General features: G+C 62.1%; 84 protein-coding genes and 2 tRNA genes. 33 read left to right on the plus strand and 53 right to left on the minus strand.

Annotation, left to right across the window (positions count from 1 at the left end; all coding sequences use genetic code 11):
- Positions 1-471 (minus strand): DUF5060 domain-containing protein (locus tag GX444_12470; protein NLH49396.1); only part of this gene is annotated, 471 nt, incomplete at its 3' end.
- 152 nt (positions 472-623) lie between these two features.
- Here GX444_12470 and GX444_12475 point away from each other — a divergent pair.
- A complete protein-coding gene (locus GX444_12475) occupies positions 624-1,367 on the plus strand; it encodes a ubiquinone/menaquinone biosynthesis methyltransferase (GenBank protein NLH49397.1) in 744 nt (247 codons plus the stop codon).
- Here the strand turns inward: GX444_12475 and GX444_12480 are convergent.
- Genes GX444_12480 through GX444_12500 form a run of 5 tightly spaced genes read right to left on the minus strand, consistent with a single transcriptional unit; the run spans position 1,325 to position 8,923 of the window.
- Positions 1,325-2,893 carry a hypothetical protein gene (locus GX444_12480; protein ID NLH49398.1) on the minus strand — a complete coding sequence of 523 codons (1,569 nt, stop codon included), beginning with the start codon at positions 2,891-2,893 and terminating at the stop codon, positions 1,325-1,327. The genes GX444_12475 and GX444_12480 overlap by 43 nt on opposite strands.
- 5 nt (positions 2,894-2,898) lie before the next feature.
- Complete coding sequence (locus GX444_12485; GenBank protein NLH49399.1) at positions 2,899-5,316, minus strand: DNA translocase FtsK; 2,418 nt, start codon at positions 5,314-5,316, stop codon at positions 2,899-2,901.
- An 8-nt stretch (positions 5,317-5,324) separates the two neighbouring features.
- Positions 5,325-7,046, minus strand: coding sequence for a ribonuclease J (locus tag GX444_12490; protein ID NLH49400.1), 1,722 nt, complete (start codon positions 7,044-7,046; stop codon positions 5,325-5,327).
- Positions 7,030-7,749 (minus strand): 1-acyl-sn-glycerol-3-phosphate acyltransferase, encoded by a 720-nt coding sequence (locus GX444_12495; protein NLH49401.1) that lies wholly within the window; start codon positions 7,747-7,749, stop codon positions 7,030-7,032. Before GX444_12495 ends, GX444_12490 begins: the two co-directional genes overlap by 17 nt.
- Positions 7,750-7,798: 49 nt before the next feature.
- Positions 7,799-8,923, minus strand: coding sequence for a hypothetical protein (locus tag GX444_12500; GenBank protein NLH49402.1), 1,125 nt, complete (start codon positions 8,921-8,923; stop codon positions 7,799-7,801).
- 202 nt (positions 8,924-9,125) lie between these two features.
- Here GX444_12500 and GX444_12505 point away from each other — a divergent pair, with 202 nt between their 5' ends.
- Genes GX444_12505 through GX444_12525 form a run of 5 tightly spaced genes read left to right on the plus strand, consistent with a single transcriptional unit; the run spans position 9,126 to position 16,824 of the window.
- Positions 9,126-10,097 carry a sigma-54-dependent Fis family transcriptional regulator gene (locus tag GX444_12505; protein ID NLH49403.1) on the plus strand — a complete coding sequence of 324 codons (972 nt, stop codon included), beginning with the start codon at positions 9,126-9,128 and terminating at the stop codon, positions 10,095-10,097.
- Between the two features lie 6 nt (positions 10,098-10,103).
- Positions 10,104-13,376, plus strand: a complete 3,273-nt coding sequence (locus GX444_12510; protein ID NLH49404.1) for a glycosyltransferase — start codon at positions 10,104-10,106, stop codon at positions 13,374-13,376.
- Positions 13,373-14,524, plus strand: coding sequence for a glycosyltransferase (locus GX444_12515; GenBank protein NLH49405.1), 1,152 nt, complete (start codon positions 13,373-13,375; stop codon positions 14,522-14,524). Before GX444_12510 ends, GX444_12515 begins: the two co-directional genes overlap by 4 nt.
- Positions 14,525-15,646, plus strand: a complete 1,122-nt coding sequence (locus GX444_12520) for a glycosyltransferase (GenBank protein NLH49406.1) — start codon at positions 14,525-14,527, stop codon at positions 15,644-15,646.
- Entirely contained in the window at positions 15,643-16,824 is a 1,182-nt protein-coding gene (locus GX444_12525) for a glycosyltransferase (GenBank protein NLH49407.1), read from the plus strand. Before GX444_12520 ends, GX444_12525 begins: the two co-directional genes overlap by 4 nt.
- Before the next feature lie 9 nt (positions 16,825-16,833).
- Here GX444_12525 and GX444_12530 read toward each other — a convergent pair whose 3' ends face one another.
- From GX444_12530 to GX444_12585, 12 genes are all read right to left on the minus strand, one after another.
- Complete coding sequence (locus GX444_12530) at positions 16,834-17,358, minus strand: hypothetical protein (protein NLH49408.1); 525 nt, start codon at positions 17,356-17,358, stop codon at positions 16,834-16,836.
- A gap of 28 nt (positions 17,359-17,386) precedes the next feature.
- Positions 17,387-19,678: a hypothetical protein gene (locus GX444_12535; GenBank protein NLH49409.1), complete on the minus strand. Its 2,292-nt coding sequence runs from the start codon at positions 19,676-19,678 to the stop codon at positions 17,387-17,389.
- A gap of 34 nt (positions 19,679-19,712) precedes the next feature.
- On the minus strand, positions 19,713-21,353 hold the full coding sequence (locus GX444_12540) for a hypothetical protein (GenBank protein ID NLH49410.1): 1,641 nt from the start codon (positions 21,351-21,353) through the stop codon (positions 19,713-19,715).
- Positions 21,354-21,358: 5 nt separating this feature from the next.
- Positions 21,359-24,211: an excinuclease ABC subunit UvrA gene (uvrA, locus tag GX444_12545; GenBank protein ID NLH49411.1), complete on the minus strand. Its 2,853-nt coding sequence runs from the start codon at positions 24,209-24,211 to the stop codon at positions 21,359-21,361.
- Complete coding sequence (gene pdxA, locus GX444_12550; protein NLH49412.1) at positions 24,208-25,215, minus strand: 4-hydroxythreonine-4-phosphate dehydrogenase PdxA; 1,008 nt, start codon at positions 25,213-25,215, stop codon at positions 24,208-24,210. The genes uvrA and pdxA overlap by 4 nt, the downstream gene beginning before the upstream one ends.
- 142 nt (positions 25,216-25,357) lie before the next feature.
- Positions 25,358-26,275, minus strand: coding sequence for an OmpA family protein (locus GX444_12555; GenBank protein NLH49413.1), 918 nt, complete (start codon positions 26,273-26,275; stop codon positions 25,358-25,360).
- A 31-nt stretch (positions 26,276-26,306) separates the two neighbouring features.
- Positions 26,307-27,143: a flagellar motor stator protein MotA gene (gene motA / locus GX444_12560; GenBank protein ID NLH49414.1), complete on the minus strand. Its 837-nt coding sequence runs from the start codon at positions 27,141-27,143 to the stop codon at positions 26,307-26,309.
- A gap of 160 nt (positions 27,144-27,303) precedes the next feature.
- Positions 27,304-28,989 (minus strand): hypothetical protein, encoded by a 1,686-nt coding sequence (locus GX444_12565; protein ID NLH49415.1) that lies wholly within the window; start codon positions 28,987-28,989, stop codon positions 27,304-27,306.
- 117 nt (positions 28,990-29,106) lie between these two features.
- Positions 29,107-29,712, minus strand: a complete 606-nt coding sequence (locus GX444_12570) for a hypothetical protein (GenBank protein ID NLH49416.1) — start codon at positions 29,710-29,712, stop codon at positions 29,107-29,109.
- A gap of 55 nt (positions 29,713-29,767) precedes the next feature.
- Positions 29,768-31,513: an amidohydrolase family protein gene (locus GX444_12575; GenBank protein ID NLH49417.1), complete on the minus strand. Its 1,746-nt coding sequence runs from the start codon at positions 31,511-31,513 to the stop codon at positions 29,768-29,770.
- 16 nt (positions 31,514-31,529) lie between these two features.
- Positions 31,530-31,946, minus strand: a complete 417-nt coding sequence (locus GX444_12580) for a winged helix-turn-helix transcriptional regulator (GenBank protein ID NLH49418.1) — start codon at positions 31,944-31,946, stop codon at positions 31,530-31,532.
- Between the two features lie 67 nt (positions 31,947-32,013).
- A complete protein-coding gene (locus GX444_12585; GenBank protein ID NLH49419.1) occupies positions 32,014-33,336 on the minus strand; it encodes a hypothetical protein in 1,323 nt (440 codons plus the stop codon).
- Between the two features lie 176 nt (positions 33,337-33,512).
- Here GX444_12585 and GX444_12590 point away from each other — a divergent pair, with 176 nt between their 5' ends.
- The 4 genes from GX444_12590 to GX444_12605 all read left to right on the plus strand — a co-directional run bounded on the left by GX444_12590 (position 33,513) and on the right by GX444_12605 (position 39,952).
- Positions 33,513-35,681 (plus strand): hypothetical protein, encoded by a 2,169-nt coding sequence (locus tag GX444_12590; GenBank protein NLH49420.1) that lies wholly within the window; start codon positions 33,513-33,515, stop codon positions 35,679-35,681.
- A gap of 97 nt (positions 35,682-35,778) precedes the next feature.
- On the plus strand, positions 35,779-37,185 hold the full coding sequence (locus GX444_12595) for an MBOAT family protein (GenBank protein ID NLH49421.1): 1,407 nt from the start codon (positions 35,779-35,781) through the stop codon (positions 37,183-37,185).
- 15 nt (positions 37,186-37,200) lie between these two features.
- Entirely contained in the window at positions 37,201-38,379 is a 1,179-nt protein-coding gene (locus GX444_12600) for a hypothetical protein (protein ID NLH49422.1), read from the plus strand.
- Positions 38,380-38,464: 85 nt separating this feature from the next.
- Positions 38,465-39,952: an AAA family ATPase gene (locus GX444_12605; protein ID NLH49423.1), complete on the plus strand. Its 1,488-nt coding sequence runs from the start codon at positions 38,465-38,467 to the stop codon at positions 39,950-39,952.
- On the opposite strand, the gene GX444_12610 is transcribed toward GX444_12605, so the two are convergent.
- Positions 39,949-40,896, minus strand: a complete 948-nt coding sequence (locus GX444_12610) for a flippase-like domain-containing protein (GenBank protein ID NLH49424.1) — start codon at positions 40,894-40,896, stop codon at positions 39,949-39,951. The two genes, GX444_12605 and GX444_12610, sit on opposite strands and share 4 nt — an antisense overlap.
- 84 nt (positions 40,897-40,980) lie before the next feature.
- On the opposite strand from GX444_12610, the gene GX444_12615 reads away from it, so the two are divergent.
- The 4 genes from GX444_12615 to GX444_12630 all read left to right on the plus strand — a co-directional run bounded on the left by GX444_12615 (position 40,981) and on the right by GX444_12630 (position 45,363).
- The gene (locus tag GX444_12615) at positions 40,981-42,510 is read left to right on the plus strand and encodes a hypothetical protein (protein ID NLH49425.1); all 1,530 of its coding nucleotides are present in this window, start codon (positions 40,981-40,983) and stop codon (positions 42,508-42,510) included.
- A 69-nt stretch (positions 42,511-42,579) separates the two neighbouring features.
- Complete coding sequence (locus GX444_12620; protein ID NLH49426.1) at positions 42,580-43,605, plus strand: chemotaxis protein CheB; 1,026 nt, start codon at positions 42,580-42,582, stop codon at positions 43,603-43,605.
- A gap of 97 nt (positions 43,606-43,702) precedes the next feature.
- On the plus strand, positions 43,703-44,905 hold the full coding sequence (locus GX444_12625; protein NLH49427.1) for a hypothetical protein: 1,203 nt from the start codon (positions 43,703-43,705) through the stop codon (positions 44,903-44,905).
- Positions 44,905-45,363: a DUF1285 domain-containing protein gene (locus GX444_12630; protein ID NLH49428.1), complete on the plus strand. Its 459-nt coding sequence runs from the start codon at positions 44,905-44,907 to the stop codon at positions 45,361-45,363. Before GX444_12625 ends, GX444_12630 begins: the two co-directional genes overlap by 1 nt.
- Positions 45,364-45,396: 33 nt before the next feature.
- On the opposite strand, the gene GX444_12635 is transcribed toward GX444_12630, so the two are convergent.
- The 15 genes from GX444_12635 to GX444_12705 form a co-directional block, all read right to left on the minus strand.
- On the minus strand, positions 45,397-46,593 hold the full coding sequence (locus tag GX444_12635; GenBank protein ID NLH49429.1) for a DUF2804 domain-containing protein: 1,197 nt from the start codon (positions 46,591-46,593) through the stop codon (positions 45,397-45,399).
- 71 nt (positions 46,594-46,664) lie between these two features.
- A complete protein-coding gene (gene lptG / locus GX444_12640) occupies positions 46,665-47,744 on the minus strand; it encodes an LPS export ABC transporter permease LptG (protein ID NLH49430.1) in 1,080 nt (359 codons plus the stop codon).
- On the minus strand, positions 47,741-48,952 hold the full coding sequence (lptF, locus tag GX444_12645; protein NLH49431.1) for an LPS export ABC transporter permease LptF: 1,212 nt from the start codon (positions 48,950-48,952) through the stop codon (positions 47,741-47,743). The genes lptG and lptF overlap by 4 nt, the downstream gene beginning before the upstream one ends.
- Positions 48,953-49,013: 61 nt before the next feature.
- Positions 49,014-50,411, minus strand: coding sequence for a replicative DNA helicase (gene dnaB, locus GX444_12650; GenBank protein NLH49432.1), 1,398 nt, complete (start codon positions 50,409-50,411; stop codon positions 49,014-49,016).
- A 29-nt stretch (positions 50,412-50,440) separates the two neighbouring features.
- Positions 50,441-50,905, minus strand: coding sequence for a 50S ribosomal protein L9 (locus GX444_12655; GenBank protein ID NLH49433.1), 465 nt, complete (start codon positions 50,903-50,905; stop codon positions 50,441-50,443).
- A gap of 19 nt (positions 50,906-50,924) precedes the next feature.
- Complete coding sequence (locus GX444_12660) at positions 50,925-51,920, minus strand: DUF2232 domain-containing protein (GenBank protein ID NLH49434.1); 996 nt, start codon at positions 51,918-51,920, stop codon at positions 50,925-50,927.
- Positions 51,921-51,939: 19 nt separating this feature from the next.
- Positions 51,940-52,179 carry a 30S ribosomal protein S18 gene (locus GX444_12665; GenBank protein NLH49435.1) on the minus strand — a complete coding sequence of 80 codons (240 nt, stop codon included), beginning with the start codon at positions 52,177-52,179 and terminating at the stop codon, positions 51,940-51,942.
- 44 nt (positions 52,180-52,223) lie between these two features.
- On the minus strand, positions 52,224-52,637 hold the full coding sequence (gene ssb / locus GX444_12670) for a single-stranded DNA-binding protein (protein ID NLH49436.1): 414 nt from the start codon (positions 52,635-52,637) through the stop codon (positions 52,224-52,226).
- 48 nt (positions 52,638-52,685) lie between these two features.
- Positions 52,686-53,195 carry a 30S ribosomal protein S6 gene (gene rpsF, locus GX444_12675; GenBank protein ID NLH49437.1) on the minus strand — a complete coding sequence of 170 codons (510 nt, stop codon included), beginning with the start codon at positions 53,193-53,195 and terminating at the stop codon, positions 52,686-52,688.
- Between the two features lie 245 nt (positions 53,196-53,440).
- Positions 53,441-54,010: an aminoacyl-tRNA hydrolase gene (locus tag GX444_12680; protein NLH49438.1), complete on the minus strand. Its 570-nt coding sequence runs from the start codon at positions 54,008-54,010 to the stop codon at positions 53,441-53,443.
- Positions 54,010-54,699 (minus strand): 50S ribosomal protein L25, encoded by a 690-nt coding sequence (locus GX444_12685; protein ID NLH49439.1) that lies wholly within the window; start codon positions 54,697-54,699, stop codon positions 54,010-54,012. Before GX444_12685 ends, GX444_12680 begins: the two co-directional genes overlap by 1 nt.
- Before the next feature lie 241 nt (positions 54,700-54,940).
- Positions 54,941-55,972: a ribose-phosphate pyrophosphokinase gene (locus GX444_12690; protein NLH49440.1), complete on the minus strand. Its 1,032-nt coding sequence runs from the start codon at positions 55,970-55,972 to the stop codon at positions 54,941-54,943.
- 118 nt (positions 55,973-56,090) lie between these two features.
- Positions 56,091-56,162, minus strand: a tRNA-Gln gene (locus tag GX444_12695).
- Between the two features lie 93 nt (positions 56,163-56,255).
- Positions 56,256-56,543 carry a septation regulator SpoVG gene (gene spoVG / locus GX444_12700; protein ID NLH49441.1) on the minus strand — a complete coding sequence of 96 codons (288 nt, stop codon included), beginning with the start codon at positions 56,541-56,543 and terminating at the stop codon, positions 56,256-56,258.
- 22 nt (positions 56,544-56,565) lie between these two features.
- The gene (locus tag GX444_12705) at positions 56,566-57,399 is read right to left on the minus strand and encodes a 4-(cytidine 5'-diphospho)-2-C-methyl-D-erythritol kinase (protein ID NLH49442.1); all 834 of its coding nucleotides are present in this window, start codon (positions 57,397-57,399) and stop codon (positions 56,566-56,568) included.
- A 569-nt stretch (positions 57,400-57,968) separates the two neighbouring features.
- Between GX444_12705 and GX444_12710 the strand changes: the two genes are divergently transcribed.
- The gene (locus GX444_12710) at positions 57,969-59,300 is read left to right on the plus strand and encodes a response regulator (GenBank protein NLH49443.1); all 1,332 of its coding nucleotides are present in this window, start codon (positions 57,969-57,971) and stop codon (positions 59,298-59,300) included.
- A 138-nt stretch (positions 59,301-59,438) separates the two neighbouring features.
- Here GX444_12710 and GX444_12715 read toward each other — a convergent pair whose 3' ends face one another.
- The 4 genes from GX444_12715 to GX444_12730 all read right to left on the minus strand — a co-directional run bounded on the left by GX444_12715 (position 59,439) and on the right by GX444_12730 (position 63,691).
- Positions 59,439-59,936, minus strand: coding sequence for a hypothetical protein (locus GX444_12715; GenBank protein NLH49444.1), 498 nt, complete (start codon positions 59,934-59,936; stop codon positions 59,439-59,441).
- A gap of 195 nt (positions 59,937-60,131) precedes the next feature.
- Positions 60,132-61,091 (minus strand): carbohydrate kinase family protein, encoded by a 960-nt coding sequence (locus tag GX444_12720; GenBank protein NLH49445.1) that lies wholly within the window; start codon positions 61,089-61,091, stop codon positions 60,132-60,134.
- Entirely contained in the window at positions 61,088-62,443 is a 1,356-nt protein-coding gene (locus tag GX444_12725; GenBank protein NLH49446.1) for a hypothetical protein, read from the minus strand. Before GX444_12725 ends, GX444_12720 begins: the two co-directional genes overlap by 4 nt.
- Before the next feature lie 84 nt (positions 62,444-62,527).
- Positions 62,528-63,691, minus strand: a complete 1,164-nt coding sequence (locus GX444_12730; protein ID NLH49447.1) for a SpoIIE family protein phosphatase — start codon at positions 63,689-63,691, stop codon at positions 62,528-62,530.
- Positions 63,692-63,923: 232 nt separating this feature from the next.
- Between GX444_12730 and GX444_12735 the strand changes: the two genes are divergently transcribed.
- The 5 genes from GX444_12735 (at position 63,924) to GX444_12755 (ending at position 72,968) form a co-directional block, all read left to right on the plus strand.
- Positions 63,924-63,996: transfer RNA gene (locus tag GX444_12735), tRNA-Gly, on the plus strand.
- Between the two features lie 71 nt (positions 63,997-64,067).
- Positions 64,068-64,262 carry a DNA gyrase inhibitor YacG gene (locus tag GX444_12740; GenBank protein ID NLH49448.1) on the plus strand — a complete coding sequence of 65 codons (195 nt, stop codon included), beginning with the start codon at positions 64,068-64,070 and terminating at the stop codon, positions 64,260-64,262.
- A 5-nt stretch (positions 64,263-64,267) separates the two neighbouring features.
- Positions 64,268-68,773 carry a hypothetical protein gene (locus tag GX444_12745; GenBank protein NLH49449.1) on the plus strand — a complete coding sequence of 1,502 codons (4,506 nt, stop codon included), beginning with the start codon at positions 64,268-64,270 and terminating at the stop codon, positions 68,771-68,773.
- 9 nt (positions 68,774-68,782) lie between these two features.
- Positions 68,783-71,716, plus strand: a complete 2,934-nt coding sequence (gene bamA / locus GX444_12750; protein ID NLH49450.1) for an outer membrane protein assembly factor BamA — start codon at positions 68,783-68,785, stop codon at positions 71,714-71,716.
- A 160-nt stretch (positions 71,717-71,876) separates the two neighbouring features.
- Positions 71,877-72,968: a hypothetical protein gene (locus tag GX444_12755; protein ID NLH49451.1), complete on the plus strand. Its 1,092-nt coding sequence runs from the start codon at positions 71,877-71,879 to the stop codon at positions 72,966-72,968.
- 58 nt (positions 72,969-73,026) lie between these two features.
- On the opposite strand, the gene GX444_12760 is transcribed toward GX444_12755, so the two are convergent.
- From GX444_12760 to GX444_12770, 3 genes are all read right to left on the minus strand, one after another.
- Positions 73,027-73,815 (minus strand): NYN domain-containing protein, encoded by a 789-nt coding sequence (locus GX444_12760; GenBank protein ID NLH49452.1) that lies wholly within the window; start codon positions 73,813-73,815, stop codon positions 73,027-73,029.
- 143 nt (positions 73,816-73,958) lie between these two features.
- Positions 73,959-74,327: a type II toxin-antitoxin system HicA family toxin gene (locus GX444_12765; GenBank protein NLH49453.1), complete on the minus strand. Its 369-nt coding sequence runs from the start codon at positions 74,325-74,327 to the stop codon at positions 73,959-73,961.
- A complete protein-coding gene (locus tag GX444_12770) occupies positions 74,324-74,716 on the minus strand; it encodes a type II toxin-antitoxin system HicB family antitoxin (GenBank protein NLH49454.1) in 393 nt (130 codons plus the stop codon). The genes GX444_12765 and GX444_12770 overlap by 4 nt, the downstream gene beginning before the upstream one ends.
- Positions 74,717-74,955: 239 nt before the next feature.
- On the opposite strand from GX444_12770, the gene GX444_12775 reads away from it, so the two are divergent.
- Positions 74,956-76,905, plus strand: coding sequence for a polysaccharide biosynthesis protein (locus GX444_12775; GenBank protein NLH49455.1), 1,950 nt, complete (start codon positions 74,956-74,958; stop codon positions 76,903-76,905).
- Positions 76,906-76,937: 32 nt separating this feature from the next.
- Positions 76,938-77,885, plus strand: a complete 948-nt coding sequence (locus GX444_12780; GenBank protein ID NLH49456.1) for a hypothetical protein — start codon at positions 76,938-76,940, stop codon at positions 77,883-77,885.
- 297 nt (positions 77,886-78,182) lie between these two features.
- On the opposite strand, the gene GX444_12785 is transcribed toward GX444_12780, so the two are convergent.
- Positions 78,183-78,980 (minus strand): hypothetical protein, encoded by a 798-nt coding sequence (locus GX444_12785; protein ID NLH49457.1) that lies wholly within the window; start codon positions 78,978-78,980, stop codon positions 78,183-78,185.
- Positions 78,981-79,158: 178 nt separating this feature from the next.
- Positions 79,159-80,130 (minus strand): class II fructose-1,6-bisphosphate aldolase, encoded by a 972-nt coding sequence (locus GX444_12790; protein ID NLH49458.1) that lies wholly within the window; start codon positions 80,128-80,130, stop codon positions 79,159-79,161.
- Between the two features lie 146 nt (positions 80,131-80,276).
- Here GX444_12790 and GX444_12795 point away from each other — a divergent pair, with 146 nt between their 5' ends.
- The 5 genes from GX444_12795 (at position 80,277) to GX444_12815 (ending at position 87,359) form a co-directional block, all read left to right on the plus strand.
- Positions 80,277-81,032: a glycosyltransferase gene (locus tag GX444_12795; GenBank protein ID NLH49459.1), complete on the plus strand. Its 756-nt coding sequence runs from the start codon at positions 80,277-80,279 to the stop codon at positions 81,030-81,032.
- A gap of 13 nt (positions 81,033-81,045) precedes the next feature.
- The gene (locus GX444_12800) at positions 81,046-83,037 is read left to right on the plus strand and encodes an FAD-dependent oxidoreductase (protein ID NLH49460.1); all 1,992 of its coding nucleotides are present in this window, start codon (positions 81,046-81,048) and stop codon (positions 83,035-83,037) included.
- Positions 83,038-83,154: 117 nt separating this feature from the next.
- Positions 83,155-84,726, plus strand: coding sequence for a hypothetical protein (locus GX444_12805; GenBank protein ID NLH49461.1), 1,572 nt, complete (start codon positions 83,155-83,157; stop codon positions 84,724-84,726).
- A 193-nt stretch (positions 84,727-84,919) separates the two neighbouring features.
- On the plus strand, positions 84,920-86,845 hold the full coding sequence (locus GX444_12810) for a beta-lactamase family protein (GenBank protein ID NLH49462.1): 1,926 nt from the start codon (positions 84,920-84,922) through the stop codon (positions 86,843-86,845).
- A 31-nt stretch (positions 86,846-86,876) separates the two neighbouring features.
- Positions 86,877-87,359: an SRPBCC domain-containing protein gene (locus GX444_12815; protein ID NLH49463.1), complete on the plus strand. Its 483-nt coding sequence runs from the start codon at positions 86,877-86,879 to the stop codon at positions 87,357-87,359.
- Positions 87,360-87,387: 28 nt separating this feature from the next.
- On the opposite strand, the gene GX444_12820 is transcribed toward GX444_12815, so the two are convergent.
- From GX444_12820 to speB, 6 genes are all read right to left on the minus strand, one after another.
- A complete protein-coding gene (locus GX444_12820) occupies positions 87,388-88,200 on the minus strand; it encodes a formylglycine-generating enzyme family protein (protein ID NLH49464.1) in 813 nt (270 codons plus the stop codon).
- A 431-nt stretch (positions 88,201-88,631) separates the two neighbouring features.
- The gene (locus GX444_12825) at positions 88,632-90,089 is read right to left on the minus strand and encodes a formylglycine-generating enzyme family protein (GenBank protein ID NLH49465.1); all 1,458 of its coding nucleotides are present in this window, start codon (positions 90,087-90,089) and stop codon (positions 88,632-88,634) included.
- Positions 90,090-90,238: 149 nt separating this feature from the next.
- A complete protein-coding gene (locus GX444_12830) occupies positions 90,239-91,255 on the minus strand; it encodes a formylglycine-generating enzyme family protein (protein ID NLH49466.1) in 1,017 nt (338 codons plus the stop codon).
- 160 nt (positions 91,256-91,415) lie between these two features.
- Positions 91,416-92,183 carry a 3-oxoacid CoA-transferase gene (locus tag GX444_12835; protein ID NLH49467.1) on the minus strand — a complete coding sequence of 256 codons (768 nt, stop codon included), beginning with the start codon at positions 92,181-92,183 and terminating at the stop codon, positions 91,416-91,418.
- Between the two features lie 14 nt (positions 92,184-92,197).
- The gene (locus tag GX444_12840) at positions 92,198-93,175 is read right to left on the minus strand and encodes a CoA transferase subunit A (GenBank protein ID NLH49468.1); all 978 of its coding nucleotides are present in this window, start codon (positions 93,173-93,175) and stop codon (positions 92,198-92,200) included.
- A gap of 58 nt (positions 93,176-93,233) precedes the next feature.
- On the minus strand, positions 93,234-94,115 hold the full coding sequence (gene speB, locus GX444_12845) for an agmatinase (GenBank protein ID NLH49469.1): 882 nt from the start codon (positions 94,113-94,115) through the stop codon (positions 93,234-93,236).
- A gap of 269 nt (positions 94,116-94,384) precedes the next feature.
- On the opposite strand from speB, the gene GX444_12850 reads away from it, so the two are divergent.
- Positions 94,385-96,658 (plus strand): hypothetical protein, encoded by a 2,274-nt coding sequence (locus tag GX444_12850; protein NLH49470.1) that lies wholly within the window; start codon positions 94,385-94,387, stop codon positions 96,656-96,658.
- A gap of 123 nt (positions 96,659-96,781) precedes the next feature.
- On the opposite strand, the gene GX444_12855 is transcribed toward GX444_12850, so the two are convergent.
- The 3 genes from GX444_12855 to nikR all read right to left on the minus strand — a co-directional run bounded on the left by GX444_12855 (position 96,782) and on the right by nikR (position 99,838).
- Positions 96,782-97,096, minus strand: coding sequence for a zinc ribbon domain-containing protein (locus GX444_12855; protein ID NLH49471.1), 315 nt, complete (start codon positions 97,094-97,096; stop codon positions 96,782-96,784).
- A gap of 27 nt (positions 97,097-97,123) precedes the next feature.
- Entirely contained in the window at positions 97,124-99,295 is a 2,172-nt protein-coding gene (locus GX444_12860) for a hypothetical protein (protein NLH49472.1), read from the minus strand.
- Between the two features lie 105 nt (positions 99,296-99,400).
- Positions 99,401-99,838 (minus strand): nickel-responsive transcriptional regulator NikR, encoded by a 438-nt coding sequence (gene nikR / locus GX444_12865; protein ID NLH49473.1) that lies wholly within the window; start codon positions 99,836-99,838, stop codon positions 99,401-99,403.
- Positions 99,839-100,201: 363 nt separating this feature from the next.
- On the opposite strand from nikR, the gene GX444_12870 reads away from it, so the two are divergent.
- Complete coding sequence (locus GX444_12870) at positions 100,202-101,161, plus strand: RNA polymerase factor sigma-32 (protein NLH49474.1); 960 nt, start codon at positions 100,202-100,204, stop codon at positions 101,159-101,161.
- Positions 101,162-101,224: 63 nt separating this feature from the next.
- On the opposite strand, the gene GX444_12875 is transcribed toward GX444_12870, so the two are convergent.
- Positions 101,225-103,909: a hypothetical protein gene (locus GX444_12875; protein NLH49475.1), complete on the minus strand. Its 2,685-nt coding sequence runs from the start codon at positions 103,907-103,909 to the stop codon at positions 101,225-101,227.
- A gap of 117 nt (positions 103,910-104,026) precedes the next feature.
- On the opposite strand from GX444_12875, the gene GX444_12880 reads away from it, so the two are divergent.
- The 4 genes from GX444_12880 to GX444_12895 all read left to right on the plus strand — a co-directional run.
- Positions 104,027-104,572 (plus strand): DUF5610 domain-containing protein, encoded by a 546-nt coding sequence (locus GX444_12880; GenBank protein ID NLH49476.1) that lies wholly within the window; start codon positions 104,027-104,029, stop codon positions 104,570-104,572.
- A 250-nt stretch (positions 104,573-104,822) separates the two neighbouring features.
- Positions 104,823-105,992 carry a thioredoxin domain-containing protein gene (locus GX444_12885; protein NLH49477.1) on the plus strand — a complete coding sequence of 390 codons (1,170 nt, stop codon included), beginning with the start codon at positions 104,823-104,825 and terminating at the stop codon, positions 105,990-105,992.
- Between the two features lie 535 nt (positions 105,993-106,527).
- Positions 106,528-106,704, plus strand: a complete 177-nt coding sequence (locus GX444_12890) for a hypothetical protein (GenBank protein ID NLH49478.1) — start codon at positions 106,528-106,530, stop codon at positions 106,702-106,704.
- A partial coding sequence (locus GX444_12895; protein ID NLH49479.1) for a hypothetical protein occupies positions 106,701-107,074 on the plus strand: 374 nt, incomplete at its 3' end. The genes GX444_12890 and GX444_12895, both read left to right, overlap by 4 nt.

The following is a 107,074-nucleotide window of genomic DNA, read 5'->3' on the forward strand; positions in this document are numbered from 1 at the left end:
CGGATTGGTTTCGCTGACGCGCACGAAGCCGTCGCTGACGGCGGCGGACGCGGTGAAGGAAAACGGCTCGCTTTCGACGGATTCGTCGCCGGTTGCCGCGACCAGGTGCGCCGTGTATTCGCCTTCGGCCGACGGCGCGTAGCGCACGCGCCAGCGGCCCGCGCCGTCGGGGGTGAAGACTTCCAGATCGCCGACCAGCGAGCGCGTGTACGGTTCGTACCAGAAGGCGTCGGCCTGGACGGTTTCGCCGCCGGGGGTGGTGATGACCGCCCGGACGGCGATCTGCGCCGGGTCGTACGGATTGTCGTAGGCCGTGTCGAATTCCGCGTCGATCTCGGCCGGTTCGTACACCGGCGTCGCCGCGGCCGGCGGCGTCACGGAAACGAACGAAAAGGCCCAACCGGTCGCGGCCGTGAGGCCGATGCCGAGCAACGTCAGGAGCGCGGCCTGGAGGATCCGAGTTCGCTGCATCTTCGGGCTCGTTTGAAAAGTGGTTCGCTGCACCCGCGGGTATGATAAATCAGGAGGCGGCGCGGGGTCCAGCGACGCGACGGCCTGGGCCGGCGCCCGGTGGCATCTTCGTTTCGATTGTGTATGCTGAACCGATTTTCGACGAGGACGGGATGGCGAGCGATTACAACAAAGCCCTGAAGGAACCGCAACAAGTCAAAGCGCTGTTCGACGACCTGGCGCCGCGCTACGAATTCACCGACCACGTTTTCTCGCTCGGCCTGGACGCCTGGTGGCGCCGCCGCACCGCGAAAGCCCTGGCGCCGCAGGCGGCCGGCCCGCTGTTCGACGGCGCGACGGGCAGCGGCCAGTTGGCGCTTTCGTTGGCGAAGCGGTACCGCGAGCGGCGGGTGGTCGGGCTCGACTTTTCGTCCGGCATGCTGGCCCAGGCGCAACGCCGGATCGCCGCGGCTGGGGCCGGCGGACGGATCGGCCTGATCGAGGGCGATCTGACCGGCTTGCCGTTGGCCGGCGGCGTTTTCGGCGCCGCCACCGTGGCCTTCGGGGTGCGCAACGTCGCCGATCGCCGGGCCTGCCTCGCCGAGTTTTTCCGCGTGCTCCAGCCCGGCGGCCGCTTGCTCGTGCTGGAATTCGACCTGCCGACGCTTCCGGTGATCGGATTGTTGTATCGCTGGTATTTCGGACACGTCATGCCCTGGATCGCCAGACGGCTGCGCTCGTTCGAGGCCTATCGATATTTGTTCCAGTCGGTGCGGGCGTTTCCGCCGCCGGAGACGTTTTGCCGCATGCTGGAAAGCGCCGGCTTCGTCCGCGTGCATTCCCGCGCCATGACGCTGGGAACGGTACGGCTCTATCAGGGCGAGAAACCCGCCGCGCCGTCCGGCCAGGCTTCCTGACCCTCCGGCCCGACGCGAAACAGGACAAAGAGCGGCTTTCGATCGGTGTCGGCGATGACGCTCACCGTCGCGTAGCGCCAGCCCAATTCCGCGATCCGTTCCGCGACGTGTCGCCGTGGCCAGGAAAAGATTTCCCGCGGCGGCGCATGCGCGATGAACAACGCGCGGTCGCTTTGCAACAGCGCGTCCAGACTTTGCCGCGCCGCCGGATCGAGTTGCGGGCCGTTGAGGCGCCAGAACAACTCCTCGGGCGTCCGCTGACCGGACAAGGCCGCCAGCGGGCGCGTCATTCCCCAATCGAGCAGCACCGGGCGATCGCCGGGGCGGCCGGCCGCGCGGGCCAGATCGGCGAGGCGCGGCGACCAGAGGCCGGCGCCGCCCTTCCGGCGCAGCTTGTCCGATGTTTGCCAGGACGCGATGAGGCCGGTGATCAGCAGCGGAACTATCACCATTAGCGCGGCCGCTTTCGCGGCGCGGCGATCGGCAAAGGCGGTATCCAGAAAGAAAAAAACCAACCCCGCGATCGCCAGGTGAAACGCAGGCGCGAGCGTGAAGAAATGCGCACTGTCCAGGTCGTAGGGCAGGGCCAGCAGCGCGGCGCTTTGCAGCAGCACGGTCGCCGTCAGGAAAGGCAGCTCGACCGTCGACGGACGCGCCCGATCGCGGCGGTAGAGCGCCGGCAGGGAAATCACGCCGCCGAGAAAAACGACCGGCAGCAAGGTGGTCTTGGTGACGATGAACACCGCGCCCAACATTTGGTGAACCGGATAGGCGCCGCAGGTCGTTTCGTACAGCGCGCCGATTTTTTCCGCGAAGCCGACCCACGACCAGCCAAGAAACGGCGCGGCATAGGCGCGAACATCCGCCGGGTGTCCCAGCCAGTACATCCAGGCCGGGGCCGACCCGACGAGAAAAGCCGGCGCCGCCATCGCCCAGGCTCGTTTCCCGCCGGCCCGCTCGGCGGACGGAGGGAAAATCGCGCCGGCTGCCAGCGCCGCGCCGAGGAAAATCGAAAAGTCGAATTTCGTCCACACACCGAGTCCGGCGATCAGGCCCGTCCAGGCAGCCGTCGAGGAGCGGCCGGTTTGCCGGTAGGACAGCAACGCCAATAGGAAAAGGATCCGCAGCACGAACGGCAGAGCCGACGGGCCGTAATCCTCGCGGAAGTGATGCATCATCGCCGGGTCCAGAGCAAGCAGCCAGATCGCCAGCAGCGCGGTGCGGCGGCCGAAAAACCGCCGGGCGGTAACGTAGGTCAGCAGCAAGCCGACGATGCCCAGCACCAGCATGGGCGCGCGGATCCGCGTCGGAGTCGTCGGAAAATCGCCGAGCAGCGGGACGTAGAGCAGGCTCTTCAATCCGCCGAGGTACGGCGTCAGCATCCAGGCGGTTCGCCCTTCAAGGAGCGGCGCGAGGAAGAAACATTCGTCCTCGTTCAGGCCGGGCCGGTCCAAACCCGGCAAGCCGACGGCGAGAAACCAGACCAGAGCGAGGAGCACGAGCAGGGGGGCGACGGCGCGCGCCATGGCCGTCAGTCGTCGTAGTTCGTTTCGGGCAGGTAGATCTCGCGCGGACGGCTGGTGCCGTCGCTGGTGGAAATCATGCCTTCCCGTTCCATCCGTTCGATGATCCGGGCGGACCGGTTGTAGCCGATTTTCAACCGCCGCTGGATGTAACTGACCGAGGCCTTGCGTTCGCGGGCGACGATGTCGACGGCCTTGTCGAACAGGCCTTCGTCGACGTCGCCGTCGTCGTCGTCGAGGTTCACCTCGTCGAGGCTGGCGTTGTTCAGGTCGGTGCCGGTCGCGGTGCGGATTTCGGCGTATTGCGGCCGCGGATTTTTTTCCTTCAGGTGGTGCACGATGCCTTGCACCTCCTCGTCGGAAACGAAGGCCGCGTGGAAACGCGAGATCTTGGCGGCGCCGGGCGGCAGGAAGAGCGCGTCGCCCATGCCCAGCAGGTTGTTCGCGCCGGTTTCGTCCAAAATGGTGCGGCTGTCGACGCGGGTCCGCACCTGGAACGAAATGCGGCTGGGGAAGTTGGCCTTGATGACGCCGGTGATGACGTCGACGCTCGGCCGCTGCGTGGCGATGATCAGGTGGATGCCGGCGGCGCGCGCCATCTGCGCCAGGCGGGCGATGAATTCCTCGACCTCCTTGGCGGCGATCATCATCAGGTCGGCCAGTTCGTCCAGGATGATGACGATGTACGGCAGCTTTTCGGGGATCGGTTCGGCTTCCTCGCCCGTCAGCTTGCCCTTGCGCGGCGTCTTGGCGATGGCCTTCTCGATTTTCGCGTTGTAGCTGTCGATGTTGCGGACGCGCTGCTCGGCCATCTTGCGGTAGCGATCCTCCATCTCGGCCACGGCCCAGCGCAGCAGCAGCGCGGCTTTTTTCGGTTCGGTGATGACCGGGTGCAGCATGTGCGGCGTGTCGGTGTACATGCTCAGTTCGAGCTGTTTGGGGTCGACCATCAGCAGCCGCACCTGATCCGGCGTGGTCTTGAAAATGAGCGACATGATCACGCCGTTGAGAAACACGCTCTTGCCGCTGCCGGTCGTGCCGGCGACCAGCAGGTGCGGCATCCGCGCCAGATCCTGCACCATCGGCCGGCCGGTGCTGTCCTTGCCGAAGGCGATGGTCAGCGGGGACTTGGCCTCGTTGAATTCCTTGCTTTCCAGAATTTCGCGCAGGTAGACGATCTCGCGGCGCAGGCTCGGCACCTCGATGCCCACGGCGCCCTTGCCGGGAATCGGCGCGATGATGCGGATTTTTTCGGCCTGCAGCGCCATCGCCAGGTCGTCCTCCAGGTTGGCGATGCGCGAAATCTTGATGCCCGCCGAGGGCTCATACTCGAACATCGTGATGACCGGGCCGGGATAGATCTCGACGACCTTGCCGGTGATGCCGAAGGTTTCCAGCTTGCTTTCCAGCGCCACGCTCTGCGCCAGCAGCGCCTCGCGGTCGAGGTCCTTGTCGCCCTTTGACGCCCGCTGGAAAAGGTCGAGCGGCGGCCGCGAGTAGGCGTCGCTCAACCCGGAGAACGAAATCTGGCGTGCCGTTTCCGTTTCGGCCTTCTGGTGAATCGTGATGACGTCGGCGTCTTTGGCCTTGCGGGGCGGCGGCGGCGGGGGTGGCGGCGCCGGTTCGAATTCGTCGACCGCGAACGGTTCGGGCGTGGGTTCGGGAACCTGGTCGAGCCGGGTGGTGCGAACCGGCGCGTCGGCCTTGCGGTGTTTCTTCGCTTCCTTGGCCAGTGGCTCGGCGGTTTCAGGGATGCCGTGGCGGATGATCGGGGCGGGTCGCTCGGGACCGGCGCCGGTTTCGACCGCCCGTTGATCGCGGCGCTGGCGGCGGCGGCGCGCCTCGCGGCGGATCGTCCAGCGCGAACGGAGGGTGTCGACGAGGCCGGCCAGATAGGCCCGGAAGCCGCGCAGCATTTTGATAAACGAGAAATCAACGCTGAGAATCAGCGCGACGATCGCCAGACCGCCGACCAGCAGCAGGCCGCCGACCCGGCCGAGGAAATCGGTCAGCAAATCCGCCAGGGCCTTGCCGGCGATGCCGCCGCCTTCCTGGCCGAGGAACATCGCCAGAATGCAGGCGACGACGATCATCAGGATCAGGTAGCCGAAAATCTGCCCCAGGGCGGGTTTGAACAGGCGCCGCCGGTACAGCAGCAAGCCGATGAAGACCAGCATCAGCGGCACCATCACGCTGGCGATGCCGCCGATTTGCAGCAGCAGGTCGGAGGTGTGGGCGCCGAACCGGCCGATCATGTTTTGCGGATAGGTGTCGGGAATGGCGACGGTGTTGTAGGACGGATCGCTGACATAGTGCGAGAGCAGCGCGAGGCCGAGCATGGCCGCGAGAATGATCACCAGGACGCCGGCGATCTCCATGCCTTTGCCCGGTTGACGGTTTTCCTCGCCGACGGTTTTTTTCGCCAAGGTCCGGCTCAGACCTCCATGATTACGGGAATGACGATCGGGCGCCGGCCGATGCGTTTGGCGAACAGGCGGCGCACCGCGCGGGCGATTTCCTGCTTGGCGTCTTCCTCGCTGAAGGCGTTGTCGGTCCGCAGGGTCTGCATCGTTTCCAACACCAGGTTTTTCGCCTCGTCGATCAGTTCGGCGTATTCCGGCTCGTAGACGACGCCTTTGCTCTTGAAGTGCGGCCCGGAGACGATCATGCCGTCACGATGGGCCAGCGCGCAAGTGATGGTGCCGTCCTCCGACAGCAGCCGGCGGTCGGTCAGGACGATGTTGCCCACGTCGCCGATGCCGTGGCCGTCGACGTAGACGCGGCCCGACGGCACGCGGTCGCCGGCGCGCAGAGCGCCATCGACGGCGATGATCGAATCGCCGCTTTCCAGCACGTGGATGTTTTTCGAGGCCACGCCCATTTTTTTCGCCAGCTTGGCGTGTTGCACGAGTTGCCGGTACTCGCCGTGAATCGGGATGAAATGCTTGGGCTTGCACAGCCGCAGCAGAACCTTGAGTTCCTCCTGGTAGGCGTGGCCGCTGGTGTGGATCTTGCTGATGGTCTCATAGACGACGTCGGCGCCTTTGCGGTACAGTTCATTGATGATGTTGGTGACGGCGCGCTCGTTGCCGGGGATGATCTTCGAGGACAGGATCACCGTGTCGCCCGCTTCGATTTCGATGTGCTTGTGGTTGTTTTCGGCGATGCGGGTGAGCACGCTCATCGGCTCGCCCTGGCTGCCGGTGCACAGGATGACGATGCGGCTGGGGTCCAGCTTCTCCAGGTCGTTGAGGTCGCCGAGCAGGTCGTCGTCGATTTTCAGCACGCCGAGCTGCCGGCCGATCCGGATGCTTTCCACCACGCTCCGGCCGTTGAGCACGATCTTGCGGCTGAACCGGGAGGAAATGTCGAAGATTTGCTGGATGCGCTGCAGGTTGCTGGCAAAGAGCGTGACGATGATCCGGCCCGGGCAGTCGTGGAAGATGTTTTCCAGTTCCAGGGCGATGTCGCGTTCGCTGATCGTGTAGCCCTCGCGCTCGACGTTGGTCGAATCCGACAGCATGCACAGCACGCCCTGATCGCCGAATTGCGCGAAGCGGTTCATGTCGGTCATTTCGCCGTCGAAGGGCGTGAAATCCAGCTTGAAGTCGCCGGAGTGGATGATCAGCCCTTGCGGCGTCCGGATCGCCAGCGCGAAGCCGCCGTGGATCGAGTGGCTGACCTGGATGAACTCGACGGTGAACGGCCCGTAATCGCGTTTATCCCCGGCCGCGACCGTTTCCATCCGCACGTCGGCAAAGCCGTTGCCGTTGCCGTTGGCATGGCCGTTGCCGCCGCCGTTGCCGTTGCCGGAGACGCGGCTGTGCGCCAACTCGTATTCCAGAAAAGCCAGCGTGATCTTCGAGCCGACGACCACCGGTTTGTGGTGGCGCAGCAAATACGGCACGGCGCCGATATGGTCCTCGTGCGCGTGCGTCAGCAGCAGCGCGACGATGTCGTTGGAACGGCCCGCCAGGTACGTAAAGTCGGGGATCACGATGTCGACGCCCAGCATGAAATCCTCGGGGAACATCAGGCCGCAATCGATCAGCAGGATTTTCCCCTCGCATTCCAGGGCCAACATGTTCAAACCGATCTCACCCAGTCCTCCCAGCGGGATGATTTTCACGGCTTGATGTTCATTCATGGCTGTCATTTTCAATTAGCTCCCTCACCGCTTCTTGGGTCTGCCGCAATAATGTATCGCGATCATCGTAGGTCAGCCGTTCGGTGATAATCGGCCGACCGATGCGAATGGTGATGGTACCCGGGCGCGGAAAAAAATCGCCGATGCCGTGCAAGGCCGCCGAGCCGACGATGCCCACCGGCACGACGGGGATGTGGTGTTGGGTCGCCAGCACGAAAGCGCCCTTTTTCCATTCGCCCAGGCGTCCGTCGGCGGCGCGCCGGCCGCCGGGGAAAATGCAGATGTTCTTGCCTTGGCGAAATTTTTCGGCCATCAACTCCAGGCGACCTCGCTGCGCGTTTTTCTTCCGGCGGTCGATGTACACGTGATCCAGGGTGTAAAAGGCGATCCCGAAAACCGGCACCCAGACCAAGGTTTTCTTCGCCAGAAAACGCAACTGAACCGGAAAGTCGTTATAGAGCGCCAGGACATCCAGGTAGCTCACGTGATTGGAAACGAAAAGATAAGGACCGCCATTCCGGATATTTTCCTCGCCGTAAACGTGAATTTTGATTCCCAGAATCCGCTTCCAGGCCCCAGTCCAGATTCTTCCGATGCGATTGACCTTGGCGCGAGCCGGGTCAAACGGCGCTATCAGCAGCACCACAAAGTACAAAATGTGCGCCAAAACAAAGGCAACCAATACGGCTGCCGCAAAACGCAATACTCGCATCGGGCCTCCGCCCCAATCCAATAAGTTTAACCGCAATCAAGGAAAATAATCAATTGGCCTTTGCCGTCTCTCGGCGGGAAAATTGCAATTGGTCGCTGTTATTGAGAATGAGTTTGGTTAATTCCTCCGCCGCCAGTGAATGCCCATTCCCATTGAAATGCACCGGGTCGACGAACAATTTCTTCCCTTCGCGCTCGGCCGCCAAAAACGCGGGTAACAGATCAAGGAACAACAAATTTTTCTTTTGGCAGAAGTCCGCCGTCAAGTCGCGGAACGAGTCGTACAGCCGTTCCGAAGGCATGATTTCCCGCGACGGGTCTTTTTCTTGATCCAGCCTGGCATCCAGGATGATTTGCGTCAGGTGATAGACCAACAGCAATTTGACGCCGGCTTCCCTGGCGTCGCGCGCGATGTTTTCGAGATCTTCCCTGAAACCGTCCCGGCACCAGGCCGCTTCCACGCTGAAATCGCCCAACCGCGTCCGGGTCGTTTGGATTTGCGACGCGATCATCGCCCGTTCGCTGCCTTTTATTTCACGTCTCAGCAGGCGATAGAGCTTGAGATCGCGCAGGCCGCTTTGCAGTCGAACCAGCAGATTATCCCGCCCTTCGTCGTGCTTTTTTTCCAGTTGGCGAAGGATTTCGATGTTGGGATCGCTGTTGAACAACACATAAAGAATCACCAAATCCGGCCGGTAGTTGCGTAATTTCCGCTCGAAAAGCAGGCGGTGCGAATAAATTGTCGTGCCGGGAATGCCGGCATTGAGCACCTCGACCGGCTGCGACGAAGCCGCGCGTAATTTCGTCTCCAAAAGGCGCGGGAACGTTTGCGGCTCGGGAACCAGCACACCGAAAGCGGTGGAATCGCCCACCGAGATGATCCGATACGCCCCCGCCGGTTTGCGGTCGGCGAATTCGGGTCCGCGAAAGCCGGCGTGGTTGGTCGGATCGTCCGGTAGGTCGTGGTTGCCGAACGGTACGCGAACCCCCGGCAGGAGTTCGTAGGCCGCTTCGAAAATGTCGGTATAATACCGTTCGGCGGGCGCTTTGGCCAAACCGGTCAGCCGTAAGGCCATTTCGGCGAGGATGACGAAGCAGAAAAACGCGGCCAGCGAGAAAAGGACTTTATGTCGACAGGAGATCCGGACTCGGTTTTTTCCAGATGCTGAATTCATTCTCGCCATCCGCTCCGCCGACTCCGGTCTTTTGCTGTTCGATCCGCAAAATACACTAGCGTAAACTACGCGGCTAAAAAAGCTGCTTGTTTGTATTGATTCTGTATCGATCCCCGGCTTTTTTCTTGACACTACGTGCCGAAAGTTCATAAGTATGCAGAGGGTCAGTCGGTAAAAATGTAAACTTTTCCTGGGGGCACGAATGACCTCCGCCGGCGATGTGTCGGAAATCATCGGCCGTAGCAAACCGATGCAGGATATCCTGCGGTTGGTCGAGCGCGTGGCGCCCTTCAAATCCACGGTATTGATCGGCGGCGAAAGCGGCACCGGCAAGGAAATCATCGCCCGGGCGATTCACGACAAGAGTCCGCGCCGAAGCGAACCTTTCGTCGCGGTGAACTGCGGCGCCATTCCCGAGAACCTGATCGAGGCCGAGCTTTTCGGTCACGTCAAAGGCGCCTACACCGGGGCGGTCGCCACCCGCGAGGGTTTTTTTGAAAAAGCGCAGAAGGGCACGCTGTTTCTCGACGAAATCGGCGACCTGCCGTTGTCGCTGCAGGTGAAAATCCTGCGCGCCCTGCAGGAAGAGGAGATCGTGCGCGTCGGCGACCGGCGGCCGATCAAGCTCGACATCCGGTTCATCGCGGCGACCAACCGCAACCTGGACCAGGACGTCCACGAGGGCCGGTTCCGGGCCGACCTGTTTTACCGGCTGAACGTGGTGAGTATTCAGGTGCCGCCGTTGCGCGAACGGCTCGATGATCTGCCGCTGTTCGTGCACCACTTCGTGCAGTCGATCTGCCGGCGCCTGGGCAAGCGCCTCGAGGGCGTCAGCCGCGAAGCGATCGGCATGATGCGCAACTACGAATGGCCCGGCAACATCCGCGAACTGGAAAACGTGCTCGAACAGACCATTTTGATGATGGATGACGACCAGCTCCTTGAACCGCGGCATCTGCCGTTGTTCATGGAGCGCCGCGGGGCCGAACGCCGCCGCCGCATGTGGGAAGAGGCGCTGGATCGCAAGTTGTCGCTCGACGAATACGCCCGCGAATTCGTCGTCCGTTTTCAGGAACAGCACACGGAAAAGGAATTGGCGAACTTTCTCGGCATTACCCCCAAAACGCTGTGGGAAAAGCGAAAAAAATGGGGCCTGCCGCGGACGCGCCACTAAACAACGATGAAACAGCAACGCGCCGTCGTCGTCACCTGCGCCGCCCAGAACGCGGCCCTCGCCGCCATTCGCAGCCTGCACGACGCGGGTTGGCGGGTGATCGCAGTCGATCACAACCCGCGGGCGAAGGGGTTCGTCAGCCGGGGATGCGACGAGCGCTGGTTGTCGCCGGTTTCGCCGGCCAGCAAACCGGCCGCCTATGCCGCCTGGTTGCTGGAGCAGTTGCGCGCCAAACCCGCCGAAGTGCTGGTGCCGGTCACCGACGCGGCGATTTTCGCCCTGTTGCCGCGTCGGGATGAATTGGAAGCCCTGACGGCCGTGCCGTGGCCGAGCACCGCGGCGCTGGAGGAAGCGGCCGATAAGAACCGCACCTTCGCCCTGGCGGCGGAACTGGGGCTGGCGATACCGCCGCAGGTCGTCTGGCGACGCGAGGAACCGTTGCCGCCGGCGATGACGTATCCGACGGTGATCAAGCCCCTGCGCAGCATGATCGACGGCGGCAAGATCGCGGTCGCCTATGCCGCCGACGAGGCGGAACTGCGCGCGCGCACGGCCGATTGGCCCGCCGCGGCGTTTCCGGTGCTGTTGCAGGAACGCGTGGTGGGCGCGGGCGAGGGCTATTTCGGCGTCTGGCGGCACGGCGAACCGGTGGTCGAGTGCGCCCATCGCCGGCGGCGCGAAATGCCGCCGTCGGGCGGCGTCAGCACGCTGCGCGAGGCGATCCCCCTCACCGACGATCTGCGCGAACCCGCCCGCCGGTTGCTCGCGCATTGGCGCTGGCACGGCCCGGCGATGGTCGAATTCAAGCGCGGCCATGACGGCCGCCCCTACCTGATGGAAGTCAACGGCCGGCTCTGGGGCAGCCTGCAACTGGCGGTGGACGCGGGCATCGACATCCCGCTGGCCAGCGTGTTGGTGGCGGTCGGCGAATCGGTGCCGCCGATGACCTATCATCCCGGCGTGCGTACGCGCTGGGAATTGGGCGACCTCGACGCGCTGATCACTCGGCTGTTCAAACGCGACCGCGACCTGAAACTGCCGCCGAACGCGCTGTCGCGCGGGCGCTGGATTTGGGATTTCGTCGCCGACTTTTTTCGGGCCGGCGTGCGAACGGAACTGTGGCGGCGCAACGACACCCATCCGTTCTGGCGCGACCTGCGCAACTGGATGGTCAACAAGCGCTGGATGGTCGCCAAACGGGTGAAAACGCCCGCCGCCACACGGGCGGTGTCGCACCTTCATTCGACGATCAGCTACGACGGCGAGATGTCGGTCGCCGCGATCGCGACCTTGCTGCACCTGCGCGGCGTCCACGTCGGTTTGATCGCCGAGCACGTCAACAACCTGACCCAGGCCGACGTCGACCGGCTGGCCGCCGAATGCCGGCGGTACAGCGAGGCCGACCTCTTGCTCGTGCCCGGCCTGGAATTCGCGACGGCCGAGGGCTGCCACGTGCTCGGCCTGGGTTGCGCGAAGCTGATTGAGGAAACCGACCCGGCCCGGCTGACCGCAGCGATTCGCGCCGCCGGCGGGCTGGCGGTGCTGGCGCATCCGCATTCGGAATGCCTGACCGCCGATTCGCCTCTGGTGCGCTCGCTGGACGGCGTGGAAATCTGGAACACGATGCACGACGGCGCTTACGTGCCCAATCCGCAAAGCGTCGACCGCTGGCTGGAACTCGGGCGCCGCGGGATCGACCTGGCGCCGCTGCACGGCAACGATTTTCATTGCCGCGATCATTTCAAACGCCCGCGGCTGGAATTTCCGGACCTGAAGGAACGGCCGCTCGATTGGCCGACGGTGCGCGAGGCGATTCGCGCCCGCCGTTACCGGCTGTCCAACGACTGGCTGCAAGTGCCGGCCGACCGGCGGCTGGCCTGGTGGAATCCGCTTTTCCACTTGCTCAAGGCGGCGCAGCGGACGGTTTCGAAACTGAAGCAGCGCTTGACCGCGGGCCGGGTGACGCCGTGCTGGGAATACCTCGGGTGTGAAGCGGACGCCTGCTGCGTGGCGCGCGAACAAGGATCGTCGGGCCTGCAGTGCTGGCGGATCGTCGGCACGTTCGCCGGCCAGGACCGCCGCGGGCCCTGCTGCCGCCACCTCCCCGATTGCCGCGAGTGCGAGTATTACCGGTTCCGCAACGCGCCCGGCGACGCCGGTCGGCCGCGCCGGATTCTGCATCTGATCGAGACGGTCAATCCGGGCGGCGCCGAGTTGATGATGCTCAACCTGATCGGCGCGCTGGACCGGCGGCGGTACACCAGCCACGTCGTGCTGATCAAGCACGGATGGTTGGAAACGCGGTTGCGCGAAATGGGAGTGCCGGTCACGGTGCTGCCGCTGCAACGGAAGCTGGATTGGCGATTCGCCCGGGCGGTGGCGCGCCTGGCCCGCCGCCGGCATTTCGATCTGCTGCACAGCCACGAATTCACCATGAACGGCTATGCCTTTTTCGCCGGCCGGCTGGCGCGCAAGGCGACGGTCGCCACGGTGCACGGCAATCTGGAGTACCTCGCCCAGAAGCGCCGCCGGCAATGGTTCTATTGGTGGATCGCCGGCCGCTCCGGCCCGATGGTGACGGTCAGCGAGGAACTCAAGCGGCGGTTGTCGGCGGACTTCAAGCTGTCGGCCGAGCGGTTGACGGTGATTCACAACGGCGTGGCGCTTCCCGCCGCGGAGCCCGACGCGGCCCGGCGGCGCGAGCTGCGCGGCGAACTGGGCCTGCCCGCGGACGCGACGCTCCTGGGGGTGATCGGGCGGTTGCATCCGGTCAAAGGGCAGGACGTCCTGCTGGCCGCGCTGCCGGAACTGCGCGCCCGTTTTCCGCGCGTCCACCTGGGCATTGTCGGGCAGGGCCTGCAACAGCCGTTTCTGGCCGAACGGGTTCGCGAACTGGGCCTGACCGACGCCGTGACCTTCGCCGGTTACCGCGAAAATATCCGCGAATACCTCGGCGCTTTCGATTTGATCGTCGTGCCCAGCCGGTACGAGGGCTTGTCGCTGTTGCTGATCGAAGCGATGGCGGCCGGGCGGCCGATCGTGGCGACGCGGGTCGGCGGCAATCCCGAAGCGATCGCCGACGGTGTTTCCGGGCTGCTGGTGCCGCCGGACGATCCTGCCGCGCTGGCGGCGGCCGCCGGGCGGATTCTCGGCGATCCGGAACTGGCCGCGGGTCTGGGCCGCGCCGCCCGGGCCCGGGCGGAAGAGAGTTTCAGCATCGCCGCCATGCTGGCGGCTTACGACGAATTGTATCGACGCAAAATGGAGCAGCGTTCATGATCTGGCCCTGGCTGGCGATGTGGCTCATCGGGCTGGCGGCGTTCGCCTTCCCGTACGCGATTTATCCGTGGTTGCTCGGCCGGCGCGGTGCCCGTTACGCGGTCGGGCAGACCGTCACCCCGGAAAAGTGGCCCGCCGTTTCGGTGATTCTGGCCGCCTTCAACGCCGAGGACCGAATCGAGGCGAAAATCGCTGAACTGCTGAAACTGGAATACCCCGGCCAAGTGGAAATCGTCGTGGTGGACGACGGCAGCACCGACCGCACGGCGATCCGCGCCAAGGCGGCCGGAGCGCACCAGGTGCTGCGGCTGCCGGAACGCAGCGGCAAGAGCGAGGCGCAGAACGCCGGCGTCCAGAGCGCGCGGGGCGAGGTGCTGGTGTTCACCGATGTTTCGGTGGTCGTCCGCGAAAACGCGTTGCGGCAATTGATTCCGGCGCTGCTGGTCGAAGGCGTGGGCTGCGTGACGGGCGTGGACGTGTCGGTGGCGGGCGCGGCGGGCGATCCGGCGCAGGAGGCCGGATTTTATACCCGGTTCGAGATCGCGCTCCGACGCCGGGAGGCCGAGGCGGGGACGCTGTTCGGGGTCAACGGCTGTCTGTTCGCGATCCGCAAAGCGCATCGGGCCCCCGTGCCGCGTGACTGCGTCGACGACCTGTACGTGCCCCTGGCCGTGCAGGACCGCGGCCTGCGCGTCGCGCTGCAACCCAAGGCCGAGGCCGTGGTCTTTCGCCCGCAAAGCCTGGCCGAGGAATACCGGCGCAAGGTGCGGACCTTCACCGGCGGTCTGTTCACCCTGCGGCGCGCGATGGACGATCTGCCGCGGGCCTACCGCCGTTTGCGTTGGCGGCTGATCGGCCACAAATGGCTGCGCTGGCTGGGGCCGTTCTTTCTGCTCCTGGCCTTCTACGGCAGCATCGGGCTGGTCCGGCGTTCGGCGCTGGGCTGGCCGATCGTCATTCTCGAGGCGCTGTGGCTGGCGCTCGCGCTGCTGGGCACGATCCGGACCGGCGCGGGGCGGCCGACCTCGCGGGTGGTGCGATTGGCGGCCTTCATCCTGTGGGTCCAGGCGGCGCTGCTTCATGCCTGGTGGCGGTTGGCGACCGATCGCCCCTTCGTCGTTTGGCGGCCGACGCGGCGAGGTCTGTGAATGATCCGCTTGCTGCTCATCGCCGAAGGCGCCCGCTTCGCCGGCATCGAAGGCCATCTGGTGACCCTGCTGCGCGCGCTGCCCGCCGACGAGGTCGCGCCGCAATTGGCGGTATTCAATCGCGGCCCCCTGGCCGAACGCGTCGCGGCGCTCGGCGTGCCGGTGCATTTCATCGAACGCCAGACCAAGTATGATCCCGGCGCGATCCGCCGCGTGGCGCGACTGGTCGCGGAGACCGGCACCGGGATCGTCCATACGCACGGCTACCTGGCCAACGTGATCGCCGCCCGGGCGCTGGCCGACGGCCGCGTGCCGCTGGTCACGACGGTGCACGGCGCGCCCGAACCGTTCGGCGGCTGGGCCGGTTTGAAGATGAAAATCAACCTGGCGCTCGATCGCCGGGCGATGAAACGGGTTTGCCGGCGGGTCATCGTGGTGGCGACCCATCTGGCGGAGGCGTTGGCGCAACAGGGCGTGCCGGCCGAAAAGATCAAGGTCATTTACAACGGGTTGCCGCCGTGGAGCGCCGAATCCGCGCAACGTTACCAAAGCCGCGGCCGGTTGGACCTGGCGCCCGACGCCCTGGCTGTCGCGTTCGTCGGCCGGCTCGAGCCGGTGAAGGATCCGCTGGCGTTCGTCGAATTCGCCCACCTGGTGCACGATTACCATCCGAACACCACGTTTTTAGTCGCGGGCCACGGGCCGCTGCAGGAAGCCATGTGCCGGCGGGTCCAGGAACTCGGTTTGTTGCCGCACGTGCGGTTCCTCGGTTTCGTGGACGACATGGATTCGCTGCTGGCGGCCGCCGACCTACTGGTGCTGACCAGCCGTCACGAGGGCATTCCGTTCGCGGCGCTGGAAGCCATGCGAGCGGGGGTGCCGGTCGTCGCGCCGGCCGTGGGCGGTTTGCCGGAACTGCTGGGCGGTTTGGACGGTTTGCTGTCGCCGGCGCACGATGTACGGCAACTGGCGGCGCTGGCCGTTCGCCTGCTCGGCGACCGGCCGCGCTTGGCCCAGGCCGGCGCGGAAGTCACGGCTCGTTTCGACGAGCGGTTCACGGCCGCCGGAATGGTGGAAAAACTGCTCGGCGTTTACCGGGAAATCCTCGCGGAGGTCGCGTGATTCTCTGGCATGTTGGGTTGACGTTGTTTTCGCTGCTGCTGTTGCTGGCGGCCATCCGCTACGCGTTTTTCGCGATCTTGTCGCGCGTGCAGCCGCCGCCCGTCTTACCGCCGCGGGCTGCCGCGACCCGCTTCTGCGTGCTCGTCCCGGCGCACAACGAAGGCGCGAACGTCCGGGCCACCGTCGAGGCGGCGCGCCGCTTCACCTATCCGGCCGACCGGTTTCGCGTCGTCGTGCTGGTGGACAACTGCGACGACGACACCGCCGCCCAGGCGCGGGACGCGGGCGCCGAGACGATCGAGCGGCGGCAGCCGGAAGCGCCGGGCAAGGGGCAGGCGGTCGCGTGGGCGATCGCCAACCATCTGCGGCCAGACGAGGCGCTGGTCATCTGCGACGCCGACAGCCGGCCCGCTCCCGATTACCTGGATTGGATGAACCGGGCGCTGGCCTCCGGTTACGGGGCGGCGCAGGGTTTCAACGGCTCGGCCAACCCCGAGGAAAGCGGGCTGGCCGCGCTGGCCGCGGTGACCAGCGGCATGAAAAACGCCTTCCATTACACCGGCAAGACGGCCGCCGGACTGCCCGCGCCGTTAATGAACGGCCTGACCCTCGCCGCCGCGACGTGGCATGCCCATCCGTGGCGGGCGTTTTCGATCGTCGAGGATTTCGAAACCTACCTGAATCTGGTCGCCGCGGGAGTGCCGATCCGCTTCGTGCCCGAGGCGAAAATCCTCAGCCCCCGGGCGAGCGGTTTCCGGGCGGCTTCCTCGCAGAAGCAACGCTGGAGCGGCGGCCAAAGCAAACTGGCGCGCGAAGTCGCCTGGCCGCTGGCCCGGCGGGGGCTGCGCGAGTGGTCGTGGGCCAAGCTGAGCGCCGCGCTCGACTTGCTGGCGCCGGGCTACGCGCCGACCACGGCCTGGCTGCTAATCACGGCGATCGTCGGCCGATGGTCGTTCGGGCCCACGGCTCATCCGGCCGTCGGTCTGGCGCTGGCGGGATTGCTGTTGATGGGCGGGCAGTTCGTCGCCGGCCTGGCGCGCCTGCGCTGGACGCCGCGCCTGGCGCTGGCGGTCCTGCTGGCGCCGGTGTATCTGGTTTGGAAAATGGCGCTTTCGCTGCGGGCGTTCCGGCGCGCGCCCGACCGCTGGCAGCGGTCCGCGCGGCCCGGGGACGAATAGCGAGGCGGTTCAGGCGCGGCCGGCCAGAAAGCGTTCCAACCCCCGATTGCCTTCCACCAGGTTTTTCTGCACCGACGAAACCACGAATTTTTCGATGGTCGGCACGAACTGTTTCGCCAGGATAGTCGGGATGCCGGTCAGCTTTTTCGGGTCGATGACGATCCGGCCGTTGATCGTCATCCGGGTGTTCGCCCCGTCGGTGGCGAAGCGGTTCAGTCCGCTGACGGAAACCGCCTCGGTGAACACCGGCACGGTGATCCGCCATTCGACCGTGTGGGCGCCGGCGTCCCAGGTGGCGACGTCCTTCCAGCGGCGGCCGTTGAGCGGCACGAGCTTTTCGAGCGGGCCGGGCAGCTTGGCCTTGGCTTCCCACTGCGCGACCTGATGGACGATCGGGCCTTTTTCGTCGCGCGATTCCAGCGTGATGCGTTCGATGTTCGAGTAGAACGCGGCCAGTTCGGGCAGGTTGTCGCGCATCGCGGCGTAAACCTTCTCCAGCGGGTAGCGGATCGTATCGGTTACGGTGAATTCCATCGTCGCCTCCGTGTCCCGGCGCCGGGAGCTATTGAATGAATTGGTGGTAACGGGCCATCCAGTAAGGCAATAGCCAGTAGGTTCCCGCTTCCTCGCTCATGCCGAAGCCGCCGTCGTCCAGGACGAACGGATCGCGATGCCATTCCATGATCACGCGCTCGTCCGGCGGCAGCGGCGGCAGCGTGGTGGCGGAGATTTTCTTGCCGTATTGGTTGGGGAAGGGGTCGATCGTCACATCGGCGCGCTGGCTGTTTTGCATCAGCCAATCCAGCAGATCCAGCGGGATGTTGCGCAGGGAATCGACCGCCGACGGCAGGCCGAAATCCGTCTTCGCCGCGGTCAGGGCGCCGAAGATCGTGTTGAACAGGCTGTTGTTTTCGATCCGGGTGTATTCCCAGGCGCGTTCGAGGCTGCGAACGTATTTCGCCAGCCGGGCTTCGTCCGTTTCGTATTGCAGCAGCGGGTAATAAGAGAGATAGAGCAGCTCGAACGTTCCGTGGTTGGTGACCATCGGGAAGTAGACGGCGGCCTCGACCGCCAGGTCGTCGAGCGAATGGTCGCGAATCAGGCTTTCGTAGGCCCGCTGGAAGCGCGCTTCGCCGGTGATGTGAATCGCCGTCTGCAGGTACGACAGGATTTCCAGGCTGTTGGGCAGGATCGGCCCGGCGTACTGGAACGCCGCGACCGGATTGTATTGGATCAGCTTGTACCATTCCCACAGGAAGGTGGGGTTCCAGATGCCCCAGGTCGTCGATTGCCCGTCCCAATCGATCAGAAAGTAGTTGTTGTCGACGATGTATCCCATCAGGTTGGAAACGAGTTCGCGCACCTGGGCGCGGTGCGTTTCGTCGGCGGCGAGGTCGTAATAGACGGCATAGGCGAAGAAGTGGCCGGTGATTTCGTCTGAGCCGGTGTCGCTCTTCCAGTCGTAACCCAACTCGGGGTTGGCCTGCCATTGGCAGAAGGGCGTGCAAGCGGGATCGTTGCTTTGGGAATACAGCGGCGCGACCGAACGCGCCACCAGGCCGGGAATGCCCGTCACTTCCTGAAGCAGAGCCAGCGCCGCGAAGTGGCGATCGGCCAGTTCCTTGATTTGCGGATCGCCGGTCACCGCGTATTGGAAACTGAGCGCGGCCACGTACAGGCCGGTCGAGAGGCCGTCGTTGTCCGATTCCTTGGTGCGGTAAGTGCTCAGGTCGCCCGGCAGATCGAGGTCGCAGGCCGACACCAACCCGTCGCGGTCGTGCCGCTTTTCGTTGATTTCCTGATACCGCGCGGCCTTGTCGGCCAGGGTGTAGGAAGCGAACGTCAGGTGCGAAACGCCGTTGCCCGTCGCCAGCCAAACGCCGGCGCCGCCGTCGAACACCAGATCGTTGACGTAGTCGTTCGGCAGCCAGCGCCGCCCGGCGTAATAGTTCCAGACGACCCCGTCGGTCCGCACGGCGCCCCACGAGGTGCCGATCCACAAGCCCGCCGCCGGGCCCGTCTCGGCATAGGTCAGCCGATTGACGGTGAGCATCGGCAGCCCCTGGCGGCCGGTGTAGCCGGTCAGGAAACCGTCGGGATCCATGACGTTCAGGCCGGCATCGGTGCCGATCCATAAGTTGCCGGCCGGGTCGAGCGCCAGCGCCCGCACCGAATCGGAAAGCAGAAAGCGTTCCTCGGTCCAGTGGTCGGTCACCGCGCCGTCGGTCAGTACGTAGAGACCTTGATGGGTGCCGACCCACAGTCGGCCGGCGGGATCGGCCAGCAGATCGAAGACGAAACGGCCGGCGAAATCGGCGACGAGTTCCAGGCGTTGATCCTGTTGGACGAACAGGCCGTCCTCGGTGCCGGCGTAAAGCCGGTCGCCGGCCAAGGCCAGCGCCCGCACCTTGCCGGCGATCGCCAGCGGCCATTCGTCCGTTACCTCGCCGGCGCGGACGAGCAGCACGGCGTCGGCGGCGGCGGCGTACAAAACGTCGCCGGCGGCCAGCAACCGTTGGATGGCGCGATCGGCCACCAGCACCGTCCAGGAGTCGTCGCGAAATTCGTACAAGCCGCTGTCGGTGGCCGCATACACGGCATCGTTCCCGACAGCGATGCCGTTGACGGGGTTGGGCGGTTGCTTGGAATCGCTGTAGTAACCTTCGATATCGTTGCGGAGATATTCGTCGCGCGTTTCCTGGTAGAAAGGCTCGTCGGTCACCTGGGCGACGAACTCCGCCGTCGCCGCGTCGTGATCGTCCTGATCTTCTTCGTCTTCGCAGGCGATGAGCAGGCATAACAGTCCGGCCAAGGCCAGCCGCAGGAAAATTCGAATAACCGATCCGCCGTGCATGATTCCCTCCGCGTCGGAAGCGGTCGTATCGCCGCTAATCATTGACCAGAACGCCGGGCAATTCAAGGATCCGCACCCGCACCAGACCGCGCGCCGTCGCCAGCAAAACCGTGGCCGATTCCGGATGATAATCGAGCGAGCGAATTCCCGGACCGATCTCGACGCGCGCCAGGTGCGCCCCGGTTCTCAGCCGGTGAACGGCCAGGACGCCCTCGCGCGGGCTGGCGGCAACCAGCAGCTTACGCGACCAGTCGATCCGGATGAATTCGACTCCCGGCAACAGCGGCACCTGGTTGATCCGCGCCAGATTCTGGCCGTCGATCGCCAACAGGCCGCCGGTGGCGGGCAGTGCGATGAAAACCGTGGCGTTGAGCGGATCGTAATCCCAGCCGCCCAATTCGCTTTCCAGGTCGGCGAGGCGTAGCGGGTTGCCGGACACGACGTTGACCAGGATCAGGTGACCGCCGGCGCGCCACCGGCCGTTTCCCTCGGCGACCAGCGCCAGGCTGAAGGGTTTGATGAAATCGATCCGCGACGGATCCGCGAGGGGTAGAAAGTGCTTTTGGCATTGGGAGAGGTTGGGCGGAAAGTCATTCGCCGCGCTTTGGCTCGGCGGGCATTGGTAGAAATTGTCGATTTTGCCGGCGCCGCTCAGGAACATATACCGGTCCGTCAGGGCGATGGCGGTCGCGCGGAAATCACCGTCGCCGGCGATCGAGCCGCGCGGCGCAAAACCATCGGCGGCGAACACCAACACCCGATCGAGTTTTTCTTGCTGCAGCGCCAGGGCCAGGGTGGAACGTTCGGCGTTTTGGGCCGCCAGGGCGATCGGCTCGTCCGGCGAGCGATAAAGAACGGTTTTGTCGCCGTCGGCGAGCCGGACTTGCCAGAATTCGCGCGGTGCTTTCGCCGGCAGGACGAAAGCGGAGCGGCCGTCGGCGGCGAACATCGCCTGCCGCAAAGGCTCTTCCATCCGCAGGATCAGTTGGGCGGGCCCGCTGCGCAAATCGCCGCGCCCGGCGAAGTCGGCCGGCGCCAGGAACCAGTCGGCGAAGACAAACAACGCCAGCAGCCATCCCAGCCGGTAGGCGCGGGAAAGGCGAGATTCGCGCGCCGCCGGCAGGAGCACGCCCAGATGCAGCGTCAGGACGAAAAGGATCAACGGTTCGAGGCGGACGGTGGTGTTACCCCGGTGGACAATGAACGCGATCAGCGCCAGAGCCGCCAGATCGGCCGCGACGACGAGCGACCATTTCAGGATCCGGCGATACGGGGTCGATCCCGCAAGCCGCGAAGCAAGCGCGGCGAGGATCGTCCAAACGACGGCGATCCGCAGGGAAAGCCACTTGTTGGCCAGGAAGTCCGGGTCGACGATTTGCCAGGCGGCGAGGAGGGGAAAAATTCCCCAGGCAAGACGGCCGAAATATACAACGATCGCCCGGCGGTCCGGCCGGCGAAACGGACGGACAAGCGGATCAACGGCGGCGACCAGCCAGCCGGCGGCCCAAAGGCCGGCCGCGAATAGTCCGTAGCGACGAAGCGGATCGCCGGCGGTGGGCAGGGGCGGCCAGGGAAAGCCGGCGGCGGCCGTTCCCGGCAGGCAGCAAACCGCCAGGAACAAGCCCGCGGCCAGGGACCGCGCGGCCTGCGTCGTGGCCGATTTCGGCCCGCTCAAGGCCGTCACCCCGCGCGCCGTTTACGCTTGTGGTTGTTTTGCGGCAGCACCTTGCTCAAGAACATCCCCGTAAAACTATGTTCGTCGGCCGCGACTTCCTCCGGCGTGCCGGCGGCGATCACCCGCCCGCCGTTGTCGCCGCCTTCCGGCCCCAGGTCGATGAGATAGTCCGCCGTTTTGATCACGTCCAGGTTGTGCTCGATGACGATCACGGTATTGCCGGTCTCGACCAGCCGGTTGAGGACGACGATCAACTTGGCGATATCGTCGAAGTGCAGGCCGGTGGTCGGTTCGTCGAGAATATACAACGTCCGGCCGGTGGCGCGGCGGGATAGTTCGCGGGCGAGCTTGATGCGTTGCGCCTCGCCGCCCGACAGCTTGGTGGCCTGCAGGCCGAGCGGCAGATAGCCGAGCCCGACTTCCTGGAGCGTCCGCAACTTGTCCATGATCAGCGGGAAGCTGGCCAGAAACTCGGCCGCCTGGTCCACCGTCATGTCCAGCATGTCGGCAATCGATTTCTGCTTGTACTTGACCTCGAGCGTGTCGCGGTTGTAGCGCCGGCCGTGGCACTGGTCGCAGACCACGTACACGTCGGGCAGGAAGTGCATTTCCACCTTGATCAGGCCGTCGCCCTGGCAGGATTCGCAGCGGCCGCCCTTGACGTTGAACGAGAAACGGCCGGCCTTGTAGCCGCGGACCCGCGATTCGGGCAGCTCGGCGAAGAGTTCGCGGATCGGCGTGAACAGGCCGGTGTAGGTGGCCGGGTTGCTGCGCGGCGTGCGGCCGATCGGGCTCTGGTCGATGTCGATGACCTTGTCGATGAAGTGCAGCCCACGGATTTCGCGGTGCGCCCCGGCGCGCTCCTTGCTGTGATGAAGCCGTTGCATCAGGGCCTTGTATAGGGTATCGAGGATCAGCGAGCTCTTGCCCGAGCCGGAAACGCCGGTCACGCCGATGAACAGGCCGAGCGGGAACCGCACGTCAATTCCCTTCAGGTTGTTTTCACTGGCGCCGCGGATTTCGATCCACTTGTCGTTGGGCGCGCGCCGCTTCGCCGGCGTCGGAATCTCGCGCTTGCCCGTCAGGTACTGGCCGGTGAGGCTGTGTGGGTCGGCCATGATTTCGGCCGGGGTGCCCTGCGACACGATGCGCCCGCCGTGGATGCCGGCGCCCGGCCCCAGGTCGATGACGTGATCGGCGGCGAGGATCGTTTCGCGGTCGTGCTCGACGACGATCACCGTGTTGTCCAGGTCGCGCAGGCGGCGGAGCATCTTCAGCAACCGGTCGTTGTCGCGCTGGTGCAGGCCGATCGACGGCTCGTCCAGAATGTACAAAACGCCCACCAGGCTCGAACCGACCTGCGTCGCCAGCCGGATGCGCTGGCTTTCGCCGCCCGAGAGGCTGACGCCGCCGCGGCTGAGCGCCAGGTAATCGAGGCCCACCGCCTCCAGAAAACCGAGGCGGTCGTTGATTTCCTTGAGCAGCCGGCGGGCGATTTCGGCGCGCCGCGGATCGAGCGTCAACCCGCCGAAAAAGCGCACGGCTTCGCGGATGCTCAGGTCGGATACCTCGGCGATGTTCTTGCCGCCGACGCGCACTGCGAGCGTTTCCCGCCGCAAGCGGGCGCCCTTGCATTCCGGGCAGGGGCGGACGCTCATGAAGCGCTGCAGTTCGTCGCGGATCATTTCGCTTTGCGTTTCCTGGAAGCGCCGGCGCAGGTTGCCGATGACGCCCTCGAAGCCCTTGGTGTATTCGTACCGCCGGTCTCCCTGGTCGTAGTAAAATCGGATTTCGTCGTCGCCGCTGCCCCACAGCAGCGCATCGCGGACCTTGGCCGGCAACTCGCGCCATGGCGTGTAGATCGAAAAATCGTAGTGCTTGGCGAGGCTCTCCAGCATTTGCGAAAAAAAGACCGAATGCCGGTTTTCCCACGGCAGCAGGGCGCCCTCGCGGATCGACAGGTTCGGATTGGGCACCACCATCTCCGGGTCGAATTCCATCTTGTAGCCCAGGCCGTCGCATGCCGGGCAGGCGCCGTAAGGATTGTTGAAGCTGAACAGGCGCGGCTCCAATTCGGGCAGGCTGAAGCCGCACTCGGTGCAGGCGAACCGCTCGGAATAGACGTGGACGACCGCGTCGGCCAGCGTCTCGATTTTCACCAGGCCGTCGCCGAGCTTGAGCGCCTGTTCGACCGAATCGGTGAGGCGCCGCTGGATGCCGTCCTTGATGGCCAGCCGGTCGACGAACAGGTCGATGTCGTGCTTCTTGTTCTTGTCCAGCGCGATCTCGTCTTCCAGCAGATGGACCTTGCCGTCGATTTTGACGCGGGCGAAGCCGTCCTTGCGGAACCGCTCGAGTTCCTTGCGGTACTCGCCCTTGCGGCCGCGCGCCACCGGGGCCAGCACGTGGATTTTTTTCTCGTCGCCCAGGCCCATGATCTGATCGACGATCTGCGGCACGGTCTGCGCCGCGATCGGCCGGTCGCAATTCGGGCAATGGACCTCGCCGACGCGGGAGTACAGCACGCGCAGGTAATCGTAGATTTCGGTGATGGTGCCGACGGTCGAACGCGGGTTCCGCGAGGTGGTCTTCTGCTCGATGCTGATGGCGGGCGAAAGGCCCTCGATGCTGTCCACGTCCGGCTTGCCGAGCTGTTCGAGGAACTGGCGCGCGTAGGCGGACAGGCTCTCGACGTAGCGGCGCTGGCCCTCGGCGTAGATCGTGTCGAAGGCGAGCGAACTTTTTCCCGAGCCCGACACGCCGGTGATGACCACCAGCTTGTTGCGGGGCAGGGTGACGTTGAGGTTGGCCAGGTTGTGCACCCGGGCGCCTTTGATGATCAACTGGTCGCTGCTCATGATGTCGAAACGCTCCCGGCGCGCGCGGCGAATTCGACCGCGGCGCGAATGGCGTGAAACGCGCTGCACGAATCGGCCCGGCCTTGCCAGGCGATGTCCCGGGCCGTCCCGTGATCGGGCGAGGTCCGGATGATCGGCAGGCCGAGCGTGGTGTTGACCCCGCAGGCGAAGTGCCGCTGCTTGAGCGGAATCAGGGCCTGGTCGTGGGTCGGGCACAGGATGACGTCCCAGCGGTCGGGGAAGGCGAACGCGCTGTCGGCGGGCACCGGACCCTCGGCGTCGATGCCCTCCCGGCGGGCCTGGGCGACGGCCGGCGCCAGGACGTGGATTTCCTCGGTGCCGAACAAGCCGCCTTCGCCGGCGTGCGGATTGAGGCCGCAAACCCCGAGTCGCGGTTTGGGGATGCCGAAATACCGGCTGACGTCGCGCCGCACCACCCGAAGCGTTTCCAGCACCAGGTCGGCGCGCAACAGGTCGGGCACCGCCCGAAAAGGCACGTGAACGGTGATCGGCACGACGCGCAAATCGGGGCCGAACAACAGCATTACCGGCCGGACGCAGCCGCAGAGATCGGCGATCAGTTCGGTATGCCCGGGAAACGTGACGCCGCAGGCCTGATTGGCCCGCTTGTCGATCGGCATGGTCACCATCGCCGCCGCCCGGCCGTTTCGGCAGACGGCAACCGCGGCTTCGATCGCCCGGACTTGAACCTCGCCCCGCTCGCGCAGGTGGCTGTCGTTCAAAGTCGCCGGGTCGGCCAGGCAAGCCGCCGTCTCTCCGTCCGCGGCCGGCCAGACCGGCCACCCCGAACCCTCCATCGGGCCCTCGATTTCCGGCACGACGAAGACATCGACGCCGACCAACGCGGCGGCTCGCCGCCAAACGACGGGGCTGCCCACCAGCACCACCGGTCGATCCGCCGCGGCGCCGTCTTGTAGGGCTTTCAGCGCGACTTCGGCGCCGATGCCGGCCGGGTCGCCGATCGTGACGAGGAGCGGTTTCATTCACGAACCTTTCCGCTTTGACGCACCGCGTAAAAGCAATCGAGGATTATAGCATAAAAGATTCAGATTGTCCGCAATAATTCGGGAAGGAAGGGCTCTCGCGACCGTTGAACGCGGGCCGGCGGTTTTGGGGGGCGGGTTTTTATTCGGGTTTCGCCGCGGCCGGCGCCAGCAATTTATCGGGGCTGGGAACGGCGTTGCCGGAATCGGCGGCGTCTTGATTGGCCGCCTGACCGGCGTTCTCGCCGGTGAATTTCGATTGGAGGAACAATGACACGCGGCGGTTACGGCCGTCGAGCGGGTCGACCCCGGCGAGCGGCATGCGGTCGGCCAGGGCGCGCACTTCGGTGATGCGGCCGGCGGAAACGCCGTCCTGGAGCAGAACGCGCCGGGCGGCGTTGGCGCGGTCGGCGGAAAGTTCCCAGTTGGAATAGCCCTTGTCGCCGCTGAGGAAAGGCCGCGCGTCGGTATGGCCTTCGACGGTGATGGCGTTGTCGAGCGGCGGCAGCGAGGAAATGATGGCGCCGATCGCTTTTTTCAGGTTTTCTTTCGGTTGGGCGCTGCCGATTTCAAAGAAGGTGCCCTCGCTTTTTTCCATCAGTTCGATGCGCATGCCCTGGTCGGTCATTTCGACCTTGATCGAGTCGGCCAGGTCTTTCAGTTCCTGGCTTTCCATGAATTTCTGGGTGATGCGCTGCACGGCCTTTTGCATGGCCTGCTTTTCTTGTTGGGCGTTTTGAATCGGCTCGACGTAGGACGGGCCGGAACCTTCGCCGCCGGACGGGCTGACGGTGGGAAGCTTGTCGAGCACCCCGGCGCCCTTGTTGTCGAGCAGCGAATTCTTCTGCTGGGTCATCGGGATGCCTTGCGGGTCGAGGAAATAGGCGGAGATCGATTCCTTGACTTCCGGGCTCTGGCCGAGGATCCACAAGACCATGAAGAGGGCCATCATCGCGGTGACGAAGTCGGCGTAGGCGACCTTCCAGGCGCCGCCGTGGTGACCGCCCTTCTTGATTTTTTTGATCAATTTGGGGCGGGGGCGTTTGCTTTCCTCGGCCATGCGATCCTCGCTACAGCGGCCGCGGGGGCGGCTACTTGCCGCGCACCGTGTCTTCCATCAGCTTGAACGTCGGCCGATCCGTTTCCGGAATGGCGCGGCGCGCCGATTCGCAGACCATCAGGGGGTTGGCGCCCATCGACAGGCCGATGATGCCGATTTTCGCGATGCGCATCAGCACCAGGCCGTGCATCATTTCGGATTTGACCACGTGCGCCAACGGCCCGACAAAACCATAGGACAAAAGCACGCCCAGAAAGGTTCCGACCAGCGCCGCGGCCACGTGCTTGCCGACCTCCGCGGTGTCGCCGCCGATCGAACCCATGGTGATGATGATGCCGAGCACCGCGGCCACGATGCCCAGGCCGGGAAGCGCGTCGGCGACCGTCGACAGGGCGGTGCCCGGTTCCTCGGCTTCCTCTTCGCGCGTTTCCAGGTCGACTTCGAGCATGCCCGACAATTCCTCGAATTCGATGCCGATCAGCACCAGGCGGAGCGAATCGCACATGTAGTCGAGCAGATCCTTGTGCTTCGACAGGTTCGAGAGGATCGGGCTGGAATCGGTGTTTTCGACGTGATTTTCCAGCGCGAGAATGCCCTCTTTCCGGACCAGGGTGGCCAGGTCGAAGAGCACTTTCAGCAAATTGAGGTATTGCGGCGCGCTGGATTTGCGTTTGATGCCGCCGGCGATGGCCTTGCCCATCTGTTTGATGGTCGAGCGGGGCGTGCTGATGAACAAGGAGCCGAGGGCCGCGCCGCCGATGATGATCAACTCGGCGGGCTGGTACAAAACAGCGAGGTTGCCATGGGCGAATAGATAGCCGCCGATGACGCAGATGACGACGAAAACGAGACCAAAAACGATCTGCAAAGAGGGTTACGCCCTTTCGGTTGATTTCGCTCTATTATTGTCTTTAGGGTATCCAAGTCAAGCAATTATTCCCGCTCGACTTTTCCGCTCGCACCGAACCGATATCGAATCGGTCGGAAGAATCCGGCGATTTCTTTAGTATTTTTTACCGGCGGCGTTTTTACCGCTCGCGCTCCCGCGCGATCGTCCCCCAAGACCGCCAGACTTCGGGGTGCTCGGGATTGAACGGCGGCGGATCGCGCCAGGCCGGGCTGGCCGGGGCGAATCGGGCGGTTTTCAACCGGCTGACCGCCGACAAATCCGGTCCCGAATGCTCGGCCGGCCAGCTGACGGTGTTCGTGCCGGAATTGTAAGCCAGCAGCGCGCCGCCGGAGACCTGGAACGGGGCGGCCAGGTCGACGTTGCCGTCCGGATCGATGCCCGCATAGAGGATGTGTGCGCCCTGCGTGCCCGGATAATTGACCAGATCGTCGTCCAGCAGGAAGATCGCGCCCGCGTACGGCTCCAGGTCGACCGAATCGTAACCGGCCGGCACCGTCGGAGCCGTGCCCGCGGGGAAGGACAACAGGCCGTTGAAGCTGTAGGGGCCGGAATCGTCCTGCACCCAGATGGCCAGCTCGTTCTGCAGGACCGTCGTGGGCATGTCGGAACCCCAGGCGTCGTCGATCAAGGCGGTCACCTCTTCCGGGTCGCCGTTTTCCAGGTTGAAAATGTCGGCCAGGTGATCCAGCCCGCCGAGCCGGCCGGCCAGGTAGATCCACCACAGATAGGCTTGCACGTAGCTGTCGTAATCGGCGTAGGTCCAGTGAACCAGCGACCGGCCCCGACCGATCGAGCCCGACGGATCGGACAGGTAATAATCGAGCGAATACTGGTTGATGCCGTAAACGGCGTGCACCGCGGTTTCGGCCAGTCCCTCGTCGTGGTAATCCCAATAGACGTTCTGCCAGCCGTGTTTTTCGTGATACAGCAGGTGCTGGAACTCGTGCGGGATGACGTGCACCGGCTCCAGCGAACCACCGTCGGCGTTGATGTAGATGATTTCCATTTCGTTCGAATGCAGGCCCCACATGCTCAGGGCGTCCGCGTTCGATTCGGCGTTGACGCCGAAGAAATACCCGCCGTAGTAGATCCCGCCGCTCAGGCTCAGCAGGGTGATGCGATCGTTGCCGTCGAAGTCCGGGGCGGCGATGAACAGTTCGGTCTCGATGGGATAGATCTGCTCGTCGAACGCCGCGATGGTTTCAGCGACGTCGGCGACGTTGCTGCCCTGCTCGACGTAGATCACGCAATGCTCTCCCACGCCGGCGCGGTTGGCGGTCAGTTGGTATTCGTCCTCTTCGGCGAAATCCCAGGCCCAGAAAGCGGCGGTGTCGGCCGCCGTGAATTGCGCCGTCAGAGGCGCTTTTTTAGCGGTAGGCGGGGTGACGGTCAGCGTGTACTCGACGCCCAGTTTTTGTTTGCGGGTTTGCAGGGTGACGAGCTTGGTTGGCGCGTCGTACTGCGCCTGGGTGATTTCCAGGTCGCCGTTGTCCGAGGTCACGGCGTAGAGCGCGGCCTCGCCCGCCTCGGCGCCCGGATCGGCGCTGAGCGTCACGAGGATGCTGTATTCGTTCGGCGCATTGACGCTGGCAATCGTCACGCCCGACCAGCCCGCGCCGGGAGTGGAATCGTCGTTGTCGTCGTCGCCGCTGTCGTCGTCGCCGGCCGCGTCGTCGTCATCGTCGCCGTTGCTGTCGTCGTCCGCGGAATGATCGTTGTCGTCATCGTCGTCATCGCCGGAATTGCCGCCGCAGGCGGCCAGGGCGAGGCACAGAATCAGGAGCCAGGGGAAGATGCGCTTCATGGGTGGTCCTTAAGGGTGTAAGTGGGCGAAAATTCGACGAGGCCGCCCTGGAGCGGCCTCACGATGGATTGCCTGATAAATAACCCTCATGTCGATTTGCCGAGACATCCGATCGCGTTATTCGATCATCGCCCCGGGATCCTCTTCCTGAGCCGGTTCTTCCTCGGAGGGGTAGGCTTCTCCCTCGTTGCCCAGTTCCTCCAGGGGCTCGATTTCTTCATTCTGCTGGACGTTCTCTTCGCCGGGGTTCTGCCTGCCGTGCAGATTGCGGTTGGGACCCAACGGCCGGCCGATCGGGCTTTTGCGCCCGGGGCGGGTGGGCCGGGTCAGTTCGCCTTCCTCGCCGCCTTGTTGTTCCTGGCCGCCGCGTTGTTGCAACGCCTGGCGGCGGCGGGCCAACCGCTCCTCGCGGCGCTTCTTCGCGGCTTCGCGGCGTTCCTCGGGCGTCTTGCGGATCTGGCGGGTGGAGGCGCCGGCCGCCCCCTTCTCTTCCGTCGGATTTGGTTGGCCGGGCTTCACGGCGCGCCGCTGTTGGGCGGGCGTCGCGGTTTTTTCCTCAGAGGCGGTCAGGGTCAGTTTCGGGCGCGTCAGGTTGGCCATTCGCGGACCGGGCATTTGAAAATAGGACCAGGAGGCGAACAAGAAGATCGCCAACCCGCCGGCCAGGAAGGCATTCCGCCACCGGCCGGTCAACAACGCCTGCAATTTTTTTAGTCGATTCATGTTCATAGTCTAACCCACCTGGCTATCAGACAACAAGAACGCCCATTTGGTTACATCAGTGGCGCAAAACCGAGCCGGCCAAAGCGTTTCTGTCGTACCGATCACCGTCCACCACGATCTTTCCATTGATGGCCACCAGGTGGATGCCGTCCGGGTTGCGACGCGGCTCCTGGAAAGTCGAGTGGGTGCGGATCGTCTTCAGGTCGAAGAGCACCAGGTCGGCGAAATAGCCGGGCTTCAGGTAGCCACGGCGTTCGATGCCGAGGGAATCCGCCGACAAGCCGGTGCATTTGCGGACGCCGGCTTCGAGAGAAATCACTTTTGTTTCGCGCACATAGCGCTGGAAAAACTTCGGGTAGCAGTCGTAGAACAAGTGGCTGGGCCGGCCGAAACCCATCAGGATCGAATCGGTGACGATGGAGACGTTCGGGTCTTTCATCGAGGTGACGACGCTGGTTTCCATCAGGTCGTCGCCCGGATAGGTCAGCGTTTCGAAGACCAACACCCGGCCGTTTTCCTGCAACAACAATTCGCAGGCGGCGTCGAAGGGGTGCATTTTCCACATTTTGCCGATTTCGATCAGGTTCTTGCCTTCCAGGTGGCGATTTTTTTCGCTGGGCACGCTCATCACCGAAACGCTGCCCCAGCCCATGATTTTGAAGAAATTCATCGACCAGGTGTCGTTGCGATCGTGCGGCCAGGCGAAGGTGTCGCCCTTTTCGATGTCGCGCAGCATCCGGCGGCGCGCTTTTTTGTCGCGCAACCGGCCGAGAATCTCGTCGATGTTCTTGCCTTCCAAGGCCCACGGCGGGAAGAAGGCGATCAGGTGCGTGAACCCGGCGCTGGTCGGCATGGCGTCCACGTGAACGCGGGCTTTTCCGGCGCGGCGCAGCCGATCGATGTTGTGCAACACCCGCGAGGCGGCCGAATCGGACGGCACCGGGAACTTGACCCGCTCGTAGACCTTGCTGGTCACCTGGATCAGCGCCCGGAACGCGGCGTTGAGCGCCGGGCCGAAATCGGGCAGCCAGAACAGGTGGCTGATCTGCACCGGCACCTCGGCTTCCTGGGAAACGGTCACCGCTTCCTGCACGGCCTGGTCCAGCGTCGCGGAGTACGAACGCAGGTGGCTGGTGAAGCAGGCGCCGTGACGCGACACCACGCGCGCCAGATCGACCAGTTCGCCGGTGTCGGATTGGCTGCCGGGGAAATATTGCAAGCCGGTGGACAGGCCGAGCGCGCCTTCGCCCAGGGCCTGGTCGAGCCAGCGGCACATGCGGCCGATCTCGTCGCGCGTCGCGTGGCGGGTGGCCGGGCCGACGGCCGACAGGCGCAGAATGCCGTGGGGCGCCAGCAAGCCGGCGTTGATCGGGACGCCCTTCCGGTCCAGGAAGTTCATGAATTCGGCCATGGACGACCATTTGATGTAGGGACGCAGTCGGTCGGCCGTGAAGGCGTACATGAAGGCGTCGATGAAGTCGTTGTTTTCCGTATCCGGCAACGGCGCCATGCCCAGGCCGCAGTTGCCGCCGACGAACGTCGTGATGCCCTGGCGGATCAGCGGCTCGAACAGGTCGGGCGCGGCGTCGCGGAACAGCACGAGATCGCCGTGGGAATGGATGTCGATGAAACCGGGGCACAGCACGAGACCGTCGGCGTCGACGACCCGCGCGGCCGTGGCGCCGGTCAGCTTGCCGATCGCGGCGATCCGGTCTTTTTGGACGGCGACGTCGGCGACGTAGGGCAGGTGGCCGCTGCCGTCGACAACGGTGGCGCGCTGGAACAGGATGTCGAATTCCATGGTGGTTCCTTAAAGGCTAGGAAAGTTGGTTGACGACCTTCTGAATGGCATGCATCACGATTTGCCCGTCTTCCGGCGTCAGCACGCCCAGCGCCGTCTTGGCGACCAGGTCGAAGATCGAATAATGGGCTTTGATCGCCGCCCGGCCGGTGCGGGTCAGGGTGAGCAGAATCGCCCGCCGGTCGTGCGGATCGGTTTTCCGCGCCAGGAGCTTGCGGCCGACCATCTTGTCCGCGGTCCAACTGACCGTCGAAAGCGGCAGGTTCACTTGTTGCGCCAGTTCCTTGACGCGCGTGGGACCGTGTTCCTCCACCACGAGCAGCAAGCCCAGTTCCTTCGGCGTCACCTGCAGCATTTCGTCGTGAAAGACGTCGACGTGGCGGTAGATTTCGCGCAAGGCCCGCGCCAATTGCTCGGCCAAGGGAGTTTCCAAAACAGACCTCCATCGTTTCGTCGCCGCCGGGGTCCGAACGAAAGCGCCCTCCCTGGCGGCGTCCGGTCTAGCGGCGTTTGGTTCGGGTCGTCCTTTCCGGTTTCGCCATCTCGCCCCAGCCGCGCGAGATCGCCCGCCAGGAGTTGCCGTACAGGATGGCGTCGACTTCTTCCCGGGAGAATTCGCGGCTCATGGCGTCCGCGAGGCGCGGCAGGTGCGACGGGTTGTAACAGTCTTTGAAGGGATGCGTCAAACCGTCGAAGTCGGTGCCGATGCCCAGGCAGGAAACGTCGCCCACGAGGTCTTTGACGTAGCGCATGATGTCGATCAACAGGGGGATGCCGATGTTGTCGTCCTTGTAGCGGGCCACGGCGTCGACCAGCAAGCGCTTGGAAATGATCAGGCCGATGACGCCGCCCAGGCGGTGGACGCGTTTGATCTCTTCGTCGGCGAGGTTGTATTCGTGGTCGTGCCACTTTTTCAGGCCGACGTGCGAAACGATCACCGGCCGGTGGTATTCCTCGCACAAATCGTAAACCCGGTGCCGCGCTTCTTCCTGGACGTGCGAGAGGTCGCACAACATGCCGATCGACAGCATCTCGCGGACGAGTTTTTCGCCCAGGTCGTTCTTCTCGCCGAATTTCCAGTCGGCCCGTTTCATTTCGAACAGCAGGTCGTCGCGTCCCGCGACCACCTTGCCGTTTTTCTTTTTCGGGATCATTTCCACGGCGTCGGTCTGCGGCACGAACGGATTGTCCCAGAAGTGGGCGAGGGTCAGCATGACCACGCCGCGCTCCTTCAGGTAGTGCAGGCGCGAGCGGGTGCGCTCCCAGAAAGCGTCCGGCGAGAGCCCCTCGGCTTCGGGATCGCCGAAGACGTGCGCCCCCTCGACGGCGTGGATGACCGCGATTTCCTTTTCGCCGAGCAGGGAGATGTCCTGCGGCGAACGCGCCAGGCGCAGTTTGGGATCGTCGCCGAACACGAGGTAATTGGTGTTGCGAATCGCCTTTTCCAGGCCGTTCATCTGGGCGATGAGCGTGTTCCAGGGCTCGGCGGCGCGCATCTTGTGGTAGTGATAGGGTGCGACCGACCAGAGCAGGGCGCGCGAGAACCAGCGAATCCCCTGTTTCAAGAACCCTTGCTCGACGATGTAATGCGTATTGAACAGGATCTTCACCGGGCTGCGTTTCAAATTAATGTACTGATATTCGAGCGATAGCGGGTTCCAGACGCCGTTGGTGTAAGTGTAGGCGTGGAAGCTGTTGGGCAGAAACGGGAGGTTCGCGATTTTTAAATAGGGGTGGGCGTGGAGATCGATCATCCGCATGGTGCTGTCGCCTTTCTTGTTGTCGTCGCCCGACGAAAATGTTCCGGTCCGCCCCAAAAACATCCAACCTTTAGACATTCCAAAAGTTAGACCATTTTTGTCCGTTTGTCAAACCCGCGGGGAAGCAAACGGGGTACTGCGATGAAATTCCAAAAGCGCGGGAAATGGATGGATTTGCGCTCTATCGGCGGATTTTTTTTGTTGTTACAATGCCGCGTCATTTTTCCAGGAGGACCGTCATGTCGTCTCGCCGTTCGTCTTTCCCCATGCTGCTTCTGGCGCTGCTCGCCCTGGCAATGCCGGCGGTCGCCGCCGAACACATGTATGCCGTATCGCCGGGCCAACCCGCGCGGGTCGATCTCGTCGAGCGCGGCGCCGAACGCCTCGTGGCGCGCGTCGCCCTGCCGGAATTGCAATGGGGCGAGGCGGAGGCCGGCGGCGAGACCTGGGATGTCGTCGCGGTCGATAACCTCGGCACGACCAGCCGGGTCGGCGCGCCGATGCTGCCGGTGCTGACGCGCCTGGTGGCCGTGGACGCCGCCGAGGGGATCGCGGTCCGCCTGGCCGCGACGGAAACCGAAACCGTCGCCGGCGTGCGCGTGCTGCCGTTCCAGCCCAAGGTGGACCGCAACGCCGTCACCCTGCCGCCGTTCGCCATCGACGAAGACATTTACGCCTATGACGAATGGTGGCCGAGCCAAACCCTGACGACCGATAAACCGATCATCATTCACGGCCGCCGGTACGTTCCGGTTCACTACTATCCGGTGCAGTACAACCCGGTGCGCGAATCCATCCGGGTCAGCCGGACGGCCGCGCTGGAAATCACCGGCGGGCTCCGTAACGCGGAAAACCGCCTGACGCGCGCCTTGCCGCCGAGCACCGCGTTCGCGCCGCTGACCGCCGATTGGACGTGGAGCTTCGACCGCAAGGGCGATCCGCAGGGGAACTGGATACCGCAAGACGGCGCGATCCTGGTCATCGTTTACGACAATTTCCTCGCCGGGACGCAGCCGTACATCGACTGGAAAACCCGCAAGGGCCTGCCGGTCGAGGTGGTGAAGACCAGCGAACTGACCGGCGCCGGGCAGGACGCGATGGCGATCAAGCAAATGCTCTATCAGCGTTATCACAACGCCGACCTACCGCCGCTCGATTACGTGCTGATCGTCGGCGACTACGAACAGGTGACGACGCTGTTCGGCCTTTACGGTTGCAGTTCCGATTCCAAATACGTGACGCTCGACGGCGACGATTACTTCCCCGACACGATCATCGGCCGCCTGTCGGTCAAGAACATCCAGCAACTCGCCAACGCCGTCAACAAAATGGTCAATTACGAAAGCGCCCCGAACCTGACCGACACGAGTTGGTACCTGAAGGGCCTGACCGTCTCGAGTTCCGAATCGCAGGACAACCAGAACGCCTCGTTCGTCGGCGACATCCTGGAAAACGAAGCCGGCTTCAACAAAGTCGACTATTTCTTCATTTCGAACGGCAACAGCACGCGGGCCAACGTCAACGCCGCGCTGAACGACGGCCGGAGCTGGCTGGCGTACTTCGGCCACGGCGCCGCCACGAGTTGGGCGAGCATCGTCCCGAATTACACCAACCAGGACGTGATCGGGCTGGCCAACACCGATAAGTTGCCGGTCATCACCGACATCGCCTGCGACAACGCCCATTTCGACATGACGGCCGACTGTTTCGCCGAGGTCTGGATCAAGAACGACGAGCATACCGGCGCGGCGGGCATCTTCGCCGCCAGCCGCAACACGCCCTTCGGCTGGACCGACCAGCTCGGCCGCGGCGTGGCGGTCGGTCACTTCCGCCAGGGCTACCTGACCTTCGGCGCCGCCAGCTACTTCGGTAAGATTTACATGTATCACTTCTATCCCGAGAGCGCGGGCGGCACGACCGAGGAAGTGATGCAGCACTACCTCGTGTTCGGCGACCCCGAACTCAATATCTGGTCCGACGTGCCGGTGCTGCCCGACGTCGAACGGCCGGCGGAAATCGAATTGGGCGCGACCGGTCCCTTAACAATTCGCGTCACCATCAATGGCGCGCCGCTGGCGAACGCGCTGGTGCACGTCTGGCGCGACGAGGAATGGAGCTTCGCCAAGCGCACCGACGCGACCGGCCAGGTGAATCTCGTGCTCGATCCGTCGCTCGACCTGGGCGCGCTGCAGGTGCTGATCACCGGCCCGAACGCTTTGCCCTATGAGGACGAAATCGAGATCGTGCCGGCCGGCGCCGACGACGACGCTGCCGACGACGACGCCGCCGATGACGACGCGGCCGACGACGACGCGACCGACGACGACGCCGCCGATGACGACGCGGCCGATGACGATGCCGGCGGCGACGACGATGACGACGACGACAGTTCCGGCGGGTGCAACTGATCGCCGGCCGTTTTCGCGATTGAGTCAAACGAATTTGCGCGGGCGGGAGCGATCCCGCCCGTCTTGTTTCCGGCGTGGAGTTGGTGAAGGATAGCGCATGCTTTTCCCGAGCCGTGAGTTCCTGTTTTACTTCCTGCCGATTCTGCTCGCGGTGTATTACCTGATTCCCAATCGCGCGCGGCGCCTTTGGCTGGCCGTCGGCAGTTACTTTTTCTACGGCTGGTGGAACCCGCGTTACATCCCGTTGCTGCTGGTTTCGACGCTGCTCAATTATTACGCGGCGATGGCCATCGCGCGCCTGGGCGATCGGCCGTTGCGACGGACGATTTACGTGGCGGCGATCGTCGCCAACCTGGGGCTGCTGGGCTTTTTCAAGTACTTCATGTTCGCCAACCGCTCGCTGGCCGAACTGTTCGGGCTGGTGGGCGCGACCTATCCCGAGTCGCTGTTGCGGATCGAGGTGCTGCTGCCGATCGGCATCAGCTTCTTCACGTTCCAAGCGATGTCCTACACCATCGACGTGTACCGGGGCAAAGTGGGAACGGCAGCCGGGTTGATCGATTTCGCCTGTTTCAAATCGCTGTTTCCGCAACTGATCGCCGGGCCGATCGTCCGCTACACCGACCTGGCGGATCAACTGCGACACCCCCGTTTTTCGTGGCGGCGCACTTACGCCGGCCTGACGTTTTTCATTCTCGGGCTGGCGAAAAAGGTTTTGCTAGCCGACAACATCTCGCCGCTGGTGAATCGTTTTTTCGACGCGACGGACCTGGCCGGCTTCGGCGCGGTGGACGCGATCACCGCGACGATCGCCTACAGCCTGCAGATCTATTTCGACTTTTCCGGCTATTCCGACATGGCGGTGGGCCTGGGCTATTTCCTGGGCTACCAATTCCCGCAGAATTTCAATTCGCCCTACAAATCGGTCGATATCAGCGAATTCTGGCGCCGCTGGCACATGACCCTCTCTTACTTTTTGCGCGACTATCTCTACATCGCACTAGGCGGATCGCGCGGCGGCCGCTGGCGTACCTACCGCAACCTGGCGCTGACCATGCTGCTGGGCGGCTTGTGGCACGGCGCCAACTGGACGTTCGTCGTCTGGGGCGCCTGGCACGGCGCCTGGCTGGTGATCGAGCGCCTGGCAGGTAAACGCTATCCGTTGCGTCACGCGCCGCGCGTCGTCCGGATCGGCGTCACTTACGGATTGGCCTGTCTGGGCTGGATTTTCTTCCGCGCCAAGGATTTGAGCACGGCGCTGGCGGTCTTCGGCAAGCTGGGCGACTGGCGCGGCGGCGGCATCCTGCTGACGGCGGCCGAAAATCGTCTGCCGCTGCTCATGTCCGTGCTGGGTCTGGTGCTGGTGTTCGGACTGCGCAATACCTGGGAGCTGAAACAGGAAGCCGGCGTCCCGAGAACCCTCGGGCTGATCGCGCTTTTCCTGCTGTGCCTGGTGTTTCTCTTCGGCATGGTGACGCATCCGTTTTTGTATTTTCAGTTTTAACGAGGGCGCGACGAGATGGACGGCGAATTGAACCTACGGCAAACCAGGCGGCTCCGGCGGCACAGCGGGGTCATCCTGGCCGTCTGGCTGCTTTTGCTGGCGATCCAGCAGTTGTCGCCGTTTTTCCTCTCCGAGCGCTTTTTCTGCTTCCGCGAGTGGGAATGCGTGGTGGCCAACGACCGGCCATTCAAACCCTGGGTCCGGTGGCAGGGCATTTCCTACGGCGACCTGGCCAACACCGCCGGCGTGCCGCAGCTCAAGCATTTTCACCCGGAGTCCTTTACCGCCGACGAGTACGGTTTCCGCAATCCGCCGGGCCAGTACGCCAAAGGGCCGCAAGTGGTGATCGTCGGCGATTCGTTCGCCGCCGGTTCGCAGTTGTCGGACGACGAGGTGCTGCCGGCCCTGATCGAAAAGGAACTGGGCATTCCGGCCTACAACTACGCCAACAACAAACTCCCCTCGTACTTCGGCGACCGGCGGTTCATCGCGCGGCCGCCGCGCGTGGTGCTCGCTTTTCACGTCGAACGCGAAACCGACCCGGCGCTGTTTCAAATCCCCGACGATCTGCAACCGTTCGATCCCGTCCGTTTCGCCTCGTTCGACGACTACCGGCAACGGACCGGCGGCGGCACCGATCGGCGGCTGCGGGCGCTGGTCAAGGCGATCCGGCGCGACAATCTTTTCGGTTGGGTCGGCGAACGGTTGCTGAAGGGCGGCCTCTGGTCGCTCGGCCTTTACGCGCTGCCGGAGCAGATTTTCTATTACCAGCCGCGGACCGGGTACCTGTTTTCGGAAAAGGGCGGCCGGGCCCATCTGGATTTGTCGAAACTGCTCGGCAAGATCGAGCCGACCGTCGCGGCTTTGCGGGACGCGAAGGAAAAACTGGCGGCGCGCGGCACCCGGCTCATCGTGCTGATCGCCCCCGACAAGGAAACCGTTTACCACGATCAAATCCCGGCGCTGCGCGATAAAAACGTCGGCGAATTCCTCGCGCGGTTCAACGCCGCGCTCGACGCGGCGGGGGTCGAAAACCTCCCGGTGCTGCCGTTGTTCGCCGCCGATCGCGCCGCGCATCCGGACGAGGATTTGTATTTCCCCGACGACACCCACCTGACCGCGCGGGGCCAGCGGGTCATTTTCGACGCCCTGCGCGACCGACTGGCCGCCGGCGGCGCCGCGGAAACCAAATAGCCACAACCTTTTGGTTGACAGAGCGGCCCGCGACACCCTAGGTTTAGGGGTGTCAATCAACCTTCGCCAAACATAGGTGCAGGCAATGGAACTACCGTCGGCGCTCGAACCGGTCAAATCGCATATCGAAGCCAAATACCCGCTGCTTTACTTGCTGACGTGGGAAGAGGCGCGGGTCTGCGGCCATCTGATGTTGCTCACGACGGAACTCAAACCGCCGCGCCTGATGTATTTCTGGTCGGTGACCGAGGGTTACTCGGGCCAGGCGGAAGGGCAGCCGGTCGCGATGAACGATCCGCTGGCGGCGATCGACTACGCCATCGAGACGACCGAATCCGCGCTGTTCGTTTTGAAGGATTTTCACCCCTACCTGCGCGACGATCACCGGGTGATCCGGCGCTTGCGCGACGCCTACCAGGCGCTGCAGGGCACGGGCAAGACGCTCATCCTGCTCGGGCCGATCCTGAGCGTTCCCACCGAACTGGAAAAAGAAATCACCGTCCTCGATTACCCGCTGCCGGATTTCCTCGAGGCCAACCAGATCCTCGTCGACGTCGTCGAGGCCGAACAACCCGGAGCGCTGACCCAGCTCGACGCCCGACAGAGCGAGGCGCTGGTCCGCGTTTTTCTCGGGCTGACCGCCGATGAAATCGCCGCGGTCGCGCGCAAGGTCATCTCGCGCCGCAAATCGTTTTCCGTCAATGCGATGGAGGAGGTGATCGAGGAAAAGCGGAACATCCTGCGCAAGTCGGAGATCCTCGAATTCATCATCAACAAGGTGCGGATTCGCCAGGTGGGCGGCCTGAAGAACTTCAAGCGTTGGGCGAAACTGCGCGCCAACGGCTTCACCAAGGAAGCGCGCGAGTTCGGGCTGCCGGTGCCCAAGGGCGTGCTGATCACCGGCATCTCGGGCTGCGGCAAGAGCCTGGTCATTCAGGCCCTGGCCGATCTGTGGCACCTGCCGCTCCTACGGCTCGACATGGGGCGCGTGTTTTCGGGGTTCGCCGGGACGCCGGAGGAAAGCCTGCGGCGGGCGATCCTGACCGTCGAAGCGGTGGCGCCGGCGGTGCTGTGGATCGACGAGATCGAAATGGGCGTCAGCGTGTTTTCCGATTCGATCCAATCCGGTTCGACCAGCCGCATCTTCGCCTCGTTCCTGACCTGGATGCAGGAAAAGAAAGCGCCGGTGTTCATCGCCGCCACGGCCAACGACATCGACCGTCTGCCGCCGGAATTCATCCGTAAGGGGCGGTTCGACGAGGTGTTTTTCGTCGATCTGCCCAAGTCGGAGGAGCGCGCCGAGATCGTGCGCATTCACCTGGAAAAGCGGGGTAAGCGGGCCAGCGACGTCAGCATCGAGGGCCTGGTGAAGAGCACCGAAGGGTACACCGGCGCGGAAATCGAACAGGCCATCATCACCGCGCTGTTCGAGGCGTTCGGCCAGAGTCGCGAAATGGAGATCAACGACATCTACCGCGCGCTCGGCAACATGGTGCCGCTGTCGGTGACGATGAAGGAACAGATTACCAAACAGAAACGCTGGGCCGACAACCGCGCCGTCCGCGCCAACTAATCCGGCCGCGCCGCGCCGCGCCGGCGATAGAGCAGGCCGGCCAGCGCCGCCCGCGTCAATTGCGTCAGCAGCGTGACCACCACCGCCCCCGAAGCCACCGCCTTTTCGTCGTAACCCAGCAGGGTGATCACCATCGTATAGCCGATCGCGCCCACGCCGATGCCGCCCGGAATGAAACTGGCGATCGACGCGACGCAGGCGAAGAGGGTCGCCGTGGCGCTGTCGAGATAGCCGAGTTCCGGTAGAAAGGCGCGGATGACCAGGTAGCCGGTGGCGATGTCGAACATCCAGGAGGCGAAGGTCAAACAAAGGTTCGGCGCCAAGACGCCCCTGCGGCGCAGCGGCGTCAGGGCTTGTTGAAACGAGCGCAAGAGCGCCGTCAGCCGGGCGCTGATTCGGCCGGGCCGCTTTTCCAGCCGGGCGACGGCCCACGGCAACCGCGCCAGAACGATCAGCAGCGCGAGTAGCGCCCCCGTCACGATCGCGGCGGCCGCGAAGCCCGCGTGCCGGTAGGCGGCCGACGCGGCGGGCACGAGGCGGCCCAGGTTCCAGGCCGCCAGGCAGAACAGGCTCAGGATCGCGACCACGTCCAGCAAGCGATCGACGACCACGATCGCCAGGCTCGTCGCCGCCGGGACGCGGTACTCGGCCAGCCAGATCGGCGCCAGCATTTCGCCGCCGCGGGCCGGCGTCAGGTTGCCGAGAAACGCGTTGAGGACGTAAGCGCGGAGGCAGGCGAAATAGGGCACGCGGTGCTCCGTCGCGCGGAGAAAGATCCGCCACTTGAGCGCGCGGACGAAAATGCCGCCCGCGAACACCAGCGCCACCGCCACGATCGGCGGCTTGGCCGCCTGCCGCCAGGCAAGCCACAGGCGCTCCGGGCCGATCCGCGCGATCAACAACGCCAACAGCGCAAAACCCAGCAGCAACAGCACGTACGGCAAACGGCGCGGTCGGCGGACGGCGGACGGTTCGTGCAGGCGGCTTCTCCTTAATGGCGTTGGGTTTGCTCGGCGGCCTATGATAGCATGAGCGCCGAAATTTTCTCCCAGGGAAAAATGAACCGGAAACAAGTCGCCTTCTGGATTTTCCTGCTGGCGTTGCTGACCGCGCCGACCTGGTTCTATCCCTATTTCCCCCGCTTCGATTCCGGCGCCTACCTGATGGGCATCCGCTGCCTCGCCGCCGGGCAATGGCCGAAAGTGCTTTCGCATCCGCTGCAACCGCCGGCCACTTATCCGCCGGTGACGATGCTGTTGCTGGCGCCGGTCCACCGCCTGTTCGGCGGCAACACCGTCGCCTTGCGCCTGGCCTTGTCGGCCTGCTGGTTGCTGGCGGTCGGGCTGATCTTCCGGTGGTGGGATCGCGAGCCACCGCTGCGGCGCGTCTGGTTGGCGGTGCTGGCGGGCTCGGGCTCGGTCTGGCTTTATTGCGGGCGGATTCAAAGCGAGATTCCCTACCTGCTGATTTCGGTCGCGGCGCTGGCGGCGCTGGACCGCTGGAAACGCGCTGAACGGTTTTGGGGAGGCGGGTGGGGGCCGGCAGCACTGGCGCTGGTCGCGCTGGCGGGGCTGACACGGCAGATCGGCCTGATGCTGGCCGCCGGCGGCGCGATTTATCTGTCGTTCGACCAGCGGCGCTGGAAGCGCGGCCTGGCGGCGGGAGCGCTGCTTCTGGCGATCGGCCTGACGCCGGGCGTGGCGCTGTATTCGGTCACTCAGCCGGGGCAGTTTTCACCGGAGAAAAGCAGCCTGATGCGGCGCGACGGCTGGAACCCGGAAAAAGGCCAGATCCGCCCGGCCTCGCGCGAACTGCTGGGGCGCCTCAAGAGCAACGTGGCCGAATCGCTGACACTGGCGCCGGCCTCGCTGTTCGTGCGGGACTTCGCGCCGGCGACGCGCGTCGGACGCTGGTCGCTGTTGCCGCTTTCGCTGCTGCTGGTCATCGGCTATTTCCGGCGCTGGCGAAGCGAGCCGGCGGCGGCGGAATTTTATCTGCCGTGCTACCTGGCGTTGTTGTGGATCACGCCCTGGTTGGTGGAAACGCGGTTTTTCACCGTGCTCGTCCCGTGGCTCGTCTTGTATTTGTACGAGGGGACCGAATGGTTGGCGTTGCGGGTCGCGCGCCGCGAGCCGGTGGCGCGGCATTTCGCCACGGCGGTCGTCCTGCTGCTGGCGGGCGTCAACCTCGTTTCGATCGGGCAGTATCGGTTCGTCGATCGGTGGAGTCTGATTCAAAACGACGAAGCCGAGGCGTACCAGTTGTACGCCAATTGGCTCGATCCGCGGGATGTCGTTTTGACGCACGACCCATTTGCCTTTTTCATGATGACCGGCATCCGCGCGATGAGCTACACGGCCGGCGAGCAAAAGTACCAACCGCCTTATCGGCTGCCCGCGTACCTGCAAAACGGCGGCCGGGTGAACGCGATTTTGTATCCGGACGCCGACGCGGAAGCCGTGAAAAAGTTGCTACAAGCCCAGGGCTGGGAGGTGAAAAATCCGCAGTCGCAAAAGCACTGGAATTTCGGTCGATTGGACCAGCAGAAACCGCTTTAGAAAATTTCCCCGGCAGCCGATAACTCTTTGAGTCAGAATATTGCATTGAATTTTATTTTGGCAGGCGCGATGCAGCAAAATCTCCGGATCCAGGTCGTTTCGGAAGGCAATCTTGCCCAGCGGTTGTTATGCCGTTCCCTCGAAAAACAAAACGGCGTCGAGCTGGAAAAAACCACTTTGCGAATCGAGGATTTGAAGAATCTGACGGAAGACCAGCGTCCCGATTTGTTCGTGGTCAGCTTCAACAGCCAGCGGGAAGAATTGACGGCCGTCATTCAAATCTGCAAAGGAATGGACCATCCGGCACTGGTGTTTTCTTCGTTGTTGCCCGACCCGGATTACGTGGTGAAATTAAAGCAATTAGGGGCGTTCGAAGTTATTGAAAAGACGGCGCCCGACAATGCCGGAGATAGTTATTATCGCTATTTGGGAACCAAAATCAGCGTTTTATCGCAGGGCGCGGTCACACAATGGAAGCGAAAAAGCGCCAAACCGCAAATTGTCGCCCATATGTCCAACTCCAATAAATTGCCCCTGACCGGCATTCCGGCCAAAATCGTCGTCGCGATCGGTCTGGAAGGGCAGAATTCCCTGCCGCTGGTCAAGCTGCTGCATGATATGAACCGCCTGCCGGACATCGCTTTTGTGGTCGCGCATCGGATTACCGACGAACGGCTGCTGAAAAAGTGGGCTTCCGAGCTCAACGAACAAAGCGGTTATCACGTGGCCGTCGCCGGTCACGGGTCGCCGGTCTACGAAAACAGCGTCCTGCTCGCGCCGGTCGGCAAGGTCTTGATGGTGCACGGGAAAAAGGCGGCGCTGGACGAAGCCGACGAAAAAGACTCGGACCAGTTGTTCGATTTTCTGTTCGATTCGGCGGGCTCGTGCTACCACGACCGGTCGGTGGGCGCGATCATCGGCGGCTTGCCGCAAAACGGCCACGAGGGCATGGAAAAAATGCGCTCGTTCGGCGGCGTCAGTTTTCATGAGATACCCGACAATGAAAAGCCGACTCATTTCAGCAACAACCGGCGGATGCCGTTTCCCTTGTTGGTGCTGATGCTGCGCCGTCATCTCCAGCAACTGAAGCAGTAAGCGCCACCCCCCTTTCGACCGGCGAAATGTCGATTGACAGCCGGGCCGTCGCCGGATAAAAAACCTGACACCTTCCACGCAATCGAAAGGTAAAGCCATGGTCGACGTCAGCCGTTTCAAGACGATTTATACCGGTTCGGTGAAGAATTTGCGGGCGAAAATCCGGCCCACGAAAAGCAATCCGGGCGTGTACCTGTTCGAGTTCACCGACGACTTTTCCATCTTCGATTACGGCAAGATGCCCGACTCGATTCCCGGCAAGGGCGCGGCGATGGCGATCTGTTCCGCCTACTTCTTCGAACGCGCGGCCAGCGCCGAGGCCTGGCGCGAACTGGCCAAATCCACCGCCTGGTCGAAGATCAAGGACAAGGAACTGCGCGAGTCCCTGCTCAACAGCAAGGCGATTCAGTTGCTGCAGAAAAAGGGCATGCCCACCCACTACCGCGGCATCGTCAACCAGGACGGCAAGACCGTCAGCCTCGACCGGCTGAAGGAACCCAGCAACGTCATCGAGGTCAATTCGGTCAACATCCTACACCCCGACCCCATGCTGTTCGGCGCCCGGCGGATCTGGAACTACAACCACGTCCACACCGGCCTGACCAACTACCTCGTGCCGCTCGAATGCGTGTTCCGTTTCGGCATGCCGGCGGGCAGCAGCCTGCTGTCGCGCCTGGAGAAAAACCCGCACTACCACCTGGATCTGGGTTTGAAGCAGAAGCCGGAAGGCGGCGGCATGCTGCCGCGCCCGGTCGTCGAGCTGTTTTCGAAGCTCGAACCGGCCGACCGCCTGCTCGGCAACGAACTGGCGCTCAACATTTCCGGCCTGGTGAACGAAGACTTTTTGCTCGTCTATCACTACACCCTGTTGCTGGCGATTTTCCTCCAGCACGAATTCGCCAAGGCGCGGGTGACCCTGTGGGACGGCAAATTCGAGTTCGTCCACCTCGATCAGATCGCGCTGGGCGACACCATCACCCACGACGAACTGCGCCTGACGATGAAGGGCATTCAGCTTTCCAAAGAGCCGGTGCGCCAGTATTACCGCAAGTACGCGCCCGAGTTCGTGGCCGCGATGGACAAGGCGAAAAAGATCGCCGAGAAGATCGACCGACCGCTGGCGCGCATCGTCAACGAAGACCTCAAGACGCCGCCCCCGCGGATGGACACGACCTTCCACGCCGCGGTCAGCGAGATGTACATCGGCCTGACCGAGGCGTTGTGCAAAACCGGCCTGTTCGGCGCGGCGCCCTCGCTGGGCAAGGTGATGAAGGCCTACCAGAAATACGGAATCGCCTGATGGCCGACGGCCCGAGCAACCGTTTCGCGGAACTGGATCTCTCGATCGACCGCGACGGACTGTGGCGGCACCAGGGCGAGGAGATCACCCATCCGGGTCTGCTGGCGGCCTTGTACAACGCGCTGCAACGGATCGACGGCGACTGGTTCGTCTGCGCCGAAAACCTCAAGGTGCCGGTGAAGGTGGCCGACTGCCCCTACGTGGTGCTGTCGGTGCGCCATTACGAAGACCGGATCGAGCTTTTGCTGACCGACGGCCGGCACGTCGCGCTGGACCCCGCAACGCTGACCGTCGACCGGGAAAACGTGCCGCGTTGCGCGATCGCCCCGACCGGCCGGCCGGTTCGTTTTTCGCGGACGGCCTGGCTGCAACTGGCCGAGGCGATCGAGGAAAACGCCGACGGCTCGTATACCCTGGTCGCCGGCGGGCGCCGGCATCCGCTTCGTTTCACGGCTTGAACGGCGCCGCGCGCCTTTTTTCCGCGGACGGCCTCACCACCGTTGTTCGGAATACTCGACGAAGCCGATCAGGTCGTCGACCTGGACGACGGTGCCGTCGTCCTTGATCATGGTGCCGGAAAAGCGGCCGTAAACCTTGTCGACCAGCATCCCCAGGTCCAGAACCATCAGGCCGATCGTTTGATAGTAGAAGGGCGTCAGCGTCAAATCGAAGGTGCCGTTGTCGCTGTCGATCCGCATCGGTTCCATCATGGCGTTGATGTCGTAATCGAAATAGACGTGATACAGCTTGTGCAGGACGCCGTCCATTTTCATGGCGTTGGCCGTGCCCAGTTCGCTTTCCCCCATGCCGTCGCCGATATTGAAGCCGACCAGTTCGCCGTCGACGTATCCGGCCGCGACGCCCCAATGCCACTTGGTGACGTGGGGAATGACGCCGCGCACCCAGTCCAGGTAACCGAACGAATCGGCCGGATCGAAGGTGTAGGTCTTGCCGTCCACCGTCACCGACCCGGACGCCAGCATGCCGACGATCTTGTTTTCGTAGAAGAAGGTGCCCTCGCGGTTATACGGCGCGGCGGCGGCCACGTCCTCCTCGTTCGGATCCTGGGTCAACGAGATTTCCGCTTCCCACGCCGGCGAGAGCAGGGTTCGGGCGAAATTCGCGCTGATCGTCCGGATTCCTTCGTTGTATTCAAGATGGAATTGATTGTCGCGGCGCTGGTAGTCGATCGGGCCATACAGATCGGTCGGCAGGAAACCCAGGCTGCCCAGGCGCAGTTCGAGACCAGTCGTATCTTTTCCGGTGGCGAAATCGATCAGTTCGAAGCTGATGAAGGAGGCGATCCGGATATCGGAAACGGTCACGCCGAACATGAATTCCGGTGTGATGATGATATAGGCGTCCCACTCCTTGACGCGGAGCCGGTCGGCGTCGGCGATGTATTCCGGATTGTAGACCATCAGCGGCCGCCGCGCCCAACCCCGGGCATACAGCGAGCCGTCGATGTCAAGCAGCGGCGTCAGTTCGGTGATCTCGTGCTGCGGATCGACGAAATCGTCGTTGTCGTCGTTGTCGTCATCGTCGGCGGCGGCGTCATCGTCGTCGTCCGGGTTTTGCTGTTGGTCGGGACAGTCGCAGTCCTGGTCCTCGTCGTCGCAACCGGCGAGCAACGGCAGCGAAATCAGCGTCAGCAGAATCAGCAGCGAATAAAGCCGGTGACCTTTCATTTTCCTCTCCTACCGCGAAGCCTCAAGTTGTGAATGCCGATGGTGTTTCCACGCTGCGGCGGATGCCGCGCTTATGAACGAACCCGCAAGATGCCGACCAGGCCGACCGCGCCGAACAACAGGTGCGGCGCCCACGCCGAGACGATCACCGGCAACGCGCCAGACCGCCCCAGCGCCAGCGAAAAGCCCAACACGATCCAGTAGGCCACGCCGATGATCACCGCCACGCCGATGCCGAACGCGACGCCGCCCTGGCGCCCGCTTTTGATCGCCCACGGAATGCCCAGCAGCGCCATGATGACCGTCACCAGCGCGAAGCTGATCTTGCCGTGCAGATCGACCTCGTACTTGCGCACGTCGTACCCTTCCGTCCGCAGTTCGCGCACGTAGCCGGACAGCTCGCGGAAGCTCATCTGCTCCGGATCGCGCTTGTAGACCTTGAGCCGATCGGGCGTTTCGGGCAGTTCCAGGCCGGTTTCGGCGAATGGCGTTTCCGCGGTCAGCGCGCCGGCGGCGAAGGCGCGCCGGATGCCGTTGAACGCCAGCCACCGGCCGTTGGCCCATTGGGCGCTTTCGGCGTCCAGGCGCTCGGTCAGGGCGAAGCGATCGTTGAAGCGAAAGACCTGCAGGCCTTCCAGCCGGCCGAGCGCCGGGTCGAAGTTGCGGATGTGGTAGATGGCGCCGGGGCTCTTGTACCACAGGTTCTTGTCGCGCAGCTTGATCCGCCAGTCCTGCCCCTTGATGTGCACGGTCTGGATGTACTTCATTTGCGTGGTCGCCGCCGGAACGACGAACTCGTTGACGGCCAGCGCCCCGCCAGCGATCAGCACCGACAACAGCACCAGCGGCGCCACCAGCCGCGGCACCGAAACGCCGCCCGCCTTCATCGCCGTGATCTCGCTGTTGCGCGACATGTTCGCCAGGTTGAGCAACACCGCCAGCAGCACCGACACCGGCACCAATTGGAAGACGATCGTCGGGATCTTGTAAACGTAATACAGCAGGACGTGCAGCAGCGAGGGATCGCCGCGGAAGAAATTGCCCGCCCGGTCGATGAAATCGAACACGAGGTAGATCAGGATCAGCGCCGTCAGGCACAGGGCGAAGAGCTTGAGAAATTCCCGCGAAACGTAGCGCGTCAGGATGCTCATGACCCCTCCGGTTGTTCGGGGTCGTGGAATCCCGCCTTGCGCCGCAGCCATTGCATCGCCCGTCGGCCGGATTCGGAAACCAGGTCGAGCAGCCACACGGGGCGTTCGCCGGCTTTTTTCACCAGCAGGTACACGCCGACGGCCAGCAGGATGGCGATCGGCAACCACATGGCCGCGGCCGGATGCAGCACGCCCTTCCAGCCGAGGTTTTCGCCGGCGCGGAACAGCAGGTAGAAAACGCAGAGCATGACGATACTGGTCGAGAACCCGCGGCTGCGGCCGCTGCGCGGCGGGCTGACGCCGAGCGGCAGGCCGATCAGGCCGAAGGCCAGGCAGGCGAAGGGCATGGCGAACCGGCGGTGGTACTCGACCCAGGCGCGGCGCATGTCGTAGGTATCGCCCTGCTTCCGCAATGTTTCGACGTACTGGCGCAGTTCTCCCAAGCCCATTTCCAGGTAAGTGCGCTTGAGCTTGCCTTCCTTCATCGTCTGGGTCAGATCGACGCGCAGGCGGTATTTCTTGAACTGCACCGTCTCGTAGACGGTCGGATCGGCCGGATCGGTGCGGTGCATGACGCCGTTGGTCATTTCCAGTTGCATCGCGCTGTCGTCACCCGAGAGGATCCGCCCCGCTTCGGCGATGACGAACAGCGGCGCGCCTGGCTGGCGCTCGTCGGCGAGAAACAGCCCTTCCAACCGGTCTTCCTCTGGCACCAGGTGGTGCACGTAGAGGGTCATGTCGTCGAGCGAATCGTTGAAGACGTGCTCGACGATGCCGATCGTCGCCTTTTCCTTGCCAAGTTGCAGCAGCAGATTCTTGAAGCTGCTTTTGCCCCAGGGGTCGGCGTACAGGGCCAGGCCGGCCGTGGCCAGGGTCATAACCAGGCTGAGCAGCAGGATCGGCGGGTAGATCTGGTAGAGGCTGATGCCGCCCGCTTTCATCGCGGTCAGTTCGCTGTCGGAGGAAAGCCGGCTCACCGCCATCAGCACGGCGAGCAGAAAGCTCATCGGGACGGTGAAGGTGAAAAACGGCGGGAAGATGTACACCAGGATCCGGCCGACGTCGCCCAGGCCGACGCCGTAGGAGACGATCAGCTCCGTCAGCTTGAGGAGTTGAAACATCAGCAGCACGAAAGTGAGGATGACCAGCCCGATGGCGAACGGCCCCAGCACTTCGAGCAGCATGTACCGGAAGAGAGTGCGCTTCATTGGCCGGCAGTGTAGCGGATTTGCGGTCGCCGTGACAAATCGCCCCGCGGACGGGAGCGGATCAATATTCGCGGGTCGTGTAGCCGTCGAACCGCGTCAGTTCGCCGCGGAAGGTCAGGAAGATCGTGTCGGTCGGGCCGCTGCGCTGCTTGCCGATGATCAGCTCGGTCTTGTTGGGTTCGAGCATTTCCTCTCGTTCCTCGTCGGTCTTGTAAATCCAGTCACGGTAGAGGAAGAGGATCAGATCGGCGTCCTGTTCGAGGGAGCCCGATTCGCGCAGGTCCGAGGGGCGCGGCCGTTTGTCGGGCCGGCTTTCCAGGGCGCGGTTGAGTTGCGACAGCGCTAGCACTGGGCATTCGAGTTCCTTGGCGATCATTTTGAATGACCGGCTGATGGCGGCGATTTCGCGCTCGCGGCTTTCGAGCTGTTTCACGCCTTGCAGCATCTGGATGTAGTCGATGATGATCAGGCCGAGCTTCCCCTGGTCGGCCTTCAGGCGGCGGGCCTTGGCGCGGATGGTGTTGGGATTGATGCCGCCGCTGTCGTCCAGATAGAAGGGCACTTCGTTCAGATAGCCGCAGGCGTCCGCCAGCGTTTTGTGCTCGGCGTCGCTCAACTGGCCCTTGAAGATGCGGCTGATCGAAACCTGGCCGAAGCTCGACAGCAGGCGCAGGCCGATCTGCACCGCGTTCATTTCGAGCGAGAACATCAGCACCGGCAGGCGTTCCTGCATCGCCAGGTTGAGGCCGATGTTCAGCGCCAGGCTGGTCTTGCCCATCGCCGGCCGGGCGGCCAGCAGAATCAGTTCGCCGGGTTTGAAGCCGTTGGTCTTGTCGTCGAGGTCGGCGAAGCCGGTCGAATAGCCGGCGAGCGATCCCTGCGAGGTGATCCGCTCGTCGACGAATTTCATCGACTGGAAAATCACGTCGCCCAGGCTCTCGTAAGGGCTGCGCACGGTTTCGCGCGCCACCTCGAAAATCCGCTGCTGGCTGCGGTCGATGATCTGCTCGACATCGAGCGCCTCGCCGTCGTCGGCGCGGCCCTCGTGGACCATGCTTTGGATTTCGTAGGAGGCGTTGAGCATGCGCCGGAGTAGCGCCTTGTCGGCGACGATCCGGGCGTACTGCTCGATGTTGGCGGTGGTGTGGACCTCGTCGAGCAGCTTTTCGAGGTAGGCGGCGCCGCCGACCTCGTCGAGCCAGCCCCGGCCCTTGAGCTCGTTGCGCAGGGTGACCGGGTCGATGCTTTCGCCCCGGTCGTAAATCGCGCAGGAAGCGAGAAAGATGCGCTGGTGGTGGGGATGGTAGAAGTCCGGCGGGTCCAGCAGGTCGCGGACCAGGTCCAGCGCGTCGTTGCGCAGCAGGACGCCGCCGAGCACGGCCATCTCCGCTTCCAGGCTGTTGGGCGGAGTTTTGCGCTCGAGATTCGGATCGGACGAACCCTTGACCGGCCCGGCCATCGAATGCTCCCTCGCGGCGCCGCGGCGCGCTATGCTTGCGCGGCCGGCTCTTCCTCGGCCGTCACCCAGACCTTCACGTTGGCGTTGATGTCGGCGTGAATCTTGATCGCCACGGTGAAGACGCCGGTGCTCTTGATCGGCTCGTCAAGCTGAATCTTGCGCTTGTCGATGTCGAAGCCCTTGGCGGTCAACTGCTCGGCGATCATCGTCGTGGTGACCGAACCGTACAACTTGTTTTCCTCGCCGACCTTGGCGACAATGCGCACCTGCGCCTGTTCCAGCTTTTTGGCCAGCTCTTCCGCCGCCATCTTTTCCTTGCGGCGTTTCGCGTCCACGCGTTGCCGGTCGTGTTCGAGCTGCTTGACGTTGCGGGTGGTCGCCTCGAGGGCCAGCTTGTTGGGCAACAGGTAGTTGCGCGCGTAACCCGGCTTGACGTTGACCAGGTCCCCGATGTGTCCCAGTTCCGGCACATCCGCGTTCAGAATCACTTTCATCTCTCGCCTCCTGAATATCTCAAATCGTGTTTTTGTCGTTTTTATCCGTTTCCGGTTTGGCGGCCGCCCTGCCGCGCCAATCGGTCCAGAATTCCATCAACCCCAAGGCGGGCACCAGGGCGAACAGGCCTTGCGTCAGCACGAACAAGTAGGTCAGCCCGCGCAAGAACCGCGGAAACCGCCAGCGCTTCATGAAAAAGGACATGATGCCCAGGCCCTGCATCACGTACGGCGCCAGGGCGATCAGCACGACGTTCAAACTGAGGTAGAACGTCGCGGTGAAACGCGCCGCGTCGCGCCCCAACAACGGCAGGAGCAGGTACGGCACCAAGCCCAGCGCCGGCAACAGCACCAGCCAGATCGCCGCGTCCGGCGCGCGCCATCGGTTCAATTCCAGCCCGACCACCGCCGGCAGCAACCGCCGACTGAGCAGCAGGTTGAGCAGCACCAGCGTCACGCAACTCCAGGCGATCAGCGCGGGGGACAGGTTGAAGATCATCGTCACCAGGGCGCCCTGCTGGTCGCGCAGGGCTTGGACGTTGCTCAATCCTTCGCCGCCGATCTGCTGGGAAAGCAGAACCAGGTATTGGTCGAACGATTGGCCGATTTGCCGGAGCCAGTACTCGCCGATGTCCACCGGGCTCAGGCCGGCCGACATTTGAGCCAGCCCGTAAGGCCCGACCGCGGCGACGAAAAACAGCGCCGTCCAACCGGCGAACAGCCGGCCGATCGACAGGGGTTGATTGCCATAATGCCAAAGAGCGATTCCCAAACCGCCGAAGCCGCCGCCGGCCGTCAGCGCGACCGCCAAACCGCCCCGCCAATCGCCGGGGCCGGCCAGCCACGCCAGGCCGCCGCCGGCCAGGCCCAGCAGCACCGCCGCGCCCACTCCGAACCGTCCGCCCCGCCGGGCGCATCCGGCGACGATGATCGTCGGCACGACCAGCAGGCCGGCCAGGACGAAATTCAGGACGAGGTAAGCGATTACCTCGGCGGACGGCAGAGCCGCGGCCATGGCGTGATCCCGGCGGCCGTCAAACGGTCGAGCTGGAATACGGCATCAACGCGATGTGGCGGCTGCGCTTGATTTCCAAGGTCAGTTTGCGCTGGTGTTTGGCGCACACCCCGGTGATGCGGCGCGGAATGATCTTGCCCCGCTCGGTGATGAACCGCGACAACAGCTTGGTGTCCTTGTAATCGATTTCGATCGTGGCATCGGCGCAGAACGGGCACACCCGCCGCCGGCCAAAGCTCTTTTTGCGAGTCCGCAACATGATCCACCTCCTGCGGCCGTTTCAGGCCGGGAATAAGCAATCGGTTAGAACGGAATCTCGTCGTCGCCGAGCGGCGGTGGCGCGTCGCCGCCGCGTTCGCTCGCCTCGGCGCCGCTTTCGCCGCGGCCGCCGCCGGATCCGATGAACTGGATGTTGGTGGCTTGAATTTCCACCTTGCTGCGTTTCTGGCCTTCCTGGCTTTCCCAGCGACGTTGCACCAGTTCACCCTCGACCAACAACTGCCGTCCCTTGGCGAGATATTGGGCCGAGTTTTCCGCCGTTTTCCCGAAGGTCACGACGTCGAAAAAGCTGGCTTCGTCTTCCCAGTTATCGCCCTTCTTGACGCGGCGGTTGACCGCCACCGAGAGCGTGCAGACGGCCGTACCGCCGCCGGTATAGCGCAATTCGGGATCGCGCGTTAGACGACCCAGCAAGATCACGCGATTGAAGTTCGACAAAGTGAAACTCCCCATGGTAGGGCCGGGGCGCTCGTCCCCGGAATCGCTTTAATTTTCCTGGTCCTCGTCGGCGTTCGCGTCGTCGGATTCGTCGGAGATTTCGCCTTCGATGTCCTCTTCCTCGTCTTCATCGCCTGCGCGGCGGGCCGACTTTTCCTCTTCCTCTTCCGCGTCCTCTTCCTTCGGCATATTCGCCTGTTCCTGGGCGCGACGGCCGAGTTCGGCTTCCCAACGCTCTTTCTCGGCCTTTTCGGCTTCGAGGTCGATCTTGTCGGTCAGCTTGACGGTGAGGTAGCGCAGCACTTCGCCGTGAATCTTCAGGTTGCGCTCGATTTCCGCGATCAGGGTCGGATCGGCCAGGAAGACCAGCAGGACAAAGATGCCCTTGGAGTATTTTTTCACGTCAAAGGCGAGCTTTTTCTTGCCCCACACGTCTTCCTTCACCAACAGGCCGCCGCCGTTGTTGATGATGTCGCGAAACTTGGCTTTGGCGGCTTCGGTTTTTTCCGGGGGACTGTCGTGCTTAAGGATGTAGAGTATCTCGTACTTCCGTAACATGGTTCCTCCTTTCGGTCGTTTGGCCCTTTCGCCGGAAGTGGGCTGGAGGGCAAGGAGCATTTAAAATGTTCTCTCGATCGTTGCCGAATCAAGAGGGCGAGAACATACACCAAGCCAAATCGTTTGGCAAGCAGGCCCACGACAACGCGCAAGTACTTGGAAAATAAGAAAAACAGGCCAAAGCGGCGCCGGTTGGTCCGGGCGAAGGCGAAAAAATCCGCCCGCGATTCGCGGGAAGCGGACGTTCAAGCCAGACCGTTGAATTGGTTCATGGCCGCGGCAACTCCGTCAGTCAACCATTTCAGCACGGCGTCGGCGGCGAGGGCGAATCGTTCCTCGTGGAACCGGCGATCGGCGACGGACAACTCTTCCAGCACGAAATCGGCGAGATCGATCCGTGGGTCGGCGGCGCGGCCGACGCCGTAGCGCAGCCGGCAGAAATCGGCGCTGCCCAGATTCTCTTGAATGGAGATCAAACCCTTGTGGCCGGCGGTGCCGCCGCCCACCTTGAGGCGAATGGCGCCGGGGGGCAGATCGGCGTCGTCATGAACGACCAACAGCTCGTCGGCCGCGAGCTGGAAAAAATGCATCGCCGGGCCGATCGCTTCGCCCGAACGATTCATATACGTCTGCGGTTTGAGCAACAGGACGGTTTCCCTGCCGCAACGGGCCGAGGCCGCCAGCGACCGGAACCGATTGCGGTCGAAAGAGGAACCAAGGCGCGCCGCCACCTGATCGCCGATGAGAAACCCGACGTTGTGACGGGTGTTGGCGTAACGCGCCCCCGGGTTGCCCAAACCGCAGACGAGCTTCATTACTTGCCTTTGTCCTGGCCTTCCTTCTTTTCCTTGTCGCCGGCGGCGGGAGCAGCGGCGGCGGCGCCTTCGGCGGCGGCGCCTTCAGCGGTCGCGGCGGCGGCCGCGGGCTCGGTCGACACTTCGCGCGGAATGATGGCCGAGCAGATCGGATAATCGGGAGCCAGATCGGTTTCGACGCCTTCCGGCAGGGTGATGTCTTTCAAATGCATCGTGTGGCCGATTTGCAGCGCCGTCGCGTCGACCTCGATTTTCGACGGGATCTTGGTGACGAAGCACTTGATGGCCAGCGTGCGGTGCTGGATTTCCAGGATGCCGCCCAGTTTCTTGATTTCCGCGGCGCCTTTGACTTCCAACGGCACTTCGATTTTGATTTTCTGGTCCAACCGAACGGCGACCAGATCCAGGCTCAGCGGATGATAATCGATGTGATGGCGCTGAATCTCGCGGATCATGAAGTACTTGTCGACGAACAGGGCCGGGTCGTCGGCTTCCAACTTGACCAGATTTTGATTCCAGTTCGGCTGGTGCAGAAATTGATCCACCACTTCCTCGCTGACGGCGATGGGGGTGGCGGGCACGTCGCGGCCGTAGGCCACGGCGGGAAGGTTGCCGGCGCAGCGCAGTTTGCGGGCGCCGCCCTTACCCTTGCTTTTACGTACGGTCACTTTCCAGGTCACTTCACTCATCGGATTTCCTCTCTTGCCCGAATACCGCGGCGGCGGCGCGTCCGCGGGACCTCGGGGTTCGTTGGCCGGCGGGTCCGGCGACCCGTCCTAGCAGTCTGTTGAAAAAGGTCGTCCTGGCCTTTTTCAACCGCGCTCAACAAAAAGCGTGGTTTTTATTTCGCTTCATTTTCGGCAACTTCGGAAGTTGCCGAAAATGGCGATCCATCCCTGGATCGCACGCCGGGTGTTTTTCAACACCCGGCTAGTTATAAGCTTCCACGTCGGGGAAGAGGCTCGAAACACTGCCGCGACCGTGGATGTTGGCGATCGCCTCGGCCAGCAGATGGCTGACCGACGCCACTTTGATCTTGCCGCATTCCTGCGCGTCCGGGCGCAGCGGCACGGTATCGGTGACGATCAACCCGTCCAGCCGGTCGATGGTCGGATCGATCGTGCATTTCTTGCCCAGGTTCTGAATCGCCGGCGGGCTGAGAATCGGGTGCGTGATGCAGGCGTAAACGCCGACCGCGCCCTCGTCGCGCAATTTGTCCGCCGCGACCGACATCGTGCCGGCCGAATCGACGATGTCGTCGACCATGATGGCCGTTTTGCCGTTCACCGAGCCGACCAGGTTGACTTCGGCCACCTTGCCGGGGCCCGAGCGCCGCTTGTCGATGATCGCCAGGCTCGCCTCGCCGCCGATGTGCCGGCCGAGCAAGTGGGCCAGGTAACGGGCGCGGCGCACGCCGCCGGCGTCGGGGCTGACCACGACGATTTCGTCGAGCGAGCATTCGCGGCATTGCCAGAAAGCGTCGACCAGAACCTGCGCGGCGTAGAGATTGTCGACGGGCACGTCGAAGAAACCCTGAATCTGGCCGGCGTGCAGATCGACGGTGATCACGCGATCGGCGCCTGCGGTGGTGATCAGGTTGGCGACCAGCTTGGCGGTGATCGGCGCGCGGGGCGCGACCTTGCGATCCTGCCGCGCGTATCCGTAATAGGGGATGACGGCGGAAATGCGGTCGGCGCTGGCCCGGCGGGCCGTATCGATCATGATCAGCAGTTCCATCAGGTTGCGGTTCACGTCGGGGCTGGTCGACTGCACGATGTACACGTCCTTGCCGCGGACGCTTTCGCCGAGCTTCACCTCGATTTCGCCGTCGGCGAAGCTGCGGACCGAGCTTTTCGCGAGGCTCAGGCCCAACTGCCCGGCGATTTTTTCCGCCAGCGCGGGATGCGCGTTGCCGGTGAAAATTTTAATGTCATCCAGATCGGGAATCGTTTGCGGCGTCATTCATCGATCTCCTGTTCGAAATCAACGAAGTTACTTTTTCGGACCGGCCGAGGCCGGTTCACCGCGATCAAACGGCCGGCAGATCCACTGTTTGCCCCGTCGGTCGATTAAATAAAAGCTGGGGCGGTAGGACTCGAACCTACAATAGCGGGTTCCAAAGACCCGTGGCTTACCATTAGCCAACGCCCCAGCGGATATCCTTTCAACTGCCGGCGCGGCGCCGGTAATATACGTCTCTCGTTGAGGGAGGAAAGCCGGAAAGGGAACGCGATCCGATCGTTCGTTATTCGTCTTCTTCGGTCGAAACGGGCGTGCCTTCTTTGATGGCGCGATAGTACTCGTCCAAGACCGCGGTTTCGATCATGGCCCGCGTCTCCGCGTTCAGCGGATGCGCCACTTCGCCAAAGGTGCCGTCCCGCTTTTTCTTGCTCGGCATCGCTACGAACAGACCCTTGTTGCCGAAGATTACCTTCATGTCGCGAACGATGAAGCAGTTGTCGAAGGTAACCGTCGCAAAGGCTTTGAGCCTTTCTTCTTCGCGGGGGAAGATCCGGACATTGGTGACTAGCATCGTGTGTCCTCCCTTTGCGGCTTCACCGAGTGGAGCACGCAAACGCCCACCAACCCTGCCTCTTGGCATCATCACAGGCCTGGACCGCTTCCTCCTGCCGGTTGAAAATGCCAAAGATCGTCGGTCCGCTGCCGGACATCTGCACGCCGGTCGCGCCCTGGTCGCGCAACAACTTTTTACCGTCGGCGATCCGCGGCAAAAGCGCTTCCGCCGGGGCTTCCAGGTCGTTGCGCAACCATGCACAAACGGTGTGCAGGTCTCCCAAAGAGGCGGGTAGATTATGGGCCTTTCTATGGTGTGTCAAGGGCCAGTTGAGGGCTTGATAGACTCGCGGCGTCGACAAGCCTTCGGCCGGCTTGATCAGCGCCACGGGCAAGCCCGACGCTACCGTATATTTCGAAACCTTTTCGCCGATGCCTTCCACGAGGCAAGCGGAACGATAAAGAAAAAAAGGCACATCGGCGCCGAGGCCGGCCGCCAAATCATGCAGACGTTCATCGCTGATCGCCAGGGAAAACAAGTCGCGCACACTCATCAAGGTCGTCGCGGCATCCGAGGAACCGCCGCCCAGGCCAGCGGCGCTCGGGATGTTCTTGTCGAGGTGGATTTTGACGCCGCGCGAGCATGAGGCGGCGCTCAGTATGGCTTTGGCGGCGCGCACGACCAGATTGTCGTCGCCGGTCGGCAGCCCCGGATCGGAACAGGTAAATTGCACCCCGGTTGCCGCCGGAGAAAAAGTCAGTTCATCGTACAGACTGATCGGGACCATCACGGATTGAAGTAAATGATAACCGTCCGGACGCCTTCCGATGATCTCAAGACGCAGGTTAATCTTAGCTGGAGCAAGCTGGATCATGATCTCTAGTTACAACAAAAAATTTCCCGGGTCAATTATATACCCAGAAAAAATAAAATTGAGTAATCGCTCAATATCGAGGGATTGTGTTGAAAATCCATAACCCACTGAAATTTACGGTGAAAATGAAAAATCCTCGGTGGTTTAAGCTGAATATCCGGGCCGATGGTCGCGATCAGTCCGATTTTGTCATTTTTCAATTCCATTCTCGTTCGCCGATAATTGGAAAATTCCCGGAACGGCTCGCATCCAAAATGAATCCAAGTGATTGAAGTGAAGCCGGGATTCGCCCGGTATCCGTCGTTTTTTGATTTTTTAACCGGCGACCAACTCGGATCGTTGCCGTCAAGCGAGGTCTCGCCAGGGAGCGAAACAATCCTCAATCCGAGATTTTCCAACGAACCTGGAGGAAGCCGATAATTTTCTTCGCTTGACGAAACCTGGAAATCTGCTAATTTCGATACGGTCGATTCATTGTCAAAAGTTCTTTTATCGGGGAGGAGGCGCGAAATAACGTTAAAGCGGTCGGATGCAGGATCCGAGTCGCTGATTAAGGGGGCAACGAAGCCTTGAACCGCACGATTCTATTAGTGGGCGAAAAACTGGAAGTCCTGGCCAAGGTCAGTGCGTTCTTGGAAGATTTGGGACACCTGGTCCAAACCGCCGATTCCCGCAAGGAAGCTTTATCGAAAATCCGCGCTTTCGATCCCGGATTGATTATCGCCAGTTTCAAATTGACGGACGGCAACGGCTTTGAGTTGATCGAGGAACTGCGTACCTATTATCAAAGCAAGGCGCCGGTCGTCCTGATGGCGCCCCTCAATCGACTCGATCAACTCGGCCGCCGGCCCGAAGCCAAAGCCGTGCAGGCCTGGATCAAATGGCCGATCGAGCAAATGGAGTTGTACAACGTCATCGGCGAATGGCTGGGCCGGGAAGTCACCGTCAAAGCCGCGCCGGTTCGGCAGGCCAACCTGCCCGATGAAAGCGCGCGCCCGCGGCCGCGCTCGAAAACGCCGATCCTCGAGGCGCTGAAAAAACCGGCGCGAACCCACACCGGACCCGCTCCGGTTTCCACGCCGCCGCCGCCCACTGTCAAGCCGGCCGCCGTTTTCGTCCCGCTCCGTCCGCAAACCGCGAAACCGAAGCGTTTGGCCGACGAAGATCGTCAAGGCGAGATCATCGGCAACCTGGCTCGCACGCCGATCGCGCATTTGCTTTTTCAACTCGGGCAACGCGAGGAAACGGGCCTGCTGACGATGAACTATTCGCCGAACAAGATGAAAGTGCATTTCGAGGGCGGTTTCATCGTTCAGGTGGAAAGCAATTACATCCCCGACCTGTCCTTGGGCGTGATCCTGGCCAAACGGGGCGACATCACTCCGGGCGAACTGGCCGGCGCCCGGAAAAGATGGGAGCGCGACGGCGGCTTGCTGGGACAAACGCTGTTGGCGCTGCAGTTGGTCAACGAGCCGACGCTCGAGCGCGCGCTCTTGGAGCAGCGGTTGAAAAAAGTCTTGTCGCTTTTCACCTGGCAGTGGGAACGCGGCACCTATGTCTTTACCCGCGGCGCGGAAAAAATCGAACCGCAGGCGGGTTTTCGGCTGCGCGTCGAGCCGGCGATCATTGAGGGCATTCACACTTGCTACGATCTGGAGCGGTTGAACGGCGCCTTCAACAAAAATCAACGGCTGAATTTACCGCTGACGCTGGCGAAGATCTCCGCCGAGGAACTGCTGGGCCGCATGGATCATTCCGAATTGCAGCAAGTCATCAATGCCTTGCGCACCAGCCGGACCCTCGGCCAGGCGATGTCGGTCACCGCGTTGGACGAATTGACTTTTTTGCAATACACCTATGCGCTCTATGTTCTGGATCTGCTTCGTTTTCGCGAATATTGATACCGCCGAGAGGCGCGCGGGAAATTCGTTCGAATATCCATTTTCGGCGATTTTCCGCCGCGCGCATTAAAAAGGGCTGTTAGGGCAACGGCCCGTCTTTAACGCTGAAAAAAGTCCCGCTATCAAAAGAGCGGGAGTTTATTTCCCCGCGGTGAATTTTCCCCGCGCGGCCTTGGCGACCATACCGCTCTTTTCGATGCGATGCAGGGTTTTGTAGACCATGCCCTGCGGATCGCCCGAATTGGTCTGCCAGCCTTTTTTCTGCAGTTGCGCCAGAATTTCCTTGGCGTTCATGGGCTGGCCGGCCTTTTTCAGGGTATCGACGATTAACAGGGGAAGCGTATCCTCGCCCTGACGTTTGCGACCCGGGCGCGGCCCGGCCTTCGGCCGGCCGGCCTTTTTCGCTTTCGGTTTCGGCCCCGGTTTCCGGCCGCGTTTGGCCGGTTTGTCGGCGGGCTTCTTTTCGGCGGCCGGTTTACGGCCCCGTTTGCGCATGGTCGACAGGCCGAGCGCCGCCAACAGGGCTTCCAATTTATCCATCATCTCTTTTTTCACGGCCAATTCTTTTTCCATTCCAAGAATCGACTTTTTCAGACGTTCCAGTTCTTTCTTTGCTACGTCGAATACGTTTTTCATATAGCCCTCCGTTAAATTAATTACATAGGATGCCGCGGCTTGTGTTGTTCATCACAATTGTAAGAATCGGACCTTTCCCTTGTCAATGATCTTTTCGTAAAATTTCGGAAAAATGATGTTTTTCGATTATCCACAATGAGGCGGACGATTTATTTTTATGGATTGATGTTCCGGGGCGGATCGGCGCCCCGAAGTTCACTCGTTTTCTTCCAGGGTCACCAGGCGTAGCGGATCCAGCGGCGGCAGATCGCCGTAATGGCGGTCGACCAGGTCCAACAATTCCTTTTTGGTATATCGTAGGCTCGTGCCACCCGGCGCGGTCGCGGCCAACGAACCGGCGGCGTTTCCCCAAGCCAGGCATTCGTTGATCAACTTGCCGTCGAGTAGGGCGGCGGTGAGGGCGGCGAAGAAGTTGTCGCCGCAACCGGTGAAATCGACGGGCGTCGTGGGAATAGCCGGCAACTGGACGTCGCCGAACGGAAAAAAGGCCCGCGAACCGCGCGCGCCGAGCTTCAAGGCGATGACCGGCACGCGGGCTTTCAGAATTTCGAGCGCATCTTCCAGGCGATCCCGGCAGGCGAGCCGCATCGCCTCGCGTTCATTGAGATTGAGAACGTCCAGTTGCGCCAGCAGTTCATCGAACCCGGGGACGGCGAGCGTCGGCGCGTTGTCCGAGGCGTCGGCCAATCGGAGCGCCCCGACGCGACGCGACCGGCGCAGGGTTTCCAGGAGCGGTTCGCCCAGGCGCAGGCCGTCGATCAGGACCGCGCGCGGCCGGTAGCGGTCCACCAGGTCCGGATTCGGCAGCGGCGTCGGATGCTCGTAAGAGAGAAAACTGCGGTCGTTCTGGTGATTGTAAGCGACGGTCACGCAGGCGCGCGCGTCGTCGTGGATGGTGACCGCGTCGGTCGGCATGCCTTCGTTTTCCATCGTTTCGATTAAAAAGCGGCTGGCGAAATCGCGGCCGAGATGGGCTTCGTAGAGGACCTTGTAACCCAGGCGCGTCAGGACGACGGCCGAGGTCAGGCTGCCGCCGGCGACGATGGTCACGTTTTCGGCGATCACGTCCTCGCCGGGCGCCGGCACGTGCGGCAGACCGGTAAAAATGATATCGACGAACGGATTGCCGCTGCACGGGACGAGAACGTCGATCATCGGTATGCCCCAATGGTTTCGGGGTGGGCGCGGGCGAACTCCTCGTAAATGCGGTCGATGACGGCGGCGTCGCCGATGAGCGGATGGGTGGCCAGCGCCCATTTGGCCGTCTGGCGATTGCGATGCCGGACCGCGAGCACGGTCAGCGTTTCGAAAATCTTCACTTGCCGCACCAGGGGCGCCAGCCGGTCGGGAATCGCGGGCGGGGCGAGCGGCGTGACGCCGGCGGCGTCGACGCGGCAGGTCACCTCGATGACATCGGAATCCGACAGCCAGGGAATCGCGCCGCGGTTCGGGTGTGAAATCGCCAGTTCGGTGGGCCGGCGCCATTTCGCTTCCAGCACGTCCAGCGCCACGCCGGCGTAACCTTCGCCCTCGGCCAGGCTGTGGTCGGGCCGTTGTTTGGCGTCGGTGTCCTTCCAGGCGTATTCCATGTACGAGTTGGAACGGTCGGCCATGCAGGCGGCGTGCAGTTCGAGCAAGCGCGCCGGCTGGTTCGCAAGCGACGGATCCTTGGCGCCGGCGAAAAAGCGATCGGTGATCCGCTTGACCTTCTGGCCGCGCGTTTCCTTTTCGGCCAGCACACTCTGCCGGGCCCGTTCGGGGAGCAGGTAGTAAAAGAGATATTCGTTGGGGAACGCGCCCAGGCGGCGCACCAGGTCGCGGCCGAAGATGCCGAACCATTTGTCGATGAATTCGTCGTCGGCCATCAGTTCGCGGGTGACGTCGCGGTCGTCGATCCAGACTTGCATGGTGGCCGAAAGATGATTCAGGCCGAAAACCCGCAGGCGGATGCGTTCGGGCTCGACGCCGCGGCTGATCGCCACGTATTCCTTCACGTTGTCGGCGCTGTCGCAAATGCCGATCACTTGATGAAAACCGGCGTCGTGCAGCGCCTGGGTGCAAATGCCCGACGGGTTGGTGAAATTCAGAATCATCGCTTGCGGCGCCAAGGCGCGGGCGCGGGCGGCGATCGCCGTCAAATCGACGATGGATCGGGCGGCCATCGCGAAACCGGCGGCGCCCACGGTTTCCTGGCCGAGCGAACCGGCGCGGGCGCAAATCAATTCGTCGGCGATGCGGCCGTCCTCGAAGCCGGGCCGGATCGTGGTGACGACGGCGTCGGAGCCCGGCAGGGCGCGATCGAGGTCGGTTTCGATTTCCACGCGGAGCGGCAGTTCCGCTTGTTCGATCAGGTACCGGGCCAGCCGGCCCATGATTTCCAGGCGCTCGGGGCGGATGTCCGTCATTGCGAGGGTGGCGATATCCGCGCCTTTTTTAATCCGGCGGATGAGGCTGCGCACGAAAAGGGGCATGCGAATGCCGCCCGCGCCGACAACCGTGAGTTTCATCGTTCTCTCCGTTATTGCGGTTCGCAAAGCGGGGTGATTCTACTGAGCCGGCGCGCGAAAGAAAAGCAGGCCGGCACGGACCGGTCAGGGGGCCGGAGTGGACGGATTTTCAGCGGGCGGCAACCCTTCCGGCGACGGTGTCGGCATGAGCGGCGCGGCTTCGCCGGTGGGCGGGGCCTGTTCCGTGTCGATTTCCACCTCGATCGCCGGCAGATCCGGGTTCGCCGGCGTCACGACCGGCGGCGGGGTCGAGGCCGGCGGCGCGAATGAAGCGCGATTCGTGAAGCGGTGAATCAGCAATACCGCGGCGATCGCGGCAAGCAGCAGGATGAGCAGCATCGTGCCGAGTTGCCGATTGGGCTGGGGAGCGATCGAGGAGCGGACCTCCGGCAGGGTCGGCGGGACGGCGGCCGGCGCGGGCCGCGGCTGGTCCGGTTCGATCGGCGGCGGCAGCGGTTGCTTGCCGGGGCCGTGATAATCTTCGTCGGCGAGGATGATGAGGCTGATGTTGTCGGTGCTGCCGCCGTGGTAGGCGGCCCGCAACAAAAACTGGCCGAGGGTCGCGCTGTCCGGGCAATCGGCGACGATTTCGGCGAGGGGTCCGTCGGCCAGGCCGCCGGTCAAGCCGTCGCTGCAAAGCAGCAACGCGCCGCCGGGCGGCAATTGATGCCAGCCGGACGGCTCGGGGAACACGTCCGCTTCCAACTCGGCCCCGGAACCGACCGCCCGGGTCAGGGCGTGGGCGAAGGGGCTGCGGCTGGCTTCCTCGTCGGTCAGTTTGCCCAAGCGGACGGCTTCCTCGCGGAGGGAATGATCGCGGGTCAGGCGGCTCAATCGGCCGGGTTCCGGATCCCACAGATAGGCGCGGCTGTCGCCGACGTTGACGACCAAGAATTGACCGTCCTTTGCCAGCGCTGCCACCAGCGTGGTGCCCATGCCGCGCTTTTCCGGCTCGTCGAGGCCTTCCTGATACACGGCGCGATGCGCCTTTTCCACCGCGGACGCCAGGAGCTTGCGCAGGAATGTTTCGTCGGGCGCCCCCGTGGCCAGCCCGCTTTTCATCGTGGCCAGAAAAATTTGCGAAGCCAGTTGGCTGGCCCGATCGCCGGCGCGCATGCCGCCCATGCCGTCCAATACCGCCACCAGGTGCAACGGCCCGATTCCGGAATCGATCAAGCTGTTGATGACGGTGTCCTGATTGACCCGCCGCCGTCCTTGGTGGGTGACGCTGACGACTTTTGGATGCATCGGCCCTTCCGACAGGTGTATTTCGGTACCTTATGGGGTCCGGCTGTTCATTGCAAGTGGAAGCCGCGAGAAAATCGAATCGATGGCGGGGAAGAGGCGCGAAGGGCTTGACATTCTAAGGCTTTCACGGCTAAGGATAGAATGTCTTGCGAAGGATCCTTGGCGTAGCGATTCCCCCCCGTTGGCGTGGGGTTTGGGACGAGTGAACGTATCGTCGTTTTTTCATTTGTCTGCGGGCATAACTCAGTCGGTAGAGTGCGAGCTTCCCAAGCTCGGAGTCGCGGGTTCGAACCCCGTTGCCCGCTTTGGCAGGGATTTCCTGGGGGGCCTCGATCCGCGTGACGGATCGAGGCCTTCCGTGTAAATTGGAGCCGGATTGAGTGACCGTTTGATCCATTGCCCGATTTGCGGCCGGCTGTCGCGCTGGGAGGACGAGCCGCGAGGCCCGTTCTGTTCGGAGCGCTGCCGCTTGATTGATTTGGGCAACTGGGCAGGTGAAAATTATCGTTTGTCGGCGGATGACGGGGAGGATTCCACCGCGGTGAGCGCCGACCGGAAACAGGAAGATTGAACTCGATGGCCAAGACCGGAAAGATCCTGAAGCTGCTCTTCAAGATCCTCGGCTATACCCTCGGCGGTATCGTCGGTCTGGTCGTGCTGGTCCTGGTGGCGATCAACTTTTTGCTCGACACCGGGTTCTTTTCCCGCTTTGTTCTCGACCAGGCGCTGCCGCCCGTCGAAAAAGCGATTTGCGCCAACATCGAGGTCGATTCGCTTCGCCTGCGGCTGCTGCCGTTCCGCCTGGAGATCAAAGGCGCCCGCTACACCGATCCGGAGAACAAATATCCCTATCCGTTCGCCACGCTCGACCGTTTGTACGTCAAGGTCAAAACCTTGCCGCTGCTGGCGGGCCGCGTCGAAGTCAGCGATCTCAGCCTGGAAGGCGTCACCAATTACCTGCTGCTCGACAAAGGGCTGGCCAACCTGCCGCTTTGCCCCTCGGAACCCGAGCCCGAGGAACCGGAAAAAGAGAGCGAGGAGCCGTTCAAACTCGACCTGCCGATCAAGGTCGACCAATTGCACCTCGACGCGAAATTCCGGATGGACATCGCCTCCGAAACGCCCGAACCGACCGAGGAAAATCCCGAGCCGACGCCCTCCACGCCGCTGAACGCGACGGTCGGCGCGATCAATCTCGACGGCCGGGCCGATCTGCACACCGGCGACGTGCATGCCGAACTCCGGATGGCCGACGGCAGCTTCCTGTTCGGCGAGCTTTACGACAAGCTCGACAAACTGGCGATCGACGCCGACGCCAACCTGCAAAGCTGGACCGCCAACGTCACGAAACTCGAAGTGAACCTGCCCGATGTCGCGCTTAAGGCCACCGCCGAGGCCAAGGATCTGCTCGGCGAAATGGAACTGGCGGCCAAGCTGGGCGTCGATGTCGATCTGCGCAAGGTCAATCAGCTCTTCCTTAAAGAGCCCCAGGACATGCAACTGCGCGGCGCTTTGAACCTCGAAACCACCGCCGGATTGAAGCTCGGCAAGGAAAAGATGACCTATTCCGCCGCCGGCGCCATTCGCCTGCCGGAAGCGGCGGTCAACGAACTGGCCCTGCGGAATTTCACCGCCGAGTTCACCGCCGACCAAGACCAGGCGGCGCTGAAATCGTTCCACGTCGAAACCGCCGATGGCGCGGTGGACCTGAACGCCCTGGTCGGCCTGGGCGAGGCGCTGCCGCTGTCGGCGCAGGTGGCGATCACCAGCCTCGACGTGGGTCAGGCGCTGCGCGAATTCGGGATGAAGGATCTGCCGGTCGCGGCGCTGGTGGACGCGGAGCTTTCCGCGCGAGGCGATCTGTCGCCGTTGAAACTCGATGCCCAGGGGTTGATCGATCTCGCCGACGTGGGCTACGGCGGCACGGTGAAGGTCAAGCGGGTCAACATCAATCTCGACGCCACTACCCGGGGCGCGGAAAACCAGGTCCGCGAGTTGAAGGTCATCGCGCACGACATCGCCGCCGGCGGCTCGACGATTCCGCAGGCCACGGTGCTTTTGCAGGGCGATGTCGGTCCGACGCTGAATAAAATCAAAACCCTGCAGGTCAACACGCCTCACACGAAGGTGCTGGTCGCGGGCGTGGCGAATCTGCAGGGCGGCCTGGACCTGACGGCGGCGGTGGACCTGGGCGACTTGTCGGAATTCCAGGGCTTCGTCGGCGACAAGGAATTGACCGGGCGCGGCGGGTTGTCCGCCAAGGTCGGCGGAACGGTGAAGAATCCCGACGTGCAAGGCAAATTGGGCTTCCACGACATCCGCTTCGACAAGATCAGGGTCGATTCGCTGCTCGCCGATCTCGGCTTCGCCGATCAAAAGGCCGAGATCAAAAACCTGAAGGTCGAATCGGGCGCGGCGGCTATCGCGCTGGACGCCTCGTACGACATGAAACCCGAGGAACCGGCGCTGACGGCCAAGGTTTCGCTGCCCGAGACGCAGATCGCCGATCTGCTCGCTTTGGCCGGCATGCAGGACAAGCTGGAAATCGACGGCGCCACCTCGCTGACGGTGGACGTGCGCGGTCCGCTGAAGCACCTGAACGGCGAGGTGTCGTTGGCCGGCGACAAGCTGGAAGCCTTCGGCGAAAAGGTGGAGCGGATCAACCTGGCGACGCGGTTGGACGGCGGGGAAGTGATCATCGACGACTTGTCCATCGTCAAGAATCGCGGCATCCGCCCGGTCTTTTCGCGCGGCCTCTGGAAGGCCAAGCCCGACGAGGACATCACCGACGCCGAGAAGGAACCGGCCAAGATCACCCTGACCGGCCGCGTCAACCCGTTCGAAAAAACCTTCGACGTCAAATTGCGGACGACGAACCTCAACGAAATGGCCAGCGACACCGTGGTGAAGGAAAAAATTCACGCCATGGCCGACGTCGATCTCAACGCCGACTTGTCCGGCTCGTTCGACAACATCAACGGCGGTATCCGGTTGGCGATTCTCAAGGGACGCTACGAACACCTCGACCTGGGCGATTCGTCCATCGACGTGACGATCCGCGATCAGCGGGTCGTAGTGACCGGCGAACTGCTGGCCGACCGCAACCCGGTCATCCAGGAGGAAGCGAAGACGGCGCTGCTCGCCGAACCGTCCGGCGGCGAAACCGACGACGACGGCGGCGATCCGGATTTTGAAACGCCCCCCGGGCCGGAAAAGCCGGCCGTCAACCTGGGTTCGATCCGCATCAACGCGACACTGGGACTGGACGGCGAGATGCCGCTGGACGCCAAGGTCGTCTTCGACAAATTCGACTACTCGACCTTCCTCAAATCGCGCGACGAGGTGAAAAAGCAGATCAAGGGTAAGAAGGGGAAGCCCGATCGGCTCGACGACAAGGAAGAGGAAAAAATCTTCGCCGGCCTGCTCGACGGCGCGATCACGATCACGGGCAACCTGTCCAAGCCCGAGGCCGAAGCGACGCCGGGCGCCGAACCCGCGGCGGCGCCGCTCGCGGTGATCGTGCGGTTCGATGAGCTGCTCTTTCAACAAAACGAATTCATCGTCCGCAATCAGGACGAGAGGGGCCAGACCGTTCCGTTGGAAATTCACTACGCCAACGGCGAACTGGCCGTGCCTTCCTTCTCGCTGGGCGGGCCCGGACTCCGGCTGCGCCTGACCAAGGATGAGTTGCGCGGCGAAAGCTATTTCGTGCTGGACGGCGACGTCGAACTGAACGTGGCTTCGGCCTTCACCGAAGCGTTGGCCGAGGCGACCGGCAAACTGGTGCTCCACGCCGAAATTCCGGTGGCCTTCGACCTGGACAAGGTGACCGCCACCGCCGTCATCCGGCAGGCCAATTTCGTCGTGCAGAACGTGCCCTCCGCCATCGAGAACTTCAATTTCGAGTTGGATTTCGCCAACCGCGTCGCCACGATCAAAGCCCTCGAGGCGGATATCGGCGGCGGCCGCCTGCACGGCGGCGGCACCTACAAGCTGCCGCCGAAGGAAGCGCCGGCGGCGGAAACGACGACGCCGGAAGGCGAGGCGGCGGCGCTGACCAAAGAGGAAAAGAAAGCGCGCGCGGCGAAGGCGGAGGCCGCCAAACCCAAGGCGCAGATGGATATCTTTATCAAGCTCAGCGACATCAAGACGGCCTACGATCCCTACCTGGAGCTGGCGCTGAAGAAGGTCGATCTCATCCTCTCGACCCGGCCGGACGGCAAGCTGGATATCTCGGGCGACGTGGAAATCGCCAAGGCCGCGGTCACCTACGACGTCGACCTGCCGACGATCCTCAAAGCCTTCCAGAAGCCCAAGGGCGGCGCCTCCGGGTCCGAGGTCTACGAAAAGAAGGAAGAGTCGGTCTTCCTCAACATCGGCATCCGCGCCGACCGCAACCTGTTGTTCGAAAACAACCTGGCCCAGATCGAACTCAAGGCCGATCTGCTGCTCACCGGCTCCAACGTCGACCTGGGCATGATCGGCACGGTCTACGTGATCAAGGGCCACGCCCAGGTCTGGAACAACGACTACAAGCTGACCTCGGCGGTCATTCAGTTCGTCGACGAAACCCGCATCTTCCCAGCGTTCGACATCAACGCCCGGACCGAGGTGCGGGACAACCAGATCTTCGTCAACGTTTCCGGTACGCCCGAGCGCTACCAGGTTTCGCTGATGAGCGATCCGCCGATGACCGAGCGCGATATCGTGGCGCTGCTGTCGGTCGGCGTGTCGTACGAGGAATTCCAGACCAGCGGCTCGGGCATCAGCGGCGACCAGGCGATGGCCATCGCCGCCCAGCAGTTGCTCGGCAGCCAACTGACGACCTATACGGGGCTCGAGTTTGGCGTCGACAACTCCCGCGGCCAGCCGCTCTTCGCGGCCTCGACCTCGCTGGAAAAAGACCTGAAGGCGACGCTCTTCCGCGCCATTTCCGACCCGACCCTGGCGGCGGAACTCGAGTACAGTTTCGTGCGGTACATGGCGGTCTATACCGAATGGAGCAATTTCGCGGCCCAGGAGAATCCGCCGTCGAGCGGCGGCTTCGGAGCGGGCTTGCGGCTGAAACTGGAATTCAGGTAGGAGCACCGGTTGAAACGGATCGCGGCCACGGTTTTGCTGGCGCTGTTCGCCGTCCTGGCGGGGTCGCTCGCGGCTCGCGCGCAAGAGAGCAATCAGGCGGCGGATCCTCCGGACGTTTCGCAGTATTACGACCGGGTGGTCGAAAAACTGGTTTACGACATTCCTTTCTACCTGGATGCGGATACGATCAAAAAAGTGTCGAAAATCAAGGCCGGCCGGAAATTCTCGCGGTGGCGGTTGCGGCAGACCCTGCGCAATTTCCACCTGCTCGGCGAAGTAGACAACACCACCTTTTTGGCCGAACCGGAAGGCAGCGAGAAGGTCAACGTCACGGTCAAGATTTATCCGCGCTACATCCTGCGCGACATCCGCGTCGTCAACAACTATTCGTACAACGTCTCGGAAATCCTGAACGACATCCTGCGCATCGAGCCGGGCGACGACTTCCGCGACGAGGACATCGACGTCTATCGCCAGAAATTGAAGGATGCGCTGGCGCGCAAGGGCCACCTGAAGGCCGAGATCAAGTTCGACGTAGTCAAGACCAAGCGCGAGGAAGACAACAAGGTCGACCTGCGCATCAAATTCAACGAACGGCCGACCTTCAAGATCGTGCGCTTCGATTTCAGCGAGGCCGAGCTGGGCCTCCATTCGCGGTCGGAAATCCTCAAGATCGCCAAGTGGAAGGACGGCATGGATTACCGCGAGGATAAAATCCTCGACGGCCTGGCCCGGCTGCGCAAGTGGCTGCGCGCCAACGGCTACCTGGAAGCTCGGGTGCCGGACCTGGATTTGAACGACCCGACGGCGTTCCACATCGAGGAGGAGAAATCCGATATCATCGCGATGTTCCCGCTCAAGGTCGGTCCGCGCGTTGATATCTTCTACGACAACGAGTGCTTCACCTGCGCCGAGATGAAGTGGAAATTCACCGATGTACTCGGCTTGGACAACCAGCGGCGCTTCAACAAGTGGATCGCCAAGGATTTCGCCAAGCGCATCCGCCTATACTTCCAGCGCCAGGGTTACTACCTCGCCGACGTGAAGTACGAATACCGCGAGTACACCGAGCCCGGCGGCCAGCCGGTCAAGGCGATCAACCTGACCGCCGAGAAGGGGCCGAGCGTTTCGATCCGGTCGATCGACTTCAAGGAAAACCGCAAATTCGAGGATAAAAAGCTCCTCGAACTATTGAAAAACAAATCCACCTACGTCGAGGAGGATTTCGACAAGGACCTGGAAAACGTCCTGAATTTCTACAATTCGAACGGCTTCCTGAAAGCCAAGATCGCGCAGAAGGAAGTGACCTACGACGAGCGCAAGGAAAAGATCGACATCGTCGTGGTGATCGAGGAAGGCCCGCGGACGATCCTGCGCGAGTTGAACCTCGAGGGCGCCAAGGCCATCGCGCCGCATAAGCTGAAAAAGCTCATCGCGCAGTTGCCGGAAACCTTGAAGGTGGACGAGCCGTTCAATCCCTTCCTCGTTCAGCAGATCAAGACGCAAATGCTCGCCGAATATTTCCGGCAGGGCTACGCCAAGGCGCGGGTCAAGGAAAACGTCGAGATCAGCGAGGACAATACCGGCGCCGTGCTGACCTTCACCTTCACCGAGGGCATCCGGTATCACTTCGGCAACCTCTACTTGCGCGGCAACAAGCTCACCAAGAAGCACATCGTCATGCGGGAAATCGTGGTGCGCGAGGGCGACAAGTACAACTTCGAAAAAATCTTCCGGTCCGAGCAGGCCCTGGTGCAACTCGGCTTCTTCAACAGCGTCGACATCAGCCCGGTCAACCCCGACCTCGACGAATCCATCGTCGACATGGTCATCACTGTCGACGAGCGCAAAAGCGGCTACATCACCGGCGGCCTCGGTTACAACACCTTCACCGGTTACAACACCGCGATCGAAATCGGGCACCGCAACCTGGCCGGTTACGGCCGCCGCATTTCGTACCGCTTCGAGGCCAACGTCAAGGATCCGAGCTTCCAGTTCGATCAGCGCAAGAACATCGTCACCTTCACCTGGCCGTGGATCGCCCGCGTGCCGCTCGACGGCACGCTGACGGTCACCGATATGGACGCGGCGCAGATCGCCTACGATGTGCGCAGCTTCTCGGTCCGCATCGGCACCACGCTGGTGTGGAAGAAAATGCTCAACTTCCTCGAAGCCACGCATCCCGACGAAAAGGTCCGCGACCTGGCCGCCAACAACCACGGTTTCGCCGACCCGTTCACCATGCGGTTCGACTGGGAACTGGCCAAGGACTTCATCTATAATGTCGATCCGGCCGTGCCCGACCAGGAGCAGGGCGAGGTGCAGCTTTCGACCCTCAGCCCGATGCTGATCCACGACCTGCGCGACAATGTGTTCAACCCGACGCGCTGGACGTACAACACCATCCGGTTCGATTACGGCCCGCCCTGGTTCCTGAGCCAGGTCGATTACCTGAAGGTCACCGGCACGACTTCCTGGTACTTGCCGATCTTCGCGGTCATGCCCTTCCTGCCCGGCTGGGTCTTCGCCGAAAACGTGGTGGTGGGGCACCTGCAGACATTGCGGCCGACCGACACCGTGCCGATCAGCCGCCGCTTTTTCCTGGGCGGCTCGACGACCTTGCGCGGCTTCGGCCAGAACCAGATCAGCCCCGTCGGCGACGACGGCAAGACGCCGGTCGGCGGCTATTTCATGGCCTATCAGAACACCGAACTGCGCATTCCGCTGCCTTACAGCCTGGGAATTCTGGCGTTCTTCGACGCCGGCGACGTCACCGGCGGCACCAACAACTACGACCTCATGAAGGTCCGCACCACCAGCGGCCTCGGTTTCGAATACCTCACGCCCATCGGCCCGATCAGCGCCATCTATGGCGTCAAACTCAATCGCCAGACCGACGAATCCATGGGCGAGTTCTACATCTCCATCGGCAACGCGTTCTGACCTTTGCCGGCCGTTTCGCCGCCCGTCGAAATCCGCCGCGCGATGGCGTGAACCCCCGGTTCTTCTTGACGCTGCTCTTGCGACACCTTATCTTTTTGCCTATGCGTTCCAGATCGGGCGCGGGAAAAGCAGGATCTCGCTTATTGGGCAGGAGAAAAGTATGACGCGGAAAATATTACTCTCGGTCTGTTTCCTTTTCGTTTTTTCTTTCTGGCTCGGTTGCTCGGACGACGACGATGATTCCTCCGCCGACGATTCCGGCGACGACGCGGCGGACGACGACTCCGTTCAGCCCGACGATGATAATGACTCCGGCGACGACGACAACGACGGGGCCGACGACGACGATGATACGACGCCCGACGGGCCGCCGGCCGATCCGCTGCTGCCCGGTCCCGACAGTTACGGCGAGGCGGCGCTGACCTTTTTCGACCCGAGTTCGAACCAGGATCAACCGCTGCACGTGTTTTATCCGACCGCCGACGACGGCGCGACGATCGACGCCGGTGACGGCCCGCGCCCGGTGATCGTCTTCGGGCCGGGGTTCAGCGCGCCGATGACGCCTTATTTCACCTACGGCAGCCATCTGGCCACTTACGGCTACGTCGTGGTGTTCCGCAACAATTACGTGGTTTCGCACGTCGATCTGGCGGCGACGACCTCGGCGATCATCGACTGGCTGGAAGATCAGGAAGCCCTGCCGAATTCGCTGTTCCACGGCAAGATCGACCTGGAGAAGATCGGCACCACGGGCCATTCGATGGGCGGCAAGATTTCGCTGCTGACGGCCTACAACGACGATCGCGTCAAGGCCTCGGCGACCATCGATCCGGTCGATATGAGCCCGTTGCCGACGCCGGCCTACCCGTCGGTCACCCCGGAATTGATGCCGGACATCCACATCCCGACGCTGTTCGTCGGCGGTTCGAACGGCGGTTTGTGCGCCCCGGTCGCCGAAAATTATCACCAGTATTTTCTCTACGCGAATCCGCCGTCGATTGAAATCATGATCAACCACAGCGGCCACGTCACGTTTCTGGATCTGCCCGACGCGGTGATCTCCGGCGCCGCGCTGATCTGCCCGACCGGCGACGGCGATTACGAGCAGATTCGCGCTTTGACCAAGCGGTACGTGACGGCGTTCTACCAGATCGTTTTTGCCGGCGAGGAAGGGTACCGCTATTACCTGACCGGCGACGGCATCGCCCAGGATGTCGCGGACGGGCTGGTGGTCACCGATTCCAAACCGTAGTCGCGAGTGGGATTGAACGGCCGGGTCGGGTCGGCCCGGTGGGCTCGCTCGCAGTAACTTATTCCTTGATCGTCTTGGTTGTCGCCGCGGCGATGGGCCCGAAACCGGTGATGACGTAGGTGCCGCTGCGCGGGTCGGTTTTCAGGCGGATGATGCCGTTCTTCTCCGCGTCTTCCAGCAATTCCGAAAACGTCCGGTAGCCGTGATACGACTCGTTGAAGATCGGCTTTTTGCGCTTCATGGTGTCCTTCACCATGCTGCTCCAGAGGATTTCCTTGTTTTCGCGGACCAGCGCGGTGATCGACTCGAGCAGCAGTTCGAAGGCCTCGCGCTTCTTTTTCGGCAAGTGCTTGTCGACCTCGCTGGGTTTGGCTTCCAGCGTGAACAAGTCTTCGTAGTAGATGAATTCGTCGCAGTTGTCGGCCAGCAGCGCCGAGGTGGAATCCTTCATGCCGATGCCGATGACCCGCTTGCCGTTTTCCTTCAATTTGCTGACGAGCGGCGAAAAATCGCTGTCGCCGGAAACGATGACGAAGGTGTCGATGTGGTGCTTGGAGTAGCACAGGTCCATGGCGTCGACGACGAGGCGGATGTCGGCGCTGTTTTTGCCGGACACCGAGCGTTTGGGGATTTCGGTCAGGGCGATGGCGCATTCGTGCAGTTGTTGTTTGAACTCCGCGTACCGGTGCCAGTCGGCATAGGCCGTCTTGGCGACGATCTTGCCTTTTTCGACCAGGCGGGCGAGGACTTTTTGAATGTCGAACTTGCTTTTCTTGCCCTCGAAACCCAGCGCCAGGTTTTCAAAATCGATGAATACGGCCAGATTGCTTTCCGCCCCTTCGGTCATCCGTTTCTCCTCCGCGGTTAGGCGTGGCCATTATACACGTTGTCATGGTGATTGCCAGAGAAAGAGGCAATGAAGAACCGAAATGGTATTTCAAAGTCGATCGATGAATCCAGGTTGTTTTTAGTGTGGAAATAAACGATTCATCAATGTCGATTCTTTTTCCGCGATCTAGCCGCCAGTTTTCGTTTCCTTTTTCCTGTAACCTGGTTTTTGCCGGTAAATGGGGCTTTCAAGTTCCGAGACCCAATTCCCTTGTCATTCGGCTGCGTTTCTTTTTTCTTCTCTTTGAGTTGGGAGGCATATTGGTTTTTACTGATTCCCAGGGTCCGTAATATACTTTCAAAAGTTCCCCAGGGGATTTCAGCACGATCCGGAACGATAATCGGTCGGGAGCATCCTTCCTTTTCAAAAACGCGATGGCTTCCCTTGCCACGATCCGGTAATTCCTGCCAACCAAGTTTTTCCAATACATGAATAAGGTTCTTTATTTTTTGCGGACCGAGGCGGCTCATGCAGCATCTTTAAACTCAACCCGTCCCTGCCATTTGTTTTCTTTTTCGCTTTTTTCCAGGGTGACGTGAGGAGTCGGAATCCGATGATGACCGGCATTTAATATAGTTGGAGATAAATTCTGAATATCTTCCTTGATCCAATGCAATTCTTGTAATGCTTTTTCCAGCGTACCGCGACGAAGGCAGGATTGGAACCAGAGGGTTATTGCTTCGCTGGTGTTGCGCAATGCTTCCTCAAAGCTGTCGCCGCAAGTTGAGAGATCCAATGGCGGACAAATGCTGACCCAGCTATTGCCTTCACGGTAGACTTCACCAGTCAGATTGGCAACGACAACCTGGCATCCATTAACATCCTTGGTGATCTGCACCCGTCCGCGATGAATGGTCATGGGCTGCTTTCCGTTATTCTTTCAATCTCCGATTGACAGACATCCACCATTTTACGTTTCCGGTTCGAATTATAAATCGGACAAGGTGTTTGTCAAATTGAGTGAAAAAGCGCTTGCCGTGAAACAAAGGGAATTTTACTAAGTCTCCATCAATGTAACTTGTCGTTCATTCGCCGTGCGGATGGTTTTATCCGGCCGTTTTGCTTATGATGGGGCGGAATCACCGGAGGCCGGACGACTTGGCGGATTTGGATTTTCGGGACGAACAACATTTCCTCGATACGCCGCTTGGCGGGTGGCTGCTGCGCCATCGCCGGTCGATGATCGTCGGCAGCCAGCTTTCCCTGGTGGTGTTCTCTTACATTTTCTCGTTCCTGCTGCGGTTCGATTTTGATTTGATGAGCAACAACCAGTGGCCGTTGTACACGATGCTCAAGACCCTGCCGCTGATCCTGATCCTGCGGGCGGTCGCCTTCTACATCTGGGATCTGTACCGCGGCTGGTGGCGCTACGTCGGCATGGAAGACCTGCTGGACATCATCAAGGCGGTGGGCATCAGTTCGCTGGCCTTCACCGCGATCGTGATGTTCGTTTTCCACGCCAGTTATCCGCGATCGGTTTTTCTGATCGACACGTTCATCTGCATCTCGTTCATTGGCGGCATCCGCTTCCTGTTGCGGGCGGTGCGCGAATACACCAAGCTGCCGCCGCGGGCGCTGAGCAAAAACGTTTTGATTTACGGCGCGCGCGAGATCGGCATCGAGATCCTCAAGGAAATCCGCGCCAATCCGCACCTGCACCTGCACGTGATCGGTTTCATCGACGATTTCGAGGCGAAAAAAGGCTTTAAGATTCACGGCGTGCCGGTGTTGGGCGGTCGCGAGGAACTGTCGCAGATCCTGACCCGCTACGGCATCGACGAGATCATCATCGCCTCGCGCACGATCAAGGCGCGCGAATTGCGCGGCTTCGTCGAGCGCTTTCAGGACAGCGGCTTGCGCTTCCGGATCATCCCCGCCGTGCGGGATATCCTGGGCGGCGAGGTCTCGATCAAGAACCTGCGCGACGTCGACGTCGAGGATCTGCTCGGCCGCGAAGCCGTCCAGCTCGACACCGAATTGATCCGCCAGACGTTCTCCGGCAAACGCGTGCTGATCACCGGCGCCGGCGGCAGCATCGGCAGCGAAATTGCCCGCCAGGTGGCGGCGCTGTTCCCGGCGCGGTTGCTGCTGTTGGAACGCAACGAAAACAACCTGTTTTACATCCACTGGGAACTGGCGCGCCGCTGGCACACCGTGCCGATTCTGCCGGTGGTGGGCGACGCCGGCGACGCTCAGCTCGTGCAGTCGCTGATGGCCGACGAAAAGCCCGACATCATTCTGCACGCCGCGGCCTACAAACACGTACCGCTGATGGAGACCAACGCCGTCGCCGCCACGCTCAACAATATCCGCGCCACGCGCACCCTGGCGGAAATGGCGGCGCGGCAGGGCGTCGAGCGGTTCGTGCTCATTTCGACCGACAAGGCGGTTCGCCCGCAAAATGTCATGGGCCGCACGAAACGGCTGGCCGAGGGGATCACCCAGGGGTTGGCGCGGCGCGGCGGCAAAACCCGCTTTTTGGCGGTGCGCTTCGGGAACGTTCTGGCCAGCGAGGGCAGCGTCATTCCGCTCTTCCGCCGGCAAATCGCCGAAGGCGGGCCGGTCACGGTGACGCATCCGGAGATGACACGCTATTTCATGACGATCCCCGAGGCGGTGCAGTTGGTGATGCAGGCGGCCGCGATGGGCGAGGGCGGCGAAATCTTCGTGCTGGAAATGGGCGAGCCGGTGCGGATTCTCGACCTGGCGCGCAACCTGATCAAACTCTCGGGTTTCGAGCCGGATCGGGACATCGAAATCGAGTTCGTCGGTTTGCGTCCGGGCGAAAAATTGAAGGAACAATTGTGGGACGACGCGGAAGGCATCGGACCCACGTCGCACGATAAAATCCGCATGGTTCGCCGGACGCAGCCGTTCGCCGCGGATTTCGACCAGCGACTGGTGGAATTGATCGCCCTGGCCGAGCAAGGCGCGGAAGCCGAGGTGCGGCGAAAACTGCGTGATTTGGCGGGTCCGCCGGCCGAAACTGCGAGAAAGATCAAGCCTCACGAGACTGTTGACGAATCGCCCCCGGACATGACAGGATAAAACACCATCGCAGGCCGAGAAACGGAGCTTGAATGAAAGCCAGGTACTCGGGTGTATTTCTTTTGCTGCTTTGCTGCTGGTTTGGGTCGACCAGCGCGTGGGCGCAAGAGTTTGAATCGGTTCCCGACGACGTGATGCAGGGAGACATCGCGGCGCCGAAACCGAAGATCAATAATCTGCCGTTCAACATCTACGGCCTTTCGGGGCTGCTGGTGACGACAGGTACGCGCACGGTCCGGCCGGGATCGTTCGAGGTCGGTCTGGCCGGCGATTGGCTGGAAAGTTCCACCCCTTCCTACTACCGGCGGGAAGCCGCGTTCCTGGGCGCCGTCGGCATACCCGGCGGGCTGGAATTCGGCCTGCGCGTGCCCTACGTCATGTCCGATCTGAAAATCACCAGCCGCTTCAACAATCTGGGCGTGAAGGTGAACCACTACAGCAACGAAGCGAACGCCGGCCTCGGTTCGATCGAAGGCATGTTCAAATGGGGCTTCGTCCAGCAGAAAAACTTTCTGCCTGCGTTCGCGCTGGGCATCGGCGGCGTTGCGCCGGACGGCAATTACCTCCGCGGCGTCAGCGAAGTGAAGTATTACGGCGCCAAGGTGCTGCTTTCGATGGGCCTTGAGCTCAACGATCTGGCGTTCACCGATTACGCGTTCGCCATCCTGGCCGACGGCGTTTTCTACTTCCGCGACGCCGGGATCGACAATCGCGATTACGAGGAAAAAAGCGGCATCGTGCACGCCGGGATGATTTTCCCGCTGCATCCGCGCAATTTCCTGGAATTGATTCTCGAATACGAAGGCGAATTGATGCGCGGCACCACGAACGAACAGGACACCAACGCGCCGCTGCTCAGCCTGCGTTTCGTGACGCATCACTTCAACGTCACCCTCGGCGCCAAATACACCTTCTACGAGGATCCCGACTACGACGACACCCTGAGCTACCTGGGGACGTTCTCGTACACCTATTTTTAATTCGCGACGATTTCGTTAATAAGCCGTCGTGCCCTTGGCTGGCGGCTTTTTCATTTCAGCCCGAAGAGGCGCTTGCCGCGATCACGGCGCAATGAAGAGGATCGTCGGCGAACTCCGCCATGCCAATCAAACCGGGTGACGAATTTTGTCGATCGGTTCGATGTACTTCTGGCTTGCGTTGTCGATGCTGTGCTGCACAATCGGGCGGCAGTTGAAATCCTGACGGAGAAGCAGCGTCGCTACGGAATTCCGCTAAGCGCGCCCCGACTCGCATTCAGCCGCGATAAAGTGAATTTTTCAATTCGAGTACGAGTTTTTTCCGACGGGTGTGTTGTTGCCGTTGACCTGTTCCCCGGTGCAATTGTCCTTGCTGGAGTGATTCATCTCCAAATTTGGGATGACGATCGGCTTGATCTCATTCAGCTTGATTAGGTCGAGTTGGTAATTGGGGTGATCCCGATCCCAAAATCTTCTTGGATTGGTAATTAAATAATACCAATGGTTTTTCTTTTTCGGAATTGACGGGAGCGGAAGATTAAATTCGGGTTTTTCAAGAGTTCTTGGTTCAATCGATGGCTCGGTTTTTTCGATGGCCGGAAAGGCGGGTTTGTTTTTTGGATTATTAAAATAGTATGCCCATTCTTTTTGTAATTTGATGACTTTGTCCGACAAACCGGCAATTTGACCATTGATGTTACTGATTTCGCGATCCAATTCGAAAAAGAATTGATCATCCCGTTCGCGAATTTCGCCTGCTTGATTAAGGATTTCCTTTATTTTAAATATGGTCTGTTGTTGCTCCTCGAGTTGATTGCCGGCCAGGAGAGTATCGATTACTAATTTCAAATAGTCGGCATTGGTTCGGAATCCGGGGAAATTGCGATTGAAGTCATTCAAATTGATCGTGATGAAATTATAATTATTGATCGTAATTTTGTGTTCGTTTTCGTTAATTTTATTCATCATGTTTTGGATCAGTGCAGAATTTTCATTCGCTGATTTATTCCCTCCAATTTGGATGACAATCTGCGTGACTCCGATTATTGCCGCGATAGCAACGCCGATGATGGTTATTATCAAAGCTATTCTTGCCATAAAGGACTCCCCCAATAAATATTTGATAAGCGAGGAAATTAATGGACAATTAATCCGGCAAATTGTTACGGAAGATACAAAAGTTGTCAATGTTGGAATAATGTAAAAAGATTCATACGAAAAAATTGCCGGACCCCGCGGGGCCCGGCGATTTTCTTTTCGAACCTGATGAAAGTTCTTACGCGCGGCCGGCGCTGCCGAGCACGGCCTCGTTCTTGTGTTTGATCAGCTTGACCAGTTCCGCGCGGGCGGGGCCCAGGTATTTGCGCGGATCGAATTCCTTCGGCTTGGTGCCGAAGACTTCGCGGATTTTCGCGGTCATCGCCAGACGGCCGTCGGAATCGATGTTGATCTTGCAGACGGCCGAGGCCGCGGCGCGGCGGAGTTGTTCCTCGGGGACGCCCAGGGCGCCGTCGAGCTGGCCGCCGTACTGGTTGATCAAGGCGACATATTCCTGCACCACGCTGCTGGCGCCGTGCAACACGATCGGGAAGCCGGGAATGCGGCGCTCGACCTCTTCGAGGATGTCGAAACGCAACGGCGGCACCGATTCGCCCGGCTTCACCTTGAATTTGAAGGCGCCGTGGCTGGTGCCGATGGAAATGGCCAGCGAATCGACGCCGGTCCGCTTGACGAAATCCTCGACCTGATCGGGATCGGTGTAGTGCGATTTGGCGTGCGAGACTTCGTCCTCGATGCCGGCCAAGACGCCCAGCTCGCCCTCGACGGTCACATCATATTGGTGGGCGTATTCGACGACTTTTTTCGTCAGCGCGATGTTGTCCTCGTAGGAATGGGCGGACCCGTCGATCATCACCGAGGAAAACCCGGTTTCGATGCAGTTGACGCACAGTTCGAAGGTGTCGCCGTGATCGAGGTGCAGCACGATGGGGATGTTGCTGCCCATTTCCCGGGCGATTTGCACCGCGCCCTGCGCCATGTAACGCAGCAGCGTCTGGTTGGCGTAATCCCGCGCGCCTTTGCTGACTTGCAGAATGACGGGGGAGGACGTTTCGGCGCAACCGATGATGATCGCCTGCAGTTGTTCCATGTTGTTGAAGTTGTAAGCGGGGATCGCGTACTTGCCCTGCATGGCCTTGGCGAACAATTCCCGCGTGTTCACCAGGCCCAGTTCCTTGTAACTGACCATCTTTCAACTCCCGTGGTGCGATGGGTTCAATCTGACGTTTGTATATTGGTCACTCGGGAGGGGTTTGTCAAAGCAACGGGCGACAATTTGCTTTTCCGGGCGGCCCCTGCAATACTGCGAAAAACCGATGGGAATTGCCTGCAGTCATGAGCGAAGCGACCGCGTACCGGCTGGTGATCGGCCTGCCCGCATACAACGAAGAGCGCAATCTGCCGGACCTGTTGCGCGATATTCGGGCTTGCGCCTTGCCCGCCGGCGTCGTTTTGGTCGTGGATGACGGCAGCACCGATCGGACGGCGGCGATCGCCGGCGAGTGGGGCGAGCGGCTGCCGGTCGTCTTGCACCGCCACCGAGCGAACCAAGGGCTCGGCGCGGCGATCCGCAGCATTCTCCGCGAGGCCGATCCGTTGCTGACCACGGACGGCGTTCTGGTGATCATGGACGCCGACGGCTCGCACCGCCCGGAACAGATCCCCGCCATGCTGGCCAAATTGACGGAGGGATTCGACATCGTCATTGCCTCGCGCTACACGGCGGGCAGCCGGGTGCGCGGGGTGCCCTGGCATCGCCGGCTGCTCAGCGGCGGAGTACGGGTGCTGGCGCGGCTGCTGCTGGGTGTCAAGGAAGTGCGCGATTTCAGCTCCGGCTACCGGGCGATCCGCGCCTCGTTCCTGCGTGAGGCCCAGCGGCGGTACGGCGGCGAATTGGCCACCGAGCCGGGCTTTGCGGTCACGCTCGAGGTGTTGATCAAAGGGTTGCGGTGCGGCGCGCGCGTCGCGGAAATCGGTTTGGATTTACGCTACGACCTCAAGCAGGGCGCCAGCAAAATCCGCCTGGCGCGGACGGTTGCCGCCTATTTTCGCTTGTTGGGCCGCTTGCGGCGCCTTAAACCGGCGCCTTGAAACGAGGGGTGTCATGACGAAAAACGGCTGGTTGACGATCCTCTGGTTGCTTTGCCTGACCCTGGCCGCCGGCTGCGGCGGCGATGACGACGATGATTCCGCGGGCGACGACAGCGTCGATGACGACGCCACGCCCGGCGACGACGATTCCTCGGGCGACGACGAGGCGGACGCGGTATCCTCCGCCAGCCCGGAAAACGATTCGCAGGTGTTGACGCCGGCGCACGACGGCTGGGGATCGGCCGCCTGCCTGACCTGTCATGCCGATCCGCACCGCGGCGGCTTCATCGAGGGCGAATGCGTCACCTGTCACGGCCGCAACGGCGCGCCGGACCGCCCGACGGGCCATGCGATCGCCGATTGCGCGTCGTGCCACGCGGATTCCCATCAGGAAATGAACTTCGCGGAGCGGCATTGCACGGCCTGCCACAAATTCGCGGCCGGCGACGCTTGTCCGGCGACCGCGGACTACGACGTGGTGGTGATCGGGGCCGGCGGCGGGGGGCTCGCGGCGGCGAATATGCTGGCGCAAGCCGGCCTGAAGACCGCGCTGGTCGAAAAACAATACAAGGTCGGCGGCTACATGGCGAACTTCCGCCGGGGCGATTACCGCTTCGAGGCTTCGCTGCACGCCATCGGCGGGTTGAGCGGCGGCGAAAGCAAGGACGCCTTCGAGGACTTCCATCAACTCGGCATTTTCGACCGGCTCGAGTTGCACCGCAGCGACCCGATGTACCGGTCGGTTTTCCCCGGCCTGACCGTGGATGTGCCGGCCGACCTGGCGGCCTACCAGGCGCGTTTGACCGAACTGTTTCCGGCCGAAGCCGCGGGCATCGCGGCGCTGTTCGCGGAATTGCAGGCGATCGACCTGGTGCTCAACGCGGTCACGCGCCTGGAGGAGAACTTCAACCTGGACGATCTGCAAATCCTGCTGGCCAATCCCGGCCCGACCTTGCGGCTGCTGCTTTACATGAAGCTGTCGCTGAAGGAAATGGCGGCGCGGTATATCAGCGATCCGCAATTGACCGGCCTGTGGGAGCAGTTGGTGACGTTTCTCGGCGGCGGCCCGGCCGATCTGCAGGCGCTGTATTTCCTGACGATGTGGTTCAGCTACCACGGCGGCGGCTATTACTATCCGCTCGGCGGTTCCGAGGCGATCGCGGAAGCGATGGCCGACGTCTTCCTGGAAAGCGGCGGCACGCTGCTGCTCAACACCCGCGCGACGAAAATCGTCATCGCCGACGGCCGCGCCACGCAGGTGCGGACCGAGAACGACGTCTGCCTCAACGCGCGCTACGTGGTTTCCAACGCCAACGCTCCGGACACGCTGCTCAACCTGGTGGGCGAGCAGTATCTGCCCGCCGATTACACCGCAAAGCTCAAGCAGATGACGATCGGCGCGGCCACGCTGCAGATCTTCCTCGGCGTCGACCGCGACTACGCCGAGTATTTCCCCGGCACCCACGAAATCATGATCAACGAAACCTTCGACCAGGACGAAAGCTACCGCTTCGTCGCCGACGGCGATCCGGAAAAAGTGCCGATCATCATCGCCGACTACTCGGTGGTCGATCCGACCGCGGCGCCCGCCGGCAAAAACGTCATCGCCATGGCGACCTACCTGCCCTACGACTGGCAGGAAACCTGGCAATACGCCAAGGGTTACGAGCGGTACGACGAATTCAAGGAAGAGACCGCCGCGATTTTCATCGACCGCGCGGAAAAATTCCTGCCCGACCTGAGCCAGCATGTCGAAGTGCTCGAAGTGGGAACGCCGGTGACGAATTCCCTCTTTTCCCTGAATCCGCTGGGCACGATCTACGGCTGGGCCAATACGCCCGAACAGGGCACGTTGCGCCGGCTGTCGCAACAGACACCGATCGACAACCTGTTGCTGGCCGGAGCCTGGACCTTCCCCGGCGGCGGCCAGGCGGCGGTGATCAGTTCGGGAATGTCGGCGGCCGGAATGGTGCTCGACAAGGAAGCGGCGGGCGGTTCGCGTTAACGGCCGTTCGCCCGGCCTTTTGTTGACATTTTCCTCGCCGGAAGCGCATGCTGACCAACAGGCGGCATGACGGGTGGCGTGCCGCATCACGGGAAACCCAAGCAACCAGAAGCATTCATGAACCGTGCGGTCACCGGCCGACTGATTTTTTTAGTCGCGCTTCTGGCGGCGTCGGCGGTCTCCTGTACCTTTGCCGACGATCAGGAAATAAACCCCGCCGAGCTTTTCAATTCATTCGACTCGCTCGATCCGTCCGCCGGCCGGGGCGACGACACCGCCGCTGACGACGACGGTTCCGGAGGCGAAATCGCCGACGTGATCGTCCTGCCGCCGCCGAAAGAAAATCCGCTCTCGCGCGTGGTGGTCATCAGCACGGCGGAAGCTTGTTCGTTATCCGGCGAGGTGACGGCCGACGGCGAATCCGGCCGCCTGCCTTCGCAACCCCGCAATACTCCGATCGGGCGTTATCACGTGCTGCGTTTCGTCGGCCTGTGGCCGGAAGGGGTCTTTCATTACGCCCTTCACCTGGCCGGCGAGAAGGAACGGCTGGTCGCCACGGGAAGCTTCACGACCCCGTCGCTGCCGTCCTGGGCACCCGTGCTCACCGTCCTGATCGACGAAAGCGACCACGACATCTGGCTGGCCGGGGCGTTCAACACGCCCGGGGATAACGGCGGCTATTTCGGCTTGAAGCGGGCCATCGTCGTGTTCGACCAGCAGGGCCGCCCCCGCTTTTTCCACGAAACGCCGCCGGAATCGGGCGAACCGACGCCGCCGAATCAGGGCTTGCGGGTGCTGCCCAGCGGTGAAATGGCCTGGTCGGATACGCGGGCGATCACGGCGGTCAACCTCGCCGGCCGCGAGCGGCGGCTGTTCGATCTGGATCTGGCGATGCCGCTGCTCCAGGCGGGACATCACGAATTCATTCTGAACGAAACGGCCGACGAAGCTTTGATTCTGACCAACCGTCTCGGCTCCGGCGTGAAATGCGACCTGCGCACCCCGACCGATCGAGCGGTCGGCGACGGGTGGGCGATCATCGCGCCCGACGGCGAAATCCGCCACTCCTGGAGCGTTTTCGATCACCAGGACCTGATTCCGCCCGACCGGATGAACCAGGTGATCTGTCACCTGCACTTTTTCGGCGCCGGCACCTACGACTTCACGCACGCCAATTCGATCGTCCCGCTGCCGGACGGGCGATCGGTGCTGCTGTCGCTGCGCAACACGATGGAGATCGTCAAGATCGATCTCGAGACCGGCGAAATTGTCTGGCGGATGGGCCCGGGCCTCGATTTCGCCTGGGAAGGGGCGGAATCGCTCGACGATCCCTGGTTTCACATGCAGCACGACGTCAAATGGCTGCCCGGTAACTTTTTGTTGATGTTCGACAACGCCAATTGCCATTACGACGGCAATTGTTTTCACGGCAATTGGTCGCGGGCCCTGCTGGTGGCGGTGGACGAGGAGCGGCGCGTCGTGCGGCCGGTTTGGGAACACCGCGTGCCGTTCTCGCAGGCGATGGGCAACGTCGAACCGCTGCCGAACGGCAGCGTGCTGATTTTCACCGGCTGGCAAGGTTATCTGTACGAGGTTACGCCCGATCACCGGGTGGTTTTCAGTTGCCGGTGGCCGTTTTTCAACAAGAGCCTCAACATCCGGTATTTCCCGGCGCTCTGGGAGAAATGAAAAAACCGGCAACCATTGACTCGAAGAAGGAACCGCCCATGGTTCCGCGAAAATACGGCGAGTGCCGCCGGCGCCGAGAGGTGATTATTTATTCTCGCAATCTCGTCTGACGGTGGTTCTTTTTTTTAGTGCCGGTCAATAAAAAGTATGGTATAGCGGTTTGGGGGCTCCTCTTTTCATGCGGGGGAGACAGATGGATACCTATCGGAAGCTACTGTTATTCACGATTCTGGCTCTGTTGGGAGGGCTGCCGCTGCTCGCCTGCCAGGATGGCGACGAACTCGCCGCCGACCGGATACCGCTCGATGACGATCAAGAATCGACGCCCGATCAATCCAATCCGGACGATGACGACGACGACGACACCGCCGGCCCGGGGATCAGCGATCCGGCCATGAATGAGATGTTGCAGGCGCTGGTCGATGAATACGTCATTTTCAGCGGCGATCCGGGCATGGCGATGGGCGTGTGGCTGCCGCGCGAACTCAGCCGGACGTTCGTCGCGGGACAGGCCAATCTGGAAACCGGTCTGGACTTGGCGCCCGACATGCGATTTCGCGTCGGCAGCAACACGAAAATGTTCGTCGCCGCGGTCATTGTGCAATTGGCCGAGGAAGGCCTGTTGTCGCTGGACGATCCGATCACCGATTACCTGCCGGATACCTATTCCCAATGGGAAGACATCACCATCGAGCAGTTGTTGCGGATGGAAAGCGGGATCGCCGAATTCATCATGGATCAGATTTTCTGGGCGGTCACCCTGTTGACCCGCACGCTGCCGAAGGATCCGGAATTCATTTTATCGTTCGTGGCCGACAAGCCGCTGATTTTCGAGCCGGGTTCGCAATGTTCCTACTGCGACACCAACTATATCGTCCTGGGGATGATCCTCGAAGCGGTGACCGGCAACGACGCGGCATCCGAAATCGAAAACCGGATCATCAAGCCGCTGGGCCTCAAGAAGACCTTTCTGGACATGAAGCTATCGCACTTGAACGATCTGGCGCACGGTTACGCCGACATCCAATTGGCCGGCGCGGTCTTCGGCTTGAGCGGCGACCTGATGGCCATCACCGCGCTGATCCCGCCCTGGATGATGATGTCGGAAACGATGTTCGACGGCACCTACCTCATCAATCCCACCGCATTCTGGACGGCGGGCGCGATGATCAGTTACCCCGAGGATCTCAACCGCTTCATGAAGGCGTTCATGAACGGCGAACTGTTCGGCCCCGAAATGGTCGACCAGGTGCGGAAATTCCGCACCTGCGACGAATACGGCGAGGAGATCAACTACAGCATCGGCATCATGGCGCGCGAAACGCCCTACGGCTACGCCTACGGCCACGGCGGCAAGCATTTCGGCTACTCGACCGACACCTACTATCTGCCCGACGCGGATTTCGGTTTCAGTTTTCTACACAACTGGGTGCCCGACCAGAACGAAGGCCTGATGGATGAACTGTGGCGCACCGCCATGGGCGATTTGCCGCGGTCGCGGCAGGCTTGCCGTCCGCCGGAGGGCTTCTTTCCCGCCGACGAGAAAAACTACGTCCATTTCCGCATCAAAGGCGTCATGAACGATCCGGCCGAGGAAGAGCCGCTGCCGGCCATTGCCTATGCGCCGGTCACCGTGGATGACGCGGTCATTCCTTTTTACGGGTTGGATTCGACACTGACGCTCGAAGCGAGCCGGGACGACAAACGGCTGCGTGCCGAGATGGTCGGCCCCAACACGGAAGAGGGGTTCGAATGGCGCGAGGTCGTGCTGGAAATGGACGAGGCCACCCTGACGCAAACGACCGACGGCTACCTTGATATCGGTACGGACGAAACCGCCATGCCGTTCTACCTGACGCTGGAAAAGGTGCGGAAAAACACCGAAACGCGGTTGGCCGACAAGCGCTGCGTCATCGGCGTCCCGGATTGGGAACGCGCTTCGCGGCTGTATCTCTGCGAGCCGGAACGGCTGTCGCTCGAGGCCGGACAGATCGTTCGCCTGTTCGGGCGCGTTGCCGTCAAGCTGGATGAAAAAGCGGTGACCGCTTATCTGGAGCGGTTCGACCGGCCGTCGTGCGTTTGTGCCACCGAACTGGGCGAGTGGGAGCCCTGCGAATAAACCCGGAACCAAAGGAAAGAAGAGGGCAGGGATGAGCGCCGTCGTCTCGCCGCGGATGATCGTCAAGGAAACCGTCGTGCCGGCGCCTCGCGCGGCGGTCTGGGAAGCCTGGACGACCCGGGAGGGAATCCGGACCTTTTTGGCGCCGGAGGCCCGGGTCGAATTGCGCTTCCGGGGGCCGTTCGAGATTCATTTCGACCGCGACGCCCCGGCCGGTTCGCAAGGGTCGGAAGGGATGACGATTCTTTCCTATCTGCCGGAGGAAATGCTTTCCTTCACCTGGAACAATCCGCCGGAACTGGCCGAAATCCGGCACGAGACGACTTTTGTGGTCGTGCAATTCATGGCGGTTTCGCCCGGGGAAACGCGGGTCAAGTTGACGCACCTCGGCTGGCCGGAAGGCGCGATCTGGGACCGGTCGTTCGCCTATTTCGACCGCGCCTGGGGCGTGGTGATGGACCGGCTGCGCCGGCGGTTCATTGACGGACCGTTCGGTTGGCGGGCCAACGGCTAAACGCACTCCCTGCCGGGAGGCGCGACACTCAGGGCATCGTTCGCACGAGGCGGAAGCCCAGGTTGTAGCTGTGGGCGTTTTGCATAATGGAGAGACGGGCCGCCGAGCGGGCATACCGCGCCTCGTCAAACCAACTGCCGCCGCGCACCGTCCGGCCTGAACCACCGTCCGGCCCCGCCGGATCGGTCGCCGGTTCCAGGTCGGCGGCGTACCAATCCCAGGTCCATTCCCAGACGTTGCCGCTGATGTCGTAAATGTCCCAGGCGTTCGCGGCTTTTAAACCGATCGGCGCCGGGGCGCCGCCGGTGTTGCCGCAGTACCACCCGATCGCGTCAAGATTCGTGTCGAGCGGCGAGCAAGCCGGATTGGTGATTCCGCCGTTGTAAAAAGCCGTCGTCGAACCCGCGCGGGCCGCGTATTCCCATTCGGCTTCGGTCGGCAACCGATAGCCCTGGCAATCGTAAACCGAAGTCACGCCGTTGAGCGCCACGGTCGCGGTGGAAATGCCTTGTTGGGTGGCATTCATGCAATTCATGTAGTTCGCGCCGACGGCGGTCGTGTCGCGGCAGACGACATCGCTCAAGGCGTAACAGGGCGAGTGGCCGGCGAGTTCCGAAAGCCGGTTGGCGGCGGCGAGCGTGTCGTACCAGCTCATGGATTCGACCGGGCAATGGTCGCCGCATTCGCCGGCGGGCGCGAAGTAGCTTGGATTCCAGCCCATCAATGTCGTAAACGCCAGTTCGGTCGTTTCGTATTTGCTGATTTCGAAGTTGTGAGTCAGGGTTACGCTGTGCTGCGTCTCGTCGGCGCCGCGTCCCGGTTCGCTTTCCGGGCTGCCCATGATGAAGGTGCCGTTAGGAACAATGACGAAACCGGGCGAGGCTGTCGCATCGTCGTCGTCATCGTCATCGTCGCCTGCGTCGTCATCGCCGGCGTCGTCGTCGGTGGCGTCATCGTCGCCGGTATCGTCGTCGGTCGCATCGTCGTCGCCGGCATTGCCGCCGGAATCGTCGTCGTCATCATTGCCGCAGTCACAAGCCGCGCCGGAAAGTAAAAGACAGCAGAGCAGGGAAGCCAAAAGCAAGTGATGGGAAGTATGCATGGACCCCTCCAATACAAAATTTATCCATATTCAATAATAAATAAATTGGCAGGTCAAGTTTTTTCAGATATGCGAATAAAATTTCAATTTTCCTCTTTCCATTGGAGAAGAGGGAATAAAAAAGCCCCCGCCGCGAGGGCGGGGGCTTGGTTGATCGAGGGGGCAAGCGATCAGGGAATCGTCCGCACGAGGCGGAAGCCCAGGTTGTTGCTGTGGGAATCCGGCGCGATAGAGATGCGGGCCGCCGAGCGGGCATACCGCGCCAGATCGTACCAACTGCCGCCGCGGACCGAATGGTTCGTGCCGCTGCCGGCGCCTTCCGGATCGGTGCCGCCGGCCGGGCTGGCGGTGTAATAGTCCCAGTTCCATTCCCATACGTTGCCGCTCATGTCGTACAGATCCCAGTCGTTCGGATCTTTTTGTCCCTTGGTCATGGTCGCGGCGGCGTTGCCGCAGTACCAGCCGATCGCGTCGAGGTTGGTGTCGAGCGGCGAGCACAGCGTGTTGGTGATGCCGCCGTTGTAGAACGCGGTGGTCGATCCGGCGCGCACCGCGTATTCCCATTCGGCTTCGGTCGGCAGGCGGTAGCCGACGCAATCGTAAACCGAGGTCACGCCGTTGAGCGCCACGGTCGCCGAGGTGATGCCCCGCTTGGTCGGGTTCATGCAGTTCAGGTAGTCAGTACCGACGTTGGTGCCGTCACGGCAGACGACGTTGCTCAGCACGTAGCAGGCGTCGTGGCCCACATCGGCCGAGTATTCGTTCGCGTAGGCCAACGCGTCGTACCAGCTCATGTACTCGACCGGGCAATTGTCGCCGCAATCCGCGCCGACTTCGTTCGGGCCGAAATAGCTCGGGTTCCAACCCATCCGCGTCGCGAAATCGCCTTGGATGGTTTCGTAGGCGCTCATTTCGATATTGTTCGACAGCGTCACGCTGTGCTGGGCCTCGTTGCTGAACCGGCCCAATTCACTGTTGGGGCTGCCCATCGTGAAGCTGCCGCTCGGGACCAGAGTGAAGCCGTTGGTGAAGCAGGTTTCGCTGTTCTCGTCGCAGTATTCCCACGTCGCGTCGCACGGCGCGGTTCCGGCCTGGCAGCCGTCGGTGGGATCGCAGGTTTCCACGCCGTTGCAGTATTCGTTATCGTCGCAGGTCAACGGCGTGCCGGCCTGGCAGCCGTCGGTGGGGTCGCAGGTTTCGGTGCCGTTGCAGACATCGCTGTCGTCGCATTCCAGCGGGGTGCCCGGCTGGCAGACGCCGTCGGGGTCGCAATACTCATCGCCGTTGCAAACGTCGGTGTCCAGGCAATCGCTGTTGTCGTCGCATTCCGGCGTGGTGTCGTTGTCGTCGTTGTCATCGTTGTCGTCGTTATCGTCGTTGTCGTCATCGTCGTCATCATCGTCGTCGTCGCCGGTATCGTCGTCGCCGGTGTCGTCGTCGCCGGTGTCGTTGTCGTCGTTGTCATCGTCGTCGTCGTCCGCGGGCGAGGTGTCGTCGTCGCCGGTGTCGTTGTCGTCGTCGGCGGTCCCGCCGGAATCGTCATCGTCGTCCCCCTTGTCGCAGGCCGCGACAAAAAGGAAAAGACAAAACAGGAACAGCAATACCAACAGTTTGGATTGAGTGCTCATCTTTTTTTCCTCCAGGACATGTAAGATATTATGCATTGAATCGAAAAGCCCGAAACCCGTCAAGCTCCTTTTCCGTATTTCGTTTTTTTTTCACCACGCCGCAAACGTGGCGGGTCTTTTCTTCAAAACGAAGCCGGCGACGGTGCGGATCAATCCCGGGCGCACCGAAAACCCGTGTTTCTACTACCGGCGTCCGGTGTCGCCCAGGTTCGCGACGAAACGCGCAAATTGGTGTCCTCAAAATCCCAGGCGCCGCCGCGCAAAACGTGGACCGAGCCGGACTCGGGGCCTGGCGGATCGGTCAAGGGACCGACCGAATAATAGGTCGGCGAATACCAATCGTTCACCCACTCCATGGCGTTGCCCGCCATATCGCGCAAGCCGAACGGGCTGCGACCGTCGGCGGTTTGATACGCGCCGCCGTGATCGCTGCCGTCGAAATAGCCGATCGGCGAGGTCCAGGGATAGCTGCCGGTTTCAAAAGGATCGAGGGAATCCCGGTAATTCGCCGCCCGCTCGGTCCAATGATCGCCCCAGGGATAAATATAGTGTTCCGCATCTCCCTTGGCCGCTTTTTCCCACTCCGCTTCCGTCGGCAACCGCCCACCGTCCCACTCGCAGAAAGCCTGAGCGCCGTCCCAGGTGATCAAAACCGCCGCCCGGTTTTCGTAACCGGGATCCACCACCCACACCCCGGCCTCTTCATACAACCCCTGATAGGGGAACGCGTGCGCCGAATAAAGACAGGTGTGCCCGCCGCAATTCTCGCCGTGATCGTTGAGAAATTCCGCGTAGCGCCCGTTGGTCACTTCGAATACGTCAATGTAATAGTCGGCAAGAGTAATCAGGCGACGGGGCATTTCGTTGACTTTGCAATGGGTATCGTCCGGTTCGCAGCTCTGCCAAAACTTGCCCGCCGGGATCAGAACCCGGTCAAAGAAATGGTCGCCATTGTCATTATTGTCATTGTCGTTATTGTCGTTATTGTCGTCGTTATCATCGTTGTCATCGTTATCATCGTTATCATCGTTGTCGTCATTGTCGTCGTTATCGTCGTCGGCGGGGTTGTCCGTGGAATCGTCGTCATCGTTTTCGCCGCAGGTCGCGGTCAGTAAAAGCAGACCGAGAAGAAAAATCGAGGATGTCACCAGCGAAAGGGCATGCATTGCATCCTCCAATTCATGTCAATACCGGCCAATTAAACTCGCCCGCGACGAAACGGTCAAGCGCCATTCGCCGCGCCAGGCATACTATTTTTAGTAAATATCCAATTCGAGGGGGGGCATCGCCGGCGGCGCCGCCGGTCCGAGGGAGTTGGGAATAATTTTACCGGTACAGCCCGTCCGGGTCGACTTCCTCGCGCAGGATGCGCAATTCCTCGGCGGTCGGCGGATCGTTGCGCTCGAGGTGATCGGCGACCAGCAGCTCGAAGCCGGTATTGGCCCGAACGTCCTCGACGGTGATGCCGGGATTGAGCGACAGCAGTTTCATCCGACAGGTTTCTTTGTCGAAACCCATGATGCCCAGGTTCGTCACGACGCGGTAAGGGCCGGTGCCGGCGGGCAGGCCGGCCGCCTCGCGCGCGCCGGGGCCCTGCAAAAAGCCCGGCGTGGTGATGAAGTCGACTTTCTCGACGAAGCGTTTTTTATCCTGGCGCATGATCATGATCGTCCGCCAGATCAGCGAGCCGATGTCGTTGGCGCCGCCGGAACCGGGCAGCCGCACCTTCACCTTGTCGGGCGAGCCGATCAGCGTCGAGTTGAGGTTGCCGTAGGCGTCGATCTGCGCGCCGCCGATGAAACCGTATTCGATGAAGCCGCGCTGCGCGGTTTCCATGACTTCGCAAATGCTCGAGGCCACGAGCGCCCGGTTGAACGTGCGCATGTCGCCGACCGCGAGCGGCAGCTTTTCCAGTTCCGCTCCCAGGCCGCCGAACTCGAAAATCGGCACCAGGTTGGGCGCGCGCAGTTTTTGCGCCAGCGACGCGGCCAGCATCGGAATGCCCGTGCCGATAAAGGCCATCGAGCCGTCCTCGACCAGTCGGCTCGCCAGGCAGATCAACAATTCGCTCGGACCATAGGTAACGTCGGTCATGACGGATCCTTCCCTTACTTCCGGATGCGCAGTGCTTGCAGCTTGTCGCGGCCGATTTTATCGAGCAGCGCCTGGTGATCCCGCACGCCGTCGACCCATTCTTTCAGGTAAGCGGCGGCGCCTTCGGCGGTCTGTGTGGTCTCGATGAACATTTTGTAATGCGCCTCGTCGCGCTCGTAGCAGCCGGTCATTTCGCCCGGCCAACAACCGAACGGCGCGGGCACGACGGCGTCGACGCAGTACCACGGAATGATCGTCCGGTTGGGTTCGGCGCGGAATACCTCCGAGTCGACGATCTCCTCGGCGGAGATGACGAGCTTTTTCGAGGCGCGGGCCATTTCCGCGGCAAAGCCCGAGATACCGTCGATCTGGCAGTTGCCGAACTTGTCGGCGCGATTGACGTGAATGAAACCGACGTCCAGCACCAGCGCCGGCAACAGCGCCACCGGCCGCCGGGTGAACGGATCGTCGATTACTTTCGCGGCGCTGTATTTCAGGGTGTCGGTGCCGAGCATGGAATAGGTCGGAAGAAACGGCACGCCCATGGCCGCCGCCTTGAACCGCCAGGTGATGGCGCCGTTCGACCACTCGATGACCTCGGTCACCTGGCCCGATTCGACGGCGCGCCGCAAGAGCGGGCTGACGCCGTATACTTCCTGGCCGATGTAGGTGCAGTCGATGCGCTTGACGATGCCCGCCGCGAGCAACAGGTCGGCCTCGTGCACTCCCTGCCCGGCGAGGTCGAAATTCTTCTTGCCGCTGCGGATCAGGGCGCGGGTCAGCGACATCGGGCAGCGGACCGTCCCATACAACTCGATGCCGATGTACTGGCCGTCGCGCACGAAACGGGCGATGGCTTCGTCTTCGGTCATCCGCTTGTCGACCAGAGCCTTGCTGCGATGGCGATTGTGTTCCCGCAGCGCTTCCAGGTCGGGGGGGTTGATCAGGGTACGGACGCCTTCACGGGGAAAAACGTAGGGGGTTTCTTTCATGAACCACGGGCCTCACAGCGTGTTTGGGGTTTCCAGGTTAACGAGTTGAACCGGTTCGTCAAGGCTGCAAAGTTCCCTCGCCGAGCCGCCGGCCGATGGCGCGATAGATCAGCCGCGCCGCCAGAAAATCGGGCGCGTGCAGGCCGGCGAGCGGCGCCAGTTCCACCACGTCCAGGCCGATCACCCGGCGGTGCGCGAACAACCAGGCCAACATTCGGTCCACTTCGTGCCAGGAAAGGCCGCCGGGTTCGGGAGTGCCGGTCGCGGGCATTTCCGCCAGATCGAAGACGTCCAGGTCGATGGTCAGATAAACGGGATCGCCGAGCTTGGCCTCCAGAAACGGCAACGGATCGCGGCCGCCGCGGATTTCCCAGGCGTGCAGCACCTTGACCGGCAGCGTGGAATAAGCCGCCGCCTGCTCCTTGTCGTAGGAGCGGATGCCGATCTGGGTCACTGGCGCGCGTTCGACCATCCGCCGGGCGGCGCAGGCGTGCGAGTAGGGGTCGTCCTCGTATTGCTCGCGCAGGTCGGCGTGGGCGTCGAACTGCAGCACGTGCAAATCGGGATGGCGCGCGATCGCCGCCGCGAACGGCGCCAGGGCGACGGTATGCTCGCCGCCCAGGACGATCGGAAAGCGGCCTTCGTCGAGGTGCCGCGCGACGATCGCGGCATAGCGCTCGATCATTTTGGCGGGCGATAGGCGGCTGACCGTTTTCGGATTGCCGAGCGGTTCGCTGAAGATGCCCGCGCGGTACGGTTCCAGCCCCAGGAATTCGTCGTAAAACTCCACCTGGTGGCTGGCCCGCAAAATTGCTTCCGGCCCCAACCCAGTGCCGGCGCCGAACGAAACAGTTCGTTCGTAAGGAATCGGAATGATCGCCGCGCGCGCTTGCTCGCGATGGAAAAACGGCTCGGGAATGTCGTAATAGTTCGGCTTCATCCATCGGGCTCCAGTGTTTCGCGGTCATCAATGTAGTGAAAAACCGGCGCTTCGTCGAGCCGCATGGCTCTCAGTTTTCTGAGGGGGATGGAGCCCGAGTCTCAGTTTTTTTAATGGCCGGTTTTTTCTGAAAATAAAAAACAATAATCATATTGAATGGTTGTCATTAAGCCGGTATCTGGCATGTTATTTGCCACCAGTTTATTTAGAGGACTGGAGAAAGCGGTAGGTGCGCCTACCTCATGATTTTTTTCGTGAAGGAGTTTTCCATGAAAGCCAGACGATGGTCGGGATTGGCTTTGGGTTTGGTCATGCTGAGCTTTTTACTGCTGGCGCCGGCCTGCGATCAGGGCGGCGGCGACAATGAGGATCAATACTCCCAATCCAAGGGCCTCTACCGTTGCCAAAACTGCGAAGAGGTTTTGGATTGGCTGCATGAAATGGCGATCGCCCGGATGGAGCGGATCGTCGACGAATCCAACGGTCAGGGCTACTACGATGACGACGATTGGGGCGACGACGATACCGCCGCCGCCAACGACGACGATACCGGCGGCTGGTTCGACGACGACGCCGCGGACGACGACATGGCCGCCGATGACGACGATTCCGGCGATGACGAAGCCGCCGACGACGATCAAAGCGGCGACGCCGGCGACGACGACGATTACACCGACACCAACACCCAGGAAGAAGGGGTCGACGAACCCGATCTGGTGAAGACCGACGGCAACTATATGTATCTCGCGACCGGCGGCTACCTGATCGTCTTCGACGCCTCGCCGGGCAGCGAAACCCACGAAATCGGCCGGGTCGACATCGAAGGTTACGTGACCGAAATGTTCCTTTCCGGCGACAAGGCCCTCGTCTTCTCCCGGATTTATTCCGATCAATTGCGTTCCGGCGTGTGGCCCGAGGTCGCCCGCGATGAATTGTACTGGCTGATTTCCAAGCTGACGGTGGTCGATCTGACCAATCGGGCGGAACCGGCGGTGATCCGCGAGGTTTTCGTGGAAGGCGAGGTCGCCAGCAGCCGAATGATCGACGGCGCGGCCCGCATCGTGTTCAGCGTCGACAAACCGGGGCCGGAACTCGAGTACTACATCGATTGGTACCAATACGAAAATGACGAGGAACGGCAGGCCGCCCTGGAAGACCTCAAGGCGCAAAACCGGGCGATCATCGAATCCACCGGGCTCGAGGCCTGGTTGCCGCGCTACTTCAATATTCTGCACAACGATTCCGGCGAAGAAGCGTCCGCGGGCCAGTTGGCCGATTGCGAGGATCATTACCGGCCCGAAAAGCCCATGGGCACCGCGATTCTCTCGGTGATGACGATCTTGATGGACGATCCGACCGCGCGGCAGGTCGATATTTCGGTCATCGCCGACGGGTACATCGTCTACGCCAGCCAAGGCAATCTCTACGTGGCCGGCACGGTCGACGCGGCCTGGGAGTGGGAAAGCGAGTCGGGCGAATTCGACGACACCAGCCCGATTCACCGCTTCGACATCGCCTCGCGGCCGGACGAGGCCGTTTACGTCGGTACCGCCTATGTGCCCGGCTGGATGGTCAACCAATTCAGCATGAGCGAATGGGAAGGGCACCTGCGCGTCGCCGTGACCTACGGCGGCTGGCGCACCTCGACGCCGCAGCGCAACGGCATCTTCGTCTACGAATTGAACGACGAAGGGCTGGCGGAGGTCGGTTCGCTGGAGGATCTGGCCCTCGAGGAGCAGATCTACGCGGCGCGGATGATCGGCCCGCACGGCTATCTCGTCACCTTCCTGCAGACCGACCCGCTGTTCACGGTAGACCTCTCCAATCCCGAACATCCGACGATGGCCGGCGAACTGCAGGTGCCGGGCTTCAGTACCTACTTGCAGCCGATGGACGACAATCACCTGCTGGCCATCGGGCAGGGCGGCGACGATTGGGGCGCCGACGGCACCCTCGTGGTCTCGCTGTTCGACGTGTCCGATTTCGCCGCGCCGCAATTGGCCTGGCAGTACAACTTCGGCTGGGCTTACTCGGAAGCGGCCTACGACCACCATGCCTTCCTGTACGATGGCAGCCGCAACCTGCTGGCCATTCCGCTGGTGCGGTACGGCTACGGCGACGACGACGACACCTGGATCGACGACGATACCTGGTCCGACGACGACACCGTGGTTCCGGACAAGGCGGACGACGACACCGTCGATGACGACGACACGGGCGGCGGCGGCGAGGAAGGTAATTTCGCCGGCGTGGTGGTGCTCAACGTATCGCTGGCGAGCGGTTTCTCGGAACTGGCCGAGATCGATCACAGCGGCATCCAGCCCGCGGCGGGCAGCGACCCGTATTACGACCTGCCGCAGCCGCGCCGCACGGTGCGGATCGGCGATTACCTGTACACGATCAGCGATGTCGGTCTGGTCGTGACCGAAATCGGCACCTGGGAAAACGATCAGGAAATCAGCCTGCCCTGGGAGCAGGAAGACTATTGGGACGGCGGTTACGAGGATGACGACGTTTCCGAGCCGCCCGCGGATGGCGATTGATGAATCGGCGATAGGCAAGTCAGAGGGATAAGCGGAGCATTGCAGTGAGGAAAACCCCGGCGCCCGTGGGCGTCGGGGTTTTTCCGTTAACGGTTTGGCCGAGTTGATGAAAACGACGAGCGTTTAATCGGTGATCGTCTTCTTGAGGTTCGGCAGGGTTTCCGGCTTGTCGCGGTAGACGTATTTGCTGTCGTTGCCGCGCGCCGTGACGTTTTCGTAAACGCCGCTTTCGCGCTTCACCAGCTTGGTGAACCCCAGATCGCGCAGCTCGGTGTTGGTTTTGGGGGTGTTGACGTTCGCGCGCGAAATGAGTTTGCGCACCGGCGCCCCGCAAGCGGGGCACCGGTGCAGCGGTTCGTCTTTCATCGATTGCTTGATCGCGAATACTGCGCCCAGCTCGCAAGCCGTTTCTTCATGCTCGTATTCGTAGATCGGCACGTTTTTTCTCCCGCCGATGCCGCGCCGCTAGCAGCCGCAGCCGCCGTCGTTGTCGTCGTCGTCGTCGTCCGAATCGGCCGGCGCCGCGTCGTCGTCGTCACTGCCGTTGTCGTCGTCGCCGCTGTCGTCGTCGCCGCCCGAGTCGTTGTCGTCGTCGGTATCGTCCGGGCAGATCGGATCCTCGGAATCCGTCAGGCCGTCGCAGTTGTTGTCCTTGCCGTCGTCGCAGATTTCCAGCGCGCCCGGGTAAACCGCCGGATCGTCGTTCTGGCAATCCGGCTCGCCGGTGCAGGCGCCGCCGATGCCGTAGCCGTCGCCGTCGGTGTCGAGGCACTGGTCGGCGAAGAACCAATCCCACACGCGTTGCAGGAATTCGGCGGCCACGTCGCTCTTCATCGCTTCAAGCGGGAAGGCGTTGAGCACGACCTGGTAAGTCGCCTCGACGCCGTCCGCCGGGTATTTCAAGCCGATCGGCCGGTCTTTCGGATCGCTCCAGATCGCCGTCGCGCCTTCCATCGTCCGGATGGTGTCGGAGTAATTCGTAAACGGATAGGTCAGTTGGCAACCCAGGTTGTCGGTCAGCGGTTCGCCGGTGATGCCCTTGGCCGAGGGGGTCATCATGTCGTTGTTGTAGTTGGCGACCTTGAGGTATTGCCGCACGAACGAGGTGCGGGTGTCGTAGATGTTCTGCAGCAGATCCTGGCCGGCGATGAACAGCTTGCCGCCGCCGTCGAGGTAGGCCTTCATCGCCGTTTCCTCGTCATCGGCGAACGAGCCCAGCGAGGGGCCGGTGAACCAGAGAACGGCCGGCGCCTTGGCGAGCAGCTTGTTTGGGTAATCGCCCTGCGTGGAGACCTGCCAGACGTCGTAATCGATGCCCAGTTGATCCAGGACGCCGGTGTAGAAGGCGTCGCCCTCGTATTCGCCGTCGTCGGCGATGATCAGCAGGTCGGCCGGATATTTGATCTGGCCGTTCACCGTGTACTCGGCGCCGGTCATGCCGTCGGCGGTGGCTTCGATCAGAATCGTCGCCGGGCCGTATTCGAGCAGCGCCGCCGGCACCGTGCAGTGGAAGACGCCGTCGCCCGCGCCGACGTCGCCGTGCGCGCCGTCGTCGTACAGCAGGATGGTCTGGCCGTTGTAAGTGGCCGTGACATCGACGCCCGCCACGCCGCGCCCGCAATCGTTGGTGACGCGGGCCGTGACCGGCATGTCGGTAAGCTGGTACTGTACGAATTCGGCGCCGGGCGTCACCGGCCGCGCGATCAGCGCTTGTTTGGTGCAGGCCGGCGGCACGGGCAGCAGCATTTCGCGGCCCATGTTCGATTCGCCCCAGGCGATGCGGAAATAGCCGCTTTCGCCCCAGCCGTAGCCCCACGAGTTTTTGCAGATCCAGTATTTGCTGTCGATGTCGTAGCCGACCATCACCACGCCGTGGCCGCCCATGTACATGCCCGAGTCGTGCCAGATGCCGTAGGTGTAATTGAAGAAGTCCTCGTAAACGTCGAAACCCACCGTCAACGGGCCTTCCTGCAAGGCCAGGATGATCTGTTCGTATTCTTCCTGCGTGTCGGCGACGTCGTTGAGCACGACCTGGAATTCCTCCAGGTTGAGCGTGCGCGTCGGCCAATCGCCGCAACGTTGGCCGCAAGCGTCGTCCCAGGCGTCGTATTCGAAGCAGTTTTCATCGGGAATGCCCACGTCGCGCGCCGTGATCAACACGTCGGTCATGAAGCCGCCATCGCAACCCAGGATGCTGTAGCAGCTCACGATGAACTGCTCGGAAAGGTCGAGTTGCGGATTGGTCAGGCCCAGGCGGATCGCCCAGTTGGCCTCGACGGCGCCGACGCCGGAGAAGGCGTAGCAACTGCCGCAATCGGCCTGGTCGCGCACGGGCGTCACGTATCCACCGTTGATTTCGCTCCAATCGAGGTGCCGCGGGACGTCGGCGATTTTTTTATCGGAGTGGAATTTCGGATATTGATCCAGATTGGGGCTCGGCCGCCAGCCGAGGTGCGCCATTTTCTGTTCGTAGGTCAGGTCGCTCAGCGTGGTCTTGCCGGCCAGCCAGCCCGTGCCCTGATTTTTCAGCAAATCCCGCGCCTGACCGGGCGCCGACGGATCGGCCATCGCGAACGAGGCCAGCAGCAGACCGGACAAAGCCAGAATCACCAGAGCCAACGTAATACGGCGATGCATGGATACCTCCCTCGGGTCGCTCAAGGGTTCTATCTATAGATGTTTTCGCGGATTTTTCAAGTCTGGACCGGGAGTCGAGAGCCGGTCGCGACTGGCGGGCGGCGGTCAGCGGGCGGCCGGCGTTTGGGCCGTTTCAGTGGCGGCGAAAACCAGTTTGCCGTTGAGCACGCCGCGCGAACTGATCAGGCGATCGCCAAGCCGGCGCACCTCGTCGGCCTTGCCGCGCAGCACGACGATTTCCAGGCAGCGGTGATGATCCAAATGAATGTGCGTGGTGGAAACGATCTGGGCGAAATGATCGTGTTGAATTTCGGTTAAGCGATCCGACAGGCCGCGGGTATGGTGATCGTAGACGATCGTCACCGCGCCGATGACCTCGGGGTTGCCGCTGGACCATTCCTCGCGCAGCAACGCCTCCCGCATCAGGTCGGCGATGGCTTTCGAACGCGTTTCGTAACCTTTTCCCTCGAGGTAACCGTCGAATTCGGCCAACAGGTCGGGCGGCAGCGAAACTCCGATTCGGGAAACCAATTCCTTGGACATCGTCTGGCACTCCGTGATCGATTGCCTTGACCTTAGTACAGGTTTTATCGCCTTGTCAAAATGCGTTGAACCGCCTGGAATCACAAATGAAAGTCGAAAAGCTGCCGCGATGAGGGGGGCATGTTATTAAAAACGGATATAAAACAAATAGTTAGAAATCGCAGCCGCTACTCTTGGTAAAAACGACATTGCCCTCGACAAGCTTTGGGGAATTGTGCTAGAAATGATTCTATTGGGGGGTAAGAGCATATTATAAATTTTCTTGATGATACCAAAAATCATTTGGAACTAACCACACGATGGGTTGTGGTGTCTGGATAGAAGATAGGTAAACCTTGAAAAATTAGAAAGCGAGATTTTCCGATGGTCGGTTCAAACGCCCCTATCGATCCGGAAGTCGTCGATCGCGCGGAAGAGGAAGCCGGCGAGGAACAACTGTCTTCCGGTGAGGAAATCAAGGAAAAGAATCTGGTTTATGTCGGCGCGTTGCAACGCTATCTGGCGGAGCTGCGCCATCACCCGCTGCTGACGCGCGACGAGGAGATGAAATACGCGGTCGCGTTGTTCGAAAAGGACGACAAGGAGGCGGCCTATCGCCTGATCACCGGCAATCTGCGCCTGGTCGTCAAGATCGCCATGGAATACCAGCGGGCGTTCATTCAGGTCATGGACCTGATCCAGGAAGGCAACATCGGCCTGATGCAGGCCGTGAAAAAGTTCAATCCCTATCGCGGCGTCAAGCTGTCGAGCTACGCGGCCTGGTGGATCAAGGCGTACATCCTGCGCTACATCCTCAACAACTGGCGGATGGTCAAGATCGGCACCACGCAGGCGCAGCGCAAATTGTTCTTCAACCTCCAGAAAGAGCGCGAACGCCTCGAGTCGCAGGGCTTCACCGCGACGCCGCAACTCATCGGCGAACGCCTCGACGTCCCGGCCGACACCGTCGTCGAAATGGAGCAGCGCCTCGGCCGCCCGGATTTGTCGATCGACGCGCCCGCCGGCGAGGACGGCAAGGGCACGGTGGGCGATCTCATCTCCGGTCCCGGCCATCGGCAAGACGAGATTCTGGCCGACCATCAAGAGATCCAGCGCTTCCGCGAATCGCTGGCCGAATTCGAGATCAACCTCGGCGACAAGGAAGCCTTCATTCTGCACCACCGGCTGCTGGCCGACGAACCGTTGACCCTGCAGGAAATCGGCGACCACCTGGGTGTCACCCGCGAACGCGTGCGCCAACTCGAATCGCGCCTCCTGCAAAAAATGCGCGTCTTCTTAGCCGAACGCGGCCTCGGCCCCGGGCCGATGCCGGCGGAAGGGTGACGGTTAGACGGCATTGCATAGCCTTTTCATTAGCCAAAAAGAAAAATAGTTGGTCGATAAACCTTACTTCTTTGGCAGGTAAACGCTCGTGCGGTCGATGATTTCGCGCAGTTGGACGAAATCGGCGACCTGGTAGGAGTGGTTCGCCGCCTTGGTCTTGTCGGCGATGATCATCTCGCCGCGCAGGACGCCCAGGTCGGCGAAGTGGTGCATGGCGTTTTCGATGGTGATCTTGTGCACCGCCTCGGGGTGCGCCAGTTCGCCCAGGCTGACCAGCCGTTCGCCTTTTTTCAGCGTCAGCTTGATCAGATCCTTTTCGAAGGTCCTTTCGGCCTTGCGACCGGCCAGCGTCCGCGCCGCGAGGTGGTAGCTCTCGACGTAGCCCGTCGCCACGGCGGCGAAGGTTTCGGCGGCGAATTGGCCGGTCGCGGACAGGGCCAGGCCCTCGGGCCGTTTGTCGATCCAGCCCTGCGACTCGCCGAACGCCAGCGCCTTCTCCATTTCCTCGCGGTCGGCCTCGACGCTGCGCGCCGGGTCGCCGCCGAAGATGAATTCGCGCTTCAGCAGCCCGACGAGAAACCGGAAGTGGTCGAAGATTTTCTTGGCCGGTTGCGGCCCGGGCAGGCCGAGCATCGCCAGCGACAGCAGGCTGACGGCCTGGTGGTGCGGTATCACCGTGTTGGCGTAGATCGTCAGCGGCAACCGCTTGCTTTCCTCGAGCAGGTAATACGGCGGCTCGTCCTCCTCGCCGGTTTCGAATGTCAGCACCTTCTCGGCCACCATCGTCGCCAGGATGATCTCGACGCTGACCGGGCTTTCGGGCATGACCGTGTGCGTATAGCGCAGATAGTCGCGCAGCAGCGCGTAGCGCCGGGCCACCGTTTCGGCGGGCACGCCGCGGCGCACGCCGGCCAGCAGGGCTTCGGCGACGATCGCGTAGGAGGTCACCGGCTGGAGTTCGTTGATGTCGTGCACGACGCGGTAGGCGATGCGCTTGGCCAGGTCGCGCCGCGCCTCGTCGTCGGCCGGCGACGCGGCCGCGCGGTTCCAGACCAGGTCGTTGAGCAGAATCGGCGCGGCGAAGTCGATCCAGACACGGCCGCGCGACTTGGTCAGCATCCGGCGGTTGCGCAGCATCGTGCGCAGGTTCTCGCCCTCGTTGGGCTTGCCGGCCGCCTCGTTGGTGTAGAAGCGTTCCTCGAAAATCCGCTCATAGCCGATCGAAACCGGCACGAAGGCGATTTCCGAACGGTTGGCCATCGCCGACGCCTCGAGCAGGTATTGTAAAAAACCGGTCTTGGGAACCAGCAGCTTGCCGACGCGACTGCGGCTGCCCTCGACGTAGAACGTCAGGCTCAGGCCCTCGCGCAGCACCGTTTCCAGGTAGCGCACCAGGCACAGGGTGTAGATCCGCTTGCCGCGGAATGCCCGCCGGATGAAAAACGCGCCCGCGCCGCGAAAAACCGGGCCGAGCGGCCAGAAATTCAGGTTGATCCCGCTGACCGTCAGCGGCATCGGCAGATGGTGTTGGTCCAGCACATAGCCGAGAATCAGGTAGTCGATGTGGCTCTTGTGCGACGGCACGAACACCACCGGCGACTTGCGCATCACCTTGCGCACCTGCTCCAGGCTGTCGGTATTGACCTCCACGCTTTCGTAAACGCGCGGCAGCAGGCGGTCGAGCGTAAACCGCAGCAGGCCCGCCGCCCACGGCCGCTGATCGGCCGCCATCTCTTCCAGGTAGCGCCGCGCCCGCCGGCGGGTTTCGATGAACGGCTGATCGTTCTTTTTGCAGTAATCCATGATCGCCGCCAGGAACCGGCGGTCGTGCAGCACCATTTCGACGATTTCCGTGCGGCTTTTGCGCGCCGGTCCGAGCACCGTCCGGCGCTCCTCCTCGAGCCGTTCCAGCAGCGCCCGGCGGATGTGGTAGGCCGTTTCCGGCTCGGGATCGAGCATTTCGGGAACGCGCATCCGCACCGCTTCCTCCAGGTCTTCCAGTTCTTGCGGTTGGGCGACCTTGATGTACACGCTTGAACGGTTGCGGAGGTATTGCCAGAGGCGGCGCAGGCGGCCCGGGTTGTCCGGCGGCCCGGCGATCAGGTCGATGACCGTCCGCGTTTCACGCTGGGGGCGGCGGCCGTAGCTGATGAACAGCGGCACGAGCAGAATCGGGGTGTCGGTTTCGCGCTGGATGCGCAGCAGGGCCTGCAGCGGATCGAACGGCGACTTGCCGCGCAGAAAGCGGCGGGGCAGGCCGGAAAAATGGTGCAGGGGCAGCAGCATCGGCATGCGCTTTTCGACCAGATCCTCGACGTAGCCGTTGGCGTACGGGTTGGGATAGCCCTTCTTTTCCCACAGGCTGACGAGGATGCCGACTGTCCGGCGGATGAAAGTCGTCCAGGGTTGCCACCAATAGACCGGCAGATAATGGCAGAATTGCGGAAACGGCAGGTTTTCACGCCGTAATTTGTAGGAAAGCAGCAGGTATTCCAGCCGGCTGCGGCCGCGGATCACATAGCAGACGGCGCCTTTTTCGGCGGCGCGACGGATTTCCTCGCGGTCGGCGTCGTTGATCGTGGCCGGGCCGAACAGAAAGCGGAAAAAAAGATTGAGCAGCAGGCCGAAACGGCCGTGAAAAACGGTGCTGTAATGGTCGAACGACCCGTGCAGAAAACGCCGCAAATGCGCGGGTTCATCGCGTTTTTTGTCTTTTTTCACGGCGCGGGCCGCCATTTTGGAAATCATGGGAAAAAGTGTATTCCTTTGTCGCCGCCCAAGCAAATCGACACGGGGGCCTTATATTGGGGTTAAGTATTCGGTTTGGGTTACCGATGAATCGTATATGGAACGTAGGGGGTAAGTATGGCTGTGAACGCGATCAATAGTGCGGTTCAGATCGAGACCTTGCTTCCCAAATCAACCAAAAAAACCACGGATACGACCAAATCCACTTCCATCCCGCTCAATGACGTGGTCGCCAAGCGGGATACGACCTTCGCCTTCAAGGTTTACACCCAGGAAACGCTGTCGAAGGTGGCCGCGGTGGCCAAGCAGGCGGCCGACATGCTCGGCGTCGACCTCAACACCGTCGATGCCTCGCCGGAGGCGACCGCCGACCGGATCACCAGCTTCGTGTTCGGCATGTATTCCACCTATCGCAAGCAGCACAGCGAACTGACCGACGAGGAAGCGCTCGACAAGTACGAAAAGGTCATCGGCCGGGCCATCGACAAGGGCTACAACGAGGCCCTGAAGATCCTCGACGGCCTGGGTGTGAACGACGAAACGACCATGGCGGGCATTCACAAGACCCACGAATTGATTTTCCAGAAGCTCGATTCGTTTTTCAGCGAGCAGCGTTCGCTGCTGGCGCAGGCAACCGAATCGCTGGAAGCCGCCGAGGCGTAACCGGCCGGCGAACGAAAAAACCACCAACGGGCGAAAGGGCGCGCTCCGGCGCGCTCTTTGCTTTTAACCTCGTTTCCCCGGCGATGGTCCGTCTTTCGGCCGCGCTCCGGCGAGACGAAAAAACAAAGTTGCCGGACAACGGCAAAACTCTTATTAATAGAGGCCGCCCCGCCGCGATCCCGCATCGCCCGGCGGCGAAGATGAGGAAGAAAATGGTCCGCCAACAAATGAAAAAGGCGCTCATCCTGCCATGACCGAAAAAAAATACACCGGCCGATTTATCGTCATTTTCTTCTGTCTGGTAATCGGCCTGGCGGCCAGCATTTATTCCCTGGACCTGTTTCTCCTCGTTCAGAAGCACGGCCCCAATGTCGACAGCTTTTGCGCCATCAGCGAAACGATCAATTGCGTCACGGTCGAAACGAGCGAATACGCCGTGATCCTGGGCGTGCCGATCGCCCTGTACGGCCTCGAGTACTACGCCGTCGCGCTGGCGGTGTTGCTGCTTTCCTTCACCGGCGTCTGGTCGTTGCGCCAATGGCAGTCCTATCTTTTCTGGCTGGCCGCGATCTCGGTTCCGGTGATCACCGTTCTGGCCTATCTGGCCTTTGCCGTCATCGGTTCGATCTGCATCGTCTGTTGTTCGGTTTACCTGGTTAATCTGACGATGCTGATCTGCCTGCTGCTGGCCAACCGCGGCCACCGGCGCGAACTGGCGGCGGCGGGACCGCGGGAATTTTTCGGCGTCGTCCGCGCCCATCGCGGCTGGCAGGCCGGAGCGGCCGTCTTCGCCGTGGTCGCCTTGTCGCAGTTTTTCTGGGTTTCGCCGCTGCTGGGCATCGAAGCGGGCGGCGGTCGTTTCGCTTTTCAGGGATTGCCCGCCCAGGGCCTGACGTTGGGCAACCCGAACGCGCCCATTCAAATCGAGGAGTATACCGATTTCCAATGTCCGTTCTGCGGCAAGGCGCACAACGTCATGCTGCAACTGGTTGGCAGATATCCCGATAAAATCCGCCTGACGCACCGCGATTACCCGCTCGACCTGGAATGCAATCCGAATATCAACCGGCCCTTCCATCCCGACGCCTGCCGGGCGGCCCTGTACGCCCGCTGCGCCGCGAAAGGAAATCGTTTCTGGCAGCTCGATGAAGCGATGTTTCGCAACAACAAGTACCTGCAAAAGGAAAACATCGCCGCGTACGCGAGCGAAGCGGGGTTGAAAATGAAGGCGCTCGACGAGTGCGTGGCCGACCCGAAAACGCGCGCGGAAATTCTGGGGGACATCAACGAAGGCCACGACCGCGGCGTGACCGCCACGCCCACTTTCTTCGTCAACGGCGAAATGATCGTCGGTTTCCGCCCCATCGAATTCTGGGAGGCGAAAATTCAAGAACTGCTCGCCAGGCCCGCCGGACGCTGAATTCAAAAATCAGCTTGCCGCCGTCTTTCCGTGTGCCGGCCGGGGTCCACGTGAGATTGTACCCTCACCCCCGACCCCTCGCCGATGCAAGGACGAGGGGTGAAATTGCTTTCCCTTCTCCCCTCGTGGGAGAAGGGCAGGGATGAGGGGGAAACGCCGCCCAACCCGTCATGCCGAACTCGTTTCGGCATCTCAAAGCCCGACCCTGAAAAAAAACCTCGCCGTCTTACCGTGCGCCAGCCGGAATCCACATCGGCAGCGCCAGCGACTTGACTGGTGTAAGAGCGGCTTAGCAGCCGCGATCTCACCTCTTCGCCGAACCCTCCGCCGGATTTGCCGGAACTGATAATTTTCGTTTATTTTTCCATGGCTTATAATCCATTCCCAAATCACCGGCCAGATTCAATTCATATGCATTAAAAAAATAATTCATTTTCCCCTTGTTTTTTTTTTTTTCAAAGATGTATCTTCCTATTCGCCTTCCGGATTTACAACGTATCTGGATGCACGAAGCGAAGGCGCTTGGAGAGCGCTCATGCCCAATTGGTACGTCGATCCAGACCAGTCCGACGATTCCGGCACCGGCGAAAGCTGGGCCACCGCTAAAAAACATCTCAACGCGATGATCCAGGCCCTGACCTATCCGCTGGCCGGCGAAAACATCATCCATTTAAAGGTCGGCGCGACCAACCCCTACGAGCGTTCCAGGTGACGGGCTACAGCCGGGCGCGGTTCATCTATTGCCGGGCCGACAACGCCGAGGTGGGCTTCCTGGCTAACAAACACGCATCGGCGGTGTTGCAGAACTGCTGCGCGGACACCTGCGATCACGGGGCGGCGGCGGTGGAGAAGGCGACAATGGAGGTCGAGGGCAACAATTTTTTTCTCGAAAGCAAGGTTGCCGGCTTGACGGCCTACCTCGATTCCGTTGTGACGGTGAACCCGTGGGATGAGCATCCGAGCGATTACTGCACGCTGGAGATCCGGACGGGCGCGACGGCGCTACGGCGCAACTACGCGGCGATTTTGGTGAAGCTGCGCTCGACGGTGGCGGTTTCGGGCACGGGCGACGAGGCGCTGCA

It is taken from the genome of Myxococcales bacterium, assembly GCA_012517325.1.
In the GTDB taxonomy this organism is placed as follows: Bacteria; Lernaellota; Lernaellaia; order Lernaellales; family Lernaellaceae; genus JAAYVF01.

Bases quoted from the DNA above. Each gene is read 5' to 3' on its own strand.
- GX444_12475 (NLH49397.1), top strand. From the start codon at position 624: ATGGCGAGCGATTACAACAAAGCCCTGAAGGAACCGCAACAAGTCAAA.
- GX444_12480 (NLH49398.1), bottom strand. From the start codon at position 2,893: ATGGCGCGCGCCGTCGCCCCCCTGCTCGTGCTCCTCGCTCTGGTCTGG.
- GX444_12490 (NLH49400.1), bottom strand. From the start codon at position 7,046: ATGACAGCCATGAATGAACATCAAGCCGTGAAAATCATCCCGCTGGGA.
- GX444_12495 (NLH49401.1), bottom strand. From the start codon at position 7,749: ATGCGAGTATTGCGTTTTGCGGCAGCCGTATTGGTTGCCTTTGTTTTG.
- GX444_12500 (NLH49402.1), bottom strand. From the start codon at position 8,923: ATGAATTCAGCATCTGGAAAAAACCGAGTCCGGATCTCCTGTCGACAT.
- GX444_12505 (NLH49403.1), top strand. From the start codon at position 9,126: ATGACCTCCGCCGGCGATGTGTCGGAAATCATCGGCCGTAGCAAACCG.
- GX444_12510 (NLH49404.1), top strand. From the start codon at position 10,104: ATGAAACAGCAACGCGCCGTCGTCGTCACCTGCGCCGCCCAGAACGCG.
- GX444_12515 (NLH49405.1), top strand. From the start codon at position 13,373: ATGATCTGGCCCTGGCTGGCGATGTGGCTCATCGGGCTGGCGGCGTTC.
- GX444_12520 (NLH49406.1), top strand. From the start codon at position 14,525: ATGATCCGCTTGCTGCTCATCGCCGAAGGCGCCCGCTTCGCCGGCATC.
- GX444_12530 (NLH49408.1), bottom strand. From the start codon at position 17,358: ATGGAATTCACCGTAACCGATACGATCCGCTACCCGCTGGAGAAGGTT.
- GX444_12535 (NLH49409.1), bottom strand. From the start codon at position 19,678: ATGCACGGCGGATCGGTTATTCGAATTTTCCTGCGGCTGGCCTTGGCC.
- uvrA (NLH49411.1), bottom strand. From the start codon at position 24,211: ATGAGCAGCGACCAGTTGATCATCAAAGGCGCCCGGGTGCACAACCTG.
- pdxA (NLH49412.1), bottom strand. From the start codon at position 25,215: ATGAAACCGCTCCTCGTCACGATCGGCGACCCGGCCGGCATCGGCGCC.
- GX444_12555 (NLH49413.1), bottom strand. From the start codon at position 26,275: ATGGCCGAGGAAAGCAAACGCCCCCGCCCCAAATTGATCAAAAAAATC.
- GX444_12565 (NLH49415.1), bottom strand. From the start codon at position 28,989: ATGAAGCGCATCTTCCCCTGGCTCCTGATTCTGTGCCTCGCCCTGGCC.
- GX444_12570 (NLH49416.1), bottom strand. From the start codon at position 29,712: ATGAATCGACTAAAAAAATTGCAGGCGTTGTTGACCGGCCGGTGGCGG.
- GX444_12575 (NLH49417.1), bottom strand. From the start codon at position 31,513: ATGGAATTCGACATCCTGTTCCAGCGCGCCACCGTTGTCGACGGCAGC.
- GX444_12585 (NLH49419.1), bottom strand. From the start codon at position 33,336: ATGTTTTTGGGGCGGACCGGAACATTTTCGTCGGGCGACGACAACAAG.
- GX444_12590 (NLH49420.1), top strand. From the start codon at position 33,513: ATGTCGTCTCGCCGTTCGTCTTTCCCCATGCTGCTTCTGGCGCTGCTC.
- GX444_12595 (NLH49421.1), top strand. From the start codon at position 35,779: ATGCTTTTCCCGAGCCGTGAGTTCCTGTTTTACTTCCTGCCGATTCTG.
- GX444_12600 (NLH49422.1), top strand. From the start codon at position 37,201: ATGGACGGCGAATTGAACCTACGGCAAACCAGGCGGCTCCGGCGGCAC.
- GX444_12605 (NLH49423.1), top strand. From the start codon at position 38,465: ATGGAACTACCGTCGGCGCTCGAACCGGTCAAATCGCATATCGAAGCC.
- GX444_12615 (NLH49425.1), top strand. From the start codon at position 40,981: ATGAGCGCCGAAATTTTCTCCCAGGGAAAAATGAACCGGAAACAAGTC.
- GX444_12620 (NLH49426.1), top strand. From the start codon at position 42,580: ATGCAGCAAAATCTCCGGATCCAGGTCGTTTCGGAAGGCAATCTTGCC.
- GX444_12625 (NLH49427.1), top strand. From the start codon at position 43,703: ATGGTCGACGTCAGCCGTTTCAAGACGATTTATACCGGTTCGGTGAAG.
- GX444_12630 (NLH49428.1), top strand. From the start codon at position 44,905: ATGGCCGACGGCCCGAGCAACCGTTTCGCGGAACTGGATCTCTCGATC.
- GX444_12635 (NLH49429.1), bottom strand. From the start codon at position 46,593: ATGAAAGGTCACCGGCTTTATTCGCTGCTGATTCTGCTGACGCTGATT.
- lptG (NLH49430.1), bottom strand. From the start codon at position 47,744: ATGAGCATCCTGACGCGCTACGTTTCGCGGGAATTTCTCAAGCTCTTC.
- lptF (NLH49431.1), bottom strand. From the start codon at position 48,952: ATGAAGCGCACTCTCTTCCGGTACATGCTGCTCGAAGTGCTGGGGCCG.
- dnaB (NLH49432.1), bottom strand. From the start codon at position 50,411: ATGGCCGGGCCGGTCAAGGGTTCGTCCGATCCGAATCTCGAGCGCAAA.
- GX444_12655 (NLH49433.1), bottom strand. From the start codon at position 50,905: ATGAAAGTGATTCTGAACGCGGATGTGCCGGAACTGGGACACATCGGG.
- GX444_12660 (NLH49434.1), bottom strand. From the start codon at position 51,920: ATGGCCGCGGCTCTGCCGTCCGCCGAGGTAATCGCTTACCTCGTCCTG.
- GX444_12665 (NLH49435.1), bottom strand. From the start codon at position 52,179: ATGTTGCGGACTCGCAAAAAGAGCTTTGGCCGGCGGCGGGTGTGCCCG.
- rpsF (NLH49437.1), bottom strand. From the start codon at position 53,195: ATGTTACGGAAGTACGAGATACTCTACATCCTTAAGCACGACAGTCCC.
- GX444_12680 (NLH49438.1), bottom strand. From the start codon at position 54,010: ATGAAGCTCGTCTGCGGTTTGGGCAACCCGGGGGCGCGTTACGCCAAC.
- GX444_12685 (NLH49439.1), bottom strand. From the start codon at position 54,699: ATGAGTGAAGTGACCTGGAAAGTGACCGTACGTAAAAGCAAGGGTAAG.
- GX444_12690 (NLH49440.1), bottom strand. From the start codon at position 55,972: ATGACGCCGCAAACGATTCCCGATCTGGATGACATTAAAATTTTCACC.
- spoVG (NLH49441.1), bottom strand. From the start codon at position 56,543: ATGCTAGTCACCAATGTCCGGATCTTCCCCCGCGAAGAAGAAAGGCTC.
- GX444_12705 (NLH49442.1), bottom strand. From the start codon at position 57,399: ATGATCCAGCTTGCTCCAGCTAAGATTAACCTGCGTCTTGAGATCATC.
- GX444_12715 (NLH49444.1), bottom strand. From the start codon at position 59,936: ATGAAAAACGTATTCGACGTAGCAAAGAAAGAACTGGAACGTCTGAAA.
- GX444_12720 (NLH49445.1), bottom strand. From the start codon at position 61,091: ATGATCGACGTTCTCGTCCCGTGCAGCGGCAATCCGTTCGTCGATATC.
- GX444_12725 (NLH49446.1), bottom strand. From the start codon at position 62,443: ATGAAACTCACGGTTGTCGGCGCGGGCGGCATTCGCATGCCCCTTTTC.
- GX444_12730 (NLH49447.1), bottom strand. From the start codon at position 63,691: ATGCATCCAAAAGTCGTCAGCGTCACCCACCAAGGACGGCGGCGGGTC.
- GX444_12745 (NLH49449.1), top strand. From the start codon at position 64,268: ATGGCCAAGACCGGAAAGATCCTGAAGCTGCTCTTCAAGATCCTCGGC.
- GX444_12755 (NLH49451.1), top strand. From the start codon at position 71,877: ATGACGCGGAAAATATTACTCTCGGTCTGTTTCCTTTTCGTTTTTTCT.
- GX444_12760 (NLH49452.1), bottom strand. From the start codon at position 73,815: ATGACCGAAGGGGCGGAAAGCAATCTGGCCGTATTCATCGATTTTGAA.
- GX444_12765 (NLH49453.1), bottom strand. From the start codon at position 74,327: ATGAGCCGCCTCGGTCCGCAAAAAATAAAGAACCTTATTCATGTATTG.
- GX444_12770 (NLH49454.1), bottom strand. From the start codon at position 74,716: ATGACCATTCATCGCGGACGGGTGCAGATCACCAAGGATGTTAATGGA.
- GX444_12780 (NLH49456.1), top strand. From the start codon at position 76,938: ATGAAAGCCAGGTACTCGGGTGTATTTCTTTTGCTGCTTTGCTGCTGG.
- GX444_12785 (NLH49457.1), bottom strand. From the start codon at position 78,980: ATGGCAAGAATAGCTTTGATAATAACCATCATCGGCGTTGCTATCGCG.
- GX444_12790 (NLH49458.1), bottom strand. From the start codon at position 80,130: ATGGTCAGTTACAAGGAACTGGGCCTGGTGAACACGCGGGAATTGTTC.
- GX444_12795 (NLH49459.1), top strand. From the start codon at position 80,277: ATGAGCGAAGCGACCGCGTACCGGCTGGTGATCGGCCTGCCCGCATAC.
- GX444_12800 (NLH49460.1), top strand. From the start codon at position 81,046: ATGACGAAAAACGGCTGGTTGACGATCCTCTGGTTGCTTTGCCTGACC.
- GX444_12805 (NLH49461.1), top strand. From the start codon at position 83,155: ATGAACCGTGCGGTCACCGGCCGACTGATTTTTTTAGTCGCGCTTCTG.
- GX444_12810 (NLH49462.1), top strand. From the start codon at position 84,920: ATGGATACCTATCGGAAGCTACTGTTATTCACGATTCTGGCTCTGTTG.
- GX444_12815 (NLH49463.1), top strand. From the start codon at position 86,877: ATGAGCGCCGTCGTCTCGCCGCGGATGATCGTCAAGGAAACCGTCGTG.
- GX444_12820 (NLH49464.1), bottom strand. From the start codon at position 88,200: ATGGGCAGCCCGGAAAGCGAACCGGGACGCGGCGCCGACGAGACGCAG.
- GX444_12825 (NLH49465.1), bottom strand. From the start codon at position 90,089: ATGAGCACTCAATCCAAACTGTTGGTATTGCTGTTCCTGTTTTGTCTT.
- GX444_12830 (NLH49466.1), bottom strand. From the start codon at position 91,255: ATGCATGCCCTTTCGCTGGTGACATCCTCGATTTTTCTTCTCGGTCTG.
- GX444_12835 (NLH49467.1), bottom strand. From the start codon at position 92,183: ATGACCGACGTTACCTATGGTCCGAGCGAATTGTTGATCTGCCTGGCG.
- GX444_12840 (NLH49468.1), bottom strand. From the start codon at position 93,175: ATGAAAGAAACCCCCTACGTTTTTCCCCGTGAAGGCGTCCGTACCCTG.
- speB (NLH49469.1), bottom strand. From the start codon at position 94,115: ATGAAGCCGAACTATTACGACATTCCCGAGCCGTTTTTCCATCGCGAG.
- GX444_12850 (NLH49470.1), top strand. From the start codon at position 94,385: ATGAAAGCCAGACGATGGTCGGGATTGGCTTTGGGTTTGGTCATGCTG.
- GX444_12860 (NLH49472.1), bottom strand. From the start codon at position 99,295: ATGCATCGCCGTATTACGTTGGCTCTGGTGATTCTGGCTTTGTCCGGT.
- nikR (NLH49473.1), bottom strand. From the start codon at position 99,838: ATGTCCAAGGAATTGGTTTCCCGAATCGGAGTTTCGCTGCCGCCCGAC.
- GX444_12870 (NLH49474.1), top strand. From the start codon at position 100,202: ATGGTCGGTTCAAACGCCCCTATCGATCCGGAAGTCGTCGATCGCGCG.
- GX444_12875 (NLH49475.1), bottom strand. From the start codon at position 103,909: ATGATTTCCAAAATGGCGGCCCGCGCCGTGAAAAAAGACAAAAAACGC.
- GX444_12880 (NLH49476.1), top strand. From the start codon at position 104,027: ATGGCTGTGAACGCGATCAATAGTGCGGTTCAGATCGAGACCTTGCTT.
- GX444_12885 (NLH49477.1), top strand. From the start codon at position 104,823: ATGACCGAAAAAAAATACACCGGCCGATTTATCGTCATTTTCTTCTGT.
- GX444_12890 (NLH49478.1), top strand. From the start codon at position 106,528: ATGCCCAATTGGTACGTCGATCCAGACCAGTCCGACGATTCCGGCACC.